The 96362-nt window shown below is 41.4% G+C and carries 87 protein-coding genes, 2 tRNA genes, 1 other RNA gene and 1 pseudogene (1 of these 91 only partly in view); 41 read left to right on the forward strand and 50 right to left on the reverse strand.

Annotation, left to right across the window (positions count from 1 at the left end; all coding sequences use genetic code 11):
• On the reverse strand, positions 1 to 283 hold the 5' end (the start) of the coding sequence (locus tag BKH46_RS03535) for a SurA N-terminal domain-containing protein (RefSeq protein WP_095225454.1). It extends 701 nt beyond the left edge of the window; 283 of the gene's 984 nt are visible here — the first part of the coding sequence; its start codon is at positions 281 to 283; the stop codon falls past the left edge of the window.
• A 104-nt stretch (positions 284 to 387) separates the two neighbouring features.
• On the opposite strand from BKH46_RS03535, the gene BKH46_RS03540 reads away from it, so the two are divergent.
• Both BKH46_RS03540 and rmuC read left to right on the forward strand, forming a co-directional pair.
• Positions 388 to 1551, forward strand: coding sequence for an MFS transporter (locus BKH46_RS03540; protein ID WP_253248290.1), 1164 nt, complete (start codon positions 388 to 390; stop codon positions 1549 to 1551).
• A 9-nt stretch (positions 1552 to 1560) separates the two neighbouring features.
• Positions 1561 to 2787: a DNA recombination protein RmuC gene (gene rmuC, locus BKH46_RS03545; protein ID WP_095225456.1), complete on the forward strand. Its 1227-nt coding sequence runs from the start codon at positions 1561 to 1563 to the stop codon at positions 2785 to 2787.
• Positions 2788 to 2793: 6 nt separating this feature from the next.
• Here rmuC and BKH46_RS03550 read toward each other — a convergent pair whose 3' ends face one another.
• Together BKH46_RS03550 and BKH46_RS03555 are read right to left on the reverse strand one after the other, a co-directional pair.
• Positions 2794 to 3666: an outer membrane beta-barrel protein gene (locus BKH46_RS03550; protein WP_095225457.1), complete on the reverse strand. Its 873-nt coding sequence runs from the start codon at positions 3664 to 3666 to the stop codon at positions 2794 to 2796.
• A gap of 12 nt (positions 3667 to 3678) precedes the next feature.
• Positions 3679 to 4659: a tRNA-dihydrouridine synthase gene (locus BKH46_RS03555; protein ID WP_172402550.1), complete on the reverse strand. Its 981-nt coding sequence runs from the start codon at positions 4657 to 4659 to the stop codon at positions 3679 to 3681.
• 162 nt (positions 4660 to 4821) lie between these two features.
• Between BKH46_RS03555 and BKH46_RS03560 the strand changes: the two genes are divergently transcribed.
• Positions 4822 to 5364: a hypothetical protein gene (locus BKH46_RS03560; RefSeq protein WP_095225459.1), complete on the forward strand. Its 543-nt coding sequence runs from the start codon at positions 4822 to 4824 to the stop codon at positions 5362 to 5364.
• Position 5365: 1 nt separating this feature from the next.
• Here the strand turns inward: BKH46_RS03560 and BKH46_RS03565 are convergent, their stop codons facing one another.
• Together BKH46_RS03565 and BKH46_RS03570 are read right to left on the reverse strand one after the other, a co-directional pair.
• Positions 5366 to 5665 (reverse strand): hypothetical protein, encoded by a 300-nt coding sequence (locus BKH46_RS03565; RefSeq protein WP_143428905.1) that lies wholly within the window; start codon positions 5663 to 5665, stop codon positions 5366 to 5368.
• A gap of 618 nt (positions 5666 to 6283) precedes the next feature.
• Positions 6284 to 7543, reverse strand: coding sequence for a hypothetical protein (locus BKH46_RS03570; protein WP_095225461.1), 1260 nt, complete (start codon positions 7541 to 7543; stop codon positions 6284 to 6286).
• A gap of 61 nt (positions 7544 to 7604) precedes the next feature.
• On the opposite strand from BKH46_RS03570, the gene queC reads away from it, so the two are divergent.
• Entirely contained in the window at positions 7605 to 8285 is a 681-nt protein-coding gene (gene queC / locus BKH46_RS03575; RefSeq protein ID WP_095225462.1) for a 7-cyano-7-deazaguanine synthase QueC, read from the forward strand.
• A gap of 11 nt (positions 8286 to 8296) precedes the next feature.
• On the opposite strand, the gene BKH46_RS03580 is transcribed toward queC, so the two are convergent.
• Genes BKH46_RS03580 through BKH46_RS03640 form a run of 13 tightly spaced genes read right to left on the reverse strand, consistent with a single transcriptional unit; the run spans position 8297 to position 19972 of the window.
• Positions 8297 to 8734: a ribosome maturation factor RimP gene (locus BKH46_RS03580; protein ID WP_095225542.1), complete on the reverse strand. Its 438-nt coding sequence runs from the start codon at positions 8732 to 8734 to the stop codon at positions 8297 to 8299.
• A complete protein-coding gene (gene rbfA, locus BKH46_RS03585; protein ID WP_095225463.1) occupies positions 8734 to 9114 on the reverse strand; it encodes a 30S ribosome-binding factor RbfA in 381 nt (126 codons plus the stop codon). The genes BKH46_RS03580 and rbfA overlap by 1 nt, the downstream gene beginning before the upstream one ends.
• 14 nt (positions 9115 to 9128) lie before the next feature.
• Positions 9129 to 11810: a translation initiation factor IF-2 gene (gene infB, locus BKH46_RS03590; RefSeq protein WP_095225464.1), complete on the reverse strand. Its 2682-nt coding sequence runs from the start codon at positions 11808 to 11810 to the stop codon at positions 9129 to 9131.
• Positions 11792 to 12070, reverse strand: coding sequence for a DUF448 domain-containing protein (locus BKH46_RS03595; RefSeq protein WP_253248292.1), 279 nt, complete (start codon positions 12068 to 12070; stop codon positions 11792 to 11794). Before BKH46_RS03595 ends, infB begins: the two co-directional genes overlap by 19 nt.
• A gap of 27 nt (positions 12071 to 12097) precedes the next feature.
• Positions 12098 to 12982, reverse strand: coding sequence for a homoserine kinase (gene thrB / locus BKH46_RS03600; protein WP_095225465.1), 885 nt, complete (start codon positions 12980 to 12982; stop codon positions 12098 to 12100).
• Positions 12983 to 13014: 32 nt separating this feature from the next.
• Positions 13015 to 13497 (reverse strand): hypothetical protein, encoded by a 483-nt coding sequence (locus tag BKH46_RS03605; protein WP_095225466.1) that lies wholly within the window; start codon positions 13495 to 13497, stop codon positions 13015 to 13017.
• A gap of 15 nt (positions 13498 to 13512) precedes the next feature.
• Positions 13513 to 14406 carry a UDP-3-O-acyl-N-acetylglucosamine deacetylase gene (gene lpxC, locus BKH46_RS03610; RefSeq protein WP_095225467.1) on the reverse strand — a complete coding sequence of 298 codons (894 nt, stop codon included), beginning with the start codon at positions 14404 to 14406 and terminating at the stop codon, positions 13513 to 13515.
• Positions 14403 to 14951: a septum site-determining protein MinC gene (locus tag BKH46_RS03615; protein ID WP_095225468.1), complete on the reverse strand. Its 549-nt coding sequence runs from the start codon at positions 14949 to 14951 to the stop codon at positions 14403 to 14405. Before BKH46_RS03615 ends, lpxC begins: the two co-directional genes overlap by 4 nt.
• A complete protein-coding gene (locus BKH46_RS03620) occupies positions 14948 to 16351 on the reverse strand; it encodes a M23 family metallopeptidase (RefSeq protein WP_095225469.1) in 1404 nt (467 codons plus the stop codon). Before BKH46_RS03620 ends, BKH46_RS03615 begins: the two co-directional genes overlap by 4 nt.
• 9 nt (positions 16352 to 16360) lie before the next feature.
• Complete coding sequence (locus tag BKH46_RS03625) at positions 16361 to 17641, reverse strand: 3-isopropylmalate dehydratase large subunit (RefSeq protein ID WP_095225470.1); 1281 nt, start codon at positions 17639 to 17641, stop codon at positions 16361 to 16363.
• Between the two features lie 27 nt (positions 17642 to 17668).
• Positions 17669 to 18661: an outer membrane beta-barrel protein gene (locus BKH46_RS03630; RefSeq protein WP_095225471.1), complete on the reverse strand. Its 993-nt coding sequence runs from the start codon at positions 18659 to 18661 to the stop codon at positions 17669 to 17671.
• 8 nt (positions 18662 to 18669) lie between these two features.
• On the reverse strand, positions 18670 to 19347 hold the full coding sequence (locus BKH46_RS03635) for an outer membrane beta-barrel protein (protein ID WP_143428906.1): 678 nt from the start codon (positions 19345 to 19347) through the stop codon (positions 18670 to 18672).
• Positions 19310 to 19972 (reverse strand): hypothetical protein, encoded by a 663-nt coding sequence (locus BKH46_RS03640; protein WP_095225473.1) that lies wholly within the window; start codon positions 19970 to 19972, stop codon positions 19310 to 19312. Before BKH46_RS03640 ends, BKH46_RS03635 begins: the two co-directional genes overlap by 38 nt.
• A 177-nt stretch (positions 19973 to 20149) precedes the next feature.
• On the opposite strand from BKH46_RS03640, the gene panB reads away from it, so the two are divergent.
• Positions 20150 to 20935, forward strand: a complete 786-nt coding sequence (gene panB / locus BKH46_RS03645; protein ID WP_095225474.1) for a 3-methyl-2-oxobutanoate hydroxymethyltransferase — start codon at positions 20150 to 20152, stop codon at positions 20933 to 20935.
• 5 nt (positions 20936 to 20940) lie between these two features.
• Positions 20941 to 21969, forward strand: coding sequence for a Holliday junction branch migration DNA helicase RuvB (ruvB, locus tag BKH46_RS03650; RefSeq protein ID WP_095225475.1), 1029 nt, complete (start codon positions 20941 to 20943; stop codon positions 21967 to 21969).
• A 79-nt stretch (positions 21970 to 22048) separates the two neighbouring features.
• On the opposite strand, the gene BKH46_RS03655 is transcribed toward ruvB, so the two are convergent.
• From BKH46_RS03655 to rnpB, 3 genes are all read right to left on the reverse strand, one after another.
• Positions 22049 to 22336, reverse strand: coding sequence for a hypothetical protein (locus BKH46_RS03655; protein WP_095225476.1), 288 nt, complete (start codon positions 22334 to 22336; stop codon positions 22049 to 22051).
• Positions 22336 to 23313 (reverse strand): 16S rRNA (cytosine(1402)-N(4))-methyltransferase RsmH, encoded by a 978-nt coding sequence (gene rsmH / locus BKH46_RS03660; RefSeq protein ID WP_095225477.1) that lies wholly within the window; start codon positions 23311 to 23313, stop codon positions 22336 to 22338. Before rsmH ends, BKH46_RS03655 begins: the two co-directional genes overlap by 1 nt.
• A 308-nt stretch (positions 23314 to 23621) precedes the next feature.
• An RNA gene (gene rnpB, locus BKH46_RS03665) (RNase P RNA component class A) lies at positions 23622 to 23967 on the reverse strand.
• 93 nt (positions 23968 to 24060) lie between these two features.
• Between rnpB and BKH46_RS03670 the strand changes: the two genes are divergently transcribed.
• The 4 genes from BKH46_RS03670 to BKH46_RS03685 are packed head-to-tail and all read left to right on the forward strand — an operon-like array spanning position 24061 to position 29983.
• On the forward strand, positions 24061 to 24498 hold the full coding sequence (locus BKH46_RS03670) for a MarR family transcriptional regulator (RefSeq protein WP_095225478.1): 438 nt from the start codon (positions 24061 to 24063) through the stop codon (positions 24496 to 24498).
• Positions 24499 to 25533 (forward strand): efflux RND transporter periplasmic adaptor subunit, encoded by a 1035-nt coding sequence (locus tag BKH46_RS03675; RefSeq protein WP_095225479.1) that lies wholly within the window; start codon positions 24499 to 24501, stop codon positions 25531 to 25533. It abuts the gene before it with no gap.
• Positions 25530 to 28664, forward strand: a complete 3135-nt coding sequence (locus BKH46_RS03680; protein WP_095225480.1) for an efflux RND transporter permease subunit — start codon at positions 25530 to 25532, stop codon at positions 28662 to 28664. Before BKH46_RS03675 ends, BKH46_RS03680 begins: the two co-directional genes overlap by 4 nt.
• Positions 28661 to 29983, forward strand: coding sequence for a TolC family protein (locus BKH46_RS03685; RefSeq protein ID WP_095225481.1), 1323 nt, complete (start codon positions 28661 to 28663; stop codon positions 29981 to 29983). Before BKH46_RS03680 ends, BKH46_RS03685 begins: the two co-directional genes overlap by 4 nt.
• Positions 29984 to 30084: 101 nt before the next feature.
• Here the strand turns inward: BKH46_RS03685 and argS are convergent, their stop codons facing one another.
• From argS to BKH46_RS03705, 4 genes are read right to left on the reverse strand one after another with little or no spacing between them, the layout of a single operon-like run.
• Positions 30085 to 31674 (reverse strand): arginine--tRNA ligase, encoded by a 1590-nt coding sequence (gene argS / locus BKH46_RS03690; RefSeq protein WP_095225544.1) that lies wholly within the window; start codon positions 31672 to 31674, stop codon positions 30085 to 30087.
• Positions 31675 to 31686: 12 nt separating this feature from the next.
• On the reverse strand, positions 31687 to 31983 hold the full coding sequence (locus BKH46_RS03695; RefSeq protein WP_095225482.1) for a twin-arginine translocase TatA/TatE family subunit: 297 nt from the start codon (positions 31981 to 31983) through the stop codon (positions 31687 to 31689).
• A 38-nt stretch (positions 31984 to 32021) separates the two neighbouring features.
• Entirely contained in the window at positions 32022 to 32642 is a 621-nt protein-coding gene (gene gmk, locus BKH46_RS03700) for a guanylate kinase (RefSeq protein ID WP_172402546.1), read from the reverse strand.
• Entirely contained in the window at positions 32642 to 34174 is a 1533-nt protein-coding gene (locus tag BKH46_RS03705; RefSeq protein WP_095225483.1) for a hypothetical protein, read from the reverse strand. Before BKH46_RS03705 ends, gmk begins: the two co-directional genes overlap by 1 nt.
• A gap of 74 nt (positions 34175 to 34248) precedes the next feature.
• Here BKH46_RS03705 and BKH46_RS03710 point away from each other — a divergent pair, with 74 nt between their 5' ends.
• Positions 34249 to 34782: a phospholipase D-like domain-containing protein gene (locus BKH46_RS03710; RefSeq protein ID WP_253248293.1), complete on the forward strand. Its 534-nt coding sequence runs from the start codon at positions 34249 to 34251 to the stop codon at positions 34780 to 34782.
• On the opposite strand, the gene BKH46_RS03715 is transcribed toward BKH46_RS03710, so the two are convergent.
• Positions 34776 to 35222, reverse strand: coding sequence for a GatB/YqeY domain-containing protein (locus tag BKH46_RS03715; protein ID WP_095225484.1), 447 nt, complete (start codon positions 35220 to 35222; stop codon positions 34776 to 34778). The two genes, BKH46_RS03710 and BKH46_RS03715, sit on opposite strands and share 7 nt — an antisense overlap.
• 77 nt (positions 35223 to 35299) lie before the next feature.
• Here BKH46_RS03715 and flgH point away from each other — a divergent pair, with 77 nt between their 5' ends.
• Genes flgH through pseI form a run of 5 tightly spaced genes read left to right on the forward strand, consistent with a single transcriptional unit; the run spans position 35300 to position 39152 of the window.
• The gene (gene flgH, locus BKH46_RS03720) at positions 35300 to 35998 is read left to right on the forward strand and encodes a flagellar basal body L-ring protein FlgH (protein WP_095225485.1); all 699 of its coding nucleotides are present in this window, start codon (positions 35300 to 35302) and stop codon (positions 35996 to 35998) included.
• Positions 35986 to 36726: a pseudaminic acid cytidylyltransferase gene (gene pseF, locus BKH46_RS03725; protein ID WP_253248294.1), complete on the forward strand. Its 741-nt coding sequence runs from the start codon at positions 35986 to 35988 to the stop codon at positions 36724 to 36726. The genes flgH and pseF overlap by 13 nt, the downstream gene beginning before the upstream one ends.
• 44 nt (positions 36727 to 36770) lie before the next feature.
• A complete protein-coding gene (locus BKH46_RS03730; RefSeq protein WP_095225486.1) occupies positions 36771 to 37637 on the forward strand; it encodes a hypothetical protein in 867 nt (288 codons plus the stop codon).
• A complete protein-coding gene (gene pseH / locus BKH46_RS03735) occupies positions 37634 to 38146 on the forward strand; it encodes a UDP-4-amino-4,6-dideoxy-N-acetyl-beta-L-altrosamine N-acetyltransferase (protein ID WP_095225487.1) in 513 nt (170 codons plus the stop codon). Before BKH46_RS03730 ends, pseH begins: the two co-directional genes overlap by 4 nt.
• Positions 38139 to 39152: a pseudaminic acid synthase gene (gene pseI / locus BKH46_RS03740; RefSeq protein ID WP_095225488.1), complete on the forward strand. Its 1014-nt coding sequence runs from the start codon at positions 38139 to 38141 to the stop codon at positions 39150 to 39152. Before pseH ends, pseI begins: the two co-directional genes overlap by 8 nt.
• Here the strand turns inward: pseI and BKH46_RS03745 are convergent.
• Complete coding sequence (locus BKH46_RS03745; protein ID WP_095225489.1) at positions 39113 to 39598, reverse strand: Fur family transcriptional regulator; 486 nt, start codon at positions 39596 to 39598, stop codon at positions 39113 to 39115. The genes pseI and BKH46_RS03745 overlap by 40 nt on opposite strands.
• Positions 39599 to 39782: 184 nt before the next feature.
• Here BKH46_RS03745 and BKH46_RS03750 point away from each other — a divergent pair, with 184 nt between their 5' ends.
• From BKH46_RS03750 to BKH46_RS03775, 6 genes and pseudogenes are all read left to right on the forward strand, one after another.
• Positions 39783 to 41096 carry a methyl-accepting chemotaxis protein gene (locus tag BKH46_RS03750; RefSeq protein ID WP_095225490.1) on the forward strand — a complete coding sequence of 438 codons (1314 nt, stop codon included), beginning with the start codon at positions 39783 to 39785 and terminating at the stop codon, positions 41094 to 41096.
• Entirely contained in the window at positions 41056 to 42213 is a 1158-nt protein-coding gene (locus tag BKH46_RS03755) for a pyridoxal phosphate-dependent aminotransferase family protein (protein WP_253248295.1), read from the forward strand. Before BKH46_RS03750 ends, BKH46_RS03755 begins: the two co-directional genes overlap by 41 nt.
• An 8-nt stretch (positions 42214 to 42221) precedes the next feature.
• Positions 42222 to 44135: pseudogene (locus BKH46_RS03760) on the forward strand (PBP1A family penicillin-binding protein); the annotation flags it as partial.
• Between the two features lie 161 nt (positions 44136 to 44296).
• On the forward strand, positions 44297 to 44848 hold the full coding sequence (locus tag BKH46_RS03765; protein WP_095225492.1) for a DUF507 family protein: 552 nt from the start codon (positions 44297 to 44299) through the stop codon (positions 44846 to 44848).
• On the forward strand, positions 44848 to 45969 hold the full coding sequence (carA, locus tag BKH46_RS03770) for a glutamine-hydrolyzing carbamoyl-phosphate synthase small subunit (protein WP_095225493.1): 1122 nt from the start codon (positions 44848 to 44850) through the stop codon (positions 45967 to 45969). Before BKH46_RS03765 ends, carA begins: the two co-directional genes overlap by 1 nt.
• Entirely contained in the window at positions 45969 to 46955 is a 987-nt protein-coding gene (locus tag BKH46_RS03775; protein WP_095225494.1) for a DNA cytosine methyltransferase, read from the forward strand. Before carA ends, BKH46_RS03775 begins: the two co-directional genes overlap by 1 nt.
• A 23-nt stretch (positions 46956 to 46978) precedes the next feature.
• On the opposite strand, the gene BKH46_RS03780 is transcribed toward BKH46_RS03775, so the two are convergent.
• Positions 46979 to 49657: a valine--tRNA ligase gene (locus BKH46_RS03780; RefSeq protein ID WP_095225495.1), complete on the reverse strand. Its 2679-nt coding sequence runs from the start codon at positions 49655 to 49657 to the stop codon at positions 46979 to 46981.
• Between the two features lie 86 nt (positions 49658 to 49743).
• On the opposite strand from BKH46_RS03780, the gene fliW reads away from it, so the two are divergent.
• The 6 genes from fliW (at position 49744) to BKH46_RS03805 (ending at position 54635) form a co-directional block, all read left to right on the forward strand.
• Positions 49744 to 50139, forward strand: coding sequence for a flagellar assembly protein FliW (gene fliW / locus BKH46_RS03785; protein WP_095225496.1), 396 nt, complete (start codon positions 49744 to 49746; stop codon positions 50137 to 50139).
• 29 nt (positions 50140 to 50168) lie between these two features.
• Entirely contained in the window at positions 50169 to 51233 is a 1065-nt protein-coding gene (gene murG / locus BKH46_RS03790) for an undecaprenyldiphospho-muramoylpentapeptide beta-N-acetylglucosaminyltransferase (protein ID WP_095225497.1), read from the forward strand.
• A 735-nt stretch (positions 51234 to 51968) separates the two neighbouring features.
• Positions 51969 to 52721, forward strand: a complete 753-nt coding sequence (locus tag BKH46_RS03795) for an HpaA family protein (protein WP_095225498.1) — start codon at positions 51969 to 51971, stop codon at positions 52719 to 52721.
• 161 nt (positions 52722 to 52882) lie between these two features.
• Positions 52883 to 53473 (forward strand): hypothetical protein, encoded by a 591-nt coding sequence (locus tag BKH46_RS03800; protein WP_095225499.1) that lies wholly within the window; start codon positions 52883 to 52885, stop codon positions 53471 to 53473.
• Positions 53474 to 53716: 243 nt separating this feature from the next.
• Entirely contained in the window at positions 53717 to 53944 is a 228-nt protein-coding gene (locus tag BKH46_RS09455) for a hypothetical protein (protein ID WP_172402547.1), read from the forward strand.
• Positions 53916 to 54635 carry an outer membrane beta-barrel protein gene (locus BKH46_RS03805; protein ID WP_172402548.1) on the forward strand — a complete coding sequence of 240 codons (720 nt, stop codon included), beginning with the start codon at positions 53916 to 53918 and terminating at the stop codon, positions 54633 to 54635. Before BKH46_RS09455 ends, BKH46_RS03805 begins: the two co-directional genes overlap by 29 nt.
• A 53-nt stretch (positions 54636 to 54688) precedes the next feature.
• Here the strand turns inward: BKH46_RS03805 and fabG are convergent, their stop codons facing one another.
• Both fabG and rpsU read right to left on the reverse strand, forming a co-directional pair.
• Complete coding sequence (gene fabG / locus BKH46_RS03810) at positions 54689 to 55432, reverse strand: 3-oxoacyl-ACP reductase FabG (protein ID WP_095225501.1); 744 nt, start codon at positions 55430 to 55432, stop codon at positions 54689 to 54691.
• 138 nt (positions 55433 to 55570) lie between these two features.
• On the reverse strand, positions 55571 to 55783 hold the full coding sequence (gene rpsU, locus BKH46_RS03815) for a 30S ribosomal protein S21 (protein WP_095225502.1): 213 nt from the start codon (positions 55781 to 55783) through the stop codon (positions 55571 to 55573).
• A 139-nt stretch (positions 55784 to 55922) separates the two neighbouring features.
• Between rpsU and BKH46_RS03820 the strand changes: the two genes are divergently transcribed.
• The 4 genes from BKH46_RS03820 (at position 55923) to BKH46_RS03835 (ending at position 60208) form a co-directional block, all read left to right on the forward strand.
• A tRNA-Arg gene (locus BKH46_RS03820) sits at positions 55923 to 55999 on the forward strand.
• 252 nt (positions 56000 to 56251) lie between these two features.
• On the forward strand, positions 56252 to 57715 hold the full coding sequence (locus BKH46_RS03825; RefSeq protein WP_253248298.1) for an amino acid permease: 1464 nt from the start codon (positions 56252 to 56254) through the stop codon (positions 57713 to 57715).
• Positions 57696 to 58670, forward strand: coding sequence for an arginase family protein (locus BKH46_RS03830; protein WP_095225504.1), 975 nt, complete (start codon positions 57696 to 57698; stop codon positions 58668 to 58670). Before BKH46_RS03825 ends, BKH46_RS03830 begins: the two co-directional genes overlap by 20 nt.
• 113 nt (positions 58671 to 58783) lie before the next feature.
• Positions 58784 to 60208, forward strand: a complete 1425-nt coding sequence (locus BKH46_RS03835; RefSeq protein WP_095225505.1) for a Do family serine endopeptidase — start codon at positions 58784 to 58786, stop codon at positions 60206 to 60208.
• Between the two features lie 29 nt (positions 60209 to 60237).
• On the opposite strand, the gene BKH46_RS03840 is transcribed toward BKH46_RS03835, so the two are convergent.
• The 8 genes from BKH46_RS03840 to accB form a co-directional block, all read right to left on the reverse strand.
• Positions 60238 to 61407, reverse strand: a complete 1170-nt coding sequence (locus BKH46_RS03840; RefSeq protein ID WP_095225506.1) for an MFS transporter — start codon at positions 61405 to 61407, stop codon at positions 60238 to 60240.
• 46 nt (positions 61408 to 61453) lie between these two features.
• On the reverse strand, positions 61454 to 63565 hold the full coding sequence (locus tag BKH46_RS03845; RefSeq protein WP_095225507.1) for a TonB-dependent receptor: 2112 nt from the start codon (positions 63563 to 63565) through the stop codon (positions 61454 to 61456).
• Between the two features lie 620 nt (positions 63566 to 64185).
• Positions 64186 to 64263: transfer RNA gene (locus BKH46_RS03855), tRNA-Met, on the reverse strand.
• A gap of 47 nt (positions 64264 to 64310) precedes the next feature.
• Positions 64311 to 64778: a hypothetical protein gene (locus tag BKH46_RS03860; protein ID WP_143428908.1), complete on the reverse strand. Its 468-nt coding sequence runs from the start codon at positions 64776 to 64778 to the stop codon at positions 64311 to 64313.
• A gap of 57 nt (positions 64779 to 64835) precedes the next feature.
• Positions 64836 to 65957, reverse strand: coding sequence for a UDP-4-amino-4,6-dideoxy-N-acetyl-beta-L-altrosamine transaminase (gene pseC, locus BKH46_RS03865; protein ID WP_095225510.1), 1122 nt, complete (start codon positions 65955 to 65957; stop codon positions 64836 to 64838).
• Complete coding sequence (locus BKH46_RS03870) at positions 65954 to 66625, reverse strand: hypothetical protein (protein ID WP_095225511.1); 672 nt, start codon at positions 66623 to 66625, stop codon at positions 65954 to 65956. The genes pseC and BKH46_RS03870 overlap by 4 nt, the downstream gene beginning before the upstream one ends.
• A 53-nt stretch (positions 66626 to 66678) precedes the next feature.
• Entirely contained in the window at positions 66679 to 68037 is a 1359-nt protein-coding gene (locus tag BKH46_RS03875) for an acetyl-CoA carboxylase biotin carboxylase subunit (protein WP_095225512.1), read from the reverse strand.
• Positions 68038 to 68040: 3 nt separating this feature from the next.
• Complete coding sequence (gene accB / locus BKH46_RS03880; RefSeq protein WP_095225513.1) at positions 68041 to 68508, reverse strand: acetyl-CoA carboxylase biotin carboxyl carrier protein; 468 nt, start codon at positions 68506 to 68508, stop codon at positions 68041 to 68043.
• Positions 68509 to 68632: 124 nt separating this feature from the next.
• Here accB and dcd point away from each other — a divergent pair, with 124 nt between their 5' ends.
• Entirely contained in the window at positions 68633 to 69208 is a 576-nt protein-coding gene (gene dcd / locus BKH46_RS03885) for a dCTP deaminase (RefSeq protein WP_095225514.1), read from the forward strand.
• Here the strand turns inward: dcd and BKH46_RS03890 are convergent.
• The 6 genes from BKH46_RS03890 to BKH46_RS03915 form a co-directional block, all read right to left on the reverse strand.
• Positions 69205 to 69807 (reverse strand): phosphatase PAP2 family protein, encoded by a 603-nt coding sequence (locus tag BKH46_RS03890; protein WP_095225515.1) that lies wholly within the window; start codon positions 69805 to 69807, stop codon positions 69205 to 69207. The two genes, dcd and BKH46_RS03890, sit on opposite strands and share 4 nt — an antisense overlap.
• 62 nt (positions 69808 to 69869) lie before the next feature.
• Complete coding sequence (locus tag BKH46_RS03895) at positions 69870 to 70181, reverse strand: hypothetical protein (protein ID WP_095225516.1); 312 nt, start codon at positions 70179 to 70181, stop codon at positions 69870 to 69872.
• Positions 70182 to 70184: 3 nt separating this feature from the next.
• Complete coding sequence (locus BKH46_RS03900; protein ID WP_095225517.1) at positions 70185 to 71522, reverse strand: NFACT family protein; 1338 nt, start codon at positions 71520 to 71522, stop codon at positions 70185 to 70187.
• Entirely contained in the window at positions 71519 to 73084 is a 1566-nt protein-coding gene (locus tag BKH46_RS03905; RefSeq protein WP_095225518.1) for an AAA family ATPase, read from the reverse strand. The genes BKH46_RS03900 and BKH46_RS03905 overlap by 4 nt, the downstream gene beginning before the upstream one ends.
• Entirely contained in the window at positions 73081 to 73932 is an 852-nt protein-coding gene (locus BKH46_RS03910; RefSeq protein WP_095225519.1) for an NAD(+)/NADH kinase, read from the reverse strand. The genes BKH46_RS03905 and BKH46_RS03910 overlap by 4 nt, the downstream gene beginning before the upstream one ends.
• Before the next feature lie 164 nt (positions 73933 to 74096).
• Positions 74097 to 74876: a J domain-containing protein gene (locus BKH46_RS03915; RefSeq protein WP_095225520.1), complete on the reverse strand. Its 780-nt coding sequence runs from the start codon at positions 74874 to 74876 to the stop codon at positions 74097 to 74099.
• A gap of 133 nt (positions 74877 to 75009) precedes the next feature.
• Between BKH46_RS03915 and BKH46_RS03920 the strand changes: the two genes are divergently transcribed.
• Positions 75010 to 75783: a sulfite exporter TauE/SafE family protein gene (locus tag BKH46_RS03920; RefSeq protein ID WP_095225521.1), complete on the forward strand. Its 774-nt coding sequence runs from the start codon at positions 75010 to 75012 to the stop codon at positions 75781 to 75783.
• 28 nt (positions 75784 to 75811) lie between these two features.
• Positions 75812 to 76408 (forward strand): NAD(P)/FAD-dependent oxidoreductase, encoded by a 597-nt coding sequence (locus tag BKH46_RS03925; protein WP_095225522.1) that lies wholly within the window; start codon positions 75812 to 75814, stop codon positions 76406 to 76408.
• 90 nt (positions 76409 to 76498) lie between these two features.
• Here the strand turns inward: BKH46_RS03925 and BKH46_RS03930 are convergent, their stop codons facing one another.
• Positions 76499 to 76690 carry a hypothetical protein gene (locus tag BKH46_RS03930; protein WP_095225523.1) on the reverse strand — a complete coding sequence of 64 codons (192 nt, stop codon included), beginning with the start codon at positions 76688 to 76690 and terminating at the stop codon, positions 76499 to 76501.
• 717 nt (positions 76691 to 77407) lie between these two features.
• On the opposite strand from BKH46_RS03930, the gene BKH46_RS03940 reads away from it, so the two are divergent.
• A complete protein-coding gene (locus tag BKH46_RS03940) occupies positions 77408 to 78316 on the forward strand; it encodes a hypothetical protein (RefSeq protein ID WP_095225525.1) in 909 nt (302 codons plus the stop codon).
• An 81-nt stretch (positions 78317 to 78397) separates the two neighbouring features.
• Here the strand turns inward: BKH46_RS03940 and BKH46_RS03945 are convergent, their stop codons facing one another.
• The 3 genes from BKH46_RS03945 to BKH46_RS03955 form a co-directional block, all read right to left on the reverse strand.
• Positions 78398 to 79405 carry an A/G-specific adenine glycosylase gene (locus tag BKH46_RS03945; protein WP_095225526.1) on the reverse strand — a complete coding sequence of 336 codons (1008 nt, stop codon included), beginning with the start codon at positions 79403 to 79405 and terminating at the stop codon, positions 78398 to 78400.
• A 91-nt stretch (positions 79406 to 79496) separates the two neighbouring features.
• Positions 79497 to 80621: an alanine dehydrogenase gene (gene ald / locus BKH46_RS03950; protein WP_095225527.1), complete on the reverse strand. Its 1125-nt coding sequence runs from the start codon at positions 80619 to 80621 to the stop codon at positions 79497 to 79499.
• Positions 80622 to 80649: 28 nt separating this feature from the next.
• Positions 80650 to 81981, reverse strand: a complete 1332-nt coding sequence (locus tag BKH46_RS03955) for an amidohydrolase family protein (RefSeq protein ID WP_095225528.1) — start codon at positions 81979 to 81981, stop codon at positions 80650 to 80652.
• 395 nt (positions 81982 to 82376) lie between these two features.
• Here BKH46_RS03955 and BKH46_RS03960 point away from each other — a divergent pair, with 395 nt between their 5' ends.
• Positions 82377 to 83855 (forward strand): alanine/glycine:cation symporter family protein, encoded by a 1479-nt coding sequence (locus tag BKH46_RS03960; protein WP_095225529.1) that lies wholly within the window; start codon positions 82377 to 82379, stop codon positions 83853 to 83855.
• A 21-nt stretch (positions 83856 to 83876) separates the two neighbouring features.
• Complete coding sequence (locus tag BKH46_RS03965) at positions 83877 to 85322, forward strand: amidase (protein WP_095225530.1); 1446 nt, start codon at positions 83877 to 83879, stop codon at positions 85320 to 85322.
• Between the two features lie 5 nt (positions 85323 to 85327).
• Here BKH46_RS03965 and BKH46_RS03970 read toward each other — a convergent pair whose 3' ends face one another.
• Positions 85328 to 86722 carry an amino acid permease gene (locus BKH46_RS03970; RefSeq protein ID WP_095225531.1) on the reverse strand — a complete coding sequence of 465 codons (1395 nt, stop codon included), beginning with the start codon at positions 86720 to 86722 and terminating at the stop codon, positions 85328 to 85330.
• Between the two features lie 343 nt (positions 86723 to 87065).
• On the opposite strand from BKH46_RS03970, the gene BKH46_RS03975 reads away from it, so the two are divergent.
• Genes BKH46_RS03975 through BKH46_RS03985 form a run of 3 tightly spaced genes read left to right on the forward strand, consistent with a single transcriptional unit; the run spans position 87066 to position 92973 of the window.
• Positions 87066 to 90599: a proline dehydrogenase family protein gene (locus tag BKH46_RS03975; RefSeq protein WP_095225532.1), complete on the forward strand. Its 3534-nt coding sequence runs from the start codon at positions 87066 to 87068 to the stop codon at positions 90597 to 90599.
• 1 nt (position 90600) lies between these two features.
• A complete protein-coding gene (putP, locus tag BKH46_RS03980) occupies positions 90601 to 92097 on the forward strand; it encodes a sodium/proline symporter PutP (RefSeq protein WP_095225533.1) in 1497 nt (498 codons plus the stop codon).
• Positions 92098 to 92106: 9 nt separating this feature from the next.
• Positions 92107 to 92973, forward strand: a complete 867-nt coding sequence (locus BKH46_RS03985) for a DMT family transporter (RefSeq protein ID WP_253248296.1) — start codon at positions 92107 to 92109, stop codon at positions 92971 to 92973.
• Positions 92974 to 93003: 30 nt separating this feature from the next.
• Here BKH46_RS03985 and BKH46_RS03990 read toward each other — a convergent pair whose 3' ends face one another.
• Complete coding sequence (locus BKH46_RS03990) at positions 93004 to 96006, reverse strand: pertactin-like passenger domain-containing protein (RefSeq protein WP_095225534.1); 3003 nt, start codon at positions 96004 to 96006, stop codon at positions 93004 to 93006.
• Positions 96007 to 96362 lie beyond the last annotated feature (356 nt).

The following is a 96362-nucleotide window of genomic DNA, read 5'->3' on the forward strand; positions in this document are numbered from 1 at the left end:
AATTTTTTTCCATTTGCTGGATCTGATAGAGCGTGATCGGATCGCCATTAACGGTGATAGCTATGCCCGCGATGATATTTGAGTCTTCTCTTTTATCCCCTTGCTTTTTGGGTGCTTGGGCGTTCTGTGTTCCCTTTGTGCTATTTGCGCCATTTGTTTGCTTTGCGCCATTTGTGCTTTTGGTTGCTTGGATTCCCTTGGGGTTTTGGGGGGTATTTTGGGCTTGCAAGAAAGCTAAAAAACAGACACAGAAGAGAAAAAGGCTAAAAAAATTCTTTCCCAAATCGTTCCTTTTTGAAATAATCCCATTTTAACATTAAAAAGCTGTAAAAATAGTATTTTTTCAGCTACAATCTGTGTCTTAAAATACAATCCTTTGGGCAAATGATGAAATTCGATTCTTCCAACAAAGCCATTTTAGCTTTAAGTCTGAGTTCTTTTTGTATGGGTGTGACTGAATTTATCGTCGCAGGTATTCTACCTGATATTGCCAAATATTTCCACACCACACAGCCCATCGCAGGATGGCTTGTGACCTTATATGCCATTGGCGTTGTCATCGGTGCACCTATTTTGACAATCCCTTTAAGTGGGCTAGACCGCAAGCGCCAACTCCTCATCAATCTAGGTATCTTTGCGCTGGCTAATCTTGTCATTGCTTTGAGTGCATATTTTTATCTCACATTATTTGCCCGATTAATCGCAGGCTTCATGCACGGGGTGTTTTTTGTCATTGCTACCATCACAGCCGTCAAAGTCGCTAAAGCAGGCAAGCAAACCCAAGCATTAGCCCTGATGGTTTCAGGACTCACTGTTGCTTTGGTGACAGGTGTGCCTTTGGGGACTTTTGTGGGGCAGATTTTTGGCTTTCAAGCAGTATTTTTCTTGATTTTTATCTTGACAAGTATCGCTTTTATCAGCGTTCTCATCATCATGCCAAACAACCTTGCTGGCTCAAAAACTAAAATCAAATATCTCCTCTTTGCCCTAAAAGTCCCTCAAATGCTGAAAGTCTATGTGATCACAATCTGCACTTGTGGGGCGGCCTTTGTGCTATATACTTATATCGCTGATATGCTTTTAAATGTGAGTGGATTTGAGAAAAAATCTATCGGGCTCATCTTGCTTTTGTATGGCATTTGTGCGATTATAGGCAATCTCATTGGAGGCAAGCTCGCAGATACCAAGGGCTCGATCATGGCTCTGCGCTTGATTTTGCTCGGTCAAGTCGTTGTCTATGCATTGGTCGCTTTGAGTGCATATCACCCCATCACAGCCATCATCAACCTATGTGCGATGGGATTTTTTAGCTTTGGGGGTATCTCGCCTTTAAAGAGCCTTGCAATGATGAGTGCTGCAAAATACACGCCTGATTTTATGGATAGCTCCATTAGTATCAATGAGGGGGCGTTCAATGTAGGCATTGCTCTGGCTTCCTTTATTGGCGGGGTGGTGTTTGCACATTTGGGGATTGTATTCAATCCGATTTTTGCCTCGCTTTTTGCCTTGCCTGCCTTTGTGATTGTATTAAAAAGCTCTAAGATTATCTAAAAAGGGGATATGAAAGTTATGTTGCTGATTGTTGTATGCGTGATTTTATTGATTGGTGTGATTGTTTTAGGTTTTTGTCTAGCTTCTTATAAACTCAAGCTCTCTAAGCTCAGCTATGCACTCCAAGCACAAGAAGACAAATACCAAAATCAAGAAAAATATTATCAACAACGACTTTTAGACGAAGAGGCAAAATTAACCTCTTTCAAACAAGAGCTTGCAAATACTGAAACTATCAAAAAAAACCTCAAGCTAGAGTTTGAAAACTTGAGTCAAAAAATCCTCGAACACAAAGCCCAAGATTTTCAACACTCCCAAACAAAGACTCTAGCCCCTTTGCAAAAAGATATTCAAGACTTCAAAAACGCCTTTGAAATGCTCAAAAACAATCAAATCAAAGAAAGCTCTGGCCTGCGCACAGAAATCAAGCTCCTCAGAGATCTCAATGAAACTATCTCCAAAGAAGCCGCTAATCTCACTAAAGCGCTCAAAGGCGAGAGCAAAACTCGGGGGAATTGGGGTGAGATGATCTTAGAGTCAATGCTAGAAAAAAACGGCTTTATCGAAGGGCAAAACTACCACAAACAAGTCCAGCTCACAGATGAAAACTCCAACCGACGACTTCAGCCTGATATCATCGTCGCGCTCCCTGATAAACGCAATGTTGTCATTGATTCTAAGCTCAATCTCATTGCTTATGATGCCTTGAGTGCTGCAGAAACAAAAGAAGAAGCAGAAAAACATCTCAAAACACTCATCAATCACATGGACGCGCACGCCAAAGAACTTGGAGAGAAAAAATACCACCTCCTCACGCAAGAAGCAAGCTTGGATTTTACGATTATGTTTGTGCCCATTGAGGGGGCATTTATCGAGGCAATGCGTGCAGATACTGAGCTATTCAACAGAGCTTATGAACGTAGAGTCGTGATCACTTCCCCTAGCACTTTGATGTCGATTTTGATGACAATCCATAATCTATGGAAAAATGAGCAAACAGACAAAGATTACAGAAATATCATCGGGCGTTTGGATAAGCTCAAAGATAAAATCACAACATTTTGTGGGTATATGAACGACATAGGCTCTGGTATCTCTACGCTCCAGCAACGTTACGACAAGGCCAATAAAACACTCCAAGAGGGTCGAGGAAATATCAAACACCAAATCCAAACAATCAAAAATATCTCCACAGACACACAAGACCTCTTAGAATCTAGCGATCCAACGACCTAAAACAAACTAGAATAAATAAGTGTAGCTGATGGATATTTCTTTATTTCTATAAATATCAAAATTCTGCCTTAAAAGCTGCTGCTTCCATACATCTGTATCCCCATAATCGTGCCAACTCTGTGCATTGAGCTTGTAATAGGGGATTTTGATATCGACATTGATACGATTGTGTCTGCCAAAATAAACCGAACTCCCCAACTTAGCAAACACCCCACTCCCTGAGGCAAAAAATTTCTCATATTCACCACTGCTCTGATTGTGCCAAGAATTACTCCTTAACATCGCATATTCCACCCCACCACCTGCAAAAACCCCCACCTTAAAATCAGGCATTTTTTCCCAAAAAAGCTTACGGATCATCACATCAATCGGGAGATTCAAGAAAAAATCAAGCCCCACGCCATAGCTCATCCAAATCCCATTAGAAAACAAAAAATCTTGCGGCTTTGGCACGGGCTTCATCGGCACTTTTCCGATAGTAGGAGGGACATCAGGAGTATTGGGATTATAGCTTGTGATGGTAGTAAACTCCTTATCCCGTGCGCTTTGTTCTTGCACGCTCCCAGCTATCAAGCTCCCCAAAGAAGCATTAGCATACTGCACACTCCCATAGACCCGCACTCCTATGATACTATAAGGGTCAAAAGACACTTCATCACCGATACTGAGCGTAAAAGAATGCCCCTTACCCCCGCTATAACTCCCGCTCGTCTTATTCCCAATGCAAGTCCCCCCTGCACAACTGCTATTGTCTTTAGTAGTTTGCTGCCAAAAATCAGTCTGGTATCTCGCTCCAAGCCCCCCACCAAAGCTTGTGAATAGAGTATTTTGCACGGCAAAAAGAGGTAAAATCATTACACCTAAAATCAAAAATCTCATCACAACCCCTCTTTACATACTTTTTTTATTCAATGTGACCAACAATGGCAAATCGCTCACAACAGCACTATCATCAAAAAACCTCTCAATGCTCTCTCGCATTGTATGCACAGAAGTCATTGCATTGACCTCTGTGCGGAATGTGCTCGCCTCACTATGACCCTTAGCATAGGCGTGTAGATTTTTACGAAACATCACCACACCCCGAGGACCATAAAAATCCACCATCGCATCAAAATGCTCCAACACAAGCTCTTTTTTGACTACAGCAGGGAGTTCAGTGGTATTATTTTTAATCTGCCAGAATATCCACGGACTACTCAAGGCCGCCCTGCCTATCATCACGCCATTAGCACCTGTGAAATCTAAAACTTCTTTGGCCTTTTGGGCATCAGTGATCTCGCCATTAGCAATCAATGGGGCTTTGAGGATTTGCTTCATCTCTTGGATACTTTGATAATCGATCCTGTCTTTTTTATAGCCATCGCTCCTTGTGCGGCCGTGGACTACAGCAAAATCAATGGGAGCGTCATTGAGTGCGTGGGCGATTTCATGGGGGATTTTTTTATCAAATCCGAGTCTGACTTTCACGCTCGTATAGGGCTTGTTGGTATTGTCTTTGATGAGTGTGAGGAGCTTGACTAGGTGCTTGAGATCTTTCAAAAGCCCACTTCCATTGCCGTGATTAGCGACCTTTGGTGCAGGACAACCACAATTAAAATCGATAATATCAATGCCATCTATGGGGTTGAGCACATCAATAGCTCTTTTGAGTATGTCTTCTTTAGAGCCAGATATTTGGACAGAATAGGGATTTTCTTGGGGAGATTTTTCTACCATTTTTTGGGTTTTAGCGTTAGCATAAACAAGTGCGTGCGAGCTTATCATCTCACTCACGGTGATATCTACGCCAAACTTTTTGACCACACTCCGAAATGGCAAGTCTGTATAGCCAGCCAATGGGGCTAACATCAATAAATTATTAAAATCTATATTCATTTTCTGCCTTGATTTTCTTACAAGAATTATAACACATTTGATTTTTATCAAAATGATGTTATATGCAAATGGCAACAAAATCTCTAAAGCAAGGTTTAATAATCTTTTAATTAGAATAAAAATAATTATTATTTTAATATTTAAAAGGTATCGATAATGAAAAAATTTATGCGCCAATTCCATATGTATGCAACAATTCTATTCCTCCCTGTAGCATTGCTTTATGCCCTAACGGGGATTTTGGCTTTGTTTGAATATGAGGGCGATCTGCGTATCATACCCGATCAGATCAAATACTCCAAAAAGCCCGATATCTTAGAATCTGAAATGATAGCCTTGAAATATTTAGAAGAAAAACATCTCTTATTCCCCAATTATTCTTTTCAAGTCATCAAAAATGGCAATGGCATTGCAATCGGTGGCTTAGCCCATCAAGTTATTTTTATCTTTGGCAATGGGGCTTTTAATGTCTTTCAAATCGAACGCAAGGGAGTGATTGCTTATCTGATGGCTTTGCATTTTGGTCAAGGGAAGTGGTATTTTGATGCTTTGGGTATCGCGTTTGGGGTTTGTTTGGGGCTGTTTTATTTGAGTGGGCTATTGATGATCCATACCACCAAACACAAAACCCCGCTGATTTTTACTTTTATCTTAGGGTGCTTAGTGAGCGTGGTGATGGGGTATTTGAGTGGGCATTAGCCTAAAAAACAATCTGATAACTCAATAAGCCTGCTGCTAAAGACTTTTCAAAGGAGTATTCTTCAAGCCTACCAACAACACCCATTGCTCCTAATTCAATCCGAGAACGACCAAAGGCCAAGCTCACCCCAAAAGGAACTTTCACAATGCCCAATCTTTTGATAGTAACAACATAGCTATAGAATTGATCCTCAGTCCATAAAACCCCAATTCCTGTGCCGACATAAACCCCTAAAGCAATCTTACCCAAAGGGATTTGGAATAACAAATCACCATTGAGACCAATATTTCCCCCGCCCATAAAGCCCCCATCAAAATACAATCTCCCTCCAAAAAAATCACTCCACATCTTTTGCCAACCCAATTTTATCAAAGCTACACCGCCCTCTTTGGTGCTAAAGGGAATTTTAGAAATTGAATTTGTTTCTGAAGAGCCACCCAAACTAAAGCCGATAAAAGCACCTGATTGTTTGTCTTTGAGCGTTTGTGAGGTTTTTAAATGGTCTTGAAAATTATTTTGCGTTGTATCATCACTGCTTTTTGATTTTGCAGGCGAAGTTGGATAGACTTTTTGAGGTGTTTCTAAAGTCTCTTTAGATTGGGATTTTTCTGAAATTTTTAAAAGATTATCAGCGTATTGTTTTTGGAGCGTTTTGATTTGCTTTTGGAGTTCAGAGTGCTTTTTAAGTGAATCTTCATCATCATAGATACCTTGTAAGGTCTGAATCTGTGAAAGAATTTCACGATTTTGTTTCTCTAAATCATTAGCAACTAAATGATACCCCTCCCCCCTACCAATAGAAAACTCAAGATTAGCTTTTTCATCATTACCCTTTATTTAAAATTAAAAGCCTATTTTATCGGATTTTAAATCGCAATTCAAGAATCACAGCCATTTGTCCCATGGATAAACTATCGATCAATTTGATTGAATAAAATTTTTGATACAAGCCATCAAAGCTTCTCTAGAATTTGGCACCTTTTTATCCATCACCAAGTTTAGGGCATACTCTAGCATTGTCTTGATACCCTTGCCCTCTTTAATCCCTAGCTTTTTGAGGTCATTGCCATTGATACAGAGATCTTGGAGTCTAAAGGGCTCTTGAGCTAATAAAATATCTTGGATTTTTTGAGCGATTTGCACCAACCTCTCTTTTGTATCATCAAGCCCAAAAGCACTTGCTTGCGCGATTTTTAACGCCAAAAGTATCTCTAAGCCCTCTTGACCCAAAAGAGCTAAATGCTGTTTAAGCCATTTATCTTGAGGGCAAAATTCCAAAGAAATATGTGCTACAAGCTGTGTGATACATTTTTGTGATTTTTTATCCAGCCTTAAATGCGCACATATCTGAGAAAGGGCTTGGGTATGATGGGATTGCGTGCTTATGAGTGCTAAAATACGGACAAAAAAATCATTTGGACTCCTAGCAAGCACAGCCAAAGACTGACTATCTCTCAAATCTATACCAAGGATAAAAGCCAAAATAGGCGCATACTCCTTGCAGACTTGATAGGCAAATTCCCCACAAATAATACCCTTGAATTCTTGCGTGATCCGTTCTTTAGAAACAAATTTTAAAAGATGTTGGCAAGCAAAGATTGCTTGGTGTGTTGGGGGAGCGATCTGAAAGCCAAGCCTTGAGGCAAAGCGCAACGCACGCAAAATCCTCAAAGCATCTTCTGTGAAACGTTTGTTTGCATTTCCAACTGCCCTAATCAGACCTTTTCTAAGATCTTCCCTCCCCAAAAAAGGATCGATAAGCCCCAAAACAGGGTTATAAGCCATGGCATTGATCGTAAAATCGCGTCGGCTCAAATCCATATCAAGACGACGCACAAACTTCACTTCCTTGGGCTTGCGGCAGTCTTGATAATCCCCATCGGTGCGATAAGTCGTGATTTCATAGCTCGCTGGATGGTCTATCACACTGATTGTGCCATACCGCAGCCCTGTAGGGACAACTTGAAAGCCCATCGAACGCAGGACTTGGGTAGCTTCAATAGGTGTAGCAGAGGTGGCTATATCCCAATCTTTAGGGCGCAAAGATGTGAAATGCGTAAAATATGCTTGGAGCAAACAATCCCGCACACAACCCCCCACCACAAAAGCTTCAAAACCACTTTTTTCAAGGGCTTGGACGATTTCTTGGACTTTTGGGGGCAAAGTAATAGCAAACATCTCTATCCTTAAAAAAATTTTTGTATTATAACGCAACCAAAAATGACAAAATCAAGGGAATATAATGCCAAAAAAATGTGTCGTGAGCTTTAGCGGGGGACAAGACAGTACAACAGTAGCCCTATGGGCAAAAAAAGAATTTGACTCTGTGAGCCTTGTGGGCTTTGATTATCGCCAAAAGCACCATATCGAGCTAGACCAAGCCAAACACATCGCCCAAAAACTCGCCTTGCCTTTGCATATCATCTGCATAGATTTTTTTGCCCAAATCACTCAATCAGCCCTTTTACAACACAGCCCCACAGCCATCAATGCCCCCCACCATACCCACTCCAATCTCCCTGCGTCGTTTGTCCCCAATCGCAATGCCCTATTCATCACTATCGCGCATAGCTTCGCGCAAAATATCGGAGCGACCCATCTAGCCCTAGGCGTTTCAGAGGAGGATTATAGCGGGTATCCTGACTGCAGAGAAGATTTTATCCAAAAGATTCAAGACACGCTCAATACAGGCTCAGGAGCAAATATCTGTATCCATACCCCTCTCATGCATATGTCCAAAGCACAAGAATTCAAGATGGCAGCTGATTTTGGTGCGCTAGATCTAGTCTTAGAAGATACGCACACTTGCTATGAGGGCGTGCGAGAAAAAAGACACCCTTGGGGCTATGGCTGTGGGATATGCAATGCTTGCAAACTGCGTAAAAATGCTTATGAAAAATATCTTGCTAGCTTAGCTTGAGTGCGTGATGATTACCATTTGAATAATGTCTTGACTTTTTTCAAGGATTCAAAGGGATAAAATTGCTCCTTATCTGAAAGCATAAAAGTCACACCTTGAGTATTGACTTCTTTGATTGTGGCTTCAAATTCCTCTTTTGTATCTGTTTTTACAGACACTCCCTCGCCAATAGAGAGCTTGAAATGGCGGGGGGTTTTCAGCAAGCGCTCGATACCTGGTGAGCTCACTTCTAGCGCATATTGAGAACTAAAGGGGTCATACACATCTAATAAAGGAGAGATCATCTCGCTGACTTCTTGGCACTGATCTAAGGTGATATTGCCATCTTTGACACAAATACTCACGCGCAAAATATCTGTATCATTTTCTTTTAAAAAAGCTATATCATAAAGCATATATCCCAAAGACTCAATCGTTGCTTCTAGCTTAGTTTCAAGCTCTTGAGAAATCATTTTTCTCCTCCATTTTCTCCGTTTTTAGTATGGTTGCTAGCAATCTGGGCAAAAAGTGCGTCCAAAGTCTTAGCCCGCTCCAAGCTCTCATCAAAGCAAAATTTGAATTTGGGGCATTTATACCACCCACTCACACTCAAGACATATTCCCGCAAAATCCCCTCGGCTTTTTTGAGTGCGTGCAAAATAGCTTGCTGCTCTTTGGGAGTGTAGGCTTCAGGATAGATAAACACCTCAGCATAATACTTGCCCTTAGAACACACCACATCTGTCACGCCCAAAGTATTGAGTGTGCTATCGCCCAAAGAAGAGAGTGCTTCTTGCAAAAGCTCTTTTAAGACCGATTCTGTGCGCTGCAGACGTATGCTTTTATCCATTGTTGATTTCTTTTTTAGATAGTTTGGCTCTTTTGGACTTCTTTATAAGTCTCAAATACATCTCCGACTTGAATATCATTATAATTTTCTAACATAATCCCGCATTCATAGCCCTTAACCACTTCTTTAGCGTCATCTTTGAAACGTTTGAGTGAGGCAATCGCCCCTGTATGGATCACCACACCATTACGGATCAATCTAACATGGATACCTTTAGCGATGATACCATCAGTCACCATACAGCCTGCAATTGTGCCTACTTTTGAGATCACAAAAGTATCTCTGACTTCAGCTTGGCCTGTATTTTCTTCTTCAATGAGTGGGGACATCAGACCAGAAACCAATGCCTTCATATCATCAATAAGCCCATAAATAATCGAATAGGTCTTGATTTCTACACCCAATTCTTTTGCCTTTGTCTTGAGTGAGCCTGTGGGGCGAACATTAAAACCTATAATCAAAGAATTACTGCTAGCAGCTGCTAGTGCAATATCGCTCTCAGTGATCCCGCCTACGCCCATACCAATGATATTGATCTCTACTTCATTATTATTGAGCTTTTGCAAGCTCACTTTGATGGCTTCTAAGCTCCCTTGTGTATCAGCCTTGATGATGATAGGGATTGATTTGAGCTGGCCTTTTGCTACCATCACAGAAAGCTCATCAAAAGAAACTTTTGTTGTCTTGCTCAGCTCTTTTTGGCGCAAATATGCCGCACGCTTTTGTGCATATTCTTTAGCAATCCCATCATTTTCAACCCCCACAAGCATACAGCCTGCACTCGGCACTTCAGAGAGCCCAGTGACAACAGCTACCCCTGAGGGAGGGAGCTCAAGAACATTTTGCCCACGATCATTGATCAACGCCCGCACACGCCCAAAGGCTGTATCAGCTACGATAGAATCCCCCACTCTCAAAGTGCCATTTTGCACAATCAAAGTCGCTACAGGCCCTCTGCCTTTCTCGACACTGCCCTCTAAAATCACAGCTCTAGGACTGATCGTAGGATCGGCTTTGAGCTCCATCACCTCTGCTTGGATCAAAATCGTTTCCAACAAATGGTCAATCCCCTCACCACTCTTAGCTGAAATAGGGATAAATTCATACTCCCCACCCCAATCAATTGGATTGAATCCCAACTCTGCGCATTCGGCCTTGAGTTTATCGGGGTTAGCACTTTCTTTATCCATTTTATTCATCGCAATGATAATCTGCACACCTGCTGCTTTAGCGTGGTTGAGGGCTTCGATCGTTTGGAGCTTGACCCCATCATCTGCAGCAATCACAATGATAGCAATATCAGTCACTTGCGCCCCGCGCTCTCGCATTTGGCTAAATGCCTCGTGTCCGGGAGTATCGATAAAAGAAATCATCTTACCATTTTTCTCAACCATATACGCACCAATATGCTGCGTAATACCCCCTGCTTCGCCATTTGCCACTCGTGTATCACGAATTTTATCCAGCAAAGAAGTCTTCCCGTGATCGACATGCCCCATAATCGTTACCACCGGAGGGCGCTCTTGGAGTTTACTCGTGTCTTGAGAAGTTTCTTTGATGTATTCTAGCTCTTCTGAAGTATCTTGAATCGAGATTTCTATCTTGAATTCATCAGCAAGGATTTCAATCGCATCGCGATCCAAAAAGTCATTTTTAGTCACCATCATTCCTAGATTAAACAACACCTTCACCACTTCTGCCAAGCTCCGTCCTGCAGCATCAGCAAATTCATACACACGGATTTCCTCAGGGATACTGATAACACTTTGAGCGACCTTGGTTGTAGTGTCTTGCTTGAAAGATCGCCTTTTTCTCGTGCTGCGCTTGATCCCCCCCTCGCTCATCCAAGGATTTTTTTTATGGACTTTGATCCGATCAGTGATTGCTTGCTTGACTTGATTTTCTTCTTCTTCATCGCGAATATCTTGTTGGTGCAAGTCAAAAAGCATGATTTCATTTTGATCTTCATCATAGGCATCGATTTCTTTGAGCTCTCTATCAGAAAGCAAATCGATTTTTTGCTCTCTGTGCTTGTGGATAGGCTGGGGTTTTGGCTTTGAAATCTTTTTAGACTTTTTGATACCTTTTTCTTGTTCGCTTCTTAGCCCCTCTAACATCTCTTGGGCTGAGGGGGCATATTGATATTTTTTCGACTCCATAGGAGCAGGGGCTTGTTCTTCATTGCCTTTTTTGATGATACGAATACCTGTTCTTCTAGCAATGCCTATAGGCTGGATAGAAGAAGGCTCAAGAGTAGCAGGAGAGGCGGGTTCAAGGGGGGTAGGATTTGATGGACTTGTTGGTGTTGGCACAAGATTGTCTTGGGATTTTTGGGTATCTTGGGTGGAGGTTTGTGGTGGATTGGGCGTTGTGGCTTGAATTTTTGTGGGCTTTTTATTTTCTTGTGTGCTAGCCCTTTTTGTATTTGCTTCTTGTGTGCTAGGCTTTGGGGGCTCTTTTTTAGATGTTTTAGCTTTTTTGGGTTCTTTTTCCTTAGAGCTTTTTGCCTTAGGGGCTTGGGGGGTATGGTGATTCACCCCTGTGGTGATGTATTCATACAAATAAGCAGCCTCTTGTTCGCTCACGCCACTAGAAACCGTTTTGACATCTAAGCCCATTTCTTTGGCTTTTTCTAACACTTCTTTTGAGCTTTTGCCTGCTTCTGTTGCAATCTCTGTCAATCTAATTTTTGCCATTGAATTCTAATCTCCTCTATCTGCTCTTTGATAATGTTTTTGTCCTTGGGAGCACCTTTGAGTTTATAAAGACTCAAGGGCATTTTCTCGTTGCTCGCACACTCCTTGCACAAATAAAAACTCCTACCATTCCCATCAAACAAACCGATACCCTTATCGCTTATTTTGAGTCTAAAAAGCTCCCATTGCAATAAACGTTTGCGGCAACAAACACACATTCGAACAGCATTTTTAGATGAGAATATTCTAGCATTTATCATTGGGTCTGCCATTATACCAAAATTAGCTTATTCTTGCTCAATAACAACGCCCCGATTGTCAAAATTCAACACAAGCACCCTAAAATTAGGAAACTTTTTGTTAAAAATCTCTGATAACTTTGAGGCATCATCAGCATAGCACATATTAAAAAAAGACGATCCACTCCCTGAGAGCGTGCTCATCAAAGCTCCATTTTCTAAGGCTACCTTTTGCACAGCAAACAAAACAGGGAATTGCTTCATGCGCTTTTCTTGGTGCCATTTGTCCTTAGAAGCTAGGCGCAAAAGCTCCCATTTGCCCTGTGCAAACGCTAGACTCATCAAAGACGCACGCGAGAGATTGAAAACACTCTCAGCTGTGGAATATTTTTTAGGCAAGGTCTGTCTAGAATATTTTGTAGAAATCGAGCGATTGGGCACAACCATCACAGCCTTAAGACTTTGGGGGATCTCTTGGGTGAGGTGTGTGACTTTTTTGTGTTCAACCACAGCGACATTAAACCCACCATACACAGCGGGGGTGATATTATCTGGGTGTGTTTCATAGATGAGTGAAGTGTTTAAAACCTCTTGTTTGTCTAAATATTTCTGACTCCAAAAATACGCCGCACTCACTGCACCCACAATGATAGCTGAGCTAGAGCCCATACCTCGAGAAATGGGGATTTTGTTTTTAAAAAAGAATCGAAAATCGCTCTCTGGAAGTCCCAAATCCACAAGAGTTTTTTTAAATATTTTGACAAACATATTATCAATGCGGAATTTAGGGAAGCCCTCGCCCTCGCCGATGAGCTGGATACTCGTGAGGATAGAGGGGGTGATATTGAAATAATTTCTAAAATCAAGACTCAAGCCCAAAGAATCAAAACCCGGTCCTAAATTTGCACTCGTAGCTGGCACGCTGATTGTCAATGTGTTTCCTAAAAATTTTTTGCTATTATACCTCAAATGGGGGGCAAAATATAAAGGGGGTCGTTTTGTGTGCCAAAGTCTTTGGGTTCAAGCCTCTCAGGGAGCAAAAATTCGCTCAAGCCCATCGGGATTGTTGTGGCTAAGCTGATTTGGCCTGAGCTTTCTTGGATAAAATATTTATTCCCAAAAGCCCTGATAGGGGCTGATTGGTTGAAATAAAAACTAGGGGCAGAGAAAAGCTCTATCTCTTCAGAGAGAGCTAAGGTCTGCAAAAAGATATGCGTGAGTTTGAGCGCTGTAAAACTCCCTGGGCCTTTAGCATAAAACACTCTACCCAAAACCCAATCTCTTGCTTGCAAATAAGCAAACACTCCACTAAAAATTTCCAAAAGCCCATCGCTCACCTTGCAAGTGCGCTCAAAGCACATCTTGAGTGTCAAGTCCTCATAAATACCACATTTTATCGGCGTATCCACTGCAATCAGCACGACATCAACTCGTTTTTTACTCACCATGACTAAAGAGTCGCTTTATTGGAATTCCCTCGCAAAAGCCCTTGCCTTATCTTCCCCGTGCTCATCGAGTGTCAAGATCTCATAAGCATTGCTTTGAGAAAAAATCTTTTGTGTGAGTAAAGAATTGAGCTTATGGCTGCCTGCAAAAGATATATAACTCCCCATCAAAGGCATACCAAGTATTGCCATATCGCCGATAGCGTCTAAGATTTTATGGCGGACAAACTCTTCTTTATAGCGCAGACCCTCTTTGTTGAGTATCCCGCTTTCATCAAGCACGATACAATTACTCAAGTTGCCACCCTTTGCTAGCCCTTGAGAACGCAAATAATTCACCTCGTGCAAGAATCCAAAAGTCCTAGCGCGTGCAATTTCTTCTTTGTAGGCAAGCTTGCTGAATACAAATTTGTATTTTTGCTCTTTGATGGCTTGGTGTTTGAAATCAATCGCAAAGTCAAATACCATCTGATCACTGGGCTCTACTCTGACAAATTTATCCCCATCTCTGACTTCAATGGGCTTGGTGATATGGAGGATTTTTTTGGGAGATTCTAGCTCAAGGATACCTGCTTCATCTAAAAGCATACAATAAGCAATCGAACTCCCGTCCATAATCGGGATTTCTTCATTATCTACAGAAATTTTAAGATTATCAATCCCATAAGCATTGATTGCTGAGAGAAGATGTTCAATCGTAGATATTCTGACACCCCCAACACCAAGCACGGTAGCCATCATTGTATCGATGACATTTTCAGGCTTCATCGGTATGCTCACTGCCTTATCGCTGCGATAAAAGACTATGCCACTATTGGCTTCTAAAGGCTCTAGCACCATCTTCACAGGCACGCCCTTATGCAGACCAATACCAATCAATTCGACCTTTTTTGCTATCGTTCTCTGCTTCATTTGATCTCCTTTATGGATATATTATCGCCATTTTTTATGATTATTTTTAACAACTCATTGGCATTGATAATATCAATGATTTCTCTGCCTAAAATCTCGCCTCTAAAGACAATATGCTGTGAGTGCGAGCCTCTTAAGACGAGATATTCACCTCCACAGACAATGATACCATCACATTTTCCAAATATACTAACATTTCTATCTGATACAATCCTTGCGCCATTATTGACATTACCTAGCACCAAAATACTCTCAGAACTCTCTATCTCCTCGCCACTGCGGATATTGCGATGATAGATTTTTGTCCCTGCACTTTGTGAGAGAGGGCTTGCATATTCTTTGCCCCGAAAATCGTGCGTGCTGATGAGATAAGTCATACCCAAGCTATGGATAAATTCTGAAAGCTCTGGGGCTAAAGGGGTCTTAAAGACCAAAAGATAATCTTTGAGTAAAATAAAATTTTTAGTGATAAACTCAATATATTCTTGTGTCTGCCCACCATCAAATTCAAAAGTCCTAATATTTTTCTGCCTTGTTTTGATCACTCAGCTGCCTTGATAGTATTTTGAGCTTTTTGGAATACATCTGTGATATTGACTTTAATCCACTTAGGATCCATCCACTCCACATCACGCACTGCATGCCCTTGCACTAAAATGCCTAAATGCAAATGATCGCCAAACGCCCAGCCTGTCTGTCCGGTAAAACCAATCACTGTATCAGGCGCTACAATTTCAGTGGGAGTGACATTGATTTTAGACATGTGTGAATACAGCGAAGAAAGTCCAAAGCCGTGATAGATAATCGTTGTATTGCCATAAACGCCCAAAAGTTCAGTCAATACGACCTTGCCAGAGTTGGTAACGATGATAGGGGCGTTTTTCACGCTCGCAAGATCCATACCCAAATGCAAGGATTTGCTGATCTTTTTCTTGCCTAAAAAATAGCTGCGATGATCGCCAAAGCTCCCAACTACCATACTGCCTTTGAGGGGCAAAAAGGGTGCAAAAACAATGGGCTTTTGCAATGAAGTATAATCCACATCTGTAGTGGCCTTATAGATGGTCGCTTCATCTCTTTGTCGGATTGTTTCATTGATATATTTGAACTTATCGATATTGTCTTTAAAGCTCTCAGGATCTCTCTCTCCGACATTATCAATGAGTTCATTGAGTTTGCCATTGAGAAAGCTGTCTTTGACTTTGATATCAGAATACCGATAGCGCACACTCATATCTTTGATAAAAGGGATAGAAACTCGCTTTTGGTTGAAAGCCTTATCAGCAACTGTGATCGTGCCATTAAAAAAGTTATTTTGCACCGGCCAAGCCAAAATCACAGCATAATAACCTGACTCCATAAAAGGAAAGGCCTTAAAATCATCTTCTCCATTGCTCACTTGAATCGATTGGACACTATTGTCAATGACCTTAAAAACAAGCAACGCACTGCCCCCGTAGGTGATTTTATAAGAATTAGCGATGATATCCACAAGGGGCGCTTGGGTATCGATGGTTAAATCGAGATTCCTTGTCGCAGTATTACCACTAAAAAAATGGGCATTGCTCCAATCAGTGACAGAGATTTTATAATGGATTTTAGTGCCATCAAGCAATGGTATATTGGGCTTAGGCAGCACAAATTCCTTTTCTTGTGGCTTATCTAAGACAACTTCTTCTTTGCTATATACAACTTTGCCATCTGCAGTCGTAGCAAGGATTTTATAAGATCGTATCCCTGTATCATCTGTAGCGCGTATAGAGATGACTCTAGCAGGGTTCCAATACCCATTATCTTCAGCCATCAAATGCTTTTGTTTATTGGCCTCCATATACACTTCAAGCTTGGGTGTGTGCTTTTCAAAAAACTGAGAATTATAGACCATATAAGCACCCACAACAACAACCACTAACACTAATAATTTCACAAAAGTCTTAAACTTCATCAATTTGCCTTATATTCTAGGATCTGATATTTTCCCCTCTATGGCGCTTTTTGCGACCACTGCGGAATTTGCTAGATAAACTTCTGAGCTCTTTGCTCCCATTCTGCCTACAAAATTTCTATTTGTTGTTGCAATGCAACGTTCATTATCCCCCAAAATCCCCATATATCCCCCCAAGCACGCCCCGCAAGTGGGGTTTGAAATCAATGCACCTGCTTCGATTAAAATATCGATATAACCAAGCTCTTGGGCTTGCTTGTAGATCTTTTGTGTCGCAGGTGTTACAATCAGCCGCACATCTGTATGCACTCGATTGCCTTTGAGAATCTCGCTAGCTATTTTGAGATCGCTCAAACGCCCATTTGTGCAAGAGCCGATAAAAGCCTGATCGATCTTGAGTTCATCTTTGGCTGCCTCACTGATGGGCTTGCCATTACTGGGCAAAAAGGGATAAGCGACAACAGGCTCTAATTGGCTGATATCAATACAGATTGTCTGAGAATAGCTCGCATCATGGTCTGAATAATAATACTTAGGTTGGGCGCGCAATCCCCCATTGACTTGCTTTCTGCTTTCTAAAAATTCTTTGGTGGTATCATCAGCTGCGATAATGCCGTTTTTAGCCCCTGCTTCTATTGCCATATTACAGAGCGAAAAGCGATCGTCCATACTCAAATATCTGATACTCTCCCCGCAAAACTCCAATGTTTGATACAATGCCCCATCGACTCCAAGCTGACGGATCACTTCTAAAATCAAGTCTTTGCCATAAATTTTATCTGCAGGTTTCCCGATAAACTCGACTTTGATACTCCTAGGGACTTTGAACCAATTTTTGCCTGTAATCATTGCATAGGCCAAATCTGTGCTACCCATACCCGTAGAAAACGCCCCCAAAGCCCCGTGCGTGCAAGTATGTGAATCTGCCCCAATGATAACATCGCCACTGAGCACCAACCCCTTTTCAGGCAAAAGAGCGTGTTCAATCCCCATATCTCTTTCATCAAAATAATTTTTCAAACCAAATTCTCTGGCAAAATCGCGGCTAATGCGGGCTTGATTGGCTGAGGCAATATCTTTAGCGGGGATAAAATGATCCATCACGATACAAAAATTATCTGGCTTTGCTAAAGCTGTTGCACCGATACTTTTAAACGCCTTGATAGAGAGCGGGGTGGTGATATCATTGCCAATCACCATATCAATATCAGTTTCTATAATCTCATCAGCATACACTGCACGCTCACAATGTGCGGAAAAAATCTTTTCTGTAATCGTTTGACCTTTCATTTTGACCCCTTTTGGATTGGTGTTTGGTTAAAACAAATAAATATAACTCGCTGTCCAAATCACAGAGCGTTTGAACTCAATATCTTTGGATTCAAGCACTTTTACATTGCCATTTTTATCTCGATACTCCGCAGGGCTCTCCAGCCCCAATCTCAAGAAATTCCACGGAATCTTAGCCCCAATTTCAAGGCGATTTTTGGTGTTGATAGTCACAGCAATGCCTGTATTGAAAGTATAGTCTACTTGGAGTAATGTATTCCACAAAACATTATCACTGCTATAGCCAGCTTGTTGCGCGCTTGGTGTGAGTAATGGATACATTTTAGCCTTATCAGCAGTATCTAGCAGCAACATTGCGCCCACACCTACGCCCACAAAACCCCCGATAAAATATCGCATTTTCTTATCCAAAGGCACCTCAAGGAGCAAATCAAGATTCAAAGCGCCTAGCATATAAATCACCGAGCCAACTTTTTGCCCTCCATTGTCTTGGTCTTTGAGTGAGCCGCTAGAAATCATCACATCTCCATACACCCTTGTGCCAAAATATGGATTGAAAAAGCTCTGATAGCCGATCTTTCCGCCAAACATCATCAAAGAAGACTGCAGACGCAAAGGCTTGTTTGCCCCTGTTGGGGTTTGTGTATTCAAAATGCCTGTTTTTTGGCTTTGGAGGTCAGGAATCGTTGTTGTGGTTTGGTTATAAAGCCCATCGGTGTATTGATTGAAAATCATGCCACTCCCGACATTGATCCCCATAAAAATCCCGCTTTTAGCATCAGCGCGCCCATAAGCATAGAGTAATTTTTGCTTTTTCTCCTCTGAAGCAGAGGGGTAGTGTGTGTTGATGTAACGTTGATTGGGAGAAAGCCCGTTTGGTGTGCCACCATTTTTGATGATTTTTTCTTGCAGTGCGTTGATTTCGCCCTCTAACCCAGCTAAGCGCAAAGAATCCAACTCTGTATCCATAGCCCCAAGCCCCCAAATGAGCGTCGATAAAAGAAAAATAATTTTTTTCACAAGACACCTTAAAACAATAGATTGTAACTGACCATATAGGCATTGGTCGTAGCAAAGCTATACAAACCCTTTGCCTGAGAAACCAAAGGGGGGATCTTAATCCCTAGTTCGATACGATGTTTGATATTGAGTGTCAAAGCCAAACCAAGATTAAACACAATCCCCAAATGGCTCACATCTGGCTTCAAACCAAAAGTATTCATACCATAGCCCACCCAGCCCATACCAACGCCAGCATAGCCCCCGAGTGCATACCGATTGTTGTTATCTAATGGCACATCAGCGATCACATCAAGATTAGCACTCCCAAGTTGATAGGTCATCTTTGTTGTATCAGCCCGCAAATACTCTCCATAAAATCGCAAGCCCCCAATGTAGTCTTTGAGATATTTTTGATACCCCACTCGCAGCCCATATACCAACGGATGGACTTGCGCATAATAAGCTGTATTGAAAGTCATACTGCCTAAAATCACGCCCATAAAAATACCATTTTTTTTCTTAGCAATATCAGCAAGTTTCAAGGCTTGTTCTTGCTCATAGAGCTGGCCTTTGAGCATATACACCTCTCTTTTTTGGCTCGCAAGCTCATCAGCCCTCAAAGCCATAGCAGCAAGTATGAATAGCAAAATCCCCTGCAATGTGTGCTTAAAAAACATATTGATACCCCGCCATAAACAACGCACCTGTCCATTTGACTTCTCTGTCTGTGATGAGCTTGAGTTCAAGCTCTAAGCGATTATGCCCAAAAAGTGTTACCCCAAAGCCTGTATTCAAAATAGCACCAAACTCTGAGTTCGCATCATACCCATGCACCATACTCCCTAGCCCAATACCCAAAATCACGCCCGCTCCAAACCCACGCCACACAGGCAAATCAATCAGCAAATCACCACTGATAGCAACCATTGAAAAATTGAGCTTACCCATTGCGTCTTCTTGTGTTTGTGAAGCTAAATATTGGATATAAATCCGTCTGCCTACATAATTTGGCATGAAAAGCTTTTCAAAAACTGAGGGCATGAAAGACTGATAACCAAACTTCGCCCCATAAGCAAAGAGATAGTCTTTTTGGAGGTTGCTTGTGATGTCATTATCCAACGCCCCCACGCTCAGTCCCAAAAACAGCCCTGTCTTCTCTTGTGCTTCATTGAGATTAGCAATCAAAGCTGCAACATCTGCGTCAGTGCTTGGTTGATAGAGTTTGATATATTTATAATAAGAGGGGTCGAGCTTGTTGTAGTTGATACTATCTTGAGAAAAAACTACCCCCGCAAACAACAATACCAAAAACACAACCCGTTGGGACATCAACTAACCTCATTTCAGACATATTCAGATTCAGAATATAAAGTAAATATTAAGCTATTTTATCTATTTTTATATTAAAATTTTGTTTGACACAGAGATTTTGAGATAAATTCCATCAAAAGCTGCACGCAAGAATATTGTATAATGCTGCCATAAAGCACACAAAGGAGTTGCCTGATGAAAACAACTATTGCAACGCTCCAAGCCAAAAAAGGGACAGAAAAAATCGCAGCAATCACAGCCTATGACGCACTTTTTGCTACTTTGTTTGATGGGCATATTGATGTGATTTTAATCGGGGATAGTCTGAATATGAGCTTTGGGGGCAAAGAAGATACCTTGAGTGCCTCACTAGACACTATGATCTATCACGCACAAGCAGTCTGCAGAGGTGCAAAGCAATCCTTTCTCATCGCAGATATGCCCTTTGGGAGCTATCCAGATACGCAAACGGCTATCAACAATGCCCTAAAATTCTATCAGCAAACCTCTGTGGATGCTATCAAGCTTGAGGGGGGCAAAGAACGTGCAGAAATGATTTCTCATATTGTCAAAGAGGGGATTGCAGTCATCGGACATATCGGCTTAATGCCGCAATTTGTGCGTGCAGAGGGTGGGTATAAAATCAAAGGCAAAACCCAAAAAGAAGTCCAATATCTCCTCCAAAGTGCTGCTGCGCTCCAAGAAGCTGGAGTGTCTATGATCGTGCTAGAGGGGGTCACTACTGCCCTTGCTGCGCAAATCACTCAAAGCCTAGAGATCCCCACTATTGGCATAGGTAGCTCTAAAGAATGCGATGGACAAATCTTAGTTTGGAGCGATATGATGGGCTTATTTGGGCGTTTGAAGCCCAAGTTTGTCCGCCAATACCTCAATGGCACTGCACTCATTCAAGAAGCCCTAAAAAATTATATCCAAGATGTCAAATCAGGCGATTTCCCTAGCCCAAAAGAAAGCTACTAAACTTTATGGAACGCATCACTTTAGAAGACAACCATCGTATCGTAGATATTGAAAAAATCAGCTTTGAAGAAGGTCATGACAACTCCTTGCGGCCGACACTTTGGCAAGAATTTATCGGTCAAGAAAAAATCAAAAAAAACCTCCAAGTTTTCATCACAGCGAGCAAAAAAAGAAATGAATGCCTTGACCATATACTCCTTTTTGGCCCTCCAGGGCTGGGGAAAACCACGCTCAGTCATATCATTGCTAATGAAATGGGAGCAAGTATCAAAGTGACTGCTGCGCCCATGATTGAAAAGGCTGGAGATTTGGCTGCAATCATGACAAATCTCAATGATGGAGATATACTTTTTATCGATGAAATCCATCGCTTGAGCCCTGCAATCGAAGAGATTCTCTATCCGGCTATGGAGGATTTTCGCCTTGATATTATCATTGGCTCAGGGCCTGCTGCACAGACTATCAAAATCGATCTGCCTCGATTCACCTTGATAGGAGCGACTACACGAGCAGGAATGTTGAGTAATCCTTTGCGGGATCGGTTTGGTATGAGCTTTCGCATGCAGTTTTATGAAATATCTGAGCTTGCTACCATCGCGCAAAAAGCAAGCTTGAAACTAGGCAAAACACTCGATACACAAGGGGCGCAAGAAATCGCCTCGCGTTCAAGGGGCACACCGCGTATCACATTGAGATTATTGCGCCGAATCAGGGATTTTGCTGAAGTCGCAGCAACAGAAACTATCGATCAAAAAATCACAAAATACGCTCTCAATGAGCTAGGGGTCAATGAATTTGGCTTTGATGAGCTTGATTTGCGTTATTTGAGTATCTTAGCAGAGTCCAAGGGCAGACCGATTGGGCTTAGCACTCTAGCAGCTGCAATGAGTGAAGATGAGGGGACGATTGAAGATGTGATTGAACCTTATTTGCTTGCTAATGCTTATTTAGAGCGCACAGCAAAAGGGAGGATCGCCACTTATAAGACTTATGAGATTTTAGGTATCAAACACGACTCTAAAGGGCTTTTTTAAACAAATTCCAAAACCAAACGACCCACCACCAATAAACAACAACCAAACAATGCCAAAAAAACCTACACAATCACAAGCTCTAGCTCAGATCCATCATCAAGTATTTGAATTTCACATCTTCTAGCTCGCTTTTTAGGCGATGGTTTTCTTCTTTGAGGAGATTTTCTTGCGTCTGGAGCTTGGCAATATCGCGACTGACATAATAAATATTGCTCGCAAGATAGATTTTAGGCAACAACACAATAAGAGAAAACACCAAAATCACATAAGCGATAAACAATGCATCAATCCCTAGCCCCCCTGATGGCTCTTGATCTGCTATCAGTGCATCTTTTTCTTCTTGAGTGATACGCAAAGACCCACCCATCACGCCCCTCCTCTTTTGTTGTTGCCCTCACTCTGAAAGCTAGCATTGCCCTTGCTTTTAGCCCCAAAGGCAAAGGCTCGGAGCTTCGCACTGCGTGAGCGTGGGTTATGGGTAATTTCAGTCTGAGAGGGGACAAGAGGCTTTTTAGTGAGTATGCGCCCTTTTGCGTGCCCCCCTCCACAAGTGCATTGATAAGCTGTCATATCACAAATACAATCCCTCGACCACTCTTTCAATGCGTTTTTTACTAACCGATCCTCTAGCGAGTGAAAAGAAATCAGAGCAAAAATAGCATTTTGCATATCTTGCGCGCTTTTTAGCAAGGATTTGAGCTCACCGAGTTCATCATTGACTTCAATACGGATTGCTTGAAAAGCGAGGGTAGCAGGGTGGATTTTATAACTCTTAAAATGCCCTTTTAAAAACTCGCTGAGATCTTTTGCTGATTCAAAGGGCTGCTTTTGACGCCTATCAACAATAAGAGCGGCCATTTTTTGATATTCTCTGATCTCGCCATACTCTCTAAACACTCTTTGGAGCTCATAAGCAGAATAGCGATTGACAATCATCTTAGCGTCTAAAGAGCTATCAGGGTCAAGGCGCATATCTAAAGTATCACAATAAAAGCCAAAGCCCCTCTTGGGGCTATCTAACTGAAAAGAACTCACGCCAATATCAGCCAAAACTCCCTTGATAGTATCTCCATGTGTTGCTAATATCGCACCAAACTTTTCTCCAAAACTCCCTGCATAGCAACTAAAACGATCCTTGAAATGTGCCAATCTTTTTATAGCAAATTCCCTTGCTTGCGGGTCTTTGTCTATGCCAATGAGTTTGATGTTTGGTTTGCTCTCTAAAAGTGCTTGCGCATGCCCGCCAAATCCCAAAGTGCAATCAACAATCACGCCCTCTTCAAGCGGGGCAAACACTTCGAGCACTTGATCAAGCAATACAGGGATATGGGGGATATGGGGCATAGTGATCCGATCATTTGCATTGAATTTGCATATTTGTGTGACTCTTTTGGACTTTAAGTGGTTTTAATCTCGTGCTATCTTATCAAAACTCAAGAGAATTTTCAAGCCAACCACTCCAAGACACCCCCGATAACCCCACCACACTACCGAATACACAAAAACGCACACAAATAAGCATAAACAAGCATAAAAATTATCAATCAAATCCAATTATTAAAAAAAAAGGGGGGGGGGGCGAAAATTATCAATGGGAGGGTAAAAGTTATCAAAAAAAAGGGAGTGATAAAAAGAGATTGGAACACTCAAAGGCCATAGGCATAGCGATAAGCCGAGTTCTGTCTGGGATGGTTATTTATCTGGGATATGTTTCACAACACACCTCAAGCGAAGAGCTAAAATGAGACTTTAACCTTGCTCTTCTTGCTGCTGATTGGGTTTACACAAGCAGACCTGATTACTCAGATCTCGGTGGGCTCTTACCCCACCTTTTCACCCTTGCCATAAAATATCTTTGGATCGATACTCAATAGGCGGTTTATTTTCTGTTGCACTTTCCCTTGGCTCACGCCAGCCATTTGTTAAATGGAATCTTGTCTCCGCAGCTCGGACTTTCCTCTCTTAAAGATTTTATAGAGCAACCACCTGCTATGCCTTGGGCAAATATTCTAGCTAAATCAAGCTTAAAACAAGTAAAATATCAGAGTTTTATGCTATGATAAGCTCAAAAAATCCTCTAAAATAAGGGATATGATAAGACATATGCAAGAAGAAAACCATAGGGAAGTATCCCTCTCTATCATCTTAGCTTCTAGACAAATCAGGAATTTTTTCAGTCAAAAACTCCGTCCTTTTAATATCGGTATCGAACAAATCGGCACACTTGTCATCTTAGAAAAACACGGACCTCTCAATATCACCGATCTCTCCAACATCACGCTCAAGGACAAAGGGACGATTTCTAGGACGATAGAATCTCTGTGTAAAAAAAACTTTGTCAAAAAAATCCACGAAAAAGAAGATAATCGTATCACGCGTATCACCATCACTCAAGAGAGAAAAGAAAAACTTGCTTCTGTCAATAAAAACAAACAAAAGATTATTAATGTTTTTACAGAAACAATTTCTGATGAAGAAAAAAAAGAATTTTTGAGAATTTTAGAAAAAATCACGGGGGTATTGAAATAAATGCTGCGTGTGCTGCTGTGGGCATTTGTGCTGGCTACTGCGATACTATGGGCAAAGCCCATCTCTGTGAATACTGCGGCCATTAAAAGCGGGACTTTACAAAAGCAAGAAGTTTTTATCGGGGCAATCAATTTCAAAGAAGTCGCCAATATCGCCTCCCAGACACAAGGGATCGTGCAGAAAATATATTTCCACATTGGCCAAAAAATCAAAAAAGGCCAGAAGCTCTTGAGTATTGATGATGACCTCCTCCAAAAAGACATACAAATCAAACAAGCCAAAATCACCCAAGCCCAATATGCGATCCAAAGACAAGAAAAAGAGCTAGAACGATATAAAAATCTCTTAGATACCCAATCTATCCCCCTCCAAGAATATGAAAATCTCGAATATCAGCTCAAATCCCAGCAAGCCAATATGCTAGCCCTCCAAGCTGAGCTAGAGATCTCTCAAGCTGAGTTGGCAAAAAAGATCATTTATGCACCTTTTGATGGGATTATTGTCGAACAAAAAGTCCATATCGCTGAATGGGTCAATGTCGGCGAGCCAATTTGCCAGATACTCAATAATTCTGATGTAGAAGCCATCATCGATGTCCCTAGCTCCATAGCCAGAAATATCAAATTGGGTCAAAAAGTAAGCCTCAATATCAACAACAAAAACTACCAAGGCATTATCACTGCGCTCATTCCCAAGGCCGATGCACGTTCAAGAACTTTCCCTGTGCATATCAGTGTCAAAAATGATGGGAGTTTTCTCGATGGTATGGCTGTTGAAGCAATGCTTGACATTGATGGAGAGAGCAAGGGCTTTATCGTCCCTAGAGATAGTATCGTGTATTATTTGGGCTATCCGACGATTTTTATCGCTAAAAATAACCAAGCCTTTGCTGTGCGTGTAGAAACGCTCTCTGTCCAAAATTCCCTTGCTTTAGTCCGAGGAAAAATCTCAGAAAATCAAAGAGTCATCTATCGGGGGCAAGATAGACTCCAAAATGGCAGTGATATACAAGAACAGCCCTCAAGGAACAAATGAAAACTATTTGCTATTGCCTCAAAAATCCCGTTGTTGTGTGCGTGGGGGTGATATTTTTACTACTTTTTGGCTTGCTTGCTCTCTCCAAAATGCCCTATCAGCTCCTCCCTCAAGTCACTCGCCCCATCATCAGTGTCTATACCACCTATGCAGGCGCTACGCCCTATGAAGTCGAAAAAGAAATCACCGATCGCCAAGAAAAATACCTCAAAAATATCTCTGGCTTGCACGCTATGACCTCGACTTCTCGCGATGGCATGAGCGTTATCAATCTTGAATTCAATATCGATACGGATATGAAATTAGCATTTTTAAATGTTTCTGCCAAGCTCGATGAAGTCAAGGGATACCCCCCAAATATCGAAAAACCCATTATCAAGACAACAGGGGAGAGTATCCCTATTGCTGTGTATCTCTTTGTCAAAACCAAAAAAGACAACCAAGAGCCCATCGACCATTACCAAAATTTCATTTATGATGAGGTCATCAAATATTATGAGCGGCTCAGTGGCGTGGGCGAAGTGTATGTGAGTGGAGGGGTGAGCAAGCAGATACAAATTATTCTTGATAGCCAAAAGCTTGCTTTTAATAACATCACAATGGAAGAAGTGATCCAAGCCATCAAAACCCAAAATACCAACATAGCAGGAGGGGGGATTGACTTTGATCAGCGCAATTATCGTATCTCTACCATCGGTGAATACAAAGATATTGCCTCTATCTACAACACAGTCATCAAATCCCAAGGCCATAAGGTGATTTTACTCAAAAACATTGCTAAAATTATTCAAGGCTATGCCAACAAAACTAGCTACAATATCCATAACAACGACAATGTCATCTCCATACAAATCCGCCCTAATGCTGATGCAAATATCTTAGATCTCACACAAAAAGTGCACACACTCACACAAAAGCTCAATGCTAGCGTGATGCAAGATCAAGGCTTAGTGATTGATTGGGGGCGCGATCAAAGGCATTATATCGAGTCTTCTATCAGCCAAGTCAAGGAAAATATTTTCGTAGGTATCGCACTAGCTGCACTCATTTTGTATGCATTTTTGAGGAATTTTTCTTCTTTGGTTGTGATTGCTTTGGTGATCCCTGTGAGTATCATCGGCTCTTTTATCTTGCTAGAGGCTTTTGGTAGGACTTTAAATGTCGTGTCTTTAGCAGGGATTTCTTTTGCTATCAGTATGATTATTGATAGTGCGATTGTTGTGATGGCAAATATCATCGCCCATAAAAATAAAGGTGCAAATCCCTATATGGCTTCACTCCGCGGGACTAAAGAAGTCATCGGTGCGCTTTTTGCCTCCACGATCACTACTGTGGCGATTTTTATCCCCATTATCGGGCTCAAAGATGAGGCCGGCCAGCTTTTTGTTGATATTGCCCTAGCAGCGAGTAGTTCGATTTTGATTGCATTTTTGGTCTGTATTTTTGTGATCCCAACTTTTGCGTTTTTTATGCTCCAAAGACTCCCCTTGCTCCCAACGCCAGAATTCAAGCCCCTAAGAAAGCTTGGTGAGGGGATTGAGTGGCTAGGGGCAAAGCTCTCATATTGCTTGATGGCCGCGCTCAAGCTCTGTGTGCATAGCACTCTTTCTAAAATAGCAACCATCATTATTTTTGTGGGCTTTTGCTCTGTATTTACCTTTTTTTCCTTCCCTAAGATCGACTACCTCCCCAAAGGCGCACAAAACTTCATCATCAGCTATTTAGACCCACCCCCAGGGCTTTCTCTCAAAGAAAAAGAACGGATTATCCAAGAGATTTACACAGATTTCAAACCCTTTTTACAAGCCAATGGCTATGAGCAAAAATCTCCCAATGACCTCCCTGCTATCAAGGATTTTTTTATCAGTTCAGGGGGCAATATGTATTTTTATCTCACAGCCAAAAATCCCGAAGACGCCCCCAAACTAATCCCCTATGCCCAAGAAGTGATCAACTCCATACCCAATATCAGTGGCGTGGTCTTGCAGCAAGGGATATTCAGCGGGGCAAGTGGATCGAGTATCGATCTCAATATCAATGGCAATGACTTGTATGCACTGCTCTACACTGCCCAAGAGCTCATCATCTCACTCAAAGAGCATTTCCCCAATCTCTCAATCCGCGCAGTCCCATCTTTAGAAATCAACAATCGTGAAATCAATCTCTATCCTGATTCTAGAGCCCTTGCTCTCAATGGGCTTGATCTCACTCATTTTGGCACCATCGTAGAAGTCATGCTTGAGGGCAAAAAAATCTCCCAATTCAAAGAAAGCAATGGCAAAAATATCGACCTTGTCCTCAAAACCTCCCAAAATAAAGACAATGTGCAAATCTCCCCTGAAAATATACTTTATTCCCAAATCTACACACCCTTTGGTGGTATCGTGCCCATCAACTCCCTAGCAACCATCAAAAACGAGCTAGGTATCTCTCGTATCAGACATTTTGAGCAAAGCCGCAATATCTTATTGATCCTCAATCCAAGAGGCAACGAACCCCTTGAAAAAATCACAGATACCATCTCAGAAAATATCCTCCCCAAAATCCAAAAAACTACCACCAATACCATCACGCTCAGTGGAAACGCAGGGAAATTAGACAAGCTCAAAACAGAGCTTTTAGGGGGCTTTGTCCTTGCAATTGTCATCACTTATTTGATTTTATGCGCCTTGTATGGCAATTTTATCTATCCTTTTATCATCATCTTGAGTGTGCCATTTGCCACCACAGGGGGCTTGATGGGCTTGTATATCCTCAATCGTTTCATCGCCCCTCAAAATCTCGATGTCATCACAATGCTAGGCTTTATCATCTTAGTAGGCAGCGTGGTCAATAACGCCATATTGATTGTCTATCAGACTCTTATCAATTTCAAAGAATACAAAATTCCTGCCTATGAATCTGTCCTACAAGCCACACAAAGCAGGCTCGCACCCATTTATATGAGTATGCTCACAAGTGTATTTGGCTTGCTTCCGATGGTATTGTTTGTAGGCTCAGGGAGTGAAATCTATCGAGGGCTTGGGGCAGTGATTATTGGCGGGCTGGTATTTTCAACGATTATCACTATTTTTGTAATCCCTGCACTGCTGCTTTTTGTCATCAAAGATAAAAAAGGAGGGAGGCAGTGAAATATTTGATAGCACTCATACTGCTTTGCTCCTTTGCCCTAGGGCTGAGTATCGAACAAGCTATCGATGATGCGATCAAAAATAGTGATAAAATCAAATCCCAAAACTATCTATATTCCCAATCCCAAAGTATCACAAAATCCAAACTAGCTGCCTTAATGCCTAAGGTAGATTTTGGTTATATATTTAGCTACAACCTCCCTGGTGCCTCGCCAAACTATTTCCTCAATAGCTTCAACCTCACAGGCAAATACAATCTTTTCAATGGCTTCAAGGATTATTATGCCCTCAAAGACAGCAAACAAGCCCAAAAAACACAAAACTACACACTAGAAACAAATATTGCTGCAGTCAGCTATGACACGAAAGTCGCCTATATATCAATCTTGCAAGCTATCGACACACTCAAAATCGCACAAAGCACTAAAAAGCTCCTAGAAGCCCAAAAGCAAAAAGCACAGCAATTTTACAATCAGGGCTTCCGATCTAAAAATGAAGTCTTGAGTGTGGAGGTCTTGATTGCTAATGCTGATATCACGCTCAAAAGCACCCAACTGAACTTGCAATATTTTGAACACACACTCAAAATGCTAACAGGTGTCGATTTCAACCCCCTAGAACTCCAAGACATCGCCCTACCCAATCAAGATTTTGATAGAGATACTCTATACAACAAAATGCTCTCAGAAAACCCCGATTATCTCTATCTCCAAAGCCTCCTTGCCTCTGCAAACATAGAAACCCATATCGCCAAAGGTGCTTTTTTGCCTATCATCGATCTAGTTGGCACAAAGTTTTGGTATATCAATGGTGGGAGTATTGCGCGCACAAGCTATGCGCTCCAAAGCCAAGCAAGAATCGTATTTTCATGGAATATTTTCAATGGCTTGAGCGATAGCTACAACTACCAAGCCAAAAAACTCTATTATCTCTCCCTAGCAAGCAAAATCGACCAATACAAAAAAGACCTCAGAATCCAAATCGATAAAATCATGAACGAATTTGAGCTCGCCAAAGAGCAATTCAAAGTCGCTACTATCGCACTCAAACAAGCCGAAGAAAATTATCGTATCATCAACAATCGCTACGCACAAAATATCGCTACCTACACAGAACTCCTAAACGCCCAATACCTCCTTAGCAACGCAAAAACCAACATCACCCAATCCAAATATGAAATCGCTATTTCACTAGCTAAAATCGATAGACTCTTAAATACCAACTCTATCCACTCTATCCCATCTACTGAGAAAAACACAAGCGACCGCATCTTACCATCTCAGCAAGACCCTAGCCCTAAAATTGAGCGCAAAAAGTAAAAAACAAGAGAGATAAAACAAGAGGGGCAAAATAAGAAAAGAAGCACAAGCCAATAAGAAAATATATACTTGAATAAAGCCCAAAGACAACACAAGCAAGGCTACATTTTAGTCTTTGCTTGTATGCCCAACAAACTAAGTCCCACACTAATACTCAAACTCACGACCTGACAGACCTTAAGCATTTGGGCTTCTTGGGGAGTTTCAAGGATTTTATGTGCGTTGTAATAGCTATGGAAATCTGCTGCTAGGGCTTTGAGATATTCACAAATTTTTTGCAAACCCCGCTCTTCAAAGCTCATCTCTAGCACTCTTGGGAAAATGAGAGCGTTGAATAGGAGATTTTTTGCGTCCTTGGAGAGTCCTTGGAGAGAAGCGCGCAAAATCTCTTCTTTATCCAAAGCCGATTTTTCTAGCATTGTATGGATACGTGCATTGGCATAATTGATATAAAAAATTGGATTGGAAGCATCTTGTTTTTTGAGATCATCGACATCAAATTCCAAATGCGTATCAGGCTTTTTAGACAAAAAGATAAAACGGAGTGCGTCTGAGCCAATATCACCCACCACATCTTTCATCAAGATAAAATTCCCTGCGCGTTTGCTCATTTTATAAGGCTGCCCCTCTTTGAGTAAGCTCACCATTTGAGAAAGCAGCACCTCAAGCCTACTTGAATCAAAGCCCAAAAACTCTATAGCAGCCTTGATACGAGCGATATATCCGTGATGGTCAGCCCCCCAAATATTGATATAATAATCATAGCCACGACTGAATTTATCATCGTGATAAATAATATCGCCTGCAAGATAAGTAGGCTCTTTATTTTCTCTCACAATGACCCGATCTTTTTCATCACCACACAAGCTAGAGCGTAGCCAAATCTTTGCCTCGCTCTCATAAATCCCATTATGCTCGCCCAAACGAGCAAAAACATCGCCCCATCGACTATAAAGCGACTTTTCACTCACAAAATGGTCAAAAACAATACCCACTTCGGCTAGATTTTCTTTGATTTCTTCTAGCATTAGATCTTTTCCAAATTCGCTCAACTCAGTAATAGCCTCTTCAGATTCAAAAATTTCAAGCCCATATTTTTCACCCGCTAGCTGTGCGAGATCTGCAATATATTCACCTTTATAATACTGCTGGGGGTAGCTAACTTCTTTTTTCAATAAATCGGCTCGACCCGATAAATAAATCGAAAGCCCTAGCATTTGGATTTGAGAGCCTGCGTCATTGATGTAGTATTCCCCCACAATCTCATAACCCAAAAAACGCCCCACCCGACTCAGACTATCCCCAAATATCGCCCCCCTAGCGTGACCAATATGCAATGGTCCTGTGGGATTAGCACTCACATATTCCAAAAGGATCTTTTGCCCCTTGGGGGCTTGCTTACCAAAATCAGAGTCAGCCTTGAGGGCTGCTTGTGCCATATGTTCAAAAAATCCCTCTGCAAGAGTGATATTGATATAGCCATTGCAAGCACTGACTTGCTCAAACTCCTCCACACAAGAAAGCTTCAAAGCGATTTCTTCAGCGATGAGAGTGGGAGATTTTTTATAGACCTTAGCCAAAGAAAAGGCCACAGGCGTGGCATAATGCCCATATTCTTTATTTTTAGGCCGTTCTAAAACAATATCTGTCTGTAAAATACCCTCTAAAATCTCTTTTACTTGATGATACATCATCGATTTCCATCAAGCATCAACTTGTGCCTTGGGCTTTCTCCCTCGTTTTTTAGGAGCTTCCCCCTCTTTAGGCACACTGGCAGTGGATTTTTTTGCTTGTGCTTTGAGAACTTTTGGCTTTTCTTCAACAATCGGTGTAGCTTCCGCATCACCCTCATCTTCGCCATCTTCCTTCACTGCCTTTTTAAAATTCTTGATCCCACTGCCTAAACCCTTTGCTAGCTCTGGGATTTTCTTTGCACCAAATAGCAAAACAATCACTAAAAGCACAATCACCCAATGCCATACACTTCCAAAACCACCCATATGGATTCCTTTATAATAAATTCTGCTTCATTATAGCACTAAACTGACAAATTTTTAAGCCATCGCTCACATAAAGATGACCAATCCTCGCCATTTTGTGTATAGGGCAAAGATTTTGCGATACACAAAATCGCCTCTTTAGCTCGCTCAATCTCATCATTGATAATCAAATAATCAAACTCACTGATATGCTGCATTTCACGATAAGTGTGCATCAAGCGCAATTCTATAGTTTCTTGAGAATCAGTCTGTCTAAACTCAAGCCGCTCTTTTAAGACTTGCTGATTTTTGGTAGAAACAAACACAGAGCGGGCAAAAGGATAGTGCTTTTTAATGCCTTGGTGCCCTTGGACATCAACATCAAAGAGCACCAATTGATTGGACTCTAATGCCTCTTGGATAGGGGCTAGCGCAGTGCCATAATAATTCTTATGCACCTCTGCCCACTCCAAAAATCGCCCCTCTTTGATGTCTTCTAAAAACTTCTCTTGGGATACAAAATAATAATGCTCACCATCAATCTCCCCATCTCTTGGGCTTCTTGTCGTTGTTGAGATCGAAAAGTAAGTATGGGGAATATTTTCTTGCAAATGCTTGCATAATGTGCTTTTTCCAGACCCACTAGGACCTGATAAAATCAACATACCACCCTTTTGCATTATTTTTTCTTATCAGGGAAACGGATATTGATTGTAAGCTCCATTCCATCAAGCAAGGATTGCAAGCTCTCCAAAGAATTATTTTGCAGCATATTTGCAATAGCATTACCCAAAGTAGCAGGGCTCTGCTGGGGTTTTTTCTTCTTAGGGGCACTAGACTTGCTAGCCTTACTGCCCTTACTAACCTTGCTAGCACTGAGGGTTTTAGAAGATTTTTTAGTGAGTTTTGAGAAAGAGGGAGCTTGAGGGGGTAGGTCTTGGGATATTTCTTGATATGATTCTTGCGTATTTTGTGGGTCTTTTTGCTCCTCTATATCCCTTATAATACCCCTTGTATCGCCACTTTTTTGATTGGTAGAATTAATTCCATCGCTGAGTGCATTGATGATGTCTTGTTCATCGATTGTGTCAATATCATCAAACTCTTGGCTATCAAATTCTTGAGTGTTCTCTGCTGCTTGCATATCTATATCCTTACTGCTCGTTTCATTGAGTATTTTTTTGACCTCATCAATTTGGTTTTTGTCTAGTATACCTGATATATCTGAATCCTGCTCTTTTGGGGCTAAGGATACTAGCTCTTCTTGGTCTTGTGGGGGCGTGGGGGCTTGTGTGGGAGCAAGGAGTGCGGGGCTTGGGGCAGTGGCTAGGAGTTGATCTTCCTCTTGAATATCTTGTGCTGCTTCAATTTGGGCTGTTTCAATATCTTGAGTTGCTTGGGCTGCTTGAGTGTCTTTGACTTCTTCAGTGCCTTGCGTATCTTGCGGGGCTTCTAGCTCTTCAATCTCTTGATTTTGCTCTTGGCCTTGATTTTCTAGCTCTTGATCTTGATTTTCTTGCAATCCCTCTAGCTCTTGAGGTGGGGTGCTAAGCGAGTGATCTGGATTGTCTAAATGATCCAAATCAAAAGTGATGGCTTCTGTATCTTGAGCCTGCAGTCCAAAGGGATCATCAGCTGCTGCTTTTCCTGCTCCCTCTTGGGGCTTTTGCATATCTTCAAGAGAGCTTGGAGGGAGGGGGATTTGATCAGCATTATAATCAGAGAGATCTTCTATAGAAAAATCAGAAAGCTCTGAAAAATCCTGAGGTTGCGTATCCATACTCAAGCTCTCCAAACCCTCTAAATCAAAATCATCTAAATCCAAGCCCTCTAAATGCTCCCCTGTTTGAGGGGGCAGATTGGCTTTTGTGACCTCGCTTGCTGCAATGTCTGTAACGCCAAGTTCCCTGAGCTTGGGGTTAATAATATCCAAAATCTCTGTGGGCAAAAAAGGCTTTTTGATATAAAAATCAAAGCCTTGAATCTTTGGGCTTGTGTGCTTGTGTAAATAGGCTTTTGAGATGAAATGATGTGCCCAAAAAGAATCTGGCAATTCTGCATTGATACCCTCATCGACAAACAAAAACATCTCTTCTTCTAAATGACTGGGCTCAAACCCCAAATCTATCAGAAGCTCAATGCCTAGCTTGTTAGCGACTGCTTCAAAAAGCTTAGTCACCATAGAATCATTATTGAGCAAAAGTATTTTCAATTCTCACTCCAATCATTATAAAAAATGTTAAGATTATAGCAATTAATTGCCTGATTTCAAATTAAGGGAAAATGATGTCAATGCGACCTAATAAACTCTGGCTGATCGTGTTTTTAACTACTTGGCTTGCTGCAAGCCAAAGCATTTATTTCATGCCCTATGAACAAAAAGACGCCCTCAAAACACTCATCAATTCCATCAACACAGCTACAAAAAGTATCGATGTCGCTATCTATAGTTTCACAAATAGAGAAATCGCTAAATCACTCAAAAATGCTGCCAAAAAGGGAGTAAAAATCAGGATTATCTATGATTATGAATCCAACAAAGACAATACCTACTCCACCATTGGTTATTTGAGTAAATACAACCATATCCAAACTTGCTTACTCCAAGGTAAAAAGGCAAAAAATCGCAAATACAATGGCATCATGCACCAAAAACTAGCCATCATCGATAATCATACAATCTTTGTTGGCTCAGCAAATTGGAGCAAAAACGCCTTTGAAAACAACTATGAACTGCTTGTAAAAAGCAACGATGGGGCTATGATTACAAAAGCCAATAGCTTTTTTAGCAAGATGTTTGCGCAATGCCAGCCTTATTGATTCAAAAGCTGCTTGACTTTCATAGCGATACGACGCCCATCAGCCACTTCCCCTAGGTGCTTGAGTGCGCCCATTGCTCTACCCATATCTTGCGGTGTTTTTGCACCGATTTGAGTCAGTGTGTGCTTGATGGCATTTTCTAGCTCTGTATCTGTGAGCTGTTTGGGTAAATACCCCAAAATAATCTCCATTTCAGCACTTTCTTTTTCAAACAAATCAAGTCGATTAGCATTTTTATAAGCCATAGCAGCGTCCTCTCTTTGCTTATAAGCTGTTTTTAAAATAGCAATCACTCCACTATCATCAAGTGTCTTTCTGGTATCAACTTCAACTTGTTTGAGCGCACTATTGAGCAAACGGATTGTATCGCGCTTGAAGCTATCGCCTTGTTTCATGGCGTCTTTAAGGTCTTGGGCCATTTTTTCTTTGATTGCAGACATTGGTATCCTTTGGAATAAACTTTGCTTTTATTATAGCAGATAGCAATGCTTGATGTGAAAGTATTTAAGGATAAGAAATGCGAGTTTTTTTGATGGTCGTGTTTGTGCTCGGGGCACTCCAAGCCTATGAGCCCCAGATTGATTTGTTCCCGCCTAAATATGTTGAAGAAATGCCTGCTAAAGAGTTTGTCCCTGAATTTAGCAAGCCCGGTAGTCTTTTTGGGCAAGGGGAGCGGCCTTTGTTTGCAGATCGGAGAGCGATGAAGCCTGATGACCTCATCACGATCATCATCTCTGAAAATTCTAGTGCCAACTACAGCACATCTAAGTCTTATAACACAGCCTCAGGGGGCAACTCCACCCCTCCAAGACTCGACTACAATGGCGATAATGAAGAAAAAAAGCAATCTGCACAATTCTTAAACGATAGGACAAACTACAGCCTCACCCAGCCCAATCACAATAGCAATTTCAAAGGAGGGGGCACGCAAAACAAAAACGAAAACCTCACACTCAATATCACTGCAAGAATCATCAAAGTGATGGAAAATGGGAATTATTTTATCTATGGCAACAAAGAAGTTTTAGTCGATGGAGAAAAGCAAGTCCTTAGAATCAGTGGGGTCATACGCCCTTATGACATCAGCAGAAACAATACGATTGAATCCAAATTTATCTCGGATGCCAAGATAGAATATACCAATATCGGTGCACTCAGCAATACCAATAAGAAAAAATTCGCCACAGACGCGCTTGAAACCCAATGGCCTTATTGATATGTGAGTTTGCTAGAGCCATGAAAAAAGTCGCCATTATCCCTGCAAGAGGTGGAAGCAAACGCATTCCCAAGAAAAATATTCGCCCCTTTTGTGGTCTGCCTATCATTGCTTATTCGATCCAAAATGCCCTAAAAAGTGGAGTATTTGATAGTGTTATTGTCAGCACTGATGATGAAGAAATCGCGCAAATCGCGCAAAGCTATCAAGCCACAATCCCTTTCATGCGCCCCAAAGAGCTAGCATCTGATACCACTCCTACAATCCCTGTAATCGCGCACGCTGCCCAAGCACTCCATCTATCGAGCACCGATCTTGTCTGCTGTCTTTACCCCACAGCCCCGCTATTGCTGCCAGAGCATATTATCAAGGGACTCCAAAAGCTGATGGCAAATCCCCAAAAACTTTATGCATTTTCGTGCGTTCGCTTTGATTCTAACCCTTATCGGGGATTTTTGATTGAAGATGAAACAATCTCAATGCTATTTCCAGAGCACTCCTTGAGCCGCTCACAAGATCTCAAAGAAGTCTATCACGACGCAGGGGCGTTTTATTGGGGGAGGGTGCACGCTTTTTGTGGGGGCAAAAACATCTTTGCAGACCACTCTTTAGGGATCAGTCTGCCTAGAATATTTGTCCAAGATATTGATACACTCGATGATTGGGAGCTTGCTGAGCTCAAATACCGATTCAAGCACCCCACACCTCCCCAACCTCTATGCCCATAAAGATATTTTGCGAAGCGAGCAAACATCAAGGATTGGGGCATTTAATGCGGTGCTATCGCCTAAAAAATCTGCTAAAAACCCTAGGCTATCAAGCTACCATCTATCAACGCGGCGCACAAGCTTTCCCCCTCTCAGACTGCCATCACGATTGGCTAGTGACCCTGCCAAATGGCCTTACCTCTGAAGATATTGTCTTTATCGATAGCTATGAGGCAAATCATGCATTTTATACAGATGTCAGCAAGCAAGCAGGCCAACTCTTTGTCTTTGATGATTACCATCGTATCCCCTACCCCCCTAATGCTATCATTATCAATGGTGCATTGGGAGCTAAAAGTCTGTATAAAGCGACACAAAACTGCCTAGCAGGGATAGAATACTCCCTCATCGATCGCATATTTTTAAATACCAAAAAACCTAAAAAATATCTCCGAGATCTTTTTATAGCCTTTGGTGGCACAGATCCTTTGGGCTATACACAAAAAGTCGCTAAAATCCTCCAAAACAGCCCCTATCATCTCCATATCATCACGCCCACGCCCTTTGAAATCCCCCATAATGCACCCATCACGCTCTACTCCAATCTTTGCGCTGCACAAATGGCTGCTTTAATGCATCGCTGCGATGGGGCAATATCTGCAGGGGGAGGCACGCTCATTGAACTGGCTATGGCGCAAGTCCCCACGCTCATCATACCCACAGCTTCAAATCAAACATTTCAGGCCAAAAACTGGGAAAATACAGGTGCAATGCAAATCAGCAATCTGCACGCACTCCCCCAAGATCTCAAAGCATTAGAGTCCGTAGATAAACGAGCTATAATGATTGCGCAATATCAAAATATCCCCTTTGGCACACTCCTTGCAAGCCAACTCCAAGCAATCCTCACAAAACCAAGGAGCAAGAGATGAATTTCACTATCGGCGATATATTGGCCTTAAATTTCACGCATTTGAGCGATATGCAATCCCTGGAAGTCTTGAGTTTTAGAAACAATCCCCAAACCTCACGATGGATGTATGCACAAACGATATTTTTAGACACCCATCTCCAATTCATCACCGAGCTCAAATCCAATCCCAACAGCCACTACTGGCTATTCAAAAAAGGACAGATTTCACTGGGCGTAGGCTCACTCACAAGAATCAACAAAACCCATCGCCACGGCTATTTAGGGCTATACAAAAACCCCGATCTCCAAAATGTAGGCAAAGAAATCTTAGCAAGCCTTGAATATATCGCCTTCAAAGAATTTGCCTTGCATACTCTGCATTTAGAAGTGATGGCAAGCAACCAAAAAGCTATCAATTTTTATCAAAAGCACCAATACCACCTAGAGGGGCGATTGATAGAATTTATCTATCACAACCATACCTATGAAGACGCACTGATATACACCAAAAGGAATCCATATGCCTAGACCCATGATTATAGCCGAGCTGAGTGCTAACCACAACCAAAGCCTAGATATCGCCAAACAATCCATTTTAGCGGTCAAAAAATGCGGTGGGGATGCTATCAAACTCCAGACTTATACCCCTGATTGCTTGACTTTAGATGTGCAAAACCCTTATTTTCAGATCCACTCAGGCACACTTTGGGACGGCAAAACTCTCTATGAGCTCTATGAAGAAGCTTACACCCCTTGGGAGTGGCACGTAGAGCTTTTTGAGCTTGCAAGAAGCGTTGGACTCAAGATATTCAGCTCGCCTTTTAGTTTGGAAGCCCTTGAACTTTTAGAATCGCTCCAATGCCCTATGTATAAAGTAGCAAGCTTTGAAATCACAGATACAGACCTCATCTACCATATCGCTAAAACCCATAAACCCATCATCATCTCAACAGGCATTGCCACAGAAGAAGAGATACTCCAAGCGCTCCAAGCCTGCAAAGAAGCAAACAACCACGATATCACTCTACTCAAATGCACCAGCGCCTACCCCGCCCCACTCCAAGAAGCAAACTTGCTGTCTATGCCTGAATTGGGTAAAACATATGGTGTCAAATATGGGCTATCTGACCACACACAAGGCCCTTTATCAGCGATTATTGCTACAAGCCTTGGGGCAGTGATGATAGAAAAACATTTTATTTTAGACCGAGCTTTGGGCGGCCCTGATAGTGCTTTTAGTATGGACGCGCAAGAGTTTGAAGCGATGGTTACACAAATCAACCTCACCACACTCGCACTCGGAACGCCACACCCAAAGCCCCAAACAGATAAAATCAAACAACAACGCAAATTTGCCCGCAGTCTTTTTGTGTCTGAAGATATCAAAAAAGGGCAAAAACTAGATACTAGCAATATCCGATCTGTCCGACCATCAGATGGCTTGCCCCCTAAATATCTCAAAGAGATCATAGGGAAAAGGGCAAGCAAAGATCTCTACAGAGGCAAACCGCTAGAATTTGGAGATTTTGTTTGATTTTTTTGGCATTTTTGGCAGATGACAAATAGCTTCATATTGTGGCTGATGAGCTTGGAGTGGTATTTTTGAGCGACTTTGATTTGTCTTTCTTCGATTTCAGGATCGACAAACTCGATAATCTCCCCACAATGCAAGCAAATGATGTGGTCGTGGTGCTCTTTGGCTGCAATCTCATATCTCCTGCCACTTTTATCTGCCTCCAATGCGGTGATAAAATTTTCTTTTTCTAAAAAGCTCAATATCCGATAAACTGAAGAAATGCTTGTTGTGCGATCTTTGACTTTCACTTCTGAAGCGATTTCTTCAGGGCTTAAATGTGTCCCGCTTTTATAGAGGACTGAGAGAATCTCTTCTCTTTGTTTGGAGTTTTTCAAGCCACTTTTTCTAATCGAAGCCCGCAATCTCTCTAATATAGACTCTAATGTTTCTAACCTATTTTGCATATCAACCCCCTATTTTTTCAGAATTTCAACAAAACTATATTCTATACTAAATTAATACCTTTTAGGTTTATATAAGTATTTTGTAAAATAAAACCAACCTTGCACTATTTTAATAAATTATTGGGCAAAAATCAATATAATACAACGATTATCAAATCTAACAAAAGCAGTGAGGTGGAATCAAATGTTTGGAAGCACGAAAAATTTTCAATTACAACTGGCTCAAAAAGATGCTGAAATCATACAACTCAAAAATAAATTAGAATTCTATAAAATGCTATCAGAATTTTCTCTCACAGAAGCCCTCATCGGTATCAAAAATGGGAAAATTGTTTTTAAAAATGAAAACGCCCTTAAAATCCCCCAACTCGATGAAATCATCACTTGTTTGAGTGAAGACACGAGCCATATCTCTACTAAAAATAAATTTTTCAAAACCAAAAGTCGCACGATTGGGGACACTATCTATTATGCGCTTTTAGAAGTTGAACCTGTATTTGAGAAAAATAACGGGCTTGACTTGTTCCAGACTTATCACACAAGTATCAAAGAAGGTATTTTAGAAGCCCAAAATTCATTTCAAAGCATACTTGCTGAAAGCAAGAGTATCCTAGAAAAGGCTGTTTTTGCTGAGAAAAATGGTATCCAAGGGCTAGACAATAGTATCAAAGCCTCTGCAAATATCAACAATCTCTATGAAAAAATGCAAAACGCCATTATGCTAGTCAATTCGCTCACCCAACGCAGCAATGAAATCACCAATGTGATCTCCTTGATTGATGATATCGCTGAACAAACCAATCTCTTAGCACTCAATGCAGCCATTGAAGCAGCAAGAGCAGGGGAGCACGGCAGGGGCTTTGCAGTCGTGGCTGATGAAGTGCGTAAGCTCGCTGAAAAAACCCAAAAAGCCACTAAAGAAATCGCTATTGTTGTCAAATCCATGCAGCAAGAAGCAAGCGATATCCAAACAAGCACCGATGAAACCAACCATATCACCGAAGAAGTCAAGGAAAATATCAGCGAAATCAGACAAATTGTCAGCACACTCAAAGAAGGTGCGCAACTAGCAAAATATGCCATCTATAACTCCAACAATCGCATATTCTGTGCCCTAGCTAAGCTCGATCACACCGTCTATAAAAACAATCTGTATGCCCTGCTCTTTAAAATCTCTGATTCCTTCAACCAAGTCCAACACCAAAACTGCCGCTTAGGCAAATGGTATTTTGAGGGCGATGGGAAGCAATATTTTTCTTCAACACAAGGCTATAAAAATCTCGATAGTTTCCACGCTGCTGTGCATACAGAAGCCAATGCATTGGCAAAAACGCTCCTAGATAGCCCGACTTTCCCAACCAAAACCTTCATCGATCAAAAAATCTCTTCCATGGAAGACAATAGCCGCAGTGTGATGAAAAGTATCGATGAAATGCAACGCGAAAAACAAGAAGAAATTGGCAAAATTATCCAAGCTAACTCCACAGAGAAAAAATAACTTTGCAATGTTTAGCAAAGAGCTTGCTGCCATCAAACACGCCCATCTCTATAGAGAACGCAAGATTTTTGCAGACTCTATCAGAGATTTTGCCTCTAATGACTACTTAGGTCTTGCCCAAAAAAGAAAGCTCGCCCATAAAGCCTATCAACTCATCAGCACACAGCACAGCCACGCTCCCAAGGCTTCTATGCTAGTCAATGGCTATTGTGCTTTGCACCGCCAACTCGAACAAGAGCTCAAAACGCTCAATGGCTTTGAAGATTGCGTGCTTTTAGGCAGTGGGTTTTTAGCAAATATTGCTTTATTTGATGCCTTAGTGCGTAAAAATGACAAAATTTATATCGATGAAAAATACCACGCCAGTGGTATGTATGCTGCAAAAAGCTTGGGCGAGAGGGCTGTATTTTTCAAACACAACGACCCCCAAGCCCTCCTTGAAGCCATTGACGCAGCCCCGCCTAAAGGCAGAGTGATCATTGCGATTGAGGGGGTGTATTCGATGGACGGAGATATTGCCAAAAAGGATTTCGCACAAATTGCTTGCTTGAAAAATGCCCTGCTTATTGTTGATGAAGCCCATAGCAGTGGGTGTATTGGAAAGAATTTATTGGGATATTTTGACTACCATAACCTCTCCATTGCCCCTAATTTCATCAAAATGGGGACATTTTCAAAAGCTTATGGGAGCTATGGGGCTTATATACTCGCAAATAAGGGCGTGATTGATTTTTTATGCAATCGCGCTAAAAGTATCATCTACACCACAGCCCTCTCAGTATTTGACACTGCCCTAGCCCTAGTCAATCTCGCTTATATCCAAAAACACAAACAAAAACTAGCTCAAAAAATCCACGCTCAAAAATCTCTGGCCCAAAAAATCCTCGCACGCTCCTTGAATCGCCCCATAGATACAATGATCCTCACAATCCCCTTTAGCAATACTCTTTGTATGCTCCAAGCCCATCAAGAGCTCTTTGATCTGGGATTTTTAGTCGGGGCTATCAGAAAACCAACGGTTCCAACACCTATATTGCGTGTTGTTTTATCCATCAAAAATACTCCCAAGCAAACAAAAAAATTGTGTAAAATAATCAGAAACTACTCGGGTGCATAAGGTCTGTGATGTTGAAAAAAATCATTATGCTGATTTTAGGTATATTTGTCGCATCGATTGCTATTTATATCGGGGTTTTATGGGTGGATTTGCGTGATGATATCGATAAAATCAAAAACTACCACCCCCAATTGGCCACACAAATATTTGATCGCAAAAATCGCTTGATTTCTAATATCTATGACACAGAGTTCCGATTTTATGCACATTTTGATGAGATCCCCCCTAAGATGGTCGAAGCACTTTTGGCCGTAGAAGACACGCTTTATTTTGAACACGGCGGGATCAACTATGATGCTATCTTGCGTGCAATGATTAAAAATATCAAAAATGGAAAATATCTCGAAGGGGGCAGCACCATCACCCAACAGCTCATCAAAAATATGGTGCTCACGCGCGATAAAACAATATCCCGCAAGCTCAAAGAAGCACTATTATCGATACAAATCGAACAAGTTTTAAGCAAAGAAGAGATTTTAGAGAGATATTTCAATCAGACATTTTTTGGTCACGGATATTATGGTGTCAAAACTGCTGCTATGGGCTATTTCAAAAAGCCCCTCAATCGCTTGAGTCTTAAAGAAATTGCTATGATTGTAGCACTCCCAAGAGCCCCTAGTTTCTATGATCCGACTAAAAATTTAGATTTTTCCTTGAGCCGTGCTAATAACATCATCACGCGTATGTATAACCTAGGCTGGATCAGCAAAGAAGAATACACAAAATCCCTCTCTGAAATCCCCCAAGTCTATAATCAAACGCTCACTCAAAACGCAGCCCCTTATGTGACTGATGAAGTCTTAAAGCAACTCAGTGCAATCCCTGATATCAAAACAGGGGGCTATCGTATCCAACTCAACATCGACCTAGACTACCAAAAACTCGCACAAGAAGCCCTAAAATTTGGCTATGAAAATATCAAAAAAAGATTGGATAAAAACAAACCCCAAGCGACCATAGAAGAAGAACTCACACAATATGATTCCCTCAATGGTGCGATGGTTGTTACAGACACTCAAACAGGTAAAATACTCGCTTTAGTCGGTGGGATCGACCATAGCAAAAGTGCTTTCAATCGTGCCACACAAGCCAAAAGGCAATTTGGCAGCAGTATCAAGCCCTTTATCTATCAAATCGCATTTGATAGCGGGTATTCAACGGCTACTGCTGTCCCTGATGTCGCTAGGAGTTTCAACAAAAAATACAACACCGACACAGAAGTGCTCAATGACACTGAAGAGCAAAAAGATGAATATTGGCGCCCCAATAACTTTTCTAAGAGTTTCAAAGGGCTCGTAACACTCAAAGAAGCCCTAAGCCACTCGCTCAATCTTGCTACGATCAATCTAGTTGAAATGGTGGGCTTTGATAAGGTCTATAACCAGCTCCAAGAATATGGCTTCAAAAATGTCCCCAAAGATATGTCTATCATCTTAGGGAGCTTTGCTATCTCGCCCCTAGAAGCCGCAAAAGAATATTCAATCCTCTCCAACTACGGCACGATGGTCCAGCCCACATTGATTGCAAGTATCACAGATAAAGAGGGCAATACACAGACCTTTGAGCCCATTGAAATCAAAGAAGTTACCACGCCCCAGCAAGCCTTTTTGACCCTATCTATCCTCAAAGAAGTTGTTTCTAAAGGCACAGGAAGACGCGCTCGAGTCAAGGGAATAGAAATAGCAGGCAAAACAGGCACAACAAACAACAACATTGATGGCTGGTTTTCAGGCTTTACCCCCTCAATCCAAGCCATCATTTGGTTTGGCAGAGATGACAACACTCCTATTGGCCCTAGAGAATCAGGGGGCATTGTTTCACCACCTGTGTTTGCACATTTTATGACCAATGTCCTCAAAATCGACCCAGGCTTGAAGCGCAAATTTGATATCCCTGAGGGCGTGGCTAAAAAGACCATCAATGGGAGCGATTACTACTATACACAGACCTCCAAACTCCCTGATAGCAAGCCCCAAGAAACGATTGATGAAAAATTGCTATTTTGATGATTTCCCCATCGGCTTTAAATAGAAATTTACCTAAAACTAGCTAAAATTGACACAATCCAAACTAGAGGTGTGCAATGAGACTGAAACTAAACCATATCCCACATGTAGCCAATAAAATCGCATTAGACATTGCTAACTCCAATCTTTTAGAGCTCAAAGCCCCTATAGAAACCATCGCTGAAGCGGCTAAAAAAATCTTGGAAGAAGATATCAAAAAAGAGCTAGAAATCGACCAAAAAGCAAAAAATCTCTTAGAAGAAAATCTTGATGAAATCGAATTCATGCGTGCTGATGAGAGGCAACTTTTTTGGATGATCAAACGTCAAATTGCTGAGAGAGAAAACTTCCTTTTGTCATGGGAAGACCGATACAACGAACTTTCTCACAAAATCCTTGATGAAATTATTTTAGAGGGTTTTATCCACTTTAGCATATCTGAAAACCTCATCAAAAACCTCATTTTCAAATCCATCGATACCTACTCCAAAATATATGAAGAAATCGAAGAAAATGTGAGCGAAAAAATCAAACACTACAAAAGAAAGCTTTTAGTTGGCACAGATGAATATGAACTGGTCTTTGAAAAGCTATATGAAGAAGAGCTCAGGAGAAAAGGGTTTTTATAATGCGTGCAGTGTATCTTTACTTTGAAAATGGTCTTTTCTTGCAAGGCGAGAGCTTTGGAGCAGAGGGGACGAGCGTAGGCGAGATGGTATTCAATACCTCAATGACAGGCTATCAAGAGATCATCAGCGATCCTAGCTATGCAGGGCAGTTTGTCATATTCAGTATGCCAGAAATCGGTATCGTAGGCACCAATCCCTTAGATATGGAATCAAGGGCAGGATTTTGCAAAGGTATCATTGTCCGCCATTACAATGGATTTTATTCAAATTTTCGCGCCAAGGAGAGCTTGAGTGCGTTTTTGCAAGCGCAAAATATTCTAGGTATTACAGGTATCGACACACGAAGCCTTATCAAAACGATCCGCAACAATGGAGCGATGATGGCAGTAGCCTCTACACAAATCGCCCAGCCCCAAGAACTCCAAAAAATCCTAGAAAAATCCCAAGCCATCGAAAATATCCATCTTGTCCCTGAAGTTTCCACACAAGAAGCCTATCAACACGGGCATTCTGTATTTGACTTCACCACATTGAGCTACGCCCCTAGTCAAACGCATAAAAAAGTCATTGCAATTGATTTTGGTGCTAAAAAAAACATACTCAATGAACTGCACGCTGTGGGCTTGCAAGCAGAGGTAGTGCCCCATTGTTTCCAAGCAGCTGATATCATCAAAAGATTCAACAACAAAGAAATCCACGGAGTCTTTTTATCCAATGGACCAGGCGATCCCTTGATGCTCAAAAATGAAGTCGCACAAATCAAGCTCCTCATAGAGGCAAAAATCCCTATGTTTGGTATCTGTCTGGGACATCAGCTCCTCTCTATCGCGCACGGCTATGACACTTATAAGCTCAAGTTTGGCCACCACGGAGGCAACCACCCTGTCAAAAATCTCATCACCCAAAGTGTAGAAATCACAGCGCAAAACCATAACTATTCTGTCCCTGAAAGTATCTGTGAAATCGCAGAAATCACGCATAAAAATCTCTTTGATGGCACGATTGAGGGGCTTAGATACAAGCACTCACCGATATTCTCCGTCCAGCACCACCCTGAGGCAAGCCCTGGCCCTAAAGAGAGCAAAAACTTATTCAAACAATTTGCTGATATGCTTGCATAATGCCCTATAAAATTATCTCTTTGTTCGCTGGGGCGGGGGGATTGGATTTGGGATTCATGCAAGAGGGCTTTGAGATTGTCTGGGCCAATGAATTTGATAAGCATATTTGGACAACTTATGAGAAAAACCACCATCGCCCCATCAATAAAACCGACTTACGGAAAGTCTTAGATTCCCAAATCCCTGATTGTGATGGTATCATCGGAGGGCCTCCTTGTCAGAGCTGGAGCGAGGCAGGGGCTCTTAGGGGGATTGATGATGAGAGAGGGAAACTATTTTTTGAATTTATCCGAGTGCTCCAAGCCAAAAGACCTCGATTCTTTGTCGCTGAAAATGTATCGGGTATGCTTGCTGCAAGAAATACAAAAGCTGTTGCAACCATCAAAGAAATGTTTTGTGCTGCGGGCTATCATCTCTATATGCAGCTTTTAAATGCCAATGATTTTGGAGTCGCCCAAGATAGAAAAAGGGTCTTTTATATCGGGATTAGAGATGATATCACACAACCTTTTTGCTTCCCCAAGCCTCAAAGCTATAAACCTGTGCTTAAAGATGTGATTTATGATCTTAAAAATAACGCACTCCCAAGGGTAGCTCAAAGCAATCAAATCTGCAAAATCCCTAACCACGAATACCCCATCGGGGGATTTTCCACCATCTATATGTCGCGCAATCGTGTGCGGGGCTGGGAAGAGCCAAGTTTCACTATCCAAGCAAGCAGCAGGCACGCCCCTATCCACCCTGATGCACCCAAAATGGTATGCATAGCACCCGATCGCTTTGTTTTCAAAGCAGGATATGAACATCTCTATCGCCGATTATCTGTCAGGGAATGTGCGAGGATTCAAGGCTTTCAAGATGATTTTATTTTCTATTATCACAACATATCTGAAGCTTATAAAATGATTGGCAATGCAGTCCCCGTGCCGCTCTCTCGAGCTATCGCAAAATCTATCATCGCTTGCTTAAATCCAAACTCCCTTTGAGGCAAACCTCTGATACACAAACATTAGGCTTGTATATTTTGCATATCTTCTAGGCTTTGATTGACTTGGATCATTCTATTTTGGGCTTCTTCTAGGTTCTTTTTTGCTTCTGTTAGCACTGCATGAGGGGCGTTTTGGATAAATTTTTCATTGGTTAGCATAGATTGGAGTTTGCTGATTTCTTTTTCGAGTTTTTGCTTTTGTGATTGCAATCGCTTGATAATCTGGCTCAAATCAATCCCCAAAAGACTCAAATGACTCTGGCAATACAACCCCACATCAGAAACGCAGCACGGGGGCTTAGCAGTGGCAATCTCAATGCGTTCGACCTTTGCTAGCTTGGTGGCAAATCTCTGTAACAAAATGCTATCACACTCCCTGCCCTCATTGAGCTCAATAGTGACTTGGGGGATTTCTTTATTCCCAATATCTAAGAGCATTTTTGCTCTTCTGATAGATACAATCACATCTTTGATGGTTTCAAATTCTGTTTCAATCGACATATCTTGTAATGTCTGGCTAGGATAAGGTAACACCATCACAGAAGGAGCGTTTTGGATAGAAGTGCCCTCAAGTTTGTGATAGAGATAATCACTCAAAAAAGGCATATATGGGTGTAAGAGCTTGCAAGCTTCCTTAAACACACTCCCTAGCTCATAGACAGCTAGTTTATCGGCCTTAGCCAATTCGATAAACCAATCACAAAATTCTCCCCACAAAAAGCGATACAAAATATTAGCCCCATCATTGAAACGATAAGTTTCTAAGGCATGGCGCACTTCTTTGGTGGCTAGATTGAGCCTTGATTTTGCATATCTGCCAAGCGGTGTTTGGTAATTTTCAAGCCCCCCTTTACTCTCAAAGCCCCTATGCGTGCCTTGATTTTTTTCTTGAGAATCTGTGTATAACATCAAAAAATTGAGTGCGTTAAAAAGCTTGTTAGCAAAATTCTTCGCAAGCTCGATCACAGAAACAGAAAGTCGGATATCTCGCCCTTGCACACAAAGCATTGCTAGAGCAAAACGCAGTGCATCTGCACCATATTTTTCTATCATCTCTAAAGGATCGATCACATTTCCCTTAGATTTGCTCATTTTCTGACCATTTTCATCACGCACCAAAGCGTGCAAATACACATCTTTAAAAGGCAATGCACCAAGCAAGGATTCCCCACTCAAAAGCATTCTAGCCACCCAAAAAAACAAAATATCAAAGCCTGTAATCAAGGCTGAATTGGGATAAAAATCTTTGAGATCATCAGCTTGCCATTTGCTCCCCTCCCCTGCCTTGCCATTACCCCAACCCAATGTGCTAAAAGCCCATAGCCCTGAGCTAAACCAAGTATCGAGCACATCAGGGTCTTGTGTGAGATTATCGCTCCCACATTGCGGGCAAGTGGGAGTGTCTTGCGTGCTTGCAAAGGTATGCCCGCACACACAAGTCCACACAGGGATTCTATGCCCCCACCATAACTGGCGACTGATACACCAGCTTTTGAGTTCGCGCATCCACGCATTGTAGTTATTTTTCCATTGCGCAGGATAGAAAGTCAGCAAATCTTCATTGACCTTTTGGATAGCTTGCGTGGCGACTTCAGCCTTGACAAACCACTGCTTTGAGATATAAGGCTCGATAGTATTCCCACATCGGTAGCATTTCCCGATTTGATTGGTATAGTCTTGGATTTTTTCTATAAAGCCTGCAGATTCAAGCTTAGCAACAATAGCCTCTCTGGCTTCTAAGCGTTCAAGCCCCTTAAATTCTTGTGCTAAGTCATTGAGTATGCCATTTTTATTAAACACAACTAAAAAATCTAAGCCGTGCCTTTTGGCGACTTCATAGTCATTGAGATCGTGTGCGGGCGTGACTTTCACACAGCCTGTGCCAAATGACGCATCGACATAAGAATCAGCGATAATAGGGATTTCTCTGTCTAAAAGAGGGAGGGAAACTTTTTGTCCGATCAATTTCTGATAACGCACATCATCAGGATTAACCATCACAGCCATATCCCCAAAATAAGTTTCTGGGCGCGTGGTAGCGACAATAAGATTTTCATTTGTGCCTTTGATGGGGTATTTGAGATAATAGAGCTTGCCTTGATTTTCTTCATATTCGACTTCAATATCTGAGAGTGCGCCATCGTGCGTGCACCAATTGACCATATAATTATCTTGTATGATCAGCCCTTGGTTATACCAAGTGACAAAAGCCTCTTTAACAGCATTTTTTAGCCCATCATCCATTGTGAATCGGCTCCGCGACCACGCAGGCGAAATCCCCAAACGCTCCATTTGTTCAAAGATCTTGCCCCCACTTTTTTCCTTCCATTCCCAAACCTTTTGGATAAAGGCTTCTCTGCCGATGTCTTCTTTTTTGATCCCCATAGCAAGGAGTTGTTTTTCGACAATATTTTGCGTGGCAATCCCTGCGTGATCTAGCCCTGGCTGATAGAGGGTCTTATAGCCGTCCATACGCTTATAACGCGTGAGAATATCTTGGAGAGTGAGGGTGAGGGCGTGGCCAATATGCAGCACACCTGTGACATTGGGCGGGGGCATCATGATTGCAAAGGTCTTGCCCTCTTTTTGGATAGACTGATTGCCTGTAATCTCAAAATAATCCCGTTCTTTGCAGATTTTATAAATTGCTTCTTCGATTGCCTTAGGGTTGTAAGATGTGAGCTCTGAGTCCAAACTCATCAAAATATCCTTAAAATTTGGTATAGGTTTTGCTTTTTGGCATTATACAATGATAAGCCCAAAGCAAGCAACTATTAGGAGAAAATATGCTTTATGAATTGAAAGCACCGATTTTAGGTTTTGAAAATATCACACAAATAGAGCTAGAAACAATCGATCCTGTATTTAGCAAAATCAGCAGCCCTGATGGGAGTTTGGATATGGTCTTAGTCAATCCATACGCACTCAGAGAATATTCCTTCAGTATCCCTAAATACATTGAACTGCTCTTAGAACTCGATAAAAACTCTCAAGTGGAGGTTTATTGCGTTGTTGTGCTGCAAAAAGATCTGCAAGAATCTATGGTTAATTTCCTAGCACCTCTTATTTTCAACACACAAAACCATACAGCCGCGCAAATTGCCCTTTCGATGATGGATTATCCCGACTTTGGCTTCAGAGATACGCTCAAGTCTTTTATCCAGCAAGAAGTAGGTGCATGAAGATAGAAGAGTCTTGATAAAGGCACAATATGAATATCGCAATCACAGGTGGGGGAACTGGAGGGCATTTAGCCATCGCTAAAGCACTCGGTGGAGCGCTCATTGAACAAGGCAATCAAGTCATTTACATCGGCTCTATGAGCGGGCAAGATAGGGATTGGTTTGGCGATAAGGGGCTTTTTAGTCATTGCTATTTTCTCAACACTTCAGGCGTCATCAATCAAAAAGGCTTGGGCAAACTTAAATCTCTCTATAAACAGCTCACTGCGCTTGGGTGCGTGAGAAATATTTTTAAAACCCATCAAATCCACTATGTATTGAGTGTAGGGGGCTTTAGCGCTGGGCCTGCAAGCTTGGGGGCGATTTTATTCCGTATCCCGCTTTTTATCCACGAGCAAAACTCCATAAAAGGGGCTTTAAACAAGTTTTTAAGCCCCTTTGCACGAGCAGTTTTTGGGAGCTTTACCCATCAAGGCAAAAACTATATCAAGACTTCCTATCCCATCAGAAGTGAATTTTTCACTCAAGCGCGTATCCGTAAAGCAGTGCGGTGCGTGATATTTCTAGGTGGATCACAAGGGGCTAGAGCTATCAATGATTTTGCGATTTTATGTGCGAAAAAACTCACAGAAAAAGGGATAAAAGTTATCCATCAATGCGGCAAAAACGACTTGGAACGCGTGCGAGAAATCTATAAAAAGCTAGAAATTTTAGAATATATTGATATTTTTGATTTTGATAAAAACTTGGTAGAAAAGATAGCAAGCGCTGATCTGTATGTTGGCAGAGCAGGGGCTAGCACGGTATGGGAGCTGTGTGCTAATGGCTTGAGTGGGCTGTTTATCCCCTATCCTTATGGGGCTAATGACCACCAATACTACAATGCCCTAGAATTCCAAAAAGATGGGCTGGGGCTTATCGTGCGTCAAAATGACCTTTCCCCCAATGCGTTGTTTGATTATATCGATGCACTTGAAATCAGTGATACTGATGGGGTGAAAAATATCTCAAAAATCAGTCTGCGCCTGCGGGATAAAATCAATGCTGATGGGGCAAGTGCAATCATCAAAGAAATTTCAGAGCGCTTAAAATAGCTGATACAATCACCCTAAGATATTCTTGCTATTTTTTTCAATATCATTTTACCTTTTATCAAAAATAGAAAAATTTTCACAAAAGCAAATATTTTAAATACTATAATCATTACCACTCTAAAACCTATCAAATATCTATCGACAATAGACACTAAAAATACACAACCCTCCTTTCATATCCTTTCATATCCTTTCACACCTCCCCAATCAAGCATTATCACGATTTTACATACACATTAAAGAGCAAACACAACCAATAAAATGCAAAATCTGATTGTATCCATAGATAAAATATTTTATATCTTTTTAACCCAAATCCACCTATCAGTCATGATCCATAGGACATAAAATAACTATATAAAAGACTAGATTTTATTACTTTATATACTATTGACAAACCTTTCTGATTAGAATATACTTATCGCCAAGTATTATTTATTTTTAAATAAAAGGAGGGAGGAGGGATTGATGATTTTTCTGTAATTCTTAAGAATATAGCTATTTTGTTGCAATCAATTTTATCAAAAGGAGGTCGGTAAATAATGAAGAATAGTCAAGCACCCAGTATAAGCAAAGCACCTGCTAAAAGTTCAATCTTGGCATTGGCTTTAAATTTTAATCATAAAGGAAAAAATATGAAATAGCAAAAATTGATAAGGTATCCAAAAATAAGGTATCTACTCGCTAGGGCAATGGTATTAGGTTTGAGCATTATCGATTATAAGGAGTATCAATATGAAAATTAAAAGCTTAGCAATCGTTGTGGGATTATTGATGTTTTTAGCAGGCTGTATCGCACCTGTCCAAGATCATATCACCCCATTAAATTTTACTTACCAGACAAAAAACCAACAAGGACCAAAGTCAGATAAAGTGATTTTATTACTTGACCCCTCGATAAATTTTAATAGTGAGGTAAAGGAAACATACGGGGATCAGTTCAAGCAAAATTTAAAACAAGACATAGAAAAAATGTTTATTGGTCAAGGATATAAAGTCATAAGCATTGATGGTTTTGAAGGCGATGATATTCCCTTTGGAAACAGAAAAGATGGTTATTTGGTTGTAAGAGTTGTTGGCAATGTCAATATTGAAAAGAAGATCACAAAAGCGCGGCAAAAAACTCAGTCAAATATATTTGCTGACAATAGTTCAATCGAGGGGACACTCTATGCCTTAGGGAAAATAAAGATTAGCTTTCTTGAGCCACTATCAAGCGAAACTATAGATACAGTCAATGTAGATATAGCCCAAATGAAGCTTCAAGAGCCATTTAAGGTTGAAGCAAAATCATCAGCAGGGATTCTTGGCGATCTCATGGGAGGCGTTGAAACGAGTATTGAGGGTAACTATGATAACAATATCAGAATTATGCTAAACACAATTTTTAGAAAAACAATGGATAAGCTTGATAATAAGATTGTTTATCAGTCAATCAATCAATACCAAAAAGATATCCAAGATATAAAAACTAGAAAAAGATTTTAAGACAAGATACCACATAGACAATCAAGCCTGTGTGGTATTTCAGCTTGATTGGGGCAAGAAACCTCAATCAAATATTTTGGCTTTAAATCATCAGCGGGAGGTGGATTCTTATCCAACGGAGGGGATCTGATTTATATTTATCAATCACAATAAGGAATATGATGAAAAAATTAGCTTTGATTGCATTGGCAATATTAACTTTTGGAATAGGGGCAAATGCTCAAGAGAGCACAGATGGAGCAAACCAAGAGAGCACACAAAATACAAGCAGCAGACAATATGGCTCTATTTTATCCCATTTATCGGGCTATGTTGGTGTTGATTATTCAAACAAAATGTTTAATAATGGATTACTGGGTATTGGTTTTTCTTTGTCTGGAGGGCCTACTTATAAGATTACTAATCGATTTGAAGTAGGGGTCAGAGTAGGGATAGGTCTTGGAGGATATTATCAAGGTGGTGATATTAGTTATATCGTCCCAATAGGTGCTGATGTGCTTTATACATTTAATAAGAATTTAAAAGTATTTGGTGGGACTGAGTTCAATATCGGAGGGATCTATAATGATTGGAATATTTATGCAGCTGTGAAGCTTTTTAATTATATGTTCTTCAAAATAGGCTATATCCCCTATTCTACAGCAACAATACTCCCACCACAAATCAATAAATTCTCCACTCTCAACACACGAGCGACTCAAGCTGCCTCTTCGCCCTCAGGTTGGTTGCTCTCATTGGGATATGGCTTTTAGTGTCTTTAAAACTAAGGCTAAGAGGTAAATCTCTCCTAGCCTTTGGCTTTTGACCCCCCCCCTTTTTTTTCTATCACCCCCCCCATCTATTGCCCTCCTCTATTATCGCCCCATTTCTATCGCCCTGCCAAATCATCAATATCCCCCCACATATCAAACAATCATCAAATCTTTTTTTTATCTTACACGCTAAAATCTCTATAAGAAATCATAAAGGATAGCACAGAATAAGATAGAATACCATTGCTAAAAAAGTTTTGTAGGGTTTCAATCAAATTTCAAAAATCATTGCCTTTTATCGCAGACAATAGGACTTATGGGGCAAAAATCCAAACAAATATCTATAAAAGCAACAGAAATATTACAAGTCAATTCAAGGAGCAGATATTTGGAAAAAATGAAAAAAATGGCTGCAATGGTTCTGGCAACTCCAAGGGCGATGATGGGTTTGGTGCTAGCTTTGGGAGCTAGTGGGCTAGTGAGCATAGCAAGCGCTGATACTATCAAGCCCCAAGCCCAAAAGTCAAGTAAAAATGGCTTTAGTATCGGTGTAGAGGGGAATATAGGCCGCGCTTATAGCTTCAATGACCCCTCGCCGACATACAAACCCACAAGCAATAATGATATGCTGCGTAGCACTTTTATAGACCTAGGATTGATAGGGGCTTATCAGCACTACTTTGGAGAAAATCAAAGGCAAGGTTTTAAAATCTCAGGGCATATTGATTCAGGGATTGGGAGTAGTTGGAGAGAGGTGATTGAAGATGCTGCGCTCACTCTGTCTTATATCCCTATCAAATTTGGGCTTGATATCAAATATCTCTGGGATTTCTTAGAACAAGATGGATACACTCTGGGCGTGCATATAGGCGTGGGGTATGCGTATGATATGTATGAAGATGGGAAGTGGATTTTTAAAGTCAAAGGCAGTGATATAGAGCCTGTAGTCGATGCAAGCCCCATATCTTTAGGGTTTATTTATCCTGTGCTGGGCTTGCATTATTATTATGGACACCATCAGTTTGAGCTGCTCTGGCGTGGGGGCGGGGCGATAGGGGCTACAAGCAAGCCCACTGACACAGACACAACAGGAGAATCGCCACTCTATGTGACGATCATCTCAAATTCTTATGCTACACTCAGCTATGCCTATCGGTTTTAATCGCTCTTAGGGCTGATTTTGGCTCTAAAAGCGATGTGCCAAACAAACAAGGGCTATAAATAAAGCCCTCCATTGACTTTGAGAACTTCCCCTGTGATATAGCTTGAATAATCACTCAATAAAAACGCCACAGCCTCTGCGACCTCTTTAGAACTGCCAAACCTCCCTAATGGGATATTTTTGATATAGTTTTCTTTGATGTCATCTTTTAGCACACGCGTCATATCCGTTTCGATAAAGCCCGGTGTGATGCAGTTGAAACGCACATTTCGAGCAGCCCCCTCATAGGCAAAAGATTTGTTCATCGCAATCATGCCCCCCTTGCTGGCTGCATAGTTTGTCTGCCCGAGGTTGCCCCTTTCTCCGACGATAGAAGCGATATTGACCACGCTGCCAAATCTTTGCTTACTCATGAGCTTGAGCGCTTCACGACAGCCGATAAAGGCTGATTTGAGATTGGCATCGACAATATCCATGAACTCCTCAGTTTTCATTCTGATAGCAAGCTTATCGTTGGTGATACCTGCGTTATTGACCAAATAAGACAATCCCCCATCACAATCAATAATCGTTTTTAAGCCCCCAAGAAAGCCCTCTTCATCAGTAACATCAAAATGGATCAAAGCAGCCTGCCCTCCATTGGCTTCAATCTCTTCTTTGAGCCTATCGGCTATCTCAGGCTTGCTTCTGTAGTTGATCCATACTTTAAGACCAAAGCTAGCCAAAGTTTTAGCGATTTCAGCGCCTATGCTTCTTGAAGCACCCGTTACAAGGACATTTTTGCCACTAAATTTCATTACAAACTCCTAAAATTTTGATGATTGATGGTGATTAAAAAACTAAAAAAGTATATTAACAAAAAACTATTAAGCTTGGAGTAATCAAGAAGATAGGAAAAGCAAAGCACCCCACCCCTTGGAGATGGGGGGAGTGTATCAGAGTCTAGACTCATAGCGTCTGAGCATATAAAGGCGTTTGAGCATTTTTTTCTTAGCATTGATCTTTTGTTTTTTGCGCTTTTCAGTCTTAGACTCAAAAAATCTTCTCGCACGACATTCAGTCACGACTAGATTTCTATCAGTCTGCTTTTTGAACTTACGATAAGCTTCATCAAAAGATTCGCTCTCTCTGACTTTTATACCAGGCATTAAAATCACCTTACTTTCTTTGTAAAATTTGAAGTTTGAAACTTCTAGCTCGCATTATAAGCAAAAAGCATAAAATTAACATAAAAATCAGCAAAATTTTGCTAAAATCCACATTTTTATATTGAATAAAACTTGATTTGTGCCCATAGCTCAGCTGAATAGAGCAACAGGTTGCGGTCCTGTAGGCCGGGGGTTTGAATCCCTCTGGGCACACCATTTAACACACCACCAACGCAAAAAACAATCCCTATATAAGACAATCCATTAAAATATCCACAACAAAAATTTCCATACAACGCTATCATCTCTACACCATCTCTATACCATCAAATCCCCCGATCCAACCACAACAGCTCGATCCAATATTTATTGTAAAATATCAATAAAACTATTGGGGTCTTTCCATCTTGGATATAATCAGCCATTGTATTTGGCAAGATTGAAGCAATCAATAGCAGATTTATGGATATGAAATCTATCTTGAGTAGGGAGCAATTTGTGATAACACCAGAAAAAAATGGGCTTGTTCGGGATATTAAATTACGACATCTTTTGATGATTGCATTTGGAGGGGCGATTGGGACAGGGCTTTTTGTGGGCACAGGGGGGAATATCGCTTCTGCTGGCCCTTTAGGCACGCTCATTGCCTATGCAATCGGTGGGGTCATCATCTATAGCGTGATGTTATCCTTAGGAGAGTTAGCGAGCTATTTCCCCCATACAGGGAGCTTTGGCGATTATGCACACCGCTTCATTGGTCCAGCTACGGGGTATATGATTTTTTGGCTTTATTGGCTGGGGTGGGTGATTAGTGTGGGGATAGAATACATTGCTGTAGGCTTTTTGATGCAGTATTGGTTTCCGAGTGTCCCTGTGTATTGGTGGGTGATTGGCTGTGTGGTTTTGATATTTTTACTCAATTCATTTTCAGTCAAGGTATTTGCAGAAAGTGAGTTTGTGCTGAGTATGATCAAAACAATTGCAGTCATAGCCTTCATCGCTATTGGCTTTGTCGCTATCATCTATCACATTTATCTCAATGGCTTTGGTGCAGTGTTTGCAAATTTTTATTTTGAAAAAGGCGGGCTATTCCCCAATGGCGTGCAAGTGGTTTTAGGGACGATTTTGGTCGTGATTTTTGCCTTTACAGGCACAGAGATTATCGGTGTGGCCGTGGGCGAAACGAAAAACCCCAGTCAGGTCATGCCCAAAGCCATCAAGGCCACTTTAGCGCGTATTGTCTTTTTCTTTATCGGCTCTGTGTTTATCATTTCTGTGTTTTTGCCCATGAACGACTCTACCATCACTCAAAGTCCCTTTGTAAGCGTCTTAGAACGGATTGAACTGCCCTTTTTGAAAGGCGGTATCCCTTATGTAGCTTCAGTGATGAATTTCATCATCATCACCGCGCTCATTTCCACAGCAAACTCAGGACTTTATGGGGCTTCAAGAATGATTTATGGCTTATCTGAGAAAAAAATGTATTTCCCCATTTTTGCTAAGCTCAATAAAAGAGGGACACCGATTTTTGCTCTGTATCTATCGATTATTTTTTCTTTAGTCGCCCTTTTTACAAAGATTTTTGCCCCTGAAGCTGTGATTGAAGCGCTGATTTCAGTGGTTAGTTTCACGGTTATTATCGTTTGGGCGAGTGTGTCTATTTCCCAATACATTTTCAGAAAGCGCTACATCGCATCGGGCAAATCTCTCAAAGACCTCCCTTATAAAGCCCCTTTCACGCCATTGATTCAGATTATCGGGCTTTTGGGCTGTCTGATAGGGATCATCGGAGCGTATTTTGACCCACAGCAGCGCATAGGTATCTGGGCGACATTGGTTTATATTATCTTGTGTTATGGGGTATATTTTATCACCAAAGATAGGTTTGGCAGAGTGAGCAAAGGAGAAGAAGATGTGTTGGCAAGTCGTTGAGATTTATTCAGATATGGGGGCTTCAAAAAAAGGCGCCATACAAGGCGTGGCCTTGCTAGATAGATTACTACAAAAAGAATATCCTGCCCTCCTAGACCAAGCCATCAAAATCATCAACAACCCCTCCACTGCTATCTACAAAAGCTCCACAAATCAAGACAAAAAACAAGCCTTACTATGGGAGTATTGCAAAAATATCCAAGATATCTATGCATTTTTTAGCACACAACTCATTCCTACAATCGAGCATATCGCTTCAAATCAGGGACTCCCGCTCATTATCAGCGGGGATCATACAAACGCACTGGGCACAATCCAAGCCCTCAAGAAAGTCTATGCGCCCAAGTCAATGGGGATTATCTGGATTGATGCGCACGCAGACTTGCATACGCCCTATGACACTTCTTCGGGCAACCTCCATGGTATGCCATTAGGGGGCTTGCTCCATCTGCCCGCACAAGGGACTAACTCACTTGACCCAAAAGCACAGGCACAATGGGAGGCACTATGCTCTCTAGGAGGGGAGAACACAGAGGGCAATCCTTTAAAACTCGTTTATATGGGCGTGCGGAGTATGGAAAAATCCGAACAAGATGCGATCAAACATTATCAAATCCCCCTTTTTACTATCGATGCAATGCGTCAAGATATGGTCGGGGTGATCGATCAAGTCATGATTGCATTGCAAGGGGTGGAGTGTGTGTATTTGAGCGTTGATGTTGATGTGCTTGATGGCAAGTTATTCACTTCTACTGGCGTGAGGGAAAATCACGGGCTGTATGTGAGTGAGCTAGATTTGTGCTTGGAGCTTTTAATCAAGAGATTACACCAAAGGCTTGTTGCTGTTGAATTCACTGAGTTCAATCCCGAGCTCAAAGACTCTTCTCCCAAAGACAATGCAATCATCGCAAACACCATCTCAAAAGCCATCACACTGCTCACATCAAAGCCTTAACCCCTTTTTTTAAAAGGACACCACACAATCCCAACACAATTTTTCAGTTTTTTAAGCATTTATTATTTTGGTCTAGAATTTCCTTTAAATCACCTTAAAAATAGGAGTTATTTATGAAATACAAGGTCATCATCAGTGCTATTTTAGCTGGAGCTTTGAGTTTAGGAGCCTTTGGTATCGAGGATATGCCCGCTGTGAGCAAACGAGTCAGTCCAGATGTGTCTTTGAACGCTGTGTATTCTTATAATGCTTCAGTCAAAGAAGCAACCAAGGCAGTAGTCAATATCTCTACACAAAAAAAGATCAAAAACCAAGTGACAAACAACCCAATGTTTAACGACCCGTTTTTTCAGCAGTTTTTTGGCGATCTCTACAATCAAATCCCAAAAGACAGGATTGAAAGGGCGTTAGGAAGTGGCGTGATCATCTCACCTGATGGCTATATCGTCACCAACAATCATGTCATTGATGGAGCAGACAAAATCACAGTCACACTCCCAGGAAGCACACAAGAATATTCAGCCACCCTTGTAGGGGCTGATAGCGATAGCGATTTAGCCGTTATTCGTATCAACAAGCAAGGCCTGCCTTTTATCAAGTTTTCTGATAGCTCTGATTTGGCCGTGGGCGATTTGGTCTTTGCGATTGGCAATCCCTTTGGCGTGGGCGAAACTGTGACTCAAGGGATTGTTTCAGCGCTGAATAAAAATGGTATGGGTATCAATAACTATGAAAATTTCATACAAACAGACGCCTCCATCAACCCAGGAAATTCAGGGGGCGCACTCATTGATAGCCGTGGCGCTTTGGTGGGTATCAATACAGCGATTATCTCAAGGACAGGGGGCAATCACGGTATCGGCTTTGCAATCCCCTCTAATATGGTCAAAAATGTTGTCACACAACTTGTCAAATCAGGCAAAATCGAGAGAGGATATTTGGGCGTAGGGATCCAAGATATCAGCAATGATCTCAGAGAAACTTATGGAAACAATCAAGGCGCTGTCATCATCAGCCTTGAAAAAGATTCGCCAGCTAAAAAAGCAGGCTTGATGGTATGGGACCTCATCACTGAAGTCGATGGCAAAAAAATCAAAGACGCAGCCGAGCTTAAAAATATTATCGGGTCTTTTGCTCCCAACCAAAAAGTCACTCTCAAATATATCCGGGATAAAAAAGAGCACACCATCACCATCACGCTTGCTGAACGCAAAGGCAATAGCAAAAAAGAAGTCAGTGTCCCCAAAGGCGATATGCAAGGGCAGCTCAGTGGCTTGAAGGTAGAGTCTTTGACCCCACAAATCCGCCAGCGATATAAAATCCCCAATGATATCAATGGCGTGATTGTGACTGCTGTGACTGAGAATTCGCCCGCTGAAAATGCAGGATTTTCTCAAGGGGATATCATCTCACAAATTGAAGATATCAGTATCAAGACAACCACAGATTTCAGCAACGCGCTCAACAAATACAAAGGCAAGACAAAAAAAATCTTAGTCTATAGCAGCAATGGCATTAAAACCATCGTAACCAAATAATCCCTTGCTCCCCTCCATTACCAACAGCTCTATATGGCTTTGGAGCTGTTGGCCTTATAAGCAAAAAATATCAATGAAAGTGCAAAGAGAAAAAACAGCACCAAAGAGGGCTTCCAAGACTCTGTAAAATCATAGACAAAACCGAGCAAAATAGGGCCTATTGCTGCGATCAAATAGCCTATGGATTGTGCCATACCTGAGAGATGGGCTACATTTTGTGGCAAGGAGGCTTTCATCGAGATAAATAAAAGCGCAATACCAAACACCCCACCCATAGGAAACGCTAGCAATAAAGTCGCTACAAACACCATCATAGGGCTGCTTTGAAAATACAAAATCACAAAGGCAAAAGCATACATAGCACACAATGAGGCGATGAAAAAAAATCGATTTTTATTTTGTATTTTCGCAATCAACATTGGAGCAAAAAACGCTACAGGGATCGAGCAGAACTGATAGAGCAATGTCATATTCGAGGCAAAATGGAGTCCATAGCCCCTAGCAATCAAGATAGAGGGAAACCAAGCGACCACACTATAAAAAATCAACGACTGCACGCCCATAAATAATGTGATCCACCAAGCTGTAGGGCTTTTGTAGATGGCAGTGGAGTGGTTGCTTGAGGGCGTGGGGCGTTGGTATTTGCGCCTGCCCCCTAGATGGGGATACCAAAGCAACAACGCCAAAATAGCAATCACCACCCACAAAGCCAAGGCATTTGCCCAGCCCAAATGCAAAGAGATAGCAACAGGGACAGAGATCCCTGCGCCAATCGTGGCTGAAACAACCAAAATCAATGAATAAAGCGCCATCACTTTGCCAAATTTCTTAGGGAATTTAGCTTTGATGACACTTGGGAGCAAGACATTAGCAATCGCAATCCCAACGCCCATAATCAAAGTCCCCGCAAATACTCCCATCATTCCTGTATAAGAACGGATCAACTCACCAAGCGCGATACACACAAGCCCATAAAACATCATCTGCGTGTATCGAAACCTAGCTACTAAGGGCGAAAAAAACGCAAATGCCAAAAGGGGCAGAGTCGTGATAAGCCCTGCTGTGGTGGCTGAAAAGGAATATTGTGCTTTGAGTAGCTCGATAACAGGGCCTACTGCTGTGATAGGACCCCGCAGATTGAGTGCAATGCATATGATACCCAAGAGGACAAATCGATAAAGACTTTTTTGATCACGCATTATCTGCTCCAAAATTAAAAAGTTTATTATACTTTAAATTTTTGATTTAAAAGTCGTATCGCAGTTCTGCATAGTAGCTTCTCCCTGCAGCAGCGATATAGCCTGCGGGGATATAGGTATCTTGACTTTTTGCTAGCTGATAGCTGAAATATTGAGAATCAAACAGATTGCGAACTCCTACATTAAAGCGCAATCCCCCTAGAGAATAGTTGAGCCCTAAATCTGTGAGATGATAGGCTTTGATTGGGGTGTATGATGTATCTAGGGCTGTGCCAAAAAAGGCATTATTGGTAAAAATACTTAAAAATTGCCTTGAAGTTTTGAGTAAATCATAAGCAATCCCAAAGGTGATTTTATATTCCCTAGCAAGAGGGACTTTCTCGCCTTTATGTGCGCCTTTAGTGATTTGAGCATTGACATAAGAGAGGGATTCATTGATATGGAGTGCGTTCGAATCAAGCAAGTCTTGGATAGCGATGATTTCTGCGCCGAGTCTTTGGGTCTGATCGAGGTTGGTATAAGTCCAAGTAGTGCCGTGTTCGATTTGATTGACATTGATTTCATCTTGCGTGAGGGTGTAATAGAGTGTCGCACTCACATAGCTATAAGCAAACTCATCTCGATAGCCTAACTCAAAGGTATCATAAACTTCTGGTTTTAGATGATTATAATAAATCCCTGCTTTATCAGAATTACTCAGTTGGTTGGGAGCAGGCGTGATGAAACCTCGTTCATACTTAGCATAGATATTACCTGTTGGAGAATATTTAAAATTGGGCGTGAGCTCTAGGGCATAGTTGTTTCTAAAAGTTGTCTTTGCATAGTGTGGATCAGTCTTGGGCGCACCTTTAGAGTTCATGAGCATTTGGCTGTGCTTATCTCTGGAGATAAAATATTGGCTGATTTCATAGCGCGCACCACCACTCAAATCAAAATGATCTCCAAAAAAATAGCGTTCGAGCGCATAAATAGAATGAGCGACTTTATGTGTATCAAGATCTGTGACCCAACTATGGTCCATATGCATAATTGTTTTCATTTTCATCATCGGTATAGAAAGTGCATAATGGGCTTTGGCTTTTCGGTAGGCATTTTGATAGAGCAAATCATAACCAAACAGCAAGGTATTTTTGCCCTTTGTGTATTTGGCTTTAGCGTTCAGACCTGCAGCTTGGTTGAAAAACCTTGAGCCAGACTGATCAAAAGGCACACTAAGCCCCATAGAAGACATCTGTGCTATATCAGAAACATAATCCACTGAATCCATCTCATAAAATCCGAGCAGATCAATCCCCCATTGTTGGGTATTGTATTTATAATCCATAGACACGCTAGCAAAATCTTGAAGACTTTTTATATGCCCATCTCCTTGAGCGCGTCTGTCCTTTTTGACTTCGGCTAAGCTAATAGCAGGCGAGGTTGTGAGTATAGAGTGGGAATAGTTGGTATTGAGGTCGATAGACGCATTGGATAGAGTATAGATTGCCTCTAGCCCTGCATAATAATTCAATAAACTATCCCCCTTGCGATAACCACTCGTATTTGCGACACTCCCATCAGCTCTGATGAAAAGATGTTTGTTGATGATCTTGCCGGCAGCAATATCTGCGCGTCCAAAAAGTCCATTTTTACTCTCATATGACCCCCCTTTGAGTGTAAAAGCAGCATAATTTCTGGGATTTTGCTTGGTCTTGATATTGATCACACCCCCACGCGTCCCGTTTCCATACACCACCGCCCCACCCCCAGGGATCACTTCGATCGATTCGATATCTTCGATATTAATCATTGCAATGGGCGTGATACCGTGGCTTGTGTCTAATAGATTGATAGGCATGCGATTGATCAGCACTTTGATGGCTGTATTTGCCTTGTCCCCTTGACCGCGCAAGTCGATATTGCCCCCAAATCCATTGTCTGCAAAACTTAGCAATGGTGTATAGCGCAATGCTTCATCTAAGGACTGATAGCCCTTGTTGCTTAAGGTTTGCTTATCAATCAGCAAGATATTTCGGGGTTCATCTTTGAGCTCTGTATCAAAGCCCGTGGCAGCTGTGATGATTTTATCGAGCATGGCTTCATTTGTAGAAATTGAATCTTTAGTATAAGAGCACTCAAAGACAAGAAAAAGAATCATAAAAATTGACAATACACGCATAATTTTTCCTAATAATAGCAATGATTATCAATATATATCTAAAATACTTAAGTGTAACTTAAAATAATAAAAGATAGGCTTGTATAATATTTTGAGAGATAAAAAATTTAAACAGATTCCAATCAAATAGCAAAAGTAAAATAATCGATATGGTTTTATATCCATAGCTATTTTAGAAGCAAAAAAAGAGGAGGCAGGAAAAGAAAAAAAGGGGGGGGGGGAGCAAATAGAGAGAGGGGGGGAGTAAAAAAAGAGAGAGGGGAGGGGCAAAAAGTCTGCCCTATCCTCCAAACTCCACGCGCGCACGCCACCATTAGATGGAACGCATAGATGGGATTCAATTAGGCTTGATGGGATCAGAAAATATGCAGCTATCCTAGAGTGTGGTCATTATGTGGTTATTTGATTGCTCCTCAAGAGAGTGGATTTTCTTGACGCACGCATTGATTTCTTTTTTCAAATCATCACTTCTTCTATGAGTCCCTCCAATTTTGCTATATTTTTTATCGCAAACCATACGCCTAAAACTGCCTATTTTATGAGTCTTGATTGATATGAATTGATTTAAATCGATTTGAATTGATTAGAGTTGATTTTTAAGAAATGGGGGATAAAACATTTGGTGTCAAGAGGGAGACTTGAACTCCCGACCTCCGGCTTATGAGACCAGCGCTCTAAACCAGCTGAGCTACCTTGACCTATAAAAGCTTGCCATTATAAGAAAAATACCTTTAAAAGTCAATGATCAGAGGGTGACATCGACCCTTTGGACTGCATTGTAGGCATTTTTGTATCGTTCCAAAAAACTATTCAAATCTTGAGAGGCGATTCCAAAGGCTTTTTGAGCATTTTTCTTATAAGGATCAGAATGCTCTATGTCTTGGGCGCTATATTTGCCATTATAAAAGCTTGTAAGGCTATAGAGGGATTGGGCTGCTAACATCTTATCCCCCTCGCTCATTCCAGCTGTTGCCCTTTGGAAAGCTTCATATTCATTAGCGCTCATGAGCTCTAAGACAAGCAGACCATAAGTTTCTCTTTTCTCTAAAGGCAAGGGAGGGGGTTGTGTGGTATCGTGATTTTGGTCTTGATTTTGCAGGCTATGGACTTGGGTTTTTGGGGGTGTTTGGTCGATAGGGTGTTTGGTGTGCTGGTGTGGTTGAGAAGTTTGGTGATTGAGTAGATTGTAAAGAGATGTTTTTGGTAGTTGCATATTGATTTCCACAAGAAGCTCCAAAGTTTTAGCTTCTCAAGCAAAAATCACTCCAAACTAACGCACACAAGCCTTAAATTTCTCAAAAACTTTCAAAATCTTTGCAGTGCAATCTTTTGCCGACCTTAAATCCATCTTTTGGTGGCAAGGGATAGAAATCTCAGCCCGATAAAAATCATTGGCATTTGCTAGCTGCATATCCCCCAACAGCTTTTGATACAGACTGAATTGATAAATAGGCTTATAATGCACTTGCACGCCAAGCCCGCTTTGAAGCAAGGCTTTGAAAATCTCTTCTTTAGCGCACCAAAATTCTGGGGCAAGTATGATGGGATAGAGATGGTTGGTCGTGGTATGGGGCATATTTTGATGTAAGGTGAAAAAATAAGGATTGCCCTGAAATGCTTGGTCATAGAATTGGGCGATTTCTTCACGAATTTGCAGAAATTGATCTAGTTTTTTGAGTTGGGAGATACCCAGGGCAGCTTGCAGCTCTGTCATTCTAAAGTTGAAACCACTCCTTGTGACTTCAGAATTCCAAAGGTCTTTTTTGACCATACCGTGTGATCGGACAAGCTTAGCTTGCTCATAAAACTCTGCACAATCAGTCACCAACGCCCCACCCTCAGCAGTTGTGATCGGCTTGATTGCGTGGAAACTAAAAATAGTCATATCAGCCAAAGTGCCAATGCGTCGATTGTGATAATATGCACCGATGGCGTGAGAGCTATCAGAGATAAAAGTCAAATGTTTGTCTGCACAAATCTCTCTGATCTTATCAGCCTCCACACTATTGCCCGCATAATCAACGCTTACAATAGCCTTTGTAGTGGGCGTGATGAGCTCAGAGAGGAGTCTTTCATTGATATTGCCATCTCTTTTAACATCACAAAATACAGGCAATGCCCCGCACTCCAATAGCATATTAGAAGTGGCTACAAAGCTAATAGGCGAGGTGATGACTTGATGGGTGCTTTGGATATTGGCTGCTTGATAAGCACTATAGAGCGCTGAAGTCGCAGAATTAAACACAAGGGCATATTTCACGCCCAAATACGCACAAAGCCTGTCTTCAAACTCTTGGGTATATTTGCCTTGCGTGAGATTGGGACTTTGCAGAGCGTCTAAGACAGCCTTGATGTCGTCTTCTTGGATACATTGTGTGCTATATGGGATCATCCCAACAGCTTTGTCAAGCGCTCCAGAGTGATCCCCTCTGTTTTATGGGCTTCTTTGAATTCTTTGTCTTTGAGGGCAGATCGATCAAGGCTTTCATAGCTTGCATTGGTTTTTTTGATACTATCAAGTTGGCCCTCTAGCTTGTCTTTGAGGATTGTGATGGCTTCTTTGGCGTATTTTTTTTGATTTTGGAGATTTTTTAGGAAATTTTCTGAGCTTTTGGGTGGGTCTATGGTGATTGCAGAGGGCTTGATAGAACGTGCATCAAACTTAATGCGTGTATCCAAGAGAGTATAATTCTTATCAAAAACACTCTCTCCATCAAAACGCGCCCCCTCAAAAGTCTTTAAAATATCTTTCTTGATACTATCGGCTTTTAAAATATCTTTTTGCTTTTGGGGCTCGGATTCATCTTGGATTTTTTTGGCAATTTTAAGCAAGGATTTGCCCTCATGAGACATATCATCGATACCTGAAATCGCTTTTTGGAGTGCTCCAATGGCATTGTTGATTTCTTTGGTGGATGCTGCGAGCTGACTTTGAGCGATATGGATAGAGTCTTCTTTGCTCTGGGTTTTATCGGGTTTTTTTTCAGAAGCAGACTTTGGCTGCTGCTTAGAAGTGGCTATATCATTAACATAAGAGGCATTTTGAGGTGTGATTTTCATCGCTCAATCCTTTAAGCCTGCTTGAGGGCTTATTTACCCAAAGTAAGCATTTTTTATTCCATATTTTGCTCAAGGTATTTTGTATGGATTCTTGAAGCCTTAAAATCAGCATTATCCATCATCTTCAGATGGAAAGGTATGGTAGTCTTGATACCTTCAATACAAAATTCTCTCAAAGATCGCCGCATTTTAGCAATAGCCCTAGGTCGATCCTCTCCCCATACAATGAGTTTGCCTATCATTGAGTCATAAAACATAGGGACACTATAACCCGAATAAGCGTGTGTATCAAGCCTAACATGCGCACCCCCTGGGGCGATCCATTTAGTAATCTTGCCTGGGCAAGGGTAGAATTTCTCAGGATCTTCTGCTGTGATACGACATTCAATAGAATGCCCCTTGAAACTGATCTCTTCTTGCTTAGGCAAGACTTCGCCTTCTGCGATTTTTATCATCCACTCTACCAAATCAAGCCCACTCACCATTTCACTAATCGTGTGTTCGACCTGAAGTCTTGTATTCATCTCCATAAAATAAAAATCTTTATAATTGGCATCCAAGAGAAATTCAAAAGTCCCCGCACCCACATATCCAATATGTTTAGCGGCTTTGATAGCAGTTTCTAAAAGCGACTTACGCACTTCTGGGCTCAAGACTACTGCGGGAGTTTCTTCGATGAGCTTTTGCTGTCTGCGCTGTGCTGAGCAGTCCCTCTCCCCGATATGGATCACATTGCCGTGCTTGTCTGCTAAAATCTGCACTTCTATGTGCTTGGGGTTTCGGATAAATTTTTCCATATAGATAGTGCCATCTCCAAAGGCACTCAAAGCCTCGCTTTCAGCGGCCAAATAGAGATTTTTCAAAAGCTTAGGGTCTTCAACAACACGCATTCCGCGCCCTCCCCCGCCTGCAGAGGCCTTGATGATGACAGGATAGCCGATTTTTTCAGCCACTTCTTGGGCTTCTTTATAGCTCTTCAGCACTCCATCGCTCCCGAGTATAACAGGCACGCCCGCTTCCTTCATCACATCTTTTGCCTTTGCTTTATCGCTCATCATCACCATCACATCAGCACTCGGCCCTATGAATTCAATCCCGTGGTGGGAGCAGATTTCTACAAAGTTCTGATTCTCACTCAAAAAGCCATACCCAGGGAATATCGCATCAGCATCAAAGAGCTCTGCAGCGCTCATGATTGCAGGCACATTTAAATAGCTTTCTGATGATTTCGCCCCACCGATACAGACTTTTGCATCTGAAATATCCAGATAATGTGCGTCTTTATCGGCAGTAGAATAAATAGCAATGGTTTCTTTGCCCATTTCTTGGATCGTGCGGATCGCACGCAAAGCAATTTCTCCACGATTGGCAATGAGTATTCTGCGGAGATTTTTTTTGACAACTGCTTTCATGGCTTATATTTTCTCTACACGGACAAGTTTTGTGCCATATTCGACAGGTTGGGCATCATTGACCTCTATGGCAACGATTTTGCAATCATATTCTGCTTCAATTTCGTTCATAATCTTCATAGCCTCGATGATTCCGATCGTCTGGCCTTTTTTCACCGTATCGCCGACATTAGCATAAGGGGCAGCATCCGGAGAAGGACAACGATAAAAAGTCCCCACCATGGGAGAAGTGATAAAATCTCCACTCTCCACACAAGGAGCCTGCGAGCTTTGCGGGCTTTGAGGGAGCGAGGGGCTTGGGGTTTGAGGATTTGAGGGAGCGAGGGCTTGAGGGCTTTGAATTTGATGGCTCACTAGAGTTTGTGGGAGCTTATCTAATTTGAGTTCAAAATCGTCTTGTTTCAGACTCAAACGCCCTATTTCTGAATTGTTGAAGAGTTCAATGAGTTTTTTGATTTCTGCAAGATTCATAATTTATCTATCCTTATTCACTTAAAGTTTTGAAAATCTTAACTCCTAGATGAGTTAATGCTTTAGTCTTTGGTATAATAGCATAAGTTTCATAAGTTTAATGAAAAAGGACAAGGCGTCTAAGATGGGATTGAAATCAGATATTTGGATCAAAGAAATGAGCCTTAAAGAGCGTATGATAGAGCCTTTTTGTGAGAAACAAATCGGAGAAAATATCATCAGCTACGGGATCTCAAGCTATGGCTATGATATTCGTGTGGGTAGTGAATTCATGATTTTTACCAATGTGGGGGCAACAATGGTAGATCCTAAAGATTTTCATTATAAAAATGTCATAGAAATTGATGCAAGCGAGCAGGGCTTTTGTGTCGTGCCGCCTAATTCGTTTGCGTTAGCAAGAACTATCGAGTATTTCAGAATGCCCCGAGATACTCTTGCTATCTGCTTGGGGAAAAGCACTTATGCGCGTTGTGGGATTATTGTCAATGTCACGCCCTTTGAGCCAGAATTTGAAGGGCATATCACCATCGAAATCTCCAACACCACGCCATTGCCTGCAAAAATCTATGCCAATGAGGGGATCGCGCAAGTTTTATTCTTCCAAGGAGATGAGGTCTGCAAAGTCAGCTATAAAGACAGAAAGGGCAAATATCAAGGGCAAACAGGTATCACGCTGCCTAAAATACTCAAACGCAACTAAAATCTATAGCTCAAGCTCACTCCATAGATATTCTGATACACCCCTTGGGATATTTCATCTTTATCCACATCAACATTGATATTGATATTAGAATCTAGCCTGCTTGTAACCAAATAAGAAAGTCCATAACCCAACATCGCCCCTGCAATGACTTGCACAACGGTATGCCTTTGGGCGACTACCCTTGAAACTCCCACTAAAGTGGCTAAAATCGTTGTAGGCACACCCCATTTCCACCCATATCTGCGCTGCATGAACCCCGCTGCTGAAAATGCTGAAGCTGTATGCCCTGAGGGGAAGCCATCATAACTGCCCTGATTGGGTCTGCGGCTGATCTTTGCCCAATTGGGGTGGTTTCTGGAAATCCCCACAAAGCTATATTTGACAGCAAAGGTCAAGGCTAATGTGCTGCCTGTGCCGATTGCTAAGTAGCCCAAGCCCTTGTAGTCTTGTGAGGCGAGCGAATACACAGCTGCCATTGCGGGCAAAAACTGGAAAATATCTCCATAGATTTCAAACGCATCTTTTTTTTGTGCGTGGGCGTAGTTGAGTGAAAGCCCTAAGATACAAGCCATCAAAAATATTTTACAAGTTCTCATAAAACCCCTCTTTTTTGTGCCATTATACTGATTTCTCCTTGAATTTTCACAACCCCCATCTCTTAAACTTTAATATCAAGCAAATGTTGGCTCTGTGCTGGGTGTGATTGTGATGATTCTTCCTTGGGGTCTTGTGCGCTTGAGTTGGGATTTTGATGGTGTTGGGGGGATTTTTCCTTGTCTTTAGCGTCTGCGTCAATGGCGTGTGCATTGGGTGTGGGGCGCACTTCTTGAATATCTTTGAGCTTGTCTTGGAATTCTTGATTGATGATATGGGTCATATCGCTTCTAGTGATGGCATTGGCTTGTTGGATAGAGCTTGCTTGAGCGTTTTGGTTGATATAGGTAACATTACCCACAGGAGAGATTGCCATTTTTCATCCTTGAAATGGTTTTTTGTAGTGGAAAGTCTGATGTTTTGCATAGATGACACGAGCACCCTCAATGATTTTGACAAACTTTCTTTGTGTATAATCGACCATAAAATCCCCCGCTTGAACACAACCCAACCCGACTAAAATCTCTCCAGCCTTATAAATCACTTCGCTAAAAACTTTATTTTTACCACAATGGATAATCATATGCGAAGAGGGCACATCACGGATATGCAACCAAATATCATCAGCCCTAGCCTCTTTGAGGAGGTCTTGATTTTCAAATCGATTGCGCCCCATTGATATTTTTACCCCCTCGATAAAAAACACTTCATATTTAGGGGGTGTTTTTTTATGGGATTTTTTGGGCTCAAGGATAGTGAGGTCTTCAAGAGTGCTGATGTTGGTGATATAGGCAATTTCTTGGTGCAAAAAGTCAATTTTGCTTGTGAGATTTTGGACTTGTAAATGGGTATTTTTAGCCTTTTTGGTGAGCTTTTTGGCTTGAGTAAACATCACATTAGCAGCTTCTTGAGGGGTCTTGATCCCTTGGGGCAAATTAATTTTCACATCAAGGCCTGAAAAATCCTTGAGCGCAATCGTTTGAGAAAAGTTCGGTATGCTATCGAGATTGGCTAAGACAATATTGGCTTCTTGGGCGAGCTTGCTTGCTTGTGTGGCGAGCTCTTCTTCTTGAGGCAGGGCTTGGAGGGCTTCTTTTAGTTTTTGGATTTTTTTGGTGATTTTAGAAATAGCAATGTGCTTTTTAGCTTCAAGGTGCTTTTGCACACGATGTGTATAGATCGTATTCAATTCCACAAACAACGCACGCTCACACAATACCTCCCCTGCTTGGTCTTTAGGAAAAGGTGGCTGTGGGAGCGGCTCTAGGGGCTTATTGACCCGCACTTCTCTGGAGCTTTTATCACCATTGATATGGCGCAAAGCCTCAAGCACCACCCCACCACCATCAAGCAAAATCACATTGGTATGCCGCCCTGTAAATTCAAACTGGACACTAAAGGCAGTGTGTTTATAAGCCCCATTTTGCAAACAAGAGAGCTTGAGTATCCGATTACCCCCATCGATACAAGCCCCCGTAATCTTTGCACGCGTGGTGAGCTTAGTGAGCATCACATCAAAAGGGGCGTTATATTTTTTAGCCCCCATCAACGCATAAGGCGTGAGAAACACTCCACTATCCCCTTTGGTCATATCCATATAGAGTGTTTGGTCTTTGAGTGTGAGCTTGAAAAGATTGTCATCAATGCGTTTGAGATGGCAAATGCTCTCTTGGCTGCTTAAAAACCTTGCGATATTTTGCAGCAGCCATAATTTCATCTTGAGTCTTTCAAGCCATTTTGCTCAAGTTTCTTTTTAGCAAAATCAAGCGCTTCTTGTGTGATACTCGCTCCACTAATCATTCTTGCCATTTCAAGGATTCTGCCCTCTTTGTCTAAGAGCTTGACTTGGCTTTTGCCCTCTTGTTTGAATACCAGATAATGCCTATCTGCAAGTGCGGGCATGTGTGGTTGGTGTGAGATAGCAAAGATCTGATAGGTTTTTGAGAGCATTTGCAAGACCTTAGCCACGCCCTCGCTCTCCTCCCCGCTCAAATTCGCATCGATTTCATCAAGCACCAAAATCCCACTAGAAGCATTGATTTGAGCATCCAAACACATCATTGCAAGCCTTAGGCGATTGTATTCCCCTGAGCTGAGCGATTCGATTGCAGTATTTTCCAGCTTGATTGCAATCATTTCAGTGCCATTTTTACCCATTGGGGAGTCTTTGAGCCCGATATGGGGGGCTTTGAGTAAAAGCTGCGCACAAAGTGCGGCAATCTCTTTTTGAAACACTCCAACATATTGGCTGCGATGGGCTTTGATTTGAGTGCATAATTCTGCACAGATTTGCTGGGATTGCTGGATTTGTGCTTGCAATCTGTCTTTGTTGAAACTCAATTCTTCATAGTCTTTGAGCTTTTGTTTTTGGTCTTGGAGGTGTGATAGAGCTTGGGCGATACTCCCATATCTGCGATTGAGATCTGAAAGCACGCTGATACGATCAAGTATTGCACCTGCATCTAGCTCACTGAGCTCTAAGAGTCGGGTATTTTCATCTTCTAAAATCCCTTGGACTTCCATCACACTCTCTTCAAACGCACTATATTCCTTGTCTATGCTATTGAGTGCTTCATAGATTTTAGGGATTCTATCGAGCACTTCCATAGCTTCTTGGATACTTTGATGGATTTTTTCTTTTTTAGAAAGGGTTTTTTTGAGTTCGAGCAAATGTTCATATTCGCCCTCTGAGGGCTGGATACTTGCGATTTTTTGTATTTCAAATGCAGCAAATTCTTTGAGATTTTGGATATTTTTTTCTTGCTCTTCGAGCTCGCTTTGCTCTGCTTGCAAGGCTAAAAGCTGATGGTATTGCATTTTAAAGCTTTCTAAAAGCTCCTGATGGGAGGGGATTTTACTACTCACAAGGCTATCAAGTATCCTGAGGACATTTTTGCCCTCTAGCTCATGTGCCCCCTTTGAAGCGATATGTTTTCCAAAGGGAGAAACTAGGTCAATCAGCCGTTTTTTAGGGCTTGCAGAGCGATTGATAAAATATCGGGTTTTGTCCTTTTTGATGATACTCAATACCAAATCTTCGCCCTCACTCTGCAATCCAAACGCCTCCAAATCAATACCAAACTTTTGCAATGCAATCTCTAAATCTGCCTCAATGAGTGCTGCATTGCTTTCTTTGAGCCCAAAAAGAGCGAGCAAAGACTCCATCAATACTGATTTACCACTCCCACTTGCCCCACTGAATACATTAAAACCATTTTGAAACTCCAAATCAACATCAGAAAAAGCGACAGAATCCTTTATCAGTAATCGCAAAATCATTCTTCACCCCACTTAAACTTTGCCTTTAAAACACCAAAATAGCTTCGAGATGGCTTTTGAATCAACCTCGCGTCCAAAGGAGCAGGCTTGACAATCAAAGTATCTTGCTTGCATAACTCGATAATTTCTTGCCCATCAATCACGAGCTTGCAGTCATCTTGTGTGCGGAATTCTAAGGCAAATTCATCGCTCAAAACCATCGGACGTTGCGTGAGGGAATGCGGAGAGATGGGAGTGAGGAGAATATTTCTGCAAAAAGGATAGACCACCGACCCCCCTGCGCTGATATTATAAGCTGTCGAACCAGTTGGTGTGCCAATAATCAGTGCATCAGCATAATACACATTGAAGGGCTCACCTTGTATTTTGGCATAGATTTTAAGCATACCTGAGATGTTTGTTTTTGAAATTAGCACTTCATTGAGTGCATAAAAAGACTTACTGCCCTCATGTGTCTGGATACAAGCCTCTAACATCATGTGCTTATCAATAGTGTATTTGCCATCAATCAAAGCCTTAGCAAATTCTGAAACTTCTTGAGGGCTAATCGCTGTCAAAAACCCCAAATGCCCTGTGTTGATCCCAAAAGCTGGGATTTTATAGCCGTAACTGCGTCTGAGTGCTGCAATCAAAGTCCCATCTCCACCCAAAGACACTAAAGCATCAACCTCTTGGCATATTTTCTCAAAGCCCACCCCGCTATCTTGGATCATCACGCCACTTGCTTCTTCTAAAACAACTGCAATGCCTTGCCTTTCAAACGCCCTTTTGACTTGTAAAAAAGGCTCTTTGAGCGTGGGAGTAGAAGGTCTTAAAAGAGCACCGACCTTTGATATCGATGGATTCATAAATGCTTCTTTGAATTGGTTTTTCTAACCAAACCATTGTATCCAACTACAGATAAAAATAAAATTTCATATATCCATACACAGCTATAAACCCAACCAAATAAACCACCAAACACCCTAAGCACAGCCCAACTACCCTAAAGACTCTATAGGTCTTTTGGTGATTACAAAATGCTTGTATGCACTTTTTTAATCGCTTGATAAGCTTCATTGATTTTCTTAAAATATTCAGCATAAACAGCAATCACTGCCCCATCTTTTCCATAGACATTATCAGGGTGATAGGCTTTTGCTAGCTTCAAATAACGTTTTTTGATACTCCTAAAATCATCATCAAACCTCGAGTGGAGTGCTAAATAATGCTGTCTTAGAGTCTGTTCTTTTTGTGTCAAAAAGGACATAGGGGGCGATTTTTGCCCTTTGAGCCCATCGCAATCAAATTCAATCGCGACATTATGGATCACTTTAGTGCTAATAAGGTCTAAAACATTTGCCCAAAAATCACTCTGCGTGCTGCACAAATAGACTGCTGTATGCGTTTCTGCAATCAAATAAGGGGCAAAAAGGCTTTTGAGGTATCTTTTAGCGACACGATTTTCTTGATCTAGGCTCAAAAGAATCTTATGGGGACTGATGAGGGAGAGAGAAACCTTGACCTTATGGAGGATATGGTTTGTCTGCAGTATTTTAATGCGAATTGGCAAGGCACTATGGAGCAAAAGCACCTCCAAGGCCGCCTTCTCTTCTTGCAGCCCTGCGTGATAGATCCAATTGATGAGATAGTCTTTTTTAAAAGAACTATTATCATCAAGAATCAATAATGAAGATGAGAGGGTCAAGATTTGAGAAAAGTGCTTTTGGGCATATTCAAGCACCTTTTTAAGTAGCAAACTCCCTTGTAAAAGTTCGATTTGGACATATCGATTGCAATAATTTATACACATCAGATTCCCTCAAACTTCGCAGTATCAATGCTTTTGAAGCAAATTCAATTCCAAATCCCATAAAAATCAAAAAATTAAATAACTTTTTACTCATAAAATCGCATAATAATAGCAAAAATTTTTAGGAGATTTTATGGGCTTGGATATTTTGGCTTATGCAGGCATTGGCGTTTTATCTGGGATTGCTGCGGGGTTCTTTGGTATGGGAGGTGGGACGATCATTGTCCCAATTATGTTGGTCTTAGGGCATAGTATCCACCACGCCATCGGTATTTCTGTAATGCAGATGATATTTTCCTCGACCTTTGGTTCTATCATCAACTACAAAAAAGGGCTTTTGAATATCCAAGATGGTATCTATGCGGGCATTGGAGGGCTCATCGGGGCTAGCTTTAGTGGTATGATCTTAGGGAGTATCACGCCAAAAGTCCTAACAAGCTTATTTTTAATCATCACAATTTATTCGTTCATCAAATATGCCTTCAAAATCAAAGCCACCACAAACCTCACCCCGCCCATACGCTCCAAACTCTCTGAACGCCTAATTCTCATTGTCACAGGGATCATCACAGGGATTTTTGCGATCTCTTTGGGGATTGGTGGGGGCTTATTGATGGTGCCTATTTTGGGCTATTATCTGGGCTATGAATCCAAAAAGGTTGTCCCCTTGGGGCTATTTTTTGTGATATTTTCCTCGATTTCAGGTACTATATCTTTTCATGATTCTGATGTCATCAACACTCAAGTGCTTCATACTGGGCTTTGCATTGGCATCGCTTCGATGGTAGGGGTCTGGATTGGTATCAGATTGATCCAGATTGCAAGTGCTAAAATCCATCGCAACGCCTTGCTGATTGTTTATATGCTCTCTATCCTCGCAACAGCCTATAAGCTGGTCGTGGGGTAACCAAAATTTATCTACCAAAGGATTTTAAATGACAAAAAAAGTAATCATCATCGGAGGGAGTGTAGCAGGCTTGAGTGCTGCACTCATACTCGCTTCAGCCATAAAAGACGATCTTGTATTTGATCTCACTATCATCGATGAGGGCAAAGGCGATATTCTCAAAGCCGAAGTCCGCAATGTGCCCTTTTTCCCGCAAGCTATCAAAGGAGAGCAGATTATCGAGCATATCAAAACACAAATCCAAGACTTCACCAAAGCTCGCTATATCAACGCCAAAGCAACTGAAATATCAGGCTCTAAAGGGGCTATAAAAGTTCAGACAACACAAGGAGCTTTTGAGGGAGATTATCTCATTATCGCCACAGGAGCAGGTGCGTTTGATATCCAAGGACTTGGCGCTATCACACAACCACACCCATTAATGCCAAAGGCTGGCAAGATTATGCTCAAGCACACAGGCAGAAATCTCATCAAAGATGGTATCTATGTCGCAGGGATTGCCTCAGGAGTCACTACGATGGTAAGCTGCGCGATGGGGAGTGCGACAGAGAGTGCGTGCGCGATTTTGAGCGATATCAAAGGTGCTGTGAGCGTGATCCACGACTCTAAAGGCTCTAGGGATTAAAAAGGTGGGGGCTATCCCCTCTCTATTTTGCCCTGCTGTTTTCTGTAAGATTGGGCTTGATACTTGTGCGTTTTGCGTATGACTTAAAAATTATCTGTATAGACGCATTTGGGTATTGAGCATATCTTGCTTGATAGCCCTCTCTACAAAAACATTATGGGCTTTCATATCCATAAAATTCTTATCGATAGATATTTGCCCATTTTTTGGTAAAAAAACTATAATTTTACCTAAATACGGATTATCCCTATCTTGATAAAATATTTCTTTAAATTTATCCAAACGCACCTTGATATTGCCAAATATCTCATCTATTGATAAGACTAATTATCATTACTTTTTGTAACAGAAAAATATATTTTACTATATGTTTTTTATTTAATCATTGACAAAATATTTTTGATTTTATAGACTATACCCCCATAGCATATTCTAAAATTTAGCTTAATATTTATAATATCTGTGGCATTAAGACTTAGTTAGAAAACCATTATTTTGGCAATAAAAGGATTGGACTTGATGGGAGAGAATTTATGGTTTTTTATATTTTATTTTGATGCTCCTATTTTGCTATATCTTTGGATCCATTTAGCCTATTTAAGGGCTTTTGAGAAATGGATTGCAATCGGGGGTGTGCCTTTGTATTATTGCCTGATTCTTGTTGGAGGGTGGTGGCTATTGCCCGCCTTTGCATATCTAATATTTTTACTTTTTGTATCTTATCGAGTATTTCGTATCAAAAAAGAACGAGATTATTTTCTGTTTTTTATTTTTCTAGTCTTTATAATTGTTTTTTTTAATTTTATCTACCATATATTCAATCAATATTAGATAATTTTATTTGTTATTATTTATAAGATTAAGAATCATTACTTTCTGTAACATAAAGATATATTTTACTATAAATATATTTATCTAATTATTGACAAAATATTTTTGATTTTATAGAATAGATATAGATATTTTGCAATATCTATATTTTATAACTTAAGGATAAAAATGAAAAAATTATTCATCGTTCTATCTTCTGTCCTCTTTTTGGGTGTAGCACAAGCTACGCCCCCTGTAGAGGGCGATGTATTAGATGGGAACAATTTCGTGCTGGGTGCAGACATAAATCTTTTGCAAACCACCAAAAGAAATAGCCCTAACGCTCCTTATTTGTATGCTCCAAGCTCTATCAATGGCCAACGCATTGCATTGCCGACTTATACGCAAAAAGACAAGGCCTACTCAGATCAATTCAACGCACTCCTAGATATTTATGCTCGATATGGAATCTTAGACTATATTGAAGTCTTTGGGAACGCTAGTGGGTATTATCAAATCTCTGATAGTCGTTTCACAGATAAGCACACCAATGCAATCAATTTTGCCAACGCAAATATCGGTGTGATGGCTACACTCTATAAAGGCGATGCGTTCCGCTTCATTATCGGGGATAATTCTGATATTATCAGCAACACGATATTTGCTGACTCTGGGAGCAATATACAGCTTTTTAAGGGGCATACCTTTTTCATCAATCTAATCAAAAGAAAAGAAGAAGAGGGCAAAATGTCATCATTTACAGCCCAATTCTACTACCGACTCAATCCCAAGCAAAACCATGCAGACACGAGCCTCAAGCTCGGAAATGAATATGGAGCAAACTTTTTATGGCAGTTTGCAAAAGGCAAGCAGCTAGGCTATATACAAGGCACAGTGGCAATGAGAGATGTGGATAAAATCAATAACATTGCTTTAGATGGTGGTTATGGAAATAGTGTTGGCACAGGGTTTGCAGTCGGAGGAAAATATGATTTGAGCGATCACTTGGGGTTAAAATATGATATCCATTTTATGACTTATGGACTCGATTATAATGCTTCAAATGTGGGTATCACTTTTGGAATGTATTTCAAATAATCTTTATAATTGCCCTTTAGGCAAGTGCTTAAAAAAAAAGGGGGGGGGCTTATGAAGTGATGGGATCTATCAGGCTAGGAATCAATCCAAATGCACTCTTAAGATCTCCTTGCTTGCTAGCAAGTCTAATACCTTAAGTGTCATAGCACTGATGGGTAAATCAGCTAATTCTTGGGGAGTGAAGAGCACTACTCCCTTGGAATCTTCAAGATATTTTTTATCTGAGAGCAAATACACTCTTACCTCTAAGCGATGGTTTGTATAAAAATGCTTAAAAGACCCTATCAATGGGAACTCTAAAAGTCTATCACTGCATATTTTAGGAAAATTATATAATCCTTGATAGGATAAAATATTATCCAAAGCCAGTGCGACCTTACCCTCTTGGATATACACTCCCAAATCATAAACAAGCTGCTTGTAGGTTATTTTAGACTTTTGTGTATAAAGTGTGGGCGTGTCTTTGCCCTTGCAGTGGCTTTGCAACGGGCATAATGGGCATTTTGGCAAAAGTGGCAAGCATACACTCGCCCCAATATCTAGGAGGGCTTGATTATGACTGAAGCTATCTGTGTGGTTGAGAAATGCTTGAGCATATCTTTGTAACTCGCCCATACTAGGTGCTTTGAGGGCAAAGAATCGTGAAAGCACTCTTTTGATATTCCCATCTACAAAGCTCACAGCCCGCCCAAAGCCAAAACAAGCAATAGCCCCTGCTGTATACGCCCCGATACCAGGGAGTTTGATGAGCTCTTTAGGGTCAGAGGGCAAGGATTGGCGACAGATTTTAGCTGTTTTGAGCATATTTTTTGCCCTCAAGTAATATCCCAACCCACGCCATAGCCTTAAAACAGCATTTTCATCAGCCTTTGATAGCACTTCTAGTGTGGGGAAAGTATCCAAAAAGGGAAAGTAATATTTATCCAAAACGACAGAAACTTGAGTCTGCTGCAGCATGATTTCACTGACATAGACACCATAAGGGGCATGAGTGCCTTTGAGATTACGCCAAGGCAAGCTCTTACGCCCATAAATCCCATACCACTCCAGCAACATCTGATGGATATGGTCTAAGGTTCTTTTTTCCATCTGTTCTTATCGAGTATTTTAATATGTCCTAATATAACCTAGCGAGCCTGCTTCAAAAGTCTATTTTTAATGTTTTTAAAACCTTGAGGGCTTAGGGCGTTTCAATCAAGGTCTTAGCATCGACAAAGGGCAAACCAAAGGCTTGGGCCACAGTTTTAAGCCCTATTTTGCCTCCATAGGCGTTCAAGCCATCTAATGCACCGGGCATTTTAAGCATTTCTTTCCAACCAGAATTAGCGATACTTAAAATATAAGGCATTGATTCATTAGAATAGCAGATACTCGCAGTTCTAGCGACCACACCAGGCATATTGGGAACGCCATAGTGCAAAATCCCATCAACAAAATAAGTCGGGTCATCGTGGGTTGTTTGATGGATTGTTTCAATACACCCCCCCAAATCGCAAGCAACATCTACGATAACACCTCCGGGATTGAGGAGCTTTAAATGTGTGCGTTTGATGACTTTGGGAGTTTGTGTCGCTGTGACTAGCACAGCCCCCACAACACCATCAGCACCTTTGAGTGCAGTTTGTATGCCCTCTTCGGTCGCATAAAGGAGCTTGACTTGATTGGCTATGACTAAAGGGTGGCTAGAAACTTTATGCACATCAATATCAAGCACCCAAACATCAGCCCCCATTCCTACCAAAGTCTTAGCCGCATTCATGCCCACGACCCCACCACCAACGACTACGACCTTTGCAGGAGGCACGCCCGCACACCCACCAATAAGAATCCCACGCCCTCCACGATGGGTGCAAAAATACTCAGCGATAAGCTGTGCAGCAAGCTTCCCTGCTACTTCGCTCATAGGGGCTAGGACAGGGTAGTTGTTTTTAGGACCAGGTATGGTTTCTCCACAGATTGAAGTCACGCCAGAATCCACCAAAGCTTGCGCGAGCTCTTTAGAATATGCTAAATCCAAAAAGCTATATAAAATCATATCTTTACGCAGATATTTGTATTCAGACTCTAAGGGTTCTTTGCATTTGATGAGTAATTGAGCCTTTTCCCAAACCGTTTTGGCTTCAGGGACTACTTGTGCCCCTGCTTCACGATACATCGCATCGCTAAAGCCGATTTCTTCCCCCAAGCCTGCTTGCACCAACACTTGATGGCTAGAGTTAGATTGGAGCAACCTAGCCACATCAGAGGGCACAAGCCCCACTCTGTGCTCATGATTCATGATTTCTTTTGGAATGCCTATAACCACTTTATATCCTTTATCACATATCGCACAATCAAGCGATAGTGCTTTTTATAATATTACCATCTTTTAGAATAAAGACAAATTTGTCCTTGTATTGCTTCAATACTTCGATGTCTTTGAGTGGATTGCCATCAATCAGGATCATATCTGCCCACGCACCTGGCTCTAAAACCCCTAGCTTGCCTCCTATGTATGGATTTCTCTTCCCGCTCATCTCAAATAACTCTGCATTACCTGAAGTCGCCATCACTAGAGTCTGTAAAGGGCTTAAAATCTCTGCAAAAGTCACCAAAGCTTCATTTTGAAAAGACGCAAGCTCAGGGCTAAACAATATATCTGTGCCAAAAGCATATTTTACTTTGTGTTTGAGTGCCATTTTGAGTGCATCTCTCCATTTGCCATTGAGTATTTTGCCCTTGCTGCCAGCTAAGAAATGTCCCTCAAAAGCTTGTATGCTTAGCCACGCCCCAACATTTCCAATCCTTTTGATCGTTTCTTCATCGGCCAACTGCCCGTGTTCAATCGAGCGCACTCCACCATCTAGGGCCTTTCGGATACCATCGACATTATATACATGCGAGCATACATAAGTCCCCCAATCCTTGGCAGCACCTACTGCAGCTTTGATTTCATCAAGACTAAACTGCACGCTATCTAAAGGGTCAAAATCTGATATCACCCCTCCACCTGCGCCGATTTTAATCTGACTCGCGCCTTTTTTGAGCTGTTCTCTGACAGCAGCCAAAACTTCAGGGACACCATTGACAACTCTGAAATTGCCTAATCTCTCTAATTCAGAGCGCTCTCCACCAAATTCAGGTGCATTTTCATAAGCTGGAGCAAAATCTCCGTGCCCTGAAGTCTGTGAGATGAAAGCCCCACTAGGGAAAATCCTAGGGCCTGTGATCATTCCTGAATCGATTGCCTTTTTGATACCAAAGCTAGCCCCTGCCATATCTCTCACGGTGGTAAAACCCCGCAAAACGGTGTCTTGGGCTTCTGTAACTGCAGCAGCATAAAATAGCCCTGGATCAGGCAGATTCACACTATCAAGCCCCGCAGCAGCAAACATCACATGCCAATGCGCATCGCTTAGACCTGGCATTAAAAACTTGCCTTGTGCATCGACAACTTTAGTGTTTTGCGGTGGCGTGATCGCACTCGAAGAAATTTTGGCAATTTTATTCCCCACAACCAAGACATTATTATTCCCTGATAGTGCTTTTCTGCCATCAAAAACCACAGCGTTATTGATCAAAACACTTTGTTTTTCTTTGTTATTGCTATTCAACAACTCTTGTGCACCCAAAACTCCGCTAAAAGCTAAGGCTCCACCTAAAATCAATGCTTCTCTTCTTTCCATAACTAAACTCCTTGTGTTCATCAAGACCATCTTTGGGATAGTCTATTTTGTATAACAACCTTTGTATGTAGTTTCAAATATACACAAAATATTTTTCAAATGGTATATTTTCTCTAAACTGCTAGATTGTTTTTAGAGTATATCTAAAATATTTAATACAAATAGTTATCATTAAATTTTATATGTTGTAAATTGTAAATAATTCTTATCAGTCAATAAAATCAATAAACAATATAGTATCCTTTATCGGAGCATTGCCACTCAAGATAAAATCATTTTAGTGTATAAAAAAGTAACAATTAAAAAAATTTATACTGATTTATCCATATAAAAAGATAAATTATTTGTAGAATCTAAAGGGGGCATATTAAAATTTATAATTGAAATGAGGCAATATGCAAGCAAGCAACAATGAAAGTTACGCGTTTTTGTTTTCAAAGTTTATCGCAAACACCAATGATTTTATCTGGGGGTATTATCTAGTGGTGCTTTTGCTTTTAGTGGGGCTTTACTATAGCTTCAAGCTACTTTTGCCACAGATTATGCTGGCTAAAGACGCCTTCAAGGTCATCACTGAAAAAGACCCTAATGCCAAGGGCAACAAAGACCATATCTCCCCTTATGAAGCCTTGATGATTAGTATGGGGACGCGTGTGGGTATGGGGACTATCGTGGGAATGGCAGTAGCCATTGTAGCAGGAGGCCCTGGAGCACTTGTTTGGATATGGATTGCAGCGTTTTTAAATGGCGCTGTTTCTGTGGCTGAAAACACACTCGGACAAATCTATAAAAGCAAAGATGGTGGGGCTTTCAAAGGCGGACCATCTTATTATTTAATCAAAGGTTTAAAGGCCAAAAAAGCTGCGATTTTATATAGCTGTATCACTATTTTGATTGGCTTTACTTTTATCGCACTCTATAGCAATACCATCTACACTTCATTAGAAACTTATTTCCCATCACAAGGCGATCCATCAAGCACTGGAGTGCATTATTTGAGTCTTTATGTTGGGCTGGTGCTGGCTGTTTTTGCTGGGGTGATGTTCTTTGGTGGAGGGCGATATATCGCTCGATTCACGAGTTATGTTACGCCTTTTATGGCAGGGCTTTTTATCATCATCTCTATCATCAGCATTTTAATGCATTATGAAAAGACCCCCGAAGTCATTGCAATGGTTTTCAAAAGTGCTTTTGATTTCCACGCAATTTTTGGAGGTTTTGCCGGAAGTGTCGTTGTTATTGGGATCCAAAGGGGGCTTTTTGCCAATGAAGCTGGGCTAGGCTCTGTCCCAGGGGCTTCTTCTTCAGCACACACCTCCCACCCTGTCAAGCAAGGTATTGTGCAAGCATTTTGTGTCTTTACAGATACTATCATTGCTACCTTATCAATCCTCTTTATGCTCTATAGCGATACCTATGCTAAGCTCATGGCCAATGCCACAGATGGAAAAGCACAGATCAAAGATGCAATGCCCTTAGTGCAATCAGCCATGAACGAGAGTTTGGGTATCTATGGAGAATATTACATCACATTTTTAGTCATTGTCTTGACAGCTACTGTTATCATTGGGGCGTATTATGTCGGGCAGATGAATGTGAAATATCTCAAAGACAGCCCTCTCTTGCTCTTTAGCTATCGTATTTTGTCTATATTTGTCGTATTTATCGGCACACAAATATCTGTAGCTTCAGCGTGGGGGCTTGCAAATATCGCAATGGGTCTAGGGGCTACTATCAATATCATTGGAGTGTTTTTACTCTCAAAAGTTGTCAAAATAGCCCTAGATGACTACAAAGCCCAAAGAAAGCAAGGGCGCAACCCCGTTTTTAACTCTAAAAAGCTCGGTATCAAAAATGCTGAGTGCTGGGAATAAATCAATCATAAAGGAAAAATCATGCAATTTGATCGTATCAAAGAAATCCAAAAAACCCTCCCCACTACGCCCATTTGGCAATGGAGCGCTACAGAAGTTGCCTTAGGTATCAGACACAAGGCCATTAGCTCGACTGAAGCAACTCAAAACGTGCTCAAAAGAATCCATCAAATCAACCCAAAAATCAATGCTATCATCAATCTGATGGAACAAAAAGCCCTCAAGCAAGCCAAGCAAGCTGATGATCTCATCGCGCAAGGCATAGTCCTCTCGCCTTTGCACGGCGTGCCGATAACAATCAAAGACAATGTTGATGTCAAAGGCGAGCGCAATACCAATGGAGGAGTGTTTAAAGATAGAATATGCCAAGAAGACAGCACGATTGCGACCAATTTCAACACAGCAGGTTGTGTGACTATCGGTATGACAAATCTACCAGAGTTTGCCATCAGATGGTTCAGTGAAAATCCACTTTTTGGACGCACGCTCAACCCTTGGAACCACCAAATCACGCCCGGAGGGAGTAGTGGTGGGGCAGCAGCAGCGACTGCTAGCGGTATGTGCTTTGTCGCACATGGAAATGATATCGGTGGCTCTATCCGTTATCCTGCCTATGCTTGTGGGGTGTTTGGGCTACGACCCACTTGGGGGCGCGTCCCACAATTTGACCCTAGCAGCCCTGGTGGGAGGACATTTGCTAGTGAATTTTTTTCTATCGAAGGTCCGATTGCCCGTTCGGTCAATGATATCCGTTTGGGGCTAGAGGTGCTCTCAAGAGGGAGCATTTATGATCAAGTCTGGGTCCCTGCGCCACTTGCTTATAACGACTCTAAAAATAGGCGAATCGCCCTTGTAACACAAATTGATGGTATGGATATAGAACCAGATATCAAAGAAAATCTAATCAAAGTCGCTAAATGGCTCCAAGCAGATGGCTATGTGGTCGAAGAAATCAAGTTGCCTGAGTTTGATATCGCTGCTGAAATCTGGGGCAAAATCCTCATCGCAGAAAAAACCACAACCATTGGGCATTATATCGATGAATATGGCTCTGAAGATGTCCAAAAGGCGTGGAGAGGTATGGTCTATGGAGCAGAAGCAGCCAAGGATATGCGGGAATATATTCTAGCGATCGCCAAACGAGATGAGCTCCGACGGATTTATAATGAGATTTTAGATACTTATCCAGTGATTATGCTGCCTATTTCGGGGAAAAATCCGTTCAAATATGGGGAAGATTTGCTAGGAGATGCGTATTTCAAAGATGTGATTATCCCCGCACAAATCCCTTTGCTCGCACTTGTGTGCTTGAACTACCCAAGTATGAGTGTGCCTACAGGTCTTAAAGATGATAATATCCCGCAAGGGGTGCAGCTTTTTGCTTCAGATTATCGGGCAGATCTGTGCTTGCAAGTGGCTGAAGATATTGAACGACATATCAAAATGCCCTATCGATTTGAAGACTAATCCCCTCAAATCGATTTTGTATCTCTCATAAAATATTGACTGACAAAATAAGCGATAAAGCAAACGATACTAAAAATGATCGTCCCATAAATCGCTGCTCTTTGTTCGATGTCAAAATACGCTCCCACCATTGAAATCACACACCCAACAATCCCAAGTATCTGGATACCTGGGGTCAGAGGGGTTTTATAGGGCAGGTCTTTGAGCTGATTGCCTTGCGCAAGATACCATTTTCTGAATCTGTATTGCGCGATACTCACACTCACCCACACAAGCATCATCGAAAAGCCACTCACAGCTATCAAGTTGTTGATAACGCTCTCAGGGGCAAAAAAGTAACTCAGCAACGCAATCAAAGACACTAGCATGGATAAAATCAAAGCATTGAGCGGGATCCCTTTGTGATTGAGGTGGGCAAAAAATTGCGGCAAGGTTTTCTTTTCTGCTAGCCCCCAGATCATTCTTGCTGCAGCATAAAGCCCCGAATTTGCTGTTGAAAGCAAGGCAATGATGAGGATAAAATTCATAATATCCCCTGCAAAAGGCACTTTGAATATCTCAAGCACGCCCACAAAAGGACTTTTTGTGATACTTGCATTATCCATTGGCAAAAAAGTCGCGATGATAAATACCGAACCGACAAAAAAGATAATCAAACGCCATAAAGTCGCATTGATTGCCAAAGGCATTGCTTTAGCAGGGTCTTTGGTTTCACCAACTGCCACACCAATAACCTCCGTGCCTGTAAAGGCAAAATTGACAGCTAAAATCGTCATAAAAACTGCTTGAAAGCCCTTAGGGAAAAATCCTTGGTAGTCTGGAGTCTGGAAATAAAAGTTTGCAAAAGTTTGCTCAAAACCCCCAAGATATAGATGATAAATAATCATTCCAAAGCCAATGAGCAAAAACACACTCACAGCAATCACTTTAATCAAACTCAAAAAAAACTCACTCTCTGCAAACACCTTCACCCGATAAACATTGAAGCTAAAAATAATCGTTGCAAAACAAACCACCCATACCCATATAGGGACGCTAGGCAGCCATTTTTGCATCAAAAAGCCCACAGCAATAAACTCCACTCCCACCGTTACCACCCAATTGAGCCAATAAAGCCAAAAGATCAGATACCCCACAGATGGAGAGATGAAGCGGTGTGCATAATCGCCAAAGCTCCCTGTATGCGGGAAATATGAGCTTAGCTCACCCAAAGAAAGCATGACAGAATACACAATCACAGAAGCGACACAATATGCAATCAAAGTCCCCAAAGGCCCTGCTGTAAAAATACTCTGCCCTGTCCCGACAAAAAGCCCTGTCCCCATAGCCCCGCCAAATGCTATCATCACGAGATGGTGGGTTTTGAGATCGCGCACAAACAAATGGTTTTCTTTTTCCATCTTACCTCCATCAATATAGATTTTTATCTTTTAATCATATGCATTGTCTTTGAAAAATCTGCAATAAAATACATAAAATTTTTTGATTTTTGTAATTTAGTAACAAATTAGAAAAATTTAATTTTTTTGCTATGCAATTATTCTGAAATATGTTGTAAAATAATTGGGTATAGTTTATTTTACAAATGCTACCTTTTGAGGCTTTATGTTCCTTTATGTAACATTTCTACACTCCATATGGGTAATATTACCGACTTGATGGGTAATTGTTGGGGATTTTAAGAGAAGTTAACATAGTCTTACGCAAAGCTTTGAAATCTATAAAAATATTAAGGAAAAAGTAATGGACAATTTAGTCTCAAAATCCATTCAGTTAGCAGAAATGCTACAAGAAAAAATCACCCAAAATATCTCTGCATCTGAAAAAAAATTCCATCAAAAGATGCAAAAACTTTTGGATAATCCTAAAAATAAGGTGATGTTGATAGAGCTTCTTGACCGAAGTTTTCGCTGTTTTGACAACAAGGCAAGATTCAATGAAATTGAATATATCTTAGGGAAATATGGCATTGCTGACTTTTTCTCTGCTTATGAGAAATTTTTGCTGATGGCTTTTCTCTCTGCTGGCAAGCTTGCTCCTAATATGAGCGTGCCCTTTTTTGTCAATCATATCCGTGAAGACACTAAAACGATGGTGCTTGATGAAGAAAAATCCAAGCTCGATGCCCATATCATCAAAAGAGAAGAGCAAGGGATCACTTTAAATGTCAATCTCATTGGTGAAGAAGTGCTCGGTGAAGCTGAAGCACTCTATAGAATGCATAAATATGAAGAAGCCCTAAAATCTGAACATATCAAATACATTTCTATCAAAATAACCACGATTTTTTCGCAAATCAATATCATTGATTTTGACTACTCTAAAAATGAAGTCATCAAACGACTTGATACTCTCTATGGCATTGCCCAAGAATACGAAAAAAGACACAATGTGCAGAAATTTATCAACCTAGATATGGAAGAGTTCAGAGATTTAGAGCTCACCGTTGCTGCCTTTATGGAGTCAGTTGCTAAGTTTGATATCAACGCTGGTATCGTGCTGCAAGCTTATATCCCCGATTCTTTGATGTATCTCCAAAAACTCCACGCATTTTCAAAACAACGCGTCCAATCAGGCAAACCACCCATCAAGATCCGATTTGTCAAAGGCGCAAATATGGAATCAGAAGAAACCATCGCCTCCCAAAAGGGCTGGGCACTCCCTACATTTTCTAGAAAAATGGATACCGATTCCAATTACAATAAAATGCTAAATTTTATCCTTGAGGGTGATAATTATAAATATATTAAAATCGGGATTGCCTCGCACAATATTTTTGAAATTGCCTATGCTTACACAAGGATTGAAGAGAAAAATGCCCAAGAAAGCTTCACATTTGAGATGTTAGAGGGCATGAGCTTGCAGGCCTCGTATGAGCTCAGTCAAATGCATCAATTGATTCTTTATGCGCCTGTGTGCAACCAAGAGCATTTCAACAATGCGATTGCTTATTTGGTGCGTCGTTTGGACGAAAACACAAGCGAAGATAATTTCATGCGCTATTTTTTCAATCTCAAAGTAGGCTCCAAAAACTGGGAAATCCAAAAGCAGCTATTTTTAGACTCTCTGAGCAACATTGCTAAGCTCGATAATGCCACACACAGAGTGCAAAATCGCCTCTTACCCCAAAAAGGTATCAGCACTTATGGGCATAAAGAATTCCATAATGAAAGCGATACGGATTTTATCCTCCCTCAAAACAGAGAATGGGCGCAAAAAATCAAAGATAAATACAGCCATCTGCCTATTTTAGAGCTTTATCCCATCGCAGGTGAGCGCTTAGAAGCACAAGAAATGAAAAAAGTGGATATTTTTGACAAAATAGCCAATAAAAAAATCGCCACTATCGCACTTGCCAACCAAGAAATTATTCAAAAAGCTCTCCAAATCGCTAAAGACGACAACAGCAAATTTTCTCAAATGGACTCTAAGACAATCCATCAAATCCTCTCCCGTGCTGCCCAGAATTTGCGTGAAAAACGAGGGGATCTCATCGGGATAGCTGCCCTAGAAGTGGGTAAAACCTATGCAGAAACAGATGCTGAAGTGAGTGAAGCGATTGACTTTTTAGAGTTCTATCCCTATAGCCTTGAAGTGCTCAAAGAGCAAAATCCTAAGACACATTTTGCCCCCAGAGGTGTAGGCGTTGTCATCGCACCTTGGAATTTCCCAGTAGGTATCTCAGCAGGCACAATCGCTGCGCCATTGGCTGCGGGCAATCGCGTGATTTATAAACCCTCTAGTCTATCAAGCGTTACAGGCTATATGCTTTGTGAATGCTTTTGGGAAGCAGGTATCCCCAGAGATGCACTGATCTATCTCCCTGCAAAAGGCTCAGATATCAGCAAATATCTTTTAAAAGACCCTGCTGTGAGCTTTGCAGTGCTTACAGGGGGCGAGGACACGGCGTATAAAATGCTTGAAGCCAACCCCGCACTCTTGCTTTCAGCAGAAACAGGCGGGAAAAATGCAACGATTGTGAGCAAAATGGCCGATCGCGATCAAGCAATCAAAAATATCATACACTCAGCCTTTAGCAACTCTGGGCAAAAATGCTCAGCTACTTCACTTTTGATCCTAGAAGAAGAAGTCTATAATGATGAAAATTTCAAAAAAACTCTCATCGATGCGACAAAGAGTATGTCAGTGGGCGATCCTTTTGTCCTTAAAAATAAAATCGGCACACTTGCAGATAAAGTTTCTGACAAGGTGCAAAAAGCAATCGATACAAAAGAAGCACACGAAGAATGGGCTATCCAGCCAGAATTTATCGATAACAATCCTTACTTGATGAAGCCAGCAATCAAATATGGCACAAAAGAGGGCGATTATACACACAAAACAGAGCTTTTTGTCCCTATACTTTCTGTGATGTGTGCTAAAGATCTCCCACACGCTATTTCGATTGTCAATGCCACAGGATATGGGCTTACAAGTGGGCTAGAATCTCTTGATGAGAGGGAGTGGGATTATTATATCCAGCATATCCAAGCAGGCAATATCTATATCAACAAGCCCACAACAGGGGCTATCGTGCTACGCCAGCCTTTTGGTGGGGTCAAAAAATCAGCCATTGGATTTGGTCGCAAGGTAGGGATATTCAATTACATCACACAATTTACCCATATCACGCAAGAAACCCCTGATACACATCTGCTCTCTACCCCCCTTGTGAGTGCGCTAGAGAATCTGCAAACATCTCCCCAGCTCAATGGAGCGCAAAAGCACAGCCTAGATACCATCATAGCAATGGCAAAAAGCTATGCTTACCACAACAAAAATGAATTCCAAACCCAAAAAGACTATGTGCATATTCGTGGCGAGGACAATCTATTTTCTTATACAAAAGTCAAATCCATTGGCTATCGTATCCATCAAACAGACAGCCTAGAAGATATCATGGGTGTCATCATCGGGGCAAATACTTGTGGAATCCCTTTGAGTCTATCGATCACTTCCAAAGACGATAACCCACACTTTGCCTTTGTAGCTAGCCATCTCTCTGCGCTTGGTCTTGAAGCCACAATCCACTATGAAAACGCTAAAGATTTTGCTGATAAAATCTCACAATTTGAGCGCGTGCGATACTTTGGTGAGTCTGATGGCTCTGACCCCATCTATATAGCTGGTGCTAAAAATGCCATTGTGATTGCTGCAGCAAAGCCACTCATCAATGGACGCTTTGAATTGCTTTATTATCACTTAGAAAAATCTGTCAGCATCTCCTATCACCGATATGGGAATTTGGGTGCTAGAGCTCTTGTAAAAAAGGATTAAAATGGGTTTAGAAACAGTCACTTTGAGTTTTCCGATTGTTACAACTTTTGTAATTTATTCTTTGATTATGCTCTATATTGGGTTTTATTTTTATCGACGCAATGAAACTACAGAAGACTATTTTTTAGGGAATAGGACAATGGGGCCTTTTATCAGTGCACTTTCAGCAGGGGCTTCTGATATGAGCGGGTGGCTTTTGATGGGCTTGCCAGGGGCTTTGTATATCGGTGGGCTCGCACAGAGCTATATCGCAATTGGTCTTAGCATTGGAGCTTTGATCAATTGGTCATTTATCGCTAAAAGGCTGCGTGTATATACAAGCGTGATTGCAAATTCCATCACAATTCCTGATTATTTTGAAACCCGTTTTTCTGATGATAAACATATCTTGCGGCTATTGTCTGCATTTGTCATTTTGATATTTTTCACTATCTACATCTCTTCGGGGTTGGTGAGTGGAGCGAAGCTCTTTGAAGCAACTTTTGGTATCAAATATAGCTATGCTTTGATAGTCGGCACGATTATTATCGTTGCTTATACATTTTTTGGAGGGTACAAGGCAGTTTGTTGGACAGACTTGATACAGGGGCTTTTGATGATGGGGGCTTTGGTTGTAGTGCCTTGTGTGATGCTCTATCACTTGGGTGGTTTCTCTGAAGCTGTTTCTTTGGTGCGAGAAATCAAGCCAGAGGCATTATCTTTTGGAACAGGCGTGAGTGCTGTAGGGATTATTTCCTCTTTGGCGTGGGGGTTGGGGTATTTTGGTCAGCCTCATATTTTAGTCCGTTTTATGTCCATACGCTCCACAAGAGAAATCCCCACAGCCACGACTATTGGGATTTCTTGGATGGTGATTAGCCTTTTTGGGGCTTGTTTGATGGGATTTTTAGGGATTGCTTATATTGTGAAATTTGATGTTTCTCTCAATGACCCCGAAAAGATTTTTATTGTCATGAGTCAGCTCCTTTTCAATCCTTGGATTGCTGGAATTTTGCTAAGTGCTATCCTAGCAGCAATCATGAGCACAGCAAGCTCGCAGCTCTTGGTGTCTTCTTCGACAATTGCTGAGGATTTTTATCGCAAGATATTCAACAAAGAAGCTTCAACAAAACTTGTAATGATTTTTTCGCGTATTGCTGTTTTATTGGTCGCTTGCGTGGCGTTTTTTATCTCTACAGACAAAAACTCAAGTGTCTTGCATATCGTTGCGTATGCGTGGGCAGGGTTTGGCGCTAGTTTTGGGAGCGTGATGATTTTTTCTCTATTTTGGTCGCGAATGACCCGATTGGGGGCGATTGCTGGAATGCTTACAGGTGCAGTGGTTGTGGTTGTTTATAAAAACTTTGCCCTAGAATATTTTGGAGTTTATGAAATTATTCCAGGATTTTTGTGTGCGAGCATTGCGATTGTTGTTGTGAGCTTGATGGGTCCAGTGAGGGCAGGCACTAAAGAAGCCTTCAACACTATGCTAAAAGAGATTGATAGAAATTCCAGATAAAGGCTATTGATGCGAGCTTTGATGTTTGTATCTATGATGCTATGGGGGCTGACTTGGACTGCGTCTAAAATCATGATTGAACAACAAGTCGATCCCTTCATCATCGCTTGTATCAAATGCGGGATTGTGACTTTGAGTTTTTTGCCTTTGATGTTTTCTCTCAAAATCCCTTTTTGGCTCCCTAAAAATGCGATTTTACCTACCATCTTAGTAGGAGTTTTTAATACAATCTATAATTACTTGCTCCTTGTGGGCTTGCGTTATGGTGATGCTGGCAGTGCAGGGGTCATCGCTGAGGTGCTATCCCCTATCTTTGCTACAATCATCTGGACAATGATTAAAAAAAACACACTCTTACGCAAGGAAAAAATCGGACTGCTTTTGGGGATGGTATCAGGGGCATTTTTAGTAGATATTTCCCGACCATCTGCCCTATTCTCGCTCTTCAATCTCATCTATGTATTTGCTGCTTTGATGTGGGCGTCCCTTACAATCAGCTCGCGTTATGCCACCGAATCATCTAACCCTATTGCCATTAATTTTTATAGCACCCTTGTGCCCTTTGTTGTGTTTTTGCCCTCTTTGTTTTTGCAAGATACCCAGCCCTTATTTGAGGTTGGCTGGAGCTTTTGGCTCTCTATGTTGAGTGTGACTATTTTATCAACAACCTTTGCTACAACTATTTTTTATAAAGGCATTAAAGTCCTTGGTGTCACACAAGGGGGCGTGTTTGTGCTTTTGGTGCCTATTGGAGCTTTGTTGTTTGCGTGGATTATCTTGGGCGAAGTGCCCAAACTCCATACGATCTTAGGAGGGCTCATTGCGATTGGCGCAATCTATCTCATCAACTTCTATCGCCCCAGATCTCGTTGCTAATTGATTGCAACAGCCCATCACAAGATTGCCTTAAGGTGATGGAGTGGGGGTGCTTGAAAATGAGGGGGTGGGATTTCTTCTTTTGGGCATGGGTCTGTAGTTGGGGTTGAGCTCCTCTTTGGGCTGCATTTGTCTGCTCCGCACTTCTACAGATTGCGTGCGTCTGGGGCTATCGCCTACATTTTTTCGTATAGGGCTTTGTCGCCTTCTTGGCTGGATCTGAGGGCTAGGCGCAGGCTGGATAGACCTTTTGCTAAATCCTAAATCCATTCTAAACCCCAAAGACACTAAATAATCTGTATTCATATGGCTAAAAAAAGTCCGCTTCGCATAAAAATAAAATTGCACTTTATCGCCCAATACAAGATGAGAAGCAAGCCCTGCTCCCAAACGATAATCAACAGGCATTTTTGCATGAATTGGATAGTCTGTATAGCCCTCTTGAATCATATACACATCTCCACCCGTGCTTGAATCATATGCAAAGTCCAATCCCGCACGCATATCAAAATACACAAAATGATTCTGAAAAATCTTCCCCACATCTAAAAAAAGCTTATTACCAAAAAATTTGCCTGCTTCTTGATTGATAGCAATATGAATATCTGAAAAGCCCATATCCCCCGTCTTAGGGTCTAAAAAAGGCGCTGTAGTCTTATAACCATACCCCCCACCATTGATATATGCCCAACCAAGCTTGACCCCTGGCTCTACAAACCAGCTTTTATCTGCTGAAATAGGCGCTTTAAAGCCCACACGAAAATTTAAAAATATCAGATTATAAGTATTTTTAAAATGATTATAATCAAGCTCTTGTGAGCCATCGGCGTTATAATTTGTAAAAACATATTTGGTATAAGCATCAATACTGATACCAAAATTTTTCTGATAATACCAGCTCCCTTGCGCATATGCCCCCAAACCAAGTGCATAAGCTTTCCCTGTATAAAAAGGTGCGACCAAACGCATAGAAGTATAATCCCCCAATCCCCCAACAAACCCCCTAAACCCCTCATAACTCCACGCATAATCATACCCCCCCTGAAAGCTCCAATAAGCGTTTGCTGTGCTCTCATCGCTCAATTTCCCTGCATAATAATCTGCCCATATGTGCTGATAAAAATCTTGAGGCAAATAAAATAGCTCATCAATATGCTTGGTGATACTATCAGTATGTATCCGATAAATACTGTATTGGACGCCCAAAAGCTTGGTGATCTGCGTGCCTAAATCATTTTGAGAAACAAAAAACAAAGGGGCCTTAGGGGGAGGGTCAGTGATGGGAGCAGGCATGGGGTCTAGGTCTTTGGGCTTTTCAGTAGGCAATGCAGGAGCAGGAGGTGTGATGGCAATAGGAACGGGCGTGAGCTCGGGCTTTTTGGGTTCAGGCGTAGTGGGCTCAGGCTTTTCTTCTTTTTTAGGCACTTCTGTGGCAGGAGGGTCTTTGGGCTTTTCAGCTGGTGTGGTATCAGGTTTTATCGGTGTGATTTCAGGGGGTGGGGTGGGCTCTACCTTAGGGGGTGTCGGGGCAGGCTCAGGTTTAGGAGCAGGTGGGGGTGTAGGAGCAGGTGGGGGCGATGGCGTGGCAGGGGCAGGCTTGTCTTCTTTTTTGGGTGGGGTGATGGTAGCAGGAGTCAAGGGTTTAAATGGAATCGATTTGATCGCATCTCCGATGACCCATTGATAGCCCCTGCCTATGGGGAGTTTGTTGATATTTGCCTTAAAAGTAAAAAGTCCGATTTTGACATCTTTTGTTTCAAAGTTTAGCCCCACCCCACCTTGCAAGATTTTAGCCACTTCAATAGCATTGGGCGTGGGCTTGGTGAAGGCTTCGATATTGCTATAATCTGGATAGATTTGCAAGTAGTGCTTGCCTGTGCTGTCTTTATTGATAGTGATATGATCGCTTTGATTGGTATGGAAATTTGTCATCAGCTTAAAAATACCATTATTCCCCTTGAGCTCATCGACTACAAGTGTCCTTGGGCTATAAGTAACGGGATCACTGAGGCGATTTGTCTTAGCATCAAAGCTCACTTCGCCATCTTTGATACTGATAAAATCGACCATTGAAAGCTCTGATTCGTTTTTTTCGATACTAGCATTGTTGATATCAAGGATATTGACCTTAGAGCTAGCTGCTAAGACCCATTTTCCCCCATTAGACAAACGAAGCTGGGCTTGCCCACTGCCTTGCAAAGAAAAGCGACCTTGGAAAAAACTATCGGGATTGGTGAGATTGATATAAACCCTTGAAGCAGATGTCGTGGTATTTTCGACAGAAATATCCCCTTTGAGCTGAATAATATTCTTATCATCTAGCACACTGCCATCAGCATTGGCATTGACTCTAATGATCCCCCCTCCACCCACAGAAAATATCGAACGATAGCCCTTTCCGCTGCCTTTCCAACCTATCGATGGAACCATTTTAGAAGCATCGATAGTAACATTTTTATTGAAAATAAAAGCCCCACCATCGCCATCATTGATATTAAACAACCCTCGCGCTATATAAAAATCATTCCCCACAACCATCACGCCCATATTGACATCAAAAACAAAAGTCGGGGCAGAGTTGTCAAATGTCCCACGGCGTCTGGATAAAAACATACCTTCGATTTTATTAGGACCAGCAAGATTGCCCAGTCTAAAAACAATATTCCCCCCACCCTGGATACGATAAGTAGGCAGACTATCCCCTGCTTTTTCCCTACCCCGCCCACGAAAAAGCATTCCAGCCCAGTCATTATAATTGCCCGGTATGCCTGATACATCAACAACCACGGTGGCATCATGGGGGATATGCATCGTATCATAGCCGTGGAACAAAATGCCTGTATAGCGATATTTTTCATCGGTAAGCTCGCTAGTCAAATAACCACTTGGGGTGTTGGTAAAATCTATATTTTCGACATAATGGTGTGTGCCAGAGGTAAAATTTTGGGGCAATTGGGTCACACTTGTGTTATCAGCCCCCCAAAGAGATGTGATAAAAAAGATTAAGATGAATTGTAATTTATTGACTTGCATACCAACCATATAGGATTATTTTGATTTTTAACCATCAAACATTATTACTATATATTATACTACAACTTCTAAGGCTATTTGGATACCACAAAAAGTTTATCAATCCCAAAGAATTTTATCAATCATCACATTATTGATAAAATAAAACAATAGCCATACAAAAAGTATATTTTTATTTGATGGATACCTCACTTTTTATTCGCCTTGCCCTTTTGATTACCCCTCTTAGCCCCTCCCCCATTTAAGTGCAACATAAAATTTATTTTGATAGAATACATATCATTTAGTATGCTTTGATTTATCTTTAAGATAGAATCTTGCTCTATCTTGTGCCATAACTATTTTGCCTTGTTTGG

Origin of the sequence: Helicobacter sp. 12S02634-8, from assembly GCF_002272865.1 — a bacterium.
Lineage (GTDB): Bacteria > Campylobacterota > Campylobacteria > Campylobacterales > Helicobacteraceae > Helicobacter_J.

Coding starts and splice junctions, on each gene's coding strand:
- BKH46_RS03540 (WP_253248290.1), top strand. CDS start 388: ATGAAATTCGATTCTTCCAACAAAGCCATTTTAGCTTTAAGTCTGAGT.
- rmuC (WP_095225456.1), top strand. CDS start 1,561: ATGAAAGTTATGTTGCTGATTGTTGTATGCGTGATTTTATTGATTGGT.
- BKH46_RS03550 (WP_095225457.1), bottom strand. CDS start 3,666: ATGAGATTTTTGATTTTAGGTGTAATGATTTTACCTCTTTTTGCCGTG.
- BKH46_RS03560 (WP_095225459.1), top strand. CDS start 4,822: ATGAAAAAATTTATGCGCCAATTCCATATGTATGCAACAATTCTATTC.
- BKH46_RS03565 (WP_143428905.1), bottom strand. CDS start 5,665: ATGGGCGGGGGAAATATTGGTCTCAATGGTGATTTGTTATTCCAAATC.
- BKH46_RS03570 (WP_095225461.1), bottom strand. CDS start 7,543: ATGTTTGCTATTACTTTGCCCCCAAAAGTCCAAGAAATCGTCCAAGCC.
- rbfA (WP_095225463.1), bottom strand. CDS start 9,114: ATGGATAAAAGCATACGTCTGCAGCGCACAGAATCGGTCTTAAAAGAG.
- infB (WP_095225464.1), bottom strand. CDS start 11,810: ATGGCAAAAATTAGATTGACAGAGATTGCAACAGAAGCAGGCAAAAGC.
- BKH46_RS03595 (WP_253248292.1), bottom strand. CDS start 12,070: ATGATAAATGCTAGAATATTCTCATCTAAAAATGCTGTTCGAATGTGT.
- BKH46_RS03605 (WP_095225466.1), bottom strand. CDS start 13,497: ATGGTGAGTAAAAAACGAGTTGATGTCGTGCTGATTGCAGTGGATACG.
- lpxC (WP_095225467.1), bottom strand. CDS start 14,406: ATGAAGCAGAGAACGATAGCAAAAAAGGTCGAATTGATTGGTATTGGT.
- BKH46_RS03620 (WP_095225469.1), bottom strand. CDS start 16,351: ATGAAGTTTAAGACTTTTGTGAAATTATTAGTGTTAGTGGTTGTTGTT.
- BKH46_RS03625 (WP_095225470.1), bottom strand. CDS start 17,641: ATGAAAGGTCAAACGATTACAGAAAAGATTTTTTCCGCACATTGTGAG.
- BKH46_RS03640 (WP_095225473.1), bottom strand. CDS start 19,972: ATGTCCCAACGGGTTGTGTTTTTGGTATTGTTGTTTGCGGGGGTAGTT.
- panB (WP_095225474.1), top strand. CDS start 20,150: ATGAAAACAACTATTGCAACGCTCCAAGCCAAAAAAGGGACAGAAAAA.
- ruvB (WP_095225475.1), top strand. CDS start 20,941: ATGGAACGCATCACTTTAGAAGACAACCATCGTATCGTAGATATTGAA.
- BKH46_RS03655 (WP_095225476.1), bottom strand. CDS start 22,336: ATGGGTGGGTCTTTGCGTATCACTCAAGAAGAAAAAGATGCACTGATA.
- rsmH (WP_095225477.1), bottom strand. CDS start 23,313: ATGCCCCATATCCCCCATATCCCTGTATTGCTTGATCAAGTGCTCGAA.
- BKH46_RS03670 (WP_095225478.1), top strand. CDS start 24,061: ATGATAAGACATATGCAAGAAGAAAACCATAGGGAAGTATCCCTCTCT.
- BKH46_RS03675 (WP_095225479.1), top strand. CDS start 24,499: ATGCTGCGTGTGCTGCTGTGGGCATTTGTGCTGGCTACTGCGATACTA.
- BKH46_RS03680 (WP_095225480.1), top strand. CDS start 25,530: ATGAAAACTATTTGCTATTGCCTCAAAAATCCCGTTGTTGTGTGCGTG.
- argS (WP_095225544.1), bottom strand. CDS start 31,674: ATGTATCATCAAGTAAAAGAGATTTTAGAGGGTATTTTACAGACAGAT.
- BKH46_RS03695 (WP_095225482.1), bottom strand. CDS start 31,983: ATGGGTGGTTTTGGAAGTGTATGGCATTGGGTGATTGTGCTTTTAGTG.
- gmk (WP_172402546.1), bottom strand. CDS start 32,642: ATGCAAAAGGGTGGTATGTTGATTTTATCAGGTCCTAGTGGGTCTGGA.
- BKH46_RS03710 (WP_253248293.1), top strand. CDS start 34,249: ATGTCAATGCGACCTAATAAACTCTGGCTGATCGTGTTTTTAACTACT.
- BKH46_RS03715 (WP_095225484.1), bottom strand. CDS start 35,222: ATGTCTGCAATCAAAGAAAAAATGGCCCAAGACCTTAAAGACGCCATG.
- flgH (WP_095225485.1), top strand. CDS start 35,300: ATGCGAGTTTTTTTGATGGTCGTGTTTGTGCTCGGGGCACTCCAAGCC.
- pseF (WP_253248294.1), top strand. CDS start 35,986: ATGGCCTTATTGATATGTGAGTTTGCTAGAGCCATGAAAAAAGTCGCC.
- BKH46_RS03730 (WP_095225486.1), top strand. CDS start 36,771: ATGCGGTGCTATCGCCTAAAAAATCTGCTAAAAACCCTAGGCTATCAA.
- pseH (WP_095225487.1), top strand. CDS start 37,634: ATGAATTTCACTATCGGCGATATATTGGCCTTAAATTTCACGCATTTG.
- pseI (WP_095225488.1), top strand. CDS start 38,139: ATGCCTAGACCCATGATTATAGCCGAGCTGAGTGCTAACCACAACCAA.
- BKH46_RS03745 (WP_095225489.1), bottom strand. CDS start 39,598: ATGCAAAATAGGTTAGAAACATTAGAGTCTATATTAGAGAGATTGCGG.
- BKH46_RS03750 (WP_095225490.1), top strand. CDS start 39,783: ATGTTTGGAAGCACGAAAAATTTTCAATTACAACTGGCTCAAAAAGAT.
- BKH46_RS03765 (WP_095225492.1), top strand. CDS start 44,297: ATGAGACTGAAACTAAACCATATCCCACATGTAGCCAATAAAATCGCA.
- carA (WP_095225493.1), top strand. CDS start 44,848: ATGCGTGCAGTGTATCTTTACTTTGAAAATGGTCTTTTCTTGCAAGGC.
- BKH46_RS03775 (WP_095225494.1), top strand. CDS start 45,969: ATGCCCTATAAAATTATCTCTTTGTTCGCTGGGGCGGGGGGATTGGAT.
- BKH46_RS03780 (WP_095225495.1), bottom strand. CDS start 49,657: ATGAGTTTGGACTCAGAGCTCACATCTTACAACCCTAAGGCAATCGAA.
- fliW (WP_095225496.1), top strand. CDS start 49,744: ATGCTTTATGAATTGAAAGCACCGATTTTAGGTTTTGAAAATATCACA.
- murG (WP_095225497.1), top strand. CDS start 50,169: ATGAATATCGCAATCACAGGTGGGGGAACTGGAGGGCATTTAGCCATC.
- BKH46_RS03795 (WP_095225498.1), top strand. CDS start 51,969: ATGAAAATTAAAAGCTTAGCAATCGTTGTGGGATTATTGATGTTTTTA.
- BKH46_RS03800 (WP_095225499.1), top strand. CDS start 52,883: ATGAAAAAATTAGCTTTGATTGCATTGGCAATATTAACTTTTGGAATA.
- BKH46_RS03805 (WP_172402548.1), top strand. CDS start 53,916: ATGGGTTTGGTGCTAGCTTTGGGAGCTAGTGGGCTAGTGAGCATAGCA.
- fabG (WP_095225501.1), bottom strand. CDS start 55,432: ATGAAATTTAGTGGCAAAAATGTCCTTGTAACGGGTGCTTCAAGAAGC.
- rpsU (WP_095225502.1), bottom strand. CDS start 55,783: ATGCCTGGTATAAAAGTCAGAGAGAGCGAATCTTTTGATGAAGCTTAT.
- BKH46_RS03825 (WP_253248298.1), top strand. CDS start 56,252: ATGAAATCTATCTTGAGTAGGGAGCAATTTGTGATAACACCAGAAAAA.
- BKH46_RS03830 (WP_095225504.1), top strand. CDS start 57,696: ATGTGTTGGCAAGTCGTTGAGATTTATTCAGATATGGGGGCTTCAAAA.
- BKH46_RS03835 (WP_095225505.1), top strand. CDS start 58,784: ATGAAATACAAGGTCATCATCAGTGCTATTTTAGCTGGAGCTTTGAGT.
- BKH46_RS03840 (WP_095225506.1), bottom strand. CDS start 61,407: ATGCGTGATCAAAAAAGTCTTTATCGATTTGTCCTCTTGGGTATCATA.
- BKH46_RS03845 (WP_095225507.1), bottom strand. CDS start 63,565: ATGCGTGTATTGTCAATTTTTATGATTCTTTTTCTTGTCTTTGAGTGC.
- BKH46_RS03860 (WP_143428908.1), bottom strand. CDS start 64,778: ATGCAACTACCAAAAACATCTCTTTACAATCTACTCAATCACCAAACT.
- pseC (WP_095225510.1), bottom strand. CDS start 65,957: ATGATCCCATATAGCACACAATGTATCCAAGAAGACGACATCAAGGCT.
- BKH46_RS03870 (WP_095225511.1), bottom strand. CDS start 66,625: ATGAAAATCACACCTCAAAATGCCTCTTATGTTAATGATATAGCCACT.
- BKH46_RS03875 (WP_095225512.1), bottom strand. CDS start 68,037: ATGAAAGCAGTTGTCAAAAAAAATCTCCGCAGAATACTCATTGCCAAT.
- accB (WP_095225513.1), bottom strand. CDS start 68,508: ATGAATCTTGCAGAAATCAAAAAACTCATTGAACTCTTCAACAATTCA.
- dcd (WP_095225514.1), top strand. CDS start 68,633: ATGGGATTGAAATCAGATATTTGGATCAAAGAAATGAGCCTTAAAGAG.
- BKH46_RS03890 (WP_095225515.1), bottom strand. CDS start 69,807: ATGAGAACTTGTAAAATATTTTTGATGGCTTGTATCTTAGGGCTTTCA.
- BKH46_RS03895 (WP_095225516.1), bottom strand. CDS start 70,181: ATGGCAATCTCTCCTGTGGGTAATGTTACCTATATCAACCAAAACGCT.
- BKH46_RS03900 (WP_095225517.1), bottom strand. CDS start 71,522: ATGAAATTATGGCTGCTGCAAAATATCGCAAGGTTTTTAAGCAGCCAA.
- BKH46_RS03905 (WP_095225518.1), bottom strand. CDS start 73,084: ATGATTTTGCGATTACTGATAAAGGATTCTGTCGCTTTTTCTGATGTT.
- BKH46_RS03910 (WP_095225519.1), bottom strand. CDS start 73,932: ATGAATCCATCGATATCAAAGGTCGGTGCTCTTTTAAGACCTTCTACT.
- BKH46_RS03915 (WP_095225520.1), bottom strand. CDS start 74,876: ATGTGTATAAATTATTGCAATCGATATGTCCAAATCGAACTTTTACAA.
- BKH46_RS03920 (WP_095225521.1), top strand. CDS start 75,010: ATGGGCTTGGATATTTTGGCTTATGCAGGCATTGGCGTTTTATCTGGG.
- BKH46_RS03925 (WP_095225522.1), top strand. CDS start 75,812: ATGACAAAAAAAGTAATCATCATCGGAGGGAGTGTAGCAGGCTTGAGT.
- BKH46_RS03940 (WP_095225525.1), top strand. CDS start 77,408: ATGAAAAAATTATTCATCGTTCTATCTTCTGTCCTCTTTTTGGGTGTA.
- BKH46_RS03945 (WP_095225526.1), bottom strand. CDS start 79,405: ATGGAAAAAAGAACCTTAGACCATATCCATCAGATGTTGCTGGAGTGG.
- BKH46_RS03955 (WP_095225528.1), bottom strand. CDS start 81,981: ATGGAAAGAAGAGAAGCATTGATTTTAGGTGGAGCCTTAGCTTTTAGC.
- BKH46_RS03960 (WP_095225529.1), top strand. CDS start 82,377: ATGCAAGCAAGCAACAATGAAAGTTACGCGTTTTTGTTTTCAAAGTTT.
- BKH46_RS03965 (WP_095225530.1), top strand. CDS start 83,877: ATGCAATTTGATCGTATCAAAGAAATCCAAAAAACCCTCCCCACTACG.
- BKH46_RS03970 (WP_095225531.1), bottom strand. CDS start 86,722: ATGGAAAAAGAAAACCATTTGTTTGTGCGCGATCTCAAAACCCACCAT.
- BKH46_RS03975 (WP_095225532.1), top strand. CDS start 87,066: ATGGACAATTTAGTCTCAAAATCCATTCAGTTAGCAGAAATGCTACAA.
- putP (WP_095225533.1), top strand. CDS start 90,601: ATGGGTTTAGAAACAGTCACTTTGAGTTTTCCGATTGTTACAACTTTT.
- BKH46_RS03985 (WP_253248296.1), top strand. CDS start 92,107: ATGCGAGCTTTGATGTTTGTATCTATGATGCTATGGGGGCTGACTTGG.
- BKH46_RS03990 (WP_095225534.1), bottom strand. CDS start 96,006: ATGCAAGTCAATAAATTACAATTCATCTTAATCTTTTTTATCACATCT.